Origin of the sequence: Mycobacterium sp. 134 (assembly GCF_048282715.1) — a bacterium.
GTDB classification, from domain to species: Bacteria; Actinomycetota; Actinomycetes; order Mycobacteriales; family Mycobacteriaceae; genus Mycobacterium; species Mycobacterium septicum.
The window spans coordinates 3,339,671-3,455,013 of record NZ_JBLVUN010000008.1 but is presented as its reverse complement, the minus strand read 5'-3'; the positions used below and the strand labels follow the sequence as shown (position 1 = coordinate 3,455,013).

The window sequence follows — 115,343 nt, the reverse complement described above, 5'->3', positions numbered from 1 at the left end:
ACTACCGCTTCGGCTTCACCCGGCGCGGTCTCGCCGGGGAGATCGTCGGAAATGTTTCTGACGCCGGGTTTTTCACCAACGCCTACCTCATGCGGTGGATCTCGACGGCGGTGTACGTGCTCGGCCTCGCCGCGCTCGCGTACAAGCTGCTCGGGAAGCGCCGTTCCGAACGCCGCATCATGGTGGCGTTGCTGCTGGCCGTGCTGCCGTTCGGAATCCCGTACGCGGTGTACTCGGCCCGCCCTGATCTCTTCGGGGCGGTAGCCCTCATCATCCTGTGCCTGGCGCTCACGGCGGTCTCCAGGGCACGGTCAATGGTGTTGTGCTGTGGGCTGTTCGGGGCTGCCATCGCGGTGCTCGCCCTGATGCACGAGGGCATGGCGCTGGAGTTCGGGTTGGGCGCGATCCTGGCGATCCTGGTCCTCGGCCGCGGACTGGCCGCGTCAGCGCAACGCCTCGGCGCCGCCCTGGCGATCGGACCGGGTCTGATCGTCGCACTGATCGTGGCGGCCTTCGCGAACCACGATGTCAGCGGCAAGGTGTGCAGCACGGTCCCGCACCGGATGATCGAGACGCCGTTCGCGTCGATCAAGTCCTTCCCGGACTTGATCGCCTACTTCACCGGTGCCGTGCACAGCGACGCGGATTACCACGACTGGGTGTGCGGCTGGTACCTGTCCACCTTCGATCACACCGTCACCGACGGGATCAGAGAGGTGGCCGCGGTCGGACTGCCCGCGCTGGTCGGATCGTTCGTGTTGGGCGTCGTGGGCGTCGCCCTGACGTTGCGGGCAGTGAGTTACTTCTCCGGGGTATCCCTGCGCAGCTTCGTCGGCGAGCTGAACGGTAGGTACGCCCTGCCTGCCGCCGGTGCGTTGTTGACGGTGCCGTTGTTCATCACCGGTGTCGACTGGACCCGCTGGCTTCTCGTCGTCGCGTTCGACGTGGTGGTGGTCTACGTCCTGTATGCGAACGGGCGACCTGAGATCGACGAGACGCCGCCGAAACGCGCAGTCCGGCTGTTTCCCTTCGTGGCCCTCGGATTCATGCTGATTCCGCTGGGCCTGGCTCCCGGCGGTGGCTCCACGAGGTAGTCGTTGTGAGGTAGCCGTTCGTACCGGCTACCCGAACGGCCACGGCGGCGGTGGCAATCCCGGCGGGGGCGGGGGAGGCGGCAATCCGGGCGGCGGCGGAGGTGGCGGTAGGTCCTGCGGAGACGGCAGTTGAGGCCCCGGCAGGCCCAACCCGGGCAGCGCAGGCAGGGGAAGCCCCGGCGGGCCGACCGACACCGGCACGCTCACCTGGACCGGAGCCGGCAGGTCGGACGGCCACGGACCCGGTTCCGGAATCGGACCGACCTGTGCCAGCACCTGCTGCACTTCCGGGGTACACGTCGGGCACTGCAGCATCGGTGCGTCGTTCTGGGCGTCGCCGTTCGCGGCGTTCTCGATCGCCTGCGGATCGACGGGGTCGGCGTGTGCGACGCCGCACCCGAGTGCGTACATGGCAGCGCCGACCGTGGCGACCCCGGCCGCTCTCAGCAGCCTGTGCGGGAAATTCACCGAGTGCTCCCTCGATTGGAATGTCTCTCGATCATAGTGGTTTCGGATGTTCACAGCCCCGCCGCACCAAGGGCGACAAGCGCCGTTCCGGCCAGCGTCAGGATCAACGCGACGTCCCGCCGGGTGCGGGTGTGGACCCAGGCTCGCATGGCCTCCAACCGGGCACGGGTCGCGGCGGGCGCCACCAGGAAACTGGCGATGGGAATGGCCACGACGGTATTGGCGACCGCGACGAAGGTGACGAGCAAGCCCAGCTGGAGCGACGGTGTGGCTCCGGACGTGGCGATCAGGACCAGCAGGGCCAGATAGTCGATGGAGGGCAAGGCGATCGCCAAACCCATCGCTCCCGAGAACCAGGGTGAGCTTCCACCCACCAGGCTCTTGACCCTGGAGGTCACGAACGCGACAGTCCGGGTCTGGCCCGGAAGCCGCGGCTCGCCTGCGGAATCGGGAGTGCGGGAGAACTGGCCGAGCGACACCTTGCTCGCCAACACGGCCGCCGCGAGCACCGCGAGCACGCCGAACGCGATCTGCACCTTCGCGGTGCTGAACTGCGGCGCCCCCAGCATCGCGGGACGCACCACGAACAACACGATCAGGCCCGCCGTGACGCTCATGAGGAAGCTGCCGGACAGGAATGCCATCAGTTGCAGCGCGGGCCTCGGTCTGCCGAGCGCCAGGGTGATCAGACCGAGGCGGATCGGCTCGAAGTTCACCGCGATGGCAAGGCCAAGCACGGTGATCCACACATCAACGGACCTTACTCGAATCGATGGCACGGTGGCCCGGCCCCGAAGGTCGGCCACGATCTACCATGCCGACGTGGACAACACCCTCACGTACATGGATCAGGGGTCATTCCTGGGACTGCGGGCGCTGGGGCGCGCGCCGATCATGCAGTTCACCTGGATCTATCGCGATGGGGTTGACATCGCCGGGTTGCGGCGATTCCACGTCAATCTCGGGCACGGGTTACTGGGGCGCCGCATCGAGCGGTCGCCGCTGCCGTTCGGCAGGCATCGCTGGGTGCGGTCGGCAGGTCCCGCCGATATGTCCGTCGCCGCGGCGGAGCGCCCACGGGCGGAGGTCGCCGCGTGGGCCGACGAACGCATCGTTGTTCCCATCGATCCCGAGCGTGGACCCGCATGGCACCTGGGTGTCCTTCCGCTGGCCGATGGCGGCGACGCGGTCACCCTGGTGGTGTCGCACTCGGTCGCCGACGCCTTGGGTCTGACACTCGCGATCGCCGACGCTTCCGAGGGAATCCGGCATGAATTGGGTTATCCGGCGCCGGGATCGGCCCCCCGCAGGCAGGCTCTGTTGCGGGACGTCCGGCGTGCGGCCCGGGATCTTCCCGAGGTGGGACGAGCGGTCCTCGCCACGGCGCGGGTTGCCCGAGAGCAGAGTGAGGATCTGGCGGCGTCGGCCAAGTCGGCCGCGCCGGTGAGCGGGCCGGGGTCCTCCGACCCGGTCATTCCGCCGACGGTCACGGCCTACGTCGATTTGGAAGCCTGGGACGACCGAGCCGAAAGCCTTGGCGGAACGAGCAATTCACTCTTCGCCGGCTTCGCTGCCCGGCTCGGGCAACTGCTCGGCCGGGTAGATGCAGACGGGCGGGCCATGCTGTCGTACCCGGTCAGTGATCGCACCGATGGCGATACCCGTGCCAATGCCCTCAATACCGTCACCGCGATCGTGGACCCGGCCAAGGCCAGTATCGACCTGACTGAGATCCGCGGCGAGCTCAAGCGCGTGCTCACCGAGTTGGGCACTTCGCCCGACGCCAACCTGGCCCCGCTGCCGCTGACCCCGTACGTGCCGAAGGTCATGGTGCGCAGGCTGGAACGCATGGTGTTGAAGGTCGGAAGCCCGATCGGCTGCTCAAACCTGGGTGAGTTGCCCGCGGCGGCGAACCGGCCGGACGGCGCCGAAGCCGACTACGTGTCGTTCCGCCTGGTCGAGCCCGGGATCACGCCCGGGGTGCTGGAAAGTCTCGGGGGACTGCTCTACCTTGCCTCGGGCCGCGGCCACGGACGGATATTCCTCACCGTGTCCGCCTGGACGATCGGCGGGATCAACACGCGCGCAGAGCTTTCCGAGGCGGTGCGGCGCACGCTTTCCGAATTCGAGCTGCCCGCGACCATCGACTGAGGTCCGGGTCAGTCCGTGACGGCGGCCAGTTCCTGCTCGGGCTCCGTGCTCTGGGCCTTCTTCGGAGGCGCTTTCACTTCCGGTTGCCAGCGGGACGGCCACCAATTGAATCGTCCCACCAGTACGGCGATTGCCGGCACGGTCGTGGTACGCACCAGGAACGTGTCGAGCAGGATTCCCACACCGATGATGAAACCGGCCTGCACCAGTGTGCTGATGCTGGCGAACAGCATTCCGAACATCGAGGCGGTGAAGATCAGGCCTGCCGCCGTGATCACGCCTCCCGTTGCGCCCACCGTTCGGATCACCGCGGTTCGCAAGCCGTGCGGCGATTCTTCCCGTATTCGAGAGATCAGCAACAGGTTGTAGTCGGCACCGACCGCGACCAGGATGATGAATGTCAGTCCGGGCACGCTCCAGTGCAATTCCTGACCCAAGAGCTCTTGGAACAGCAGTACTCCGATGCCGAGTGCCGACAGGTATGAAATCACCACTGAGGCAATCAGATAGAGCGGCGCCACCAGGGCGCGCAGTAGGACCACGAGGATGAGGAACACCACGGCGACCGTCACCAGGATGATGAATCGGATGTCCTCGTTGTAGTACTCACGGGTATCGCGGAGCGACACCGAGTATCCGGTCATCGACACCTTGGCATCGGCGAGCGTCGTGTTCGGTTGCGCATCGCGAGCGACGTCGAGAATCGCGTTGATCTGATCCATCGCATCGGTACTGAACGGGTTGAGCTTGGTCTGGATCATGTACCGCACGGTGTGGCCGTCGGGGGAGAAGAACAGCGCCGCAGCCTTTTTGAAATCATCGGTGGCCAGGAACTGCGGGGGCACGTAGAACCCCGACATGGACGGTGTCCTAGCCTCGTTCTTCATCGCCAGCAGGAAGGCCGACGCGTCGCCGAGTCCGCCGCCCATCTTCTTGGTCTCGTTCACCAGCAGGCCGACACCGTCTGCCACCTGCCGGCTGGCCTCGGCAAGCGTGTCCGCGTGCTGCTGCAGCGTCGCCATCTGCTGCCGCATGCTCGACGGGTTGTCCAGCCCGGCCGAGCTCAGTGCCTTGGTGGCGGTATCGAACGCACCCCGGAGATTGTCGGTCGTCGCACCGAGGGTCTGGTTGCCCTCGGTCGCCTTCAGCTGCCTGGCCAACTGGGCGATGCCGGCCAGGGTGCCGTTGTCGCCAGCGTCGACCATGCGTTGCAGCTGCCCACGGGAGTTGCGGCAGGAGGGATCCACATCGCAGATCGGGCTGGCGTTCAGCGCGGTCAGGACCGGCCGGGCCTGCTGGACGGAGTCGGCCGCATCGTCGAGGGTCACGCCGATGGAATCGCCGAGCGATCGCATCGCGAGGACCAGCTTGGCGGCACTGTCGAACTGGTTGAGCGCCTTGTCGCCACCGAACTGTTTCTGCATGGAGCTCAACGCGTCGATCAGACCGCCCACCGTGACCGCTGCCTGGCCCAGCTGCCCCTTCACCCCGCCCAGTACATCGGCGATCTGGGTGGCGCCGCTGGCCAGCTTGTCCATGTCGCCGCCCCGCTCGGAGACCACCGAGGAGGCGTCGTTGAGTTTGGAGCCGACCTCGCCGGCCTGGAACGACAGCCTGGCCTGCTCCAACGACTCTCCCGTGGGGCGGGTGATCCCGCGAACCGCCTCGATGTTGGGGAGCTGACTGATGCGGTGGGCCATCTGTTCGAGGTCGGCGAGCTCCTTCGGGCCGCGCAGATCGTGTGGTGATTCGATCAGGAGATACTGGGGCAGGCTGGAATTCACCGGGAAATGTGCGGCGATCGCGTCATATCCCTGGAGGCTCTCGACGGTACCGGGGAGCGCCTTGCGGTCGTCGTAGTTGTATCTCGCCAGGCCCGCACAACTGGCGAGCACCACCAACAGCATCAGGCTGGCGATCAGGTTGCGCCGCGGATTTCGCACGATCCGCACACCCGACCGCCGCCACAGCGTGTTGGTGAGGCTCTTGCGCGGCGAGACCCAACCACGACGGCCCGCGAGGGTGAGCACCGCGGGGAGGAAGGTCATGGCGGCCAGGCAACCGATGGCGATGGCGACGGCAAGCGCCACTCCGACCGACGAGAAGATCGTCAGCTTGGTGAAGATCATCCCGATGAAGGTGACGGCCACCGTGGCCGCCGACGCGACGATCACCGGGCCGATCGAGTGCAGGGCGCTCTTGACGGCCTTGTCGGAATCTTCGCCGAGCCGGAGAAAGTCGTGATATCGGCTGATCAGGAAGACGGCGTAATCGGTTCCTGTGCCGGCCAGCATCGCGGTGAGAAAGACGATGGTCTGGCCGGAGATGGCAAGGCCGAGACTGCCCAATGCGGCCACGACGCCCTGTGCGGTCGCCAGCGACACCCCGATGGTCAGCAGCGGCAGGATCATCGTCAGCGGATTGCGGTAGATGATGATCAAGATCGCCAGGAGCATGCCCACCGTGGCGATTTCGATGTGCACGCGATCGCGTTCGCCCACCTCGGCGAGGTCGGCAAGCGTGGCCGCCGGGCCCGTCACATGTGCGGTGATGCCGGATCCGCCGCCGCCCACGGTGTCTTTGACGATCCGGACGACGTTCGACGTCGCGGTGTAGGACTGCGGCGAGCCCAGTTCGCCGGTCAGGCTGACCGGCAGTAGCCATGCCTTGCCGTCCTGACTGCTCATCACCTGGCGCAGGGGCGGTGTGGTGATGAAATCCTGCATCGTCACGACGCTCGCGGTGTCGGCGCGCAACTTGTCGACGAGGCTGCGGTAGACGGTCTCGTCGGCGCCGTCGAGGCCGTTCTCGTCGCTCAGGACGACCAGCAGGATGTTGTCCGACCCGGACTCGTGAAAGGCCTTCGACATCTGTTGGGCGGCAACGGACCCAGGTGCGTCGGCCGGCAACATGGCCGGCGGGGTCTTCTGGGAGAGTTCGGTCAGCGACGGGAACATCGGGGGCAGCGCGGCGGCGAGTACCACCCAGAACGCGATCACCAGCCAGGGCCACCGAACGACGACACCGCCCAGCTTGTGGAACGTGCCGCTCTCGGGGTTGTCCGCGCTGCCGTGCAGGCGTTGCAACAACTGTGCTGCCCTACTGATCCTGCATGTCCTTACCTACTTCGCCATCGAGCGCATCCGACGGGTCGTCCCGGCGCTCGATGGGACGGGCGACGCTTTCAGTGCGCCCAGTGTATGTGGTGTCCCGGACCGGCCGGGTGGGCTCGCTCTGCCTGTGCGCCCGCTGTGGTCACCGATTGCTCGGGGCCAGCCAGCGGGTCTTGATCCGCCAGGAGTGCGCCGAGGCGAGCGCGAAGATGGCGCCGCAGGCGCAGGCGAAAACCCACACCAGGCGACCGTTCTCGATCGGCTGCAGCGCCGGTACCAGGGACGTGATGATCCGGGTCGTGCAGGCCAGCATCCCGCTGACCGATGCGAACAGGTAGATGTTGGCGATCCGGCGGGACTTCGGGTCCCGGCGCAGCACCAGCATGGCTCGAGCGCCGTAACCCAACAGGTAGAGCAGCGTGCCGCAGAGCAGGATCCAGTAGGCGCTCAGCCAGAAATCCGTCGGCACCTGGAAGAAGTCGGCCCGGTACACCGTGGCGCCGTTGCCCATCGAGAAGGTCGCCAGCAGCACAGGGATACAGATGGTGGCAGGACGCTCGACGTACTGCTTGAAGGAGCGCTGCATGGCGCTGTCGTCCTGAAGGCGGCCCAGGGAGTTGTAGACGATGGCCGACGCGGCCACGATGTACGCATCGTGGCCGAGGTAGTCCTCGACGTTCCACTTACCGGTCAGCTCATACAGAACGTGCCCGATGGTTTCCGAGGCCCACGGCGACATCAGCAGCACCGCCACGCCCTGCAAGGCGATGTTCAGGGTGGCGGCCACTTCCCACCGGCAGGACCAGGTGACCCTTCTGATCCACAGACTCCATGCGATGCAGCCCAGTGTGATGGCGATGAGAGTGGCGACGGACATAGCATTTGCCTCGGGAGATGGTGCCGGAACGGACGCGCCGCTGCTAAAGCGGGGGCGCGTCGTGTCGTGGGGTCAGTTGGGACAGTTTCTTGGGCCGGTGCACGGCAGGCCGGACCCGGGTGGCGGTGTCCACAGGAGCCACGGTCACCGGCGACGACTCCATGTAGTGCCAGACTTCCTGGCGGCTCATCAGGCCGAACCGGATCTGCAGGTCCGGATAGCTCAGGTGGAAGCGGTCGGCCACCTGGCGCAATTCTTCGGCGTTGGGATAGTCGGCTTCCTTGACGCGCCGGTAGTACGTGCTGCTGGATACTCCCAGCGCGCTGTACACGGCCTTGGCGTCGACCTCGCCGTCCAGCAGATAGTCGAGCAGGGCCTTGAGCTGCCTGCCGTTCTCGTCGGTTCGCGGCATCAGAACACCATAGACCCCGAGCCCGCAGTTGGTCTCAGCGAACCGCAGCAAAGCCAGCAGTGGTGTTATTGACAACGCTGTCAGACTTTTGGCACAGCTCTCCCATATTTGGGAATCTCTGGCTACCGTTACATCTATGTCTGTTTCCGTCCTGCCCGACGCATATGGCAACGGTTCGTGGATCGCCGACTACGGCACCGTCGGACCGCCGGCCGCCTCGGATATGGCAATGGTGTCCAGTGCGCTGGACGACGTGTTGTCCGCAGAGTTGCACGGCGCCCAGATCGCGCTGGGCTGCACGGCCGAGGACTTGTTACTTGCGGCCGTGGGCCGGACGGTCGCCCGGGCGATCGGTGACGGCGTGCTGACCGTCGATGTCGTGAGCGGTCCCGAGCGGGCCGGATACCGTCGCGTCGGAGTGTCCTGTGTGTCGCATCGTGGCATGTCGGGGCCTGAACTGCTCGCAGCCGCACGACCAGGTGTCGACAACGGCGACCACCCATCGGCGGACATGCGCTTCGCGTACGGGGACGGGCCGCGGACGGGGCATTCCGAGCATCCGCTGGCCCTGCACGTCCATCCGGACAGCGAGACCACCATGCGCCTGCTCTGGCGGTTCGACGCCCGCAGGTTCGACCGGTGCACGGTCGATGAGTTGGCCGAGCAGTTTCCGCTGGCCCTGATCGAGATCACCTCCGGTTAGGTCTGATTTCCGAATTGTTTGCGGCGCTCATTAGACTGGGCTGATCGGCGCTGATCCGGACATCACCGGGGAGCCTTCGGAAGAACAGCTACGGCATTCGAGTATTCGGGTTCGGCGTAGCCCAGTAGAACCGAACGGGTGGGCCCGTGATCGCCCGGAGTTGAGCGGCGCGCTGCGTGCAGCGCGCAAGCGGGGTGGTACCGCGGCGCTTGCGCACCCGTGCGACGTCGTCCCCGTGCCTGGACACACAGGCTCCCCGGGTGGGGAGCCCCGACGCGGCCCGGCCGCGTCATAGGCACAGGAGACGCGTCAGTGACTGCCCCATCGGAGTCTTCAACGTCGGCTGGGTATCCCAAGCCGGCCGCACCCAACTTCCCCGAGCGGGAACTTGAGGTGCTCGACTACTGGGCTGCCGACGACACCTTCCGGGCCAGCATCGCGCGCCGTGCCGATGCCGAGGAATACGTCTTCTACGACGGGCCACCGTTCGCCAACGGGCTCCCGCACTACGGCCACCTGCTGACCGGTTACGTCAAGGACATCGTGCCGCGCTACCGAACCATGCGCGGTTACAAGGTGGAGCGCCGGTTCGGCTGGGACACCCACGGGCTGCCCGCCGAACTCGAGGTGCAGCGCCAGCTCGGCATCGCCGACAAGGCCCAGATCGAAGAGATGGGCATCGAGAAGTTCAACGAGGCGTGCCGCGCCTCGGTTCTGAAGTACACCGACGAATGGCGTGCCTATGTGACCCGCCAGGCCCGGTGGGTGGACTTCGACAACGACTACAAGACCCTGGATCCGACCTTCATGGAGTCGGTGATCTGGGCGTTCAAACAGCTGTGGGACAAAGGCCTGGCCTACGAGGGCAACCGGGTGCTCCCGTACTGCTGGAACGACGAGACCCCGTTGTCCAACCACGAGCTGCGGATGGACGACGACGTCTACCAGAGCCGCCAGGATCCGGCGGTCACCGTGGGCTTCACCGTGACCGACGGCCCACTCAAGGGTGCGCACCTGTTGATCTGGACGACGACGCCGTGGACGTTGCCGTCCAACCAGGCCGTCGCCGTCAACCCCGACATCGACTACGTGCTGGTTCAGGGTCCCGACGGGCGGCGCTACGTCCTGGCCCAGGCTCGGCTCGCCGCGTACGCCCGTGAGCTCGGGGAGGAACCCGAGGTTCTCGGCAGCTACACCGGGCGGGATCTGCTCGGCACGCGGTACCTGCCGCCGTTCACCTATTTCATGGACGCGCCCAACTCGTTCCAGGTGCTCGCAGCTGATTTCGTCAGCACCGAGGACGGCACCGGCATCGTGCACATGGCCCCCGCCTACGGCGAGGACGACAAGGCCACCGCGGACACCGCCGACATCGTCGCGGTCACCCCGGTCGACTCGAAGGGCCGATTCGACGCGTCGGTGCCCGATTACGCGGGACAGCATGTCTTCGAGGCGAATTCGCAGATCATCCGCGACCTCAAGAACGGCGACGGGCCTGCGGCGGCCAACGGCGCGGTGCTGTTGCGCCACGAGACCTATGAGCATTCCTACCCGCACTGCTGGCGGTGCCGGAATCCGCTGATCTACCGCGCGGTGTCGTCGTGGTTCATCAAGGTCACCGACTTCCGGGACCGGATGGTGGAGCTCAACCAGCAGATCACCTGGTATCCCGAGCACGTCAAGGACGGACAGTTCGGTAAGTGGCTCTCCAATGCCCGCGACTGGTCGGTGTCGCGAAATCGGTACTGGGGCAGCCCGATTCCGGTATGGAAGTCCGATGACCCTGCCTACCCGCGGATCGACGTCTATGGCAGCCTCGACGAGCTCGAGCGCGATTTCGGTGTGCGGCCGACCGATCTGCACCGGCCGTTCATCGACGAGCTGACGCGGCCGAACCCGGACGACCCGACCGGCAAGTCCACGATGCGCCGTATCGAGGACGTGTTCGACGTGTGGTTCGACTCCGGGTCGATGCCGTACGCGCAGGTGCATTACCCGTTCGAGAACCGGGAGTGGTTCGACGGAGTCGGCGCCGGCGGTGCCGACAGTCCGGCCAACGGAACCGATGCGCATTTCCCCGGCGACTTCATCGTCGAGTACATCGGCCAGACCCGCGGCTGGTTCTACACCATGCACGTGCTGGCCACCGCGCTGTTCGACAAGCCCGCCTTCAAAACCTGTGTGGCGCATGGGATCGTCCTGGGCAACGACGGCCAGAAGATGAGCAAGTCGTTGCGCAACTACCCGGATGTCAGCGAGGTCTTCGACCGGGACGGGTCCGACGCCATGCGCTGGTTCCTGATGGCTTCGCCCATCCTGCGTGGCGGCAATCTGATCGTCACCGAGCAGGGTATCCGCGAAGGCGTCCGGCAGGTGCTGCTGCCGTTCTGGAACGCCTACAGCTTCCTGGCGTTGTACGCGCCGAAGAAGGGCACCTGGCGGACCGATTCGGACAACGTGCTGGACCGCTACATCCTGGCCAAGTTGGCTCAGCTGCGTGACGATCTGACCATCTCGCTGGACACGTGCGACATCTCCGGGGCATGCGACGAACTGCGGCAGTTCACCGAGGCGTTGACGAACTGGTATGTGCGCCGGTCACGTTCGCGCTTCTGGGAGGAGGATGCCGATGCCATCGACACCCTGCACACCGTCCTCGAGGTGACGTGCAGGCTGGCTGCGCCCCTGTTGCCGTTGGCGACCGAGGTGATGTGGCGGGGCCTGACCGGTGAGCGTTCGGTGCACCTGACCGACTGGCCCGAAGCCGATGTGCTGCCCAAGGACGCCGATCTGGTGGCCGCGATGGACCAGGTGCGCGAGGTGTGTTCGGTGGGTTCCTCGCTGCGCAAGGCCAAGAAGCTGCGGGTGCGCCTACCGTTGCCGAAACTGACTGTGGCAGTGGAAAACCCGTCTTCGCTCGCGCCGTTCGCGGATCTGATCGCCGACGAACTCAATGTCAAGGACGTCGAGTTGACCGACGACATCGACGCCTATGGCAAGTTCGACCTCGCCGTCAACGCCCGCGTCGCCGGTCCCCGGATCGGCAAGGACGTGCAGGCCGCGATCAAGGCCGTCAAGGCGGGGGAGGGCGTGGTCAATCCCGACGGCACGCTGACCGCCGGGCCGGTGGTGCTGCAACCCGAGGAGTACACCGCCAAACTGGTTGCCGCCGATCCGGAGTGGACCGCGGCCCTGCCCGACGGCGGGGGCCTCGTGGTGCTCGACGGAACGGTCACCGAGGAACTGGAGGCCGAGGGTTGGGCCAAGGACCGCATCCGCGAACTGCAGGAACTGCGCAAGTCGACCGGCCTTGAGGTGTCCGACCGGATCGCGGTGCAGATCTCGGTTCCGGCCCAGTACGAGCCGTGGGCCCGTACCCATCGAGACCTCATCGCCGGTGAAATCCTTGCCACTGGTTTCGAGTTCGTCGACGGGGTGGCGCTGCCGGAGGGCACAGAGATCGGGGACGGGGTGCGGGTCGCGATCGCCAAGGCGTGAGGCGGCCCGGTCAGGCGCCGGCAACCCGGGCCGTGCGGTCACCGAGTGAAACGGTGTCGCCGGGGTGGAGCTGGCGGCCGCGCCGGACTTCGACCTCGCCGTTGACGCTGACAAGGCCATCTGCGATGACGGCCTTGGCGTCGGCGCCGCTGTCGATCAGGGAAGCCAGCTTGAGGAACTGTCCCAGGCGAATCGACTCGTCCCTGATCGGTACGTCATCCGGCGTCATGAAAGTCAGGCTAGCGCCATAGCATCAGCAACTATGAACGGCGCCGAGGTCACGGGCGCGGGCGGACGCTGGGTTCTGCACCTCGACATGGATGCGTTCTTCGCCTCCGTCGAGCAGCTGACCCGTCCCACCCTGCGCGGCAGACCCGTGCTCGTCGGCGGTATGGGTGGTCGCGGTGTGGTGGCCGGGGCCAGCTACGAGGCGCGCCGCTACGGTGCGCGCTCGGCGATGCCGATGCATCAGGCCCGCCGGCTGGTCGGTGCGCCTGCGGTCGTGCTGCCGCCCCGCGGTGCCGTGTACGGCGTGGCCAGCAGGCGGGCGTTGGACACCGTGCGCAGCGTCGTGCCGGTGCTCGAGCAGCTGTCCTTCGACGAGGCGTTCGGAGAACCTGTTGAACTGGCCGGCGCCACCGCGGCCGATGTCGAGGAGTTCTGCCAGCAGTTGCGGGCCAAGGTGCGCGAACAGACCGGGCTGGTGGCCTCCGTCGGGGCCGGATCCGGAAAGCAGATCGCCAAGATCGCCTCCGGGTTGGCCAAACCCGATGGGATCCGGGTCGTCCGCCGCGACGAAGAGGCGCGGCTGCTCGACGGCCTACCGGTGCGCAAGTTGTGGGGGATCGGACCGGTGGCCGAGGAGAAGTTGCACCGGCTCGGCATCGAGACGGTGGGTGCGTTGGCCGCGCTGTCGGATGCCGAGGCCGGCAGCGTGCTGGGCACGGCGGTCGGTGCCGCGTTGCATCGGCTGGCCCGCGGAATCGACGATCGCCCGGTGGCCGAGCGGGCCGAGGCCAAGCAGATCAGCGCCGAGTCGACATTTCCCGAGGACCTCACCACGCTGCGTCAGCTTCAGGATGCGATCGGCCCGATCGGCGAACACGCGCACCGGCGCCTGGAGAAGGACGGCCGCGGCGCCCGGACCGTGACCGTCAAGCTGAAGAAGTCCGATATGAGCACGCTGACCCGTTCTGCCACACTGGCCTACGCCACCACCGAGGCCGCCACCCTGATCGGCACCGCCCGGCGGCTCTTGCTCGACCCGGTCGAGATCGGCCCGATTCGTCTTGTGGGCGTGGGTTTTTCAGGACTGTCCGACAGCAGGCAGGAATCGTTGTTCCCGGACCTGGAACAGCTCGACGACATCTCCGACTCCCACCACCACAGCGCCGAGACAGCCCAGGTAACCCAAACCGGCTGGCGCATCGGCGACGACGTGGCGCACCCCGAGCACGGCCATGGCTGGGTCCAGGGCGCCGGACACGGGGTGATGACCGTACGGTTCGAGACCCGGGCCAGCGGGCCGGGACTGGCCAGGACCTTCCCCGACGACACACCCGGATTCCGCCGGGCCGACCCGGTTGCCAGCCTGGACTGGGGCGACTATCTCAGCGGATTGGCCGACTACCAGAGCACGCCGTAGGTGCTGCTCAGAATGAAGCCGTGCTCGCCGTACGTCTTGCATGTGACCGTGCCCTGATAGCCGACTCCGCAACTGGCGCCCCAGTTCTCCAGGCGGTGACCCTCGGGCAGCACGTCGACGTCGCGGGTGAACGAGGCGGTGTCGGAGTGCCGGTAGGAGGCGGGCCCGCCACTGTTGACGAAGATCTGGTTGCTGCCCGCCGGGGCATCGATCGGCACGGCGTCACAACCCACCGGGCCGCCGTTGGGACCGATTCCGCAATGACGACCGTCCGGCGTCCGGAAGAACACACCGTAGAAATCGGTGGGCGAGCTGTAGTGCCCCTCGGCGATGGGGTAGCTGTCGATCTGGTCGGCGCCCGGCGGTGGCTCGGCCGCAGCAGTGGGTGCGGGGCCCAGTGTCAACAGGCCGACCGCGGCAGTTGCCATGATGTGGCGCATAGGTTCCATTCAACCGACGTCGTCAACCCCCGCGGCCGGCGACGTGAGCTACACCCGGCTACCAGAGCACGCCGGACGCGGTGTCCAGCGAAAAGCCATGTCGGCCCGAGGTTTTGCAGATCACCGCGCCCTGCTCGCCGATACCGCAGCTGGCTCCCCAGTTCTCCAGGCGGTGTCCCACGGGCAGCACGTCGACATCATCGCGGGTGAAGGACGCGGTTCCGGAATATCGGTACGAAGCGGGTGCGCCGCTCTCGGCGAAGGTCTGGTTGGTTCCTGCCGGTGCGTCCCCGGGCACCGCGTCGCAGCCGACCGGTCCCCGGTTGGGCCGGATTGCGCAGAATCGGCCGTCCGGCGTTCGGAAGAACATCCCGTAGAAATCGGTGGGTGAGCTGTAGTTGCCCTCCGCGATGGGGTAGCCGTCGATCTCCTCGACGCCGGGTGGTGAGGGCAGCGCCAGCGCGGTCGGAAGTGGGCTGAGCACCAGTAGGCCGGCGGCAGCTGCCGCCGAAATGTGGAAACGCACGTTCTCTATTGAACACAGGGCGTCAACCCCAGGCTTCGATGACCTCGACAACCGGCCGAACGCCGGCCAATGCGGCCATCAGCAGGACTCGGGCCTGCGGTGGGCGCAGCCGGGGCAACACCACCGCGCCGGCATCGACGAGTTGCTGTCCGGGGCCGTACTGCGCGGCCACCGGGCCGCCGGGAACCCGCGTCGATATCGCGACCACCACGCCGTCGCGGCAGTGTCTGCGGACCCCGTCGATCAATGCGGCCCCAGCATTGCCCGAGCCGACCGCTTCGACCACGATCCCCCGCGCTCCGGCGGCGACACAGGCGTCCAGGGCAGCGGCGTCCGCTCCCGGGTAGGCGGCCACGATGTCGACCCGGGGCGCTGAGGCCGCCGCGAACGCACCGAGAAAGGCGCGCGCTTTCGCTGTGGTGATCTCACACCCGGCGTCGGTGACCGTTCCGAGCGCGGTGCCGGTGAAGGCGTCCAGATCGCGGGTATGACGCTTGTGCAGGCCCAGCGGTTGCCACACCGTGCCGGCGAAGCTGACCGCCACGCCGAGGTCCCGGGCCTGCAAGCCGGCCGCGACGGTGATCGCGTCCCGCAGGTTGCCCGGTCCGTCACTGTCGGGATCGTCTGCGCTGCGTTGCGACCCGGTGAGAACCACGGGGACCGTTCCGCCGCAGGTGAGCTCGAGCCAAAGCGCGGTCTCTTCCATGGTGTCGGTTCCATGGGTGATGACGACTCCGTCGGCATCGGCCGCCGCGGCGCCGACCGCGCTTGCGATCCGGTCCCAGTCGGCGGGTGTCAGCAGTGCGCTGTCGGTCGCCATCGCGTCGACGATGTCGATCTGCGCCGCAACGGCCATACCCGCCGTCAGCTCAGCGCCGGTGCGCGTCGGACGTCTGATTCCATCCCCGTCGGTGCTGGTCGAGATGGTGCCACCGGTGGTGATGACGACGATGCGCCGGGGCGGGTGCGCGGACAGCGTTGCGGGCTCCATCACGGTGCAGATTGTCCCGCATCGACTGTTTGGGATGATGGGAGAGTGACTGATGAAACGTCAGGCCCGGCGGAGCCGGTGACCGACGCAACCGGGGACACGAAATCGTCCTCCGTAACCGCTGCTCCGCCTCGGCGGCGGCTGCGTCTGCTGCTCACCGTTGCTGCCGTGGTGCTGTTCGTCGACGTGGTGACCAAGGTGCTTGCGGTGCGCCTGCTGACACCCGGCCAACCCGTGTCGATCATCGGTGACACCGTCACCTGGACGCTGGTGCGCAACTCCGGCGCGGCGTTCTCGATGGCAACCGGCTACACCTGGGTGCTGACCCTCATCGCCACCGGCGTGGTGATCGGCATCGTCTGGATGGGCCGCCGGCTGGTCTCTCCGTGGTGGGCCCTCGGTCTGGGCATGATCCTGGGCGGTGCGACCGGAAACCTGATCGACCGCTTCTTCCGCGCCCCCGGACCGCTGCGCGGCCACGTGGTGGACTTCTTCTCGGTCGGCTGGTGGCCGGTGTTCAACGTGGCCGATCCGGCGGTCGTGGGCGGCGCCATCCTGTTGGTGGCGTTGTCGCTGTTCGGCTTCGACTTCGACACCGTCGGCCGGCGCCAGCCGGGCGACGAGACTGCTGGGGTGGGGCGCCTGGACGATCCCGAGCCGGAAAAGGTGGAGCCGGAACCGGCTGTCGCCGCAGATGCTCAGGTCACGGACGCCGAGACCGAGGCTGAGGAGGCCGGTGACGCCGCCCCGGCCGACGAGTCGAGCACGGTCGGTCGCCAGGCCGAGACGTCATAGTGACGACCCGGTCGATGCCGGTGCCCGAAGGCCTGGCAGGAATGCGAGTGGACGCCGGGCTGGCCCGACTGCTCGGGCTGTCGCGAACGGCCGTGGCGGCCATGGCCGAGGACGGCGGCGTCGACATCGACGGCGCCCCGGCCGCGAAGTCCGACAAACTGGTCGCCGGGTCCTGGCTGGAGGTCCGGCTGCCCGAGGCGCCCGCTCCCGTCGAGAACACCCCGGTCGACATCGAGGGCATGGACATCCTCTACGCCGACGACGACATCGTGGCGGTGGACAAGCCGCCCGGCGTGGCCGCACACGCCACGGTCGGCTGGCACGGTCCAACCGTGTTGGGAGGACTCGCCGCCGCCGGATTCCGGATCAGCACCTCGGGCATCCACGAACGCCAGGGCATCGTGCACCGACTCGATGTCGGCACTTCCGGCGTCATGGTGGTGGCGCTGTCCGAGCGGGCCTACACGGTGCTCAAGCGGGCGTTCAAGCAGCGCACCGTGGAAAAGCGCTATCACGCGCTGGTGCAGGGGCACCCGGATCCGTCGAGCGGGACCATCGATGCCCCGATCGGGCGGCACCGGGGTCACGACTGGAAGTTCGCGGTCGTCGAGGGTGGCCGGCACAGCGTCACCCATTACGACACCGTCGAGGCGTTCCAGGCCGCCAGCCTGCTCGACATCCACCTGGAGACCGGCCGGACCCACCAGATCCGCGTGCACTTCGCCGCGCTGCATCACCCGTGCTGCGGCGACATGACCTACGGTGCGGATCCCACGTTGGCGAAAAAGCTTGGGCTGGAACGTCAGTGGTTGCATGCCCGGTCCCTGGCCTTCGCCCATCCGGCTGACGGCCGGCGCATCGAGATCACCAGCCCTTACCCGGCCGACCTGCAAGCCGCCCTCGACGTCCTGCGCCGCCACTAGCCGTGGGTGGTCAGGCCCCGCCGCAACAAGCCGCCGCAGGTCGCTCGGGGGTGCTGTTCGGTGCGGGTGCCTACATCTGGTGGGGACTGTGCCCGGGCTTCTTCCTGTTGTTGCTGCCCGCGGGGGCGCCGGAGGTGCTGGCCCACCGCATCGTGTGGAGCGCGCTGTTCCTGCTGCTGGTGCTGGCGGTGGCGCGGCGACTCGGTGATCTACGCCGGTTGACGCTGCGGACCTGGCTTCAACTGCTGGCGGCCTCCGTCCTCATCGCGGTCAACTGGGGGACGTACATCTACGCCGTCACCACCGGTCACGTCGTGGACGCAGCGCTGGGCTATTTCATCAACCCGTTGGTGAGCGTGCTGCTGGGCGTGCTGGTGTTCCGCGAACGGATCAACCGCTGGCAGGCGACAGCCTTGGTGCTCGCGCTCGTCGCGGTGGCGATCCTGACCGCCGAACTGGGCGCACCGCCCTACATCGCGGTGATCCTCGCGCTGTCCTTCGGGGTGTACGGCCTGGTCAAGAAAGTGGTGCAGGCCGACCCGCGGGTGAGCGTCGCGGTAGAAACGTTGCTGGCCCTCCCGCTCGCCGCCGGCTACGTGATCACCCTGGAGGTGCTGGGCCAGGGGAACTTCCTCAACCACGGCCCCTGGCACGCGGTGCTGCTGATGCTCGCCGGACCCGTCACCGCGGTGCCGTTGCTGTTGTTCGCGGCGGCCGCGCAGCGGCTTCCCATGGTGACGTTGGGCCTGCTGTTCTATCTCAACCCGGGACTGCAGATGGCCTGGGGCGTGTTCATCGGCCATGAGCCGATGCCGCCGGGCCGATGGGTCGGTTTCGCCCTGATCTGGGTGGCGCTGGTGATCATGACGGTCAGTGCACTGCGCAGAAAGCCGGCGGATTCGCCGGCCGAGATTGTCGATCAGGTGGAACCGGAATCGTCATCACGGTGACAGGCTGGAATCGACAACCAGGAGGACACCGTGCAGTACTGCCTACTCATGCACTACCAGGAGGGACCGGAGGCGGGTCTGAGCGAGGAGGACATGAAGCCGGCCCAGGCCGCTTTCGCCCGCTATGCAGACGACCTGGATGCGGCCGGCGTGCTCGTCGGCACACAGGTGCTCCAATCGGCGTCGGCCACCACGACCTACACGGCACGCACCGGCACCGCCGAGATCCAGGACGGGCCGTTCGCCGACACCAGGGAACGGCTGGGTGGGGTGTTCGTCATCGACGTTGCCGACCTCGACGCGGCGTTGGCCTGGGCCGCGAAGTGCCCCGCCGCGGCCTGGGGTTCGATCGAGATCAGGCCCGTCGCAGTGACCTACGGCCGGGGCCGGGGCTGGTACACACCCTGAACACGTCCGCCGGGAAGCGGCTCACGCAGGTGGTCGGCCGGTCCTATGGCCGGCTGCTTGCACTGCTGGCCGCGCAATGCCGCGACATCACCGCCGCCGAGGACGCGTTGGCCGACGCGATGGAACGCGCCCTGCAGCGCTGGCCGCTCGACGGCGTCCCGGGCAATCCCGAGGCGTGGTTGCTGACCGTGGCGCGAAATCGGCTGCGGGACATGTGGAAATCGCCTGCGCATCGGTTGAGCGGGCCCTGGACCGAAGACCGCGACGTCGCCGAGGAGGTGACTGAGCCTGCCGCGATTCCCGACCGTCGGCTTGAGCTCATGCTCGTGTGTGCGCACCCGGCGATCTCCGCCGACATCCGTACCCCGTTGATGTTGCAGACGGTGCTTGGCGTGGACGCGGCCGCCATCGCCGCGGCGTTCGTCGTCGCTCCCGCCACCATGGCGCAGCGGCTGGTGCGGGCGAAGAAACGCATCCGAGACACCGGAATCCCGTTCACCCTGCCCGAGCGCACCGACCTTGCCGCACGACTCCCCGAGGTACTCGAAGCGGTCTACGGCGCATATTCGATCGACTGGTTGTCGGTACCGCAACGGCCGGCCATCGAATCACTGTCGTCGGAGGCCCTGCATCTGGCCATGGTGCTCGTCGAGTTGCTGCCCGAGGAGCCGGAGGTGCTCGGCCTGGCGGCGTTGATGTGCCTGTGTGAGGCGCGGCGCCCGGCCCGCCTCGATCGGGACGGCACCTTCGTCGCGTTGGACGACCAGGACCGTGGCCGGTGGGACGACGGGCTGTACGCGCGAGGGGAACGCCTGCTCGCCCGGGCCCACGGCTTCGGGCGGCCGGGCCGGTTCCAGTACGAGGCCGCGATTCAATCGGCGCACTGCGCCGCCGGCGTTGAGCATCACGCACTGCGCAAGTTGTATCGGGCACTGATGCGGGTGGGTCCGTCATTGGGCGCCGCCGTGGCCCTGGCTGCGCTGGACGGCGAAATCGACGGGGCTGACGCGGGATTGCACGCCCTCGACGCGATCACGGACCGCGCGGCCGAGGGGTTTCAGCCCGCGTGGGTCACTCGAGGCCATCTCCTCGGCGAGGCGGGGCGGGCTGACGAGGCCGCGGCGGCATACCGCCGGGCCATCGAGCTGACCGCCGATGATTCAGTGCGGGCCTACCTGAACGAGCGGGTGCGGAGCCTGACGTCGACCGGCCCGATCGGCGACATTAGCGGCACCACCTTTTGACCTTGATTCAGCAATGACTTAGTGTTTGCTAGATGACTCCCCGGGGTAGGCCCAAGGCGAGCCGTCGAGGGCCGGGCCGACCGATCGGTGCCGATGCTGCGCAAACCCGTGTACGCATCGTGCAAGCGGCCTACGAAGTCATCAACGAGCGCGGTTACGCGGCGGCGACATTCCAGGAGATCGCGACACGCAGTGGCCTGAGCCGCCCGACGCTGAACTACTATTTCGCCAGTCGCGAGGACCTCTACCGAGCACTGCTGCAGCAGGCGCACGAGGTCGTCATGTCGTGCATCCACGTCGCGAAACAGCATGAAAGAACGCTGGATCGGTTGCATGCGTACATCGATGCCGTGGTGGAGGTGTGGCATCGGGACGGTGCGGTGGTGGGGTTTCTGGTCAATGCCAGGATCGAGTCGTACCGCCATCCCGATCTGCCCGCGGCCACCGTCACGGCGACCCGGGGATTCCTCGGCGAGCTGGTCACCGAGGCGGTTGCCCGGCGCGAGTTGCCGGCGCACACCGAGCAGGCGAGTTTGGTCGAACTGCTGTACGCGATGTTGTGGGGGGTGGGCGCCTACACCGGCTGGCAGGGTCGCCCCGTCGACGTCCCATCGATAGCCAAGCAACTGCAATCGGTGATCGTCAATGGGTTGCTGCCCATCACCGATCGTGATCTCTGACTCGCCGGCAAAGACACGCGAGGCGACACGCGCGGCGGTGTCGGTGGGGCGCCATAGACTGGCACCCCTATGAGCGGTTCATCTTCTGGGTCCTTCGTGCACCTGCACAACCACACCGAGTACTCGATGCTGGACGGCGCCGCGAAGATCACCCCGATGCTGGCCGAGGCGCAGCGTCTGGGCATGCCGGCGATCGGCATGACCGACCACGGCAACATGTTCGGCGCCAGCGAGTTCTACAACTCGGCGACCAAGGTCGGCATCAAGCCGATCATCGGTATCGAGGCGTACATCGCACCCGCCTCGCGGTTCGAGACCAAGCGCGTCCAGTGGGGTGATCCGAGCCAGAAGAGCGACGACGTCTCCGGCAGCGGTGCCTACACGCACATGACGATGGTCGCGGAGACCGCGACCGGTCTGCGCAACCTGTTCAAGCTGTCGTCGTTGGCTTCCTTCGAAGGTCAGCTCGGCAAGTGGGCGCGCATGGACGCCGAGATCATCGCCGAACACGCCGAGGGCATCATCGCGACCACCGGTTGCCCGTCGGGTGAGGTGCAGACCAGGCTGCGGCTCGGCCACCGCCAGGAAGCGCTGGAGGCGGCCGCCAAATGGCGCGAGATCTTCGGTCCCGACAACTTTTTCCTCGAGCTCATGGATCATGGCCTCGACATCGAGCGCCGGGTCCGGGAGGGCCTGCTGGAGATCGGGCAGAAGCTCAACATCCCGCCGCTGGCCACCAACGACTGCCACTACGTGACGCGTGAGGCCTCTCAGAACCACGAGGCCCTGCTGTGCATCCAGACCGGCAAGACCTTGTCGGATCCGAACCGGTTCAAATTCGACGGCGACGGCTACTTCCTCAAATCGGCCGAGGAGATGCGCGCACTGTGGGACGCCCAGGTGCCGGGTGCGTGCGATTCCACGGTCCTCATCGGCGAGCGGGTGCAGTCCTACGCCGACGTCTGGACCCCCAGCGACCGCATGCCGGTGTTCCCGGTTCCCGACGGGCACGACCAGGGCTCCTGGCTGACTCATGAGGTCCAGGCCGGCCTGGAGGAGCGCAGGTTTCGGGGCGCGCCTGTCCCACCCGAGTACACCGATCGCGCGGCCTACGAGATCAAGGTCATCTGCGACAAGGGCTTTCCGTCCTACTTCCTGATCGTGGCCGACCTGATCAACTACGCCCGTTCGGTCGGGATCCGGGTGGGGCCGGGCCGTGGATCGGCCGCCGGATCACTGGTGGCCTACGCGCTGGGTATCACCAACATCGACCCCATCCCGCACGGTCTGCTGTTCGAGCGCTTCCTCAACCCGGAACGTCCGTCGGCCCCCGATATCGACATCGACTTCGACGACCGCCGCCGCGGTGAGATGCTGCGATACGCGGCCAACAAGTGGGGCAGCGACCGGGTGGCCCAGGTCATCACCTTCGGTACCATCAAAACCAAAGCGGCGCTGAAGGATTCGGCCCGTGTGCATTACGGTCAGCCGGGTTTCGCGATCGCCGACCGGATCACCAAGGCGCTGCCGCCGCCCATCATGGCCAAGGACATCCCGGTGTCGGGGATCACCGATCCCAACCACGAGCGGTACAAGGAAGCCGCCGAGGTCCGCGCCCTGATCGACACCGATCCGGATGTGCGGACCATCTTCGAGACTGCGCGCGGCCTGGAAGGTCTGGTGCGCAACGCGGGTGTGCATGCATGTGCGGTGATCATGAGCTCCGAGCCGCTCATCGACGCGATCCCGCTCTGGAGACGGCCCCAGGACGGCGCGGTCATCACCGGCTGGGACTATCCGTCGTGTGAGGCCATCGGCCTGCTGAAGATGGACTTCCTGGGCCTGCGGAACCTGACGATCATCGGTGACTGCCTGGAGAACATCCAGGCCAACCGGGGCATCGACCTGGATCTGGACACGCTGCCCTTCGATGATCCGGCGGCTTACGAGCTCCTCGGCCGCGGCGACACGCTGGGAGTGTTCCAGCTCGACGGCAGCGCGATGCGCGACCTGCTGCGGCGCATGCAGCCCACCGGATTCAACGACATCGTGGCGGTGCTCGCGCTGTACCGTCCCGGTCCGATGGGCATGAACGCCCACAACGATTACGCCGATCGCAAGAACGGCCGGCAGGCGATCAAGCCCATCCACCCCGAGCTCGAGGAACCGCTCAAAGACATCCTCGCCGAGACCTACGGCCTGATCGTCTACCAAGAGCAGATCATGTTCATCGCGCAGAAGGTCGCCTCCTACACCATGGGTAAGGCCGATGCGCTCCGTAAGGCCATGGGTAAGAAGAAGCTTGAGGTGCTCGAGGCCGAGTACAAGGGCTTCAAGGAAGGCATGACGGCCAACGGATTCTCCGAGGCCGCCGTGAAAGCCCTGTGGGACACCATCCTTCCGTTCGCCGGGTACGCGTTCAACAAGTCCCACGCGGCCGGCTACGGCCTGGTGTCCTACTGGACGGCCTACCTCAAGGCCAACTATCCCGCCGAATACATGGCCGGTCTGCTCACCTCGGTCGGTGACGACAAGGACAAGGCGGCGGTCTACCTCGCCGACTGCCGCCGGCTCGGTATCACCGTCCTGCCCCCCGACGTCAACGAGTCGGTGCAGAACTTCGCCTCGGTGGGCGACGACATCCGGTTCGGTCTGGGCGCGATCCGCAACGTCGGCGCGAACGTCGTTGCGTCGCTGATCAGTAGCCGGACCGAGAAGGGCAAGTACGCCGACTTCTCCGATTACCTCAACAAGATCGACATCGCGGCCTGCAACAAGAAGGTCACCGAATCGTTGGTGAAGGCGGGCGCGTTCGACTCGCTCGGCCACCCCCGCAAGGGGCTGTTCCTGGTGCACACCGACGCCGTCGATTCAGTGCTCGGCACCAAGAAGGCCGAGGCGATGGGGCAGTTCGATCTGTTCGGCGGCGCCGACGACGGTGGCGGCACGGACGCGGTGTTCACCATCAAGGTGCCCGAGGAGGAGTGGGAGGACAAGCACAAGCTCGCACTCGAACGCGAGATGCTGGGGCTGTACGTGTCCGGCCATCCGCTCAACGGGATCGCCCACCTGCTGGCCAACCAGGTCGACACGCAGATCCCGGCGATTCTCGACGGCGACATCCCCAACGACGCACAGGTGGTGGTCGGCGGTATCCTGGCCTCGGTCAACCGTCGCGTGAACAAGAACGGCTTGCCCTGGGCCTCAGCCCAATTGGAAGACCTCACCGGTGGCATCGAGGTGCTGTTCTTCCCCCAGACCTACTCATTGTTCGGCCACGAGATCGCGGACGACGTAGTGGTACTGGTGAAGGCGAAAGTCGCTGCGCGCGATGACCGGATCTCGCTGATCGCCCACGAACTGGTCGTGCCCGACTTCAGCAGCGCCCAGGCCGACCGGCCGCTGGCGGTTAGCCTGCCCACCCGCCAGTGCACCATCGACAAGGTGAGTGCGCTCAAACAGGTGTTGGCCAATCATCCCGGCACCTCCCAGGTGCATCTGCGGCTGATCAGCGGTGAGCGGATCACCACGCTGGAACTGGATCAGTCGCTGCGGGTGACCCCTTCCTCGGCGTTGATGGGTGATCTCAAGGCGTTGCTCGGCCCGGGTTGTCTGGGGTAGCGGCCAGGTCGATCTTCACGATCGCGCTGTCGGGCCACAGCCCGCGGTCCCGCGCCCGCCGTAGCTTCTCCCGCAACGGAAGGTCGCGGTGCACATTGGTGACGCCCGGGATCTTGAGCAGAGGCACGATGTTCCATTGCCATCCGTATCGCCGGTGCAGGGCGCGGTTGGCCAGCTGGGCGTCCTCGCCGCCCAGGACGGTGGCCCGGCCGCTCAGCCAGGTGCTGCCGGTGACTCGTCCCTTGTAGTCGCAGACCACCAGTTCGATATCGGGTCGGGCGGTGAGCCTGCGGGTCTTCGGGCCGATCTTGGTGCGGAACAGTGCCGTCGGGCCGTCGAGCACGAACCAGATCGGGGTGTCGACGGCCGTGCCGTCGCGGCGGAAGCTGCGCAGCAGTGCGTAGTGGGAGCGGCTGAGAGCCTGGAGTGTGGTGTCGGTGTGCGGCATGTAGCCAGTCAACGACTTAGAGTTGACTCTAAGTCAAGCTCGAGGGAGGAGGTCGGATGGGTGCGACGCTGACCATCGGAGATGTCACGCAGCGGACCGGGGTGGCTCAGACCGCGCTGCGCTACTACGAGCAGGTCGGGCTGCTGCCCGCGCCGGAGCGCGTCGGCGGGCAGCGCCGTTACCAGGAGTCGGTCCTGATGAGGCTGGAAGTGATCAGGTTGTGCAAGACCGCCGGCTTCTCATTGACCGAGATCGGGCTGCTGCTCAGGGATGACACTCCGGGCCGGCCGGTGGCTCGTGAACTGGCGCAGACCAAACTCGCCGAGATCGATGCGCAAACGGAGGCGCTGGCCCGGGCCCGAGCTGTCATCGAGTGGGGAATGCGGTGCGCGTGTCCGTCAATCGAGTTGTGCACGTGCGGGATTCATCACGAGCTTCCGGCCTGACGCAAGAGCGGCAGTAGCCGGCCGGCAAGCATGTGCGGGTGCGGGTCGAGCGAGCCGATCCGCAGAACCAGGTGTCGTGCCCCGGCGTCGACATAGCCGGCGAGCCACGCCGCGCATTCCTGGGCCGATCCACCACAGATCGCCTGAAACGAGCTCAGCACATCCAGCGGCTGGCGATAGTAGGCCCGGGTGTAGGTGTCGAGCGTGTCCTTGGCGCGCCTGCGGTCGTCGTCGATACATACCGTGGCGTACAGCGCGGGCGTGATGGGGCGCGGCGTCAGCTCGCTGATTCGCGCCCAGGCCCGCGCGTAGGCGCCGGCATCGGGAAGGTAGGGCAACCATCCGTCGTAGCCTTCGGCGACCCGGGCGATGACCCGGTCCGAGTCGCCGCCGGCCAACCACAGGGGCGGGCCGCCCGGGCGCGCGGGCGGAAGTGCACTGTCGAGGCCATCGATCTGCCAGTACCGGCCGCTGAATCGGCTCTCGCCGGCCCATGCCTGCCGCCACAGTTCGGCGGCCTCGTCCAGGCGGCGCGCCCGATCGCTGAACGGCATTGCCAGCGCGTCGAATTCACGCCGGCTTTCCGGTAGGGGAGATCCGGAACCCAGTCCGAGGATCAGCCGGCCGCCCGAGAGTTGGTCGACCGTGGCGGCCTGCGCCGAGGTCAGCAGCGGCGGGCGCAACGGACCGATCAGCGCTGCGGTACCGAGGGTGACGCGGGAGGTGCGGGCACTCACCGCTGCGAGCAGCGTCAGCGGATCAACCCGGGTGCGGGCCAGCACGGAATCCCCGGTCCATACCGAGTCGAATCCCGATTCCTCTGCGGTTCGGGCGAATTCGATCAGCCCGTGTGCGTCATGCCGGCCCGTCATCGCGGTTTCCCGGCTTGGCAGCATGATGCCGATGGACAGCGACATGCGTCAACGATGACGCCGCATGCCGGTTTGGTCGACTACCTGACGGGTAATGGCGACGGCCGGTCAGAACCGGTACCGCAGGATGCGCGCCTTGCGGGCCGTCGCCTTGCTGAGGCCGGAGACCCGGGTCGCGATCCGCAGTGCACCGGGAAAGCGATCGACCTCCGGTTGGTGGGCCAGGCTGGACTCCTCGACGAGTCGCAGTCTCGGATTCCAGGTTTCGGGATGGTGGGCGTCCTTGAATCCTGGGTAGCCCCACTGGCTTCCGACATCTTTGAACATCTTGGCCGGAAAGAACTTCAGGGCTGCCTTACTCATCCAACCGATCCGGCCGTAGTCGTTGAACGCGAGTTCCCCGGAATCGAAGTGTTCGGTGATCTTTCGGAAGATGCCGGTGATGACCGGTTCGCCGAGGAACGCGAACAGTCCGTCGGCCACCAGCATGGTGGGTCGATCGGAGGGAATCGGGTCGGTCCAGTCCGGGTCGGCCAACGACGCGGCAACCGTATGCGCCTGGGGGAGTGGCGGCAGCATGCGGTCCCGTAGTTGGCTGATCCCCGGCAGGTCCACGCTGTACCAGTCGACTGTGACCGGCGGCGAGACACGGTGAACACCGCTGTCGAGGCCGCCGCCGAGATCGACGACGACGGCGTCGGGATGGCCGGCCACGAATGCACGGACCCGGTCGTCGAGCATCTTGGCCCGCAGCGCCGACTGGCACACCACGCTGGTCTGCACGCCCAGGCCGGCGAAGTCGTAATCGAGTTGTCCGACTGCCTCATCCGCCATGGCGTCGCCGAGGATCGGGCGGGCCCACCGGCTGTCGAGCGCCCGGGCGTACAGCGTCAGGAAAGCGGTTTCCTCCACCGGTAGGAGGCCCGTTGTCGGAATACCCACAAACCCGACCGTACACCCGGTCCACGGCTGAACAGTTGGGCGAAAACGTTTACCGCCCTTGCCATCACGGCCTGACTCGTGAATCGTCACAGTGCGTGGGTGCGCGGCGAGCGTCCGGCAGCCTACGGTGGAACCATGCGTAGCAGGCATGTGAGCGTCTGGATCGAGGTCGCGCCCGACGCGGTGTACGCCTACGCGTCGGATCCGCGGCAGTTGGCCTCGTGGGCGGCGGGACTGGCGGAGGGCGGGTTGCGCCTCACTTCGCGAGGATGGGTGGCGGATTCCCCGATGGGTGAGGTCAGCGTCGAATTCACCCCTACGAATGCGCTCGGCGTGCTCGATCACGTGGTGCGTCTGCCCTCGGGTGAGGCCGTCTACAACCCGATGCGGGTCGTCCCGGCGGGGGTCGAGGAAAAGTCGTGCGAAGTCGTATTCACCGTCCGGCAGCGACCTGGGATGACCGATGAGCAGTTCGAGGCAGATGTCGCCGCCGTGGCCGCCGATCTGGAGACGTTGCGGGGACTGCTGGAAGGTCAGTGATCAGAGGGCGAGAAACGGCCCAGGCCCAGCCACACTGCGATGGTGACCGCGGCGGCCGAGAGCACGGCCGGTGCCGTACTCATGGTGGCCACACCGACGACCACCAGTACCAGGGCACCGATCGCCAGGGCGATCAGCTTGTAGGTCGGCCAGGGCACCCCGGCGATGTCGACCTGGTGATCGGCCCGGGAGGTGACGCTGCGAAAGTTCCCGGCGGTGGTCATATGTTGACGATAGCTCGCAACATTGATTTCGGCCAGCCGAAACCTCGGATCAGGCGTGTCGTTTTACCGGTTGATCTGGTTCAACAGCGGGCTTCCACCCGGTACCGGACCTCGGCCGGTTTGGTCGGGCGGTCGGCGAACGAGCCATGTGCGGTGCCGCTGAAGTGGAATTTGGTGTCGTCGATGCCTGCCTGGGTGTCCGGCGCGCCGGCCTGAGCGCCCCCGGTGAAGCCGGTCAGGTCCCGGATCCGCATGACCTTGGGCTCGACGGTGCCCCCGGTCTGGATGATCGCGGTGAACCCAGGTGTTTGCGGCTCCGTTTCGATGGTCCACAACCAGGAGATTTGCGTGCACTGCACCTTGTAGGACGTCGGCATTTCCTGGTCGTCGATGAAGACTCGCGCGGTGTTGGCATCGGCGGGGCTGCCGGCGGGCGCCGCACACGCGGTCGCGGCGAGCGCGACCGCCATCACGATGTGCGCTGCCGCCCACCGCACTCCCCGCTGAGTGTGCCTCACGCTGGTTATTTTCCCAGTTCGGCGTCTGTTCAACCGCATGTTGCGAATTTCGGTGGTCTGGTGACGCGGACCGCGGAATCTCGGCGTGTGCGCCCACCCACGTGTAGTGAAACCGCTGGCCAGTGGCACCATTGAACGGTGACTGCCGATCTGAGCAAAGGCTCCCGAGTGTCCCCGCTGGCCGCGCCGCTGACTGCCGCCGACATCGACGAGGCCGCCGAGCGAATTTCCGGGGTGGTCACCCGCAGCCCGCTGCAGTTCAACGAGCGGCTGTCGGAAGCGACCGGGGCCAACGTCTACCTCAAGCGCGAGGACCTGCAAGCGGTCCGTTCCTACAAGGTGCGCGGCGCGTTCAACCTGATGGCGCAGCTCTCGCCCGAGGAACTGGCGGCCGGCGTCGTGTGTTCCTCGGCAGGCAACCACGCCCAGGGTTTCGCGATGGCCTGCCGGTCGATGCGCACCCATGGCCGCGTCTATGTACCGGCCAAGACCCCCAAGCAGAAGCGGGACCGGATCCGGTACCACGGCCGCGAGTTCATCGAGCTCATCGCCGGCGGGTCGACCTACGATCTGGCTGCCGCCGCCGCGCTCGACGATGTCGCACGCACCGGGGCCACCCTGGTGCCGCCGTACGACGACCTGCGCACGATGGCCGGACAGGGCACCATCGCCGCCGAGGTGCTCGACCAACTCGACGAGGAGCCGGATCTGGTGATCGTCCCCGTGGGTGGCGGCGGCTGCATCGCGGGCATCACCACATATCTCGCCGAGCGCGCCTCGAGCACATCGGTGCTCGGTGTGGAGCCTGCGGGTGCGGCGTCGATGATCGCCGCGCTGGCCGCGGGCGAACCCGTGACCCTCGACCACGTCGATCAGTTCGTCGACGGTGCGGCAGTGGCACGGGCCGGTGCGTTGCCCTACGCCGCGCTGGCCGCCGCCGGTGACATGGTCGCCCTCACCACGGTCGACGAGGGCGCGGTCTGTACTGCGATGCTCGACCTGTACCAGAACGACGGAATCATCGCCGAGCCCGCCGGGGCGCTGTCGGTGACCGCGCTGCTGGAGGCCGACATCGAGCCCGGGTCGACCGTTGTGTGTCTGATCTCGGGCGGCAACAACGACGTGTCCCGCTACAACGAGGTGGTCGAGCGGTCACTGGTGCACCTGGGACTCAAGCACTACTTCCTCGTGGACTTCCCGCAGGAACCCGGGGCGCTGCGCCGTTTCCTCGACGAGGTGCTCGGGCCGGGCGACGACATCACCCTGTTCGAGTACGTCAAGCGCAACAACCGGGAGACCGGTGAGGCGTTGTGCGGCGTCGAGTTGAGCGCGGCCACGGACCTGGAGGGCTTGCTGGCCCGGATGCAGGATTCCGATATCCACGTCGAGTTGCTCGAACCGGGGTCGCCGACCTACCGGTACCTGACCTGAGCCGCCCTTCCTGAAGCCGGCGAGGCCTCAGGCTCCGATACCGGTGGCCTCGAACCCGGCGCTGACGGCTCGGACTTTTTCGTCCAGAACGTCTTGCGGATCCTTGCGGAACAGGGACTTGGCCACGAGTTCGACCGCGCGTCGACTGTCGCTGAACCCAGATGTCCGCGACAGGTGCAGGGTCAGTGCCAGATAGAACAGCGTTGCGACGTCCTGCGGCGTGAAGAGATAGCCCTGGCCGTTCTTCGCGCTGATGACGTTGTACGCCGCCTTGTTGTGGATGCCGCTGTTGGTGTGCACGCCGCCGTTGTCGCGGGTCGTGTTCACGTAGTCGCGCACGTGGGCGGGCTGACCGCGCCGCGTCGGATCACTCAGATCGCGCAGCGGCACGCCGGTTCCGTCGAGTTCCTCGCCCATCTCCCAGTTCCAGCTGTCGATGTCCGGTTTCTGGGAGTTGGCGATGATCGTGCCCATGATGTCCGAATAGGACTCGTTGAGCGCGCCGGATTCGTCCTTGTACTCCAGGCGGGCCGTGTTGTCGGTCAATCCGTGCGTCATCTCGTGGGCGACGACATCCACGGCCACCGCATAGGACCGAAGCTCGCCGTTGACACTGCGCTGGCCGTACACCATCTGCGTCCCGATCCAGGCGGCGTTGCGCCATTCACGGGGGGTCGGGTCCTGGATCGACGTGCAGTTGATGGAGGAGATGAAAGGTCCTCCCTGGTTGTCCAGACCGTTGCGCTGCAATGTGTTCAGCAGGTAATCGGCCACCTCTTGGGCATTGGCGTGTGCGCTGATCGCCGCCGGGCTCCACGGGGCCGGGGGGTTGGTGATCGGCGCGGCGCCCGGTAGCGAGCGGAATTGCGATTCGATCCTGCGGAACCCGAAATCGTAGGTCTCGATGCGCCGGGTCGGGTCCACGAGCCGCGTGTTGTCGTTCTCGTCGCGCTCGGCCCGGATACGCCGGGTCTGGCCGAGTGCATCGGTGGAGTCCAGTTCTTCCAGAGTCCACGAAATCGTCTGCGTACGGGGAAGTTTGGTCACCAATTCGCCGGAATGGGCGTCGACGACGTAGTCGAAGAGTTCCGGCAGCGTCTCTGGGTGGCCGTCCGAGGTGCGCTTGCGGTGTCGCTGCACGTTCTTCGCGATGTAGACCAGGCGCCACACCCCGGGCTGGGAGCTGTTGTCGAAGTAGAAGTACAGCCGGGGCGGCTCGGGCAAGGGCAGCGCGTCCTTGCCCGCGTCCTTGACGATCACGTCCTGAGCCTGGGCCGGCGATATCGCCGCCACGGCGTCGACACCGTCGGGATTACCGATCGCCGAATTGACCGCCAGCATGTTGTTGTCGTCATCCAACTCGATCGTGACGAGGGAGCCGTAGATCGGAATGCGCTGACGGTACTGGGCGAACTTGACGACGGTGGAATCCGTGAGCGGGATGGATTCGGTGCCAAGGGCCCGGTACTCGGTTCCTGCGCCCGCGCTGCTGTCGGTGATGGTCGGCACCTCGGGACTGGCGATCATCTGGTTCAGATAGCGGCGCGCCGCCGATTCCGGATCGAGTGTTGCCACGTCGATCGCCCGGGCCGTGTCCGGTCTGACCGCCTCCTCGTTGATGGCCCGCACCGCCGGGCCCTGGTACTTGTCAGCGCTGTGCAGCGCAAAGCTCTCTAACCCGTTGTCGTTCATCAGTTCTCACATCTCCTGGTCCGATGGTGGCTGCCCCGTCGAGGGCCGACCGGGTGTCGGCGCCACGGCATGGCCTGATCATGCGTCGCGGACCCGCGAATTTCGTGCGTAGTCGCCTACTCGAAAAATGCGCGGACCGGACCTGCCAGGTCTGCACCGGTGCCGATGTCGCGCGACGTGCGGACCGCGTCGGAACCGAATGCAGGTAGTGATCTACGCGCGCGTCTCGGGCCGCAGATGCCTACCGTCCATGACGTGGGGTTACCGCCTCACGGGAGATCTGCCGTCAAGGGAGCCAGCCATGGCGAAATACCTCATCAAATCCGGTGACACCCTCGGTGCCATCGCAACTCGGCTCGGGGTGGGTCTGGCCGGCCTTGAGTCGGCGAACCCGCACATCACCGATCCACACCGGATCTTCCCGGGCCAGATCATCATCGTGCCGGGCAGTTCACCGGTGCCCGGACCCGAATACGTCGTGCAGTCCGGCGACACCCTGACCCACATCGCAGCCAGATTCGGGGTGAGCCTGGCCGACCTCGAAAGCGCCAATCCCCAGATCGCCAACGTGAATCGGATCTTCACGGGGCAGATCATCACGGTCACGGAAGCGTCCACGCGGGTCCGCCACGACATCTGGACACTCGACGCGATCGATCACTGGCACCCGACGATCTACGCCTACGCCCGCGCAGTGCAGGTGCTGATCGACCGGGCGGACGCGGATCAGTTCGACCCGATCGGTTGGCAGTATCAGTCCGACATCCACGGCACCACAGTGAATCCCGACAACTACCGGAACCAATGCCAGCACTTCTGCTGGTTCTTCCTGCCTTGGCACCGGATGTACCTGCAGTGGTTCGAGCGGATCATCAGATCTGCCATCGCAGACCTGGACGACGTCGACGAGCAGACGAAGGCGACCTGGGCGTTGCCCTATTGGAATTACAGCAGCGACGATGCCGCTCACAGGCGATTGCCGCAGGCCTTCCTCGACACCACCCTGCCGGACGGCGTGACGCCGAACCCGCTGTGGGTGCCCGGGCGAAACCTCAATGACGGTTCGTCGCTGCCTGTCTCCGACGTCGACCTGACCAGTGCGCTGGCGCCGGTGGATTTCGCCGGGATCGGCGGGTTTGCCGGTGGGCGCACCGGATTCAGCCATGGCGGCGAAGATCCGGGCTCGGCGATGGGACCGCTCGAAGGAACGCCGCACGGTGCGGTTCACGTCGGTGTGGGCGGTCTGATGGGTTCGTTCAACACCGCCGCGCTGGACCCGATCTTCTGGCTGCACCACGCCAACATCGATCGGATCTGGGAGATCTGGCGGACGATGCCCGACCGGACGAACACCACAGAGGCCGCCTGGCTGACCGGTGTGACGTTCCACTTCCACGACGAGAACCGGGCGACGCTCACCGAGACGGTGCAAGAGGTGCTCGACACCACGACCCAGCTCAGCTACCGCTATGAGGACATCGCGGCCCCTGTCGCACTGGAGGCTCTCATGCCAACCGAACCCGCACCCGAGAACCCGCCGGAACTCGTCGGAGCGTCGGACAGTGCGATCGCCCTCGCCGGTGAGACCGCCAACGTCACCTTCGGTATCGCTCCTCCGATCGGCCCGCTGGCTGAGGAGGCGACACCGGCGTCGCGCGCCTTCCTCCGCATCGAGGACGTGACGTCACCGGCACCGGTGGGCGTCACCTACAAGGTGTATCTCAATGTGGGCGGTGGCGAACCCACCGTCGATGACGACCATTTCGTCGGTGTCGCGGCCTTTTTCGGGATCGAGGAGACCAGTAACCCCGACAATGAGCACGGCGGGATGCGGCTCGCCTTCGACATCACGGGCCTGTACCGGCGGTTCAGCGCCGAGGGCCGCTGGAGCGATCAGGTCAGCGTCACCTTCGTCCCGCAGTATGTGGAGCCGGCGGCCCATCCCATCCAGCTGCCCGGTGCCCAGGCCTCGGCGCCGCAGGAGTCCGGCAATGCGCGAGTTGGTCGAGTGAGCGTCTTCCTGCAATGACACTCACCGCAGTGCCGAGCCGGGCGGCGCGGCCATCGGCCTGGCGGCGGTTGCGGTGGAGACATCCGGAGCTGTCCCTGCTGACGGTCGCGGTGGCCGCCTGGCTCGCGGTCGTGATCCTGCATCTGACGATGCCGTCTCACGCCGGAGCCCAACATTGTTCGATGGTGCCGCACGGCGCGGGCCACCACCACGGCACGATGAGCGTCGACGTTGTCGCCGACGGTTGTGTCGGGGTGCACTCCGGTGCAATGGAATTCCCCGATTCGATGGCGCTGTGGGCGGTGATGGCGGCCGCGATGATGCTGCCGACGACGCTGCCCGCCGCACGGTCGATAGCGCTGAACGGCAGATGGAATCGCCGCCACCGCGGCCAGGCGTTGTTCGCCGTCGGCTACCTCGCGGTGTGGTCGGCGTTCGGGGCGCTCGCGCTGACGGTCGCCTGGTTGATCGGACCGAAAGCCGGAGGAGCTCTTGCCGTCTCGGCGCTCCTGGCGACGGCGGCGGCCTGGGAACTGACCCGCAGGAAGCGGTTCTTCCTCCGCGCGTGCCACCGGGTCCGGGCGCTGCCGGCCGACGGATGGCGAGCGGACCGGGCCTGCGTCGGGGAGGGGCTGCGGAACGGATTGCAGTGCACCGGGGCATGCGGCCCGATGATGCTGCCGATGGCGCTGGCCCCGCACGCGCTCTGGCTGATGGTGGTCCTGTTCGGGGTCGTCGTGGGGGAGAAGTGGGTGACGAAGGGCGTGGATCATCTTCGCCTCTTCGCTGCGGTGCTCGCGGTGGTCGCCGTCATCGTGGCATTTGGTGCGCCGCTCGGCTGACCGACCAGACGACGAGCGCGCACGCCGCGAACGCGGCGCCGAGGATGCTGGAACCGGTCCACCCCGCGAACGCGTAGACCGCGGTCGTGGCCGTTGCCCCGAGTGCCGAGCCGAGTGAGTAGAAGAACATGTAGCCGCCGATGACGCTGCTGGTCCGATGCGGGTGGGCTGTGGTGAGTAGGTGCTGGTTGCTCACATGCACGGCTTGCACGGCGAAGTCGAGCACGATCACGCCGACGACGATCAGTACCAGCGACCATGATGCGTGTCCGATGGCCAGCCATGACGCGGTAAGGAGTGCGAGCGCCCCGCCGGTGACGGCGCTCGCGAGGCCGGAGTCGGCCCAGCGTCCTGCCCGGGCCGCGCCGAGCGCACCGGCAAGACCTGCGATACCGAAGAGGCCGATCTGTGCCGTGCTCAGATGCCACGGAGCGGCGGTGAGCGGCAGTGCCAGGCCGCTCCACAGCGTCCCGAAGGACGCGAACAGGAAGAACGCGATCAGCCCGCGTGAGACGAAAAGGCGCTCGCGGAACAGTCGGGCCAACGACATCAGCACGTCGAGGTAATCCGTTTGTTCGCGCCGTGGGTCGGGCGGCAACAGCCTCGGCACCAGGGCTGCCAGGGCAACCAGCAACACCGCCAGCCCGGCATAGACGCTGCGCCACCCCCACACGGCAGCGAGGGCGCCTGCCGCGACGCGTGAACCAAGGATGCCGACGACGACTCCGGAGGTCACCATGCCGAGGGTCCGGCCGCGGTCCTGGGGCGTGGACAGGGCCGCAGCGTAGGCGACAGTGGTCTGGACGACGACCGCGAACAACCCTGCGACCGCCAATCCGCCGAGCAGCAGCCAGGTTTGGGCGGCCGTCGCCGCCAGTGTCACACCGAACGCGGCCAGGAGAAGGTGCCCACTGATGAGCCGACGGCGGTCGAGGATGTCGCCGAACGGGACGAGGGCGACCAACCCGACCAGGTAACCGAGTTGTCCGGCCGTCACGATCCATCCCAGGTCGGCCTCCGGCACGCCCAGATCGCGGCCGATGCCGGCGAGGACGGGCTGCGCCGCGTAGATCGTCGCGACGGCCACCGCACACACCGTGGCGAAGAACATCCGCAGGCCGAGGGTCAGCTCCATGCACACTCCTTAATTGGTTGCAGATTGCAACTAATTGCAGGCTACGGCAGAATGGTTTCATTCAGCAACTCTTCAGGGGGGTGTGATGGCCGAGCCGGTGCCGCACAGCGATGACGTGACCTGGACCGATCCCACCTGCCCGGTGGCGCGCACTGTCGATCTCGTCGGGGACCGCTGGAGTCTGCTCATCGTCCGCGACGCCATGGACGGCGCGCGGGCGTTCACCGACTTTCAGCAGCGCACCGGCATCGCGCGCAACATCCTCACCGACCGGCTGCGCCGTCTCGTCGAGCGCGGCATCCTCGATCGGGAGGCGGCCGCATCAGGCCGGCGGCAGGTGTACACGCTCACCCAGGCCGGTCGCGACCTCTTCACCGTCGTGGTGGCGTTGCGCCAGTGGGGAGAGCGGCACGCCTTCGAGGCTGACGAGGCTCGCTCGGCACTCGTCGACGAACGGGGTGTCGCGCTCGCGGAATTGCGCCCCACGGATTCGCGCGGTGCCCCGGTGGATCCGGACAGCACGACCGTGCGGAAGGACTACTGAACGCGGTCGGTGCGCAGGATGGCGAACGAATGACCGGCCAATATCGTGGCGCCGGAACCGAAGACGGGGTCTTCCCAGGCCGCGACCAGTTTCCCTGCCACCGGCACGGACACGGCGTCGGAACCGAGGTTGCAGGCGATCGACAGGGCGCCGCGGTGCAGAACGATCCAACGCTGCTGCTCGTCGAAGTCGATCGACATGTGATCCAGCCACGGATCCGCGAGGTCGGGCTCGGTGCGCCGCAACGCGATCAGCTCCAGATAGGTCCTGTGCAGCCGATGGTGATCGCCGTCGGAGAGCTCGCTCCAGTTCAGCTTTGACCGCAGGAATGTCTCCGGGTCCTGCGGATCCGGGATCTCGTCCGCATCCCAGCCGTGCTCGGCGAATTCGGCCTTACGTCCCTCGGCGGTGGCGCGGGCCAGTTCCGGCTCGGGATGCGAGCTGAAGAACTGGAACGGTGAGGAGGATCCCCACTCTTCGCCCATGAAAAGCATTGCTGTATAGGGTGATCCGAGCGCAAGCGCGGCCTTGACGGCCAGCTGGCCAAATGTCAGGAGCTGCGACGGCCGGTCGCCGACGGCGCGGTTGCCGACTTGGTCGTGGGTAAGGGTGTAGGCCAGCAGCCGAGTGCCCGGAATGGTGGCGGTGTCCAACGGGCGGCCGTGTCTGCGGTGACGGAACGACGAGTATGTGCCGGCGTGGAAGTATCCGTGCTTGAGCGTCTGTGCCAGGGTGGCCAGCGATCCGAAATCGGCGTAGTAGCCCTGCCGTTCACCCGACACCGCGGTATGGATGGCATGGTGGACGTCGTCGTCCCACTGTGCGGTCAGGCCGAAGCCGCCACGGTCGCGCGGGGTGATCAGCCGAGGGTCGTTCAGGTCGCTTTCGGCGATCAACGAGAGGGGACGGCCGAGTTCTTCTGCCAGGGCGTCGGTCTCGGCCGCCAGCTCCTCGAGCAGATGGATCGCGGTGTTGTCCGCCAGCGCATGCACCGCATCCAGACGCAGACCGTCGGCGTGGAAGTCGCGCATCCAGCGCAGCGCACAGTCGATGATGTAGCTGCGCACCTCGTCGGCGTCGGCATCGGACAGGTTGATCGAACTGCCCCACGGATTGCTGCCGGTCGACAGATACGGACCGAACCGCGGCAGGTAGTTGCCCGACGGGCCGAGGTGGTTGAACACCGCGTCGATCAGCACGCCGAGTCCACGTGCGTGGCAGGCGTCGATCAGCCGGACGAGGCCGTCCGGTCCGCCGTAGGGTTCGTGCACCGCGTACCACAGCACCCCGTCATAACCCCAGCCGTATGTGCCGTTGAACGCGTTGACAGGCATCAACTCCACGAAATCGACACCGAGACCCACCAAGTGGTCGAGCTTCTCGATGGCGGCATCGAATGTGCCTTCGGGAGTGAAGGTTCCGGTGTGAAGTTCGTAGATCACCCCGCCGCAGATGGACCGGCCCGCCCACCCGGCGTCGGTCCAGGCGTCCGGTGTGGGCTGCCACAGCTGTGAGCGTTCATGCACGCCGTCGGGCTGGCGCGCTGAGCGAGGATCCGGCAGTACCGCGGCGTCCTCGTCGAGAACAAACCCGTACCGGGCGTCGGCGCGGCAGTCGACCTCGGCCCGCCACCAGCCGTCGGCGGTGCGCGTCATCTCGTGCTGCGCTCCGTCCACGTCGACCCGTACGCGGTCGGGCTTCGGTGCCCACACGGTGAATTCAGTCATCTGTGCGCTCCAGCAAGGCCACCGGCGAATCGGCGAGCAGGTCGGTCAACGGCACCCGCCCGGCCCACCGCCGGCCACTGAGCAGATCCAGCCACCGGCCGTCGGGCAATGGCAATGCCGTGTCGGACCAACCGGTTTCGGCCAGTGCCACGGTCCACCGGCACGCGGCCACCACGACATCCTGACCGCGCAGAAACGACACCAGGTGTGCTGCGGCGGTACCGGTGGCGGGCAGCGGCGTGTAGCCGCCGGCCCGGAAGGTCGCCGGCCGCGCGCGGCGCAGTGTCAGCGCGGCCGTGGTCACCCGCAGCTTGTCGTCGTCCCCGCGCTCCAGCGCATCACGCAGCGCCGCATGGTCGACGGGGCGCCGGTTGTCCGGATCGACCAGGCTGTCCTCGGTCGTTTCGGTGCCCTGGTAGACGTCGGGGATGCCGGGCGCGGTCAGCTGGATGAGTTTCTGGCCCAGGCTGTCGTTTCGGGCGTGCGCGTCGAGCCGACCCACCAGCGTCGTCAGTTCGGCGGCGACGGGCCCGTCGAGGACCCGGTCCAGCCAACCGTGCACCTCGTTCTCGAATTCCACGCACGGGTCATGCCATGAGGTTCGGGTGGCGGCTTCCCGGATCGCCTTCTCGGCGTAGGCGTGCAACCGGGCACGAAGCTCGTCGGTGACGGCGCCGTCCACCGGCCAGACGCCGAAAATGTTCTGCCACAAAAACAGTGCGGTGTCCCGGTCCGGGGGAGTAGACGATGCTGACCACCGCTCGACCGAATCGGCCCACGTCTCGGGGACCTGGGACAGCAGCCCGATCCGGGTGCGGACGTCCTCGCCGCGCTTGGTGTCGTGGGTTGACAATGTGGTCATCGCCTTCGGCCAGGCGCGCATCCGCGTCGTCGTCCGCTGGTGGAACTCGGCTGCCGACACCCCGAACAACTCTGGCGCACCGCCGACCTCGTTGAGCGACACCAGTCGGGCGTCGCGGTAGAACAGGCAGTCCTCGACCGCCTTGGCCGTCGCCGCACCACACAGTTGGTTGAACCGGGACACCACCTCGTCACTGGTGGACAGGGCCGTCGCGACGGTGGACAGCGTTTCGGTCAGTTCCGGTGCAGCCCAAGATGTCTCCTGTACGGCTACCGGAAGGATCGCGCCGAGCGCCGGATAGTCGCTGCGGTACACGCCGACCCTGCTGATCAGTGCGGCCACGGCGGACGGCAGCAGCCGGTCCTGCCTCGCGGTCACCGCTGTGATGGCCCGGCACAGCCGGCCCAATTCGCTGGCCAGGGTGTCGGTTACCGCCGCGGTCTTGAGTGTGCGTTCGGCGTCGGGATCCGGGCGCCCGCTCACCGCGGTGAGCGGGCTTTCGCCGGACGGGGCGATGAACAGTCCACCCACCTCGCGCAGCGCGTCGTAGCCGGTGGTGCCGTCGACGGGCAGTGACGCATCGAGGCTCTCGTCGGCGGCCAGGATCTTCTCGACCACGATCCAGGCTTCGGGACCGGTGAGTTCGCGTAACCACCCCAGATAGCCTGCGGGGTCGGACAGTCCGTCCGGATGGTCGATCCGCAGGCCGTCCACCAGGCCCTCCTCGAACCAGCGCTTCACCTCCACGTGGCTCGCGTCGAAGACGGTGCGGTCCTCCTGGCGCAGCGCCGCCAGGGACGTGATGGAGAAGAAGCGACGGTAGCCGCAGATCCCGGTGCGCCAACCCGTCAGCCGGTAGTGCTGGCGGTCATGGACCTCGCTGCCGGTACCCGAGCCGGTACCGGGCGCCACCGGGAAGACCAGGTCGCCCAGTCGCAGCACGTCGCCGTCGAGCACCAGGTCGGCGACGTCGTCGTCGGAACCCAGGACCGGCAACACGATCCGCCCGCCGTCGAGATCCCAATCGATGTCGAAGTAGTCGGCGTAGGCCGAGGCGCGGCCATGCCGCAGCAGATCCCACCACCAGGGGTTCTGCTCGGGGTGGGCGACGCCGACGTGGTTGGGCACGATGTCCACGATCAGGCCCATGCCGCGGGACCGGGCAGCCTCTGACAATCGGCGCAGTCCCTCCCTGCCGCCGAGGGCGGCCGATACCGTGGTGGGATCGGTGATGTCGTAGCCGTGGGTGGATCCGTGTGCGGCGGTCAGGATCGGCGACAGGTAGAGATGCGAGATTCCCAGCCGGTCGAGATAGTCCAGGAGATTCACCGCGTCGTCGAATGTGCAGCAGTCCCCGCGCATCTGGAGCCGATACGTGGACAGGACCGGGCCGGGCATATCAGGCCGTCTTGCGGAGCACGAGTAGTGAGCGGGCCTGTAGTGAGATCTTCTCGCCCGCGGCCACCACGAGCCCGGAATCGCCGGTCGGGCTGGCGGTATCGAGGTCGCCGGTCCATTCGGCGGCGTAATCGCCGTTGGGGGTGACGAAGTCCTGCTCGTGGTCGTTGGCGTTGAAGCACAACAGGAACGTGTCGTCGACGACGCGTTCACCTCGCGCGTTGGGGGCCGGGATGGAATCGCCGTTGAGGAACACCGCGACACAGGTACCCAGCCCGGTGCCCCAGTCCTCGGGGGTCATCTCGGTCCCCGCCGGGGTGAGCCACGCGATGTCGCGGACCTGGTCACCGCTGCGGATCGGCTTACCCTCGAAGAACCGGCGGCGCCGAAACGCGGGATGGCGCTTGCGGAATGCGAGCACCTTACGGGTGAACTCCAGGTGGTCGGCGTTGCTCTCGAGCCGTGACCAGTCCATCCAGGACAGCTCGGAGTCCTGGCAGTACACGTTGTTGTTGCCCAACTGGGTCCGACCGATCTCGTCGCCGTGGGCGATCATCGGGGTGCCCTGGGACAGCATCAGTGTCCCCATGATGTTGCGCATCTGCTTGGCGCGCAGGGCGAGGATCTCCGGGTCGTCGGTCGGCCCCTCGACGCCGCAGTTCCACGAGCGGTTGTGGCTCTCGCCGTCGCGGTTGTCCTCACCGTTGGCCTCGTTGTGCTTCTCGTTGTAGGACACCAGGTCGTTGAGGGTGAACCCGTCGTGGCAGGTGACGAAGTTGATGCTGGCGCCGGGCCGGCGGCCGGTGGCCTCGTAGAGGTCCGAGGAGCCGGTGAGCCGGGACGCGAACTCGCCGAGCGTCGAGGGTTCGCCGCGCCAGTAGTCACGCACGGTGTCGCGGTACTTGCCGTTCCACTCGGTCCACAAGCCGGGGAAGTTGCCGACCTGGTAGCCGCCCTCGCCGACGTCCCACGGTTCGGCGATCAGTTTCACCTGGCTGACCACCGGGTCCTGCTGGACCAGGTCGAAGAACGCCGAAAGCCGGTCCACGTCGTAGAACTCGCGGGCCAGCGTGGAGGCCAGGTCGAACCGAAACCCGTCGACGTGCATCTCCAGGACCCAGTACCGCAGAGAGTCCATGATCAGTTGCAGCGTGTGCGGGTGCCGGGCATTGAGGCTGTTGCCGGTCCCGGTGAAATCCTTGTAGTACTCGAGCTGCCCGTCGAGCAGCCGGTAATAGGCGGCGTTGTCGATCCCGCGGAAGTTGATGGTGGGGCCGAGGTGGTTTCCTTCGGCGGTGTGGTTGTAGACGACGTCGAGGATGACCTCGATACCGGCATCGTGGAACGCCTTGACCATGGTCTTGAACTCGGCCACGGCGCCGCCGGCGTGCCTGGTGGCCGCATATTGGAAGTGCGGGGCGAAGAAACCGACCGTGTTGTAGCCCCAGTAGTTTCGCAACCCGAGGTCCAGCAGGCGATGGTCGTGCATGAACTGGTGCACCGGCATCAGCTCGATCGCGGTGATGTTCAGCGACTGGAGATACTCGATGACCACCGGGTGGCTCAGCCCCGCATAGGTGCCCCGGAGTTCCTCGGGGATGCCCGGGTGGGTCTGGGTCATTCCCTTGACGTGCGCCTCGTAGATGACCGTGTCGTGATACGGGGTCTTGGGTGAGCGGTCCGAACCCCATTGGAAGAACGGGTTGATCACCACGCTGGTCATGGTGTGGCCCAGGGAGTCGACCTGCGGCGGGGTTCCCGTGCCGGGAGGTTCGGCCGTCAGGTCGTAGGAGAACAGCGCCTGGCTGAAATCGAAGTCGCCGTGGAACGACTTGCCGTAAGGGTCCAGCAGCAGCTTGCTGGGGTCACAACGATGTCCGGCGCCGGGATCCCACGGGCCGTACACCCGGTACCCGTACCGCTGCCCGGGCGTAACAGTCGGCAGATAGGCGTGCCAGACGTAACCGTCGACCTCTTCGAGATTGATCCGGTGCTCGGTCCCGTCCTTGGCGATCAGACACAGCTCGACGCGTTCGGCGACTTCCGAGAACAGCGAGAAGTTGGTGCCCGCACCGTCATAGGTCGCGCCGAGCGGGTAGGCCTCGCCGGGCCAGACGGTCGGCATCGGCGTGGGTACTGGAGACGACGGCACTGGAGAAGACGGTGGCATGGGTTCACCACCAACCGGTGGCCGCCGCCATCTGGCGGCCCAGTTCACCTGTCATCGTGCGCATGTACGTCGTGGAGATGTGGTGGGAATCGTGATACAGCAAGACATTTCCCTCCACCACGCGGCAATAGTCCTTACGGCACACCGCATCGCTCATGTCGAGTGGCTTGAGCAGAGGAAACCTTCCGACGAAATCCAGCGTGGGGTTGTGGTCGGAGAGTACCTTGGACCGCTCTATGCCGCAGGAGATGGAGTCGCCGCCGTTGGCCAGGCAGTCGTAAGGGAAGTACGGCTGGCCGTTTCGGGTCAGCCACGGAGTGTCGCGCATCGCCAGAACCGGAATGTTGTTCTGCGAGAGAGTTTCCCAGATTCCGATATAGGTGCCCGGCATCACGTCACCTGGCTTGATGTTCCATGGCCGGGTGGAGGTGGTGAACACATAGTCGGGCCGATCGGTGATGAGCCGGTCCATCACCTTTTCGTTCCACTCATGGCATTTCGGATACGGGCGGTTGTCGCCCATCACCAGCGGCGTTTCCTCCGTGGTCAGAGGACAACCCATCTTGAGGTAGGTGACGACCTTGAAGTTGTGCAGGCGGCCCAGCAGGTCCAGGGCGGTGATCCAGTGCTCGGCATGCGATCCGCCGGCCACCGCGACGGTGCGCGGGGAGTCTTTGTCGCCGTAGGTGCAGTTGATGATGTCGGTGTTGCCGAAATCGCTGATACAGCCATCCGTCGTGGACGCCGGCAGATCGTCCTTCGCTTCGAGCACTGTGGGGCGCATGGGCAGTTTGGGTACCCGCGCGTGGTCGATCAGGGCGCGTGCTCCGGGATAGTCGCGGGCCGACAGCCCCGACAGTTCCTTGCCGTTGGCGCGCTGCACGGTGACATGCTCACGCCAGGTGAACGAAGTGGCGGTCAGGGCGACACCGAGAAGACCGACGATCGAGCCGACAACGATGGTGGGCCGGCGCAGACGCACCCGTAGCGGAACGGCAGGTGCCGTGGCGGTGGCGGCCTTGGTCTTCTGCGAGCGCAGTGGCTCCTCGATGTAGCGCGTGGTGAGCCAGGCCAGAACGCCCGACACGAGCAGCACGATCGTGCCCTCGAGGAAGTTGGCGTGGGCATGGCCCGAGTAGGACAGCCAGAAGATCAGCAACGGCCAGTGCCACAGGTAGAGCGAGTAGGCCATCGAGCCCAGCGACACGAACGGCTTTGTCGCCAGCATCCGGTTGGGGGCGGGCAACCGTTGACCCGCGCTCGGATCGTCGACCCGGTTGGCAGCGGTCAGGATGAAGATGACGGTGGCGCCGACCGGGACCAGCGTCCACGGCCCGGGAAACTCCTTGACGCCGTCGATCCACCAGCCACACGTCAGGATCGCGGCGAGCGAGACGGTCGCCAGGACCGTGCGCAACCACATCGGCCACCGCACCGCCGGTACCAACGCCCCGGCGAGCGCGCCGACGAGCAGCTCCCAGCCGCGGGCAAAGCTGTTGTAGTAGGCGGTGGCCTGATCGTTGTTGTGGGCGATGATCGCGTACACGAAAGAAGCGATGGTCAGCGCGCCCAGTAAAACGATGAACGCGGTGCGCAGATGGCGGCCGAACAGCCGGCGGCCCAGGAAAGCGAACCCGAAGACCAGTAACAGGAAGGCCAGGTAGAACTGTCCCTGGACGGACATCGACCAGATGTGCTGGAGCGGGCTGACCGCCTCACCGGCGCGAAGGTAGTCCGCGGCAGTGTTGGCCAGTTCCCAGTTCTGGTAGTAGCCCAGGCTTGCCAGGCTTTGGTCAGCAAACGTTTCCCAGCGGGTTTCGGGCTGCACCAGGATCGTCAGCACGGCGGCTGCGGCAAGCACCACAACCAGTGCGGGAAGCAGCCGTCGAATCAACCGGACCACTTCGGGAAGTGGCCACAGCGGTGCATCCGGGTTGAGTGCGATCCGCAGGATCTTGCCGCCGAAGAAGAATCCGGACAGCGCCAGGAAAACGTCGACACCACCGGAAACCCGGCCGAACCAAATGTGGAACATCGCCACGAGGGCGATGGCGATGCCGCGCAGTCCGTCCAGATCGTGGCGGTAGAAACCCGATGCACGGGTACCCATGACTGCGCGTGGAACGGAACCGGATTCGGTGCCGGGCTCCGTCCGGGGGGCGTCAAGGGTTTTCATGGTCGAGGCCAATTTACCTAACATCGGCCTGCCGCTCACATTTCGGATGCGTGCGTCACAGTCTGTGAGCAAAGCGCTAGGCTGCCCGACTGTGGCTGAGCTGACACCAGCGCAGATCAATGCCATCGACGCCGCCCACATCTGGCATCCCTACAGTGCCATGGGCTCGGCGGCGCTTCCGCCGGTGGTGGCGGTCGGTGCCAAAGGCGCGTGGCTGACTGTGATCGACCCTACCGACGGCGCACCGATCGAGGTGATCGATGCGATGGCGTCCTGGTGGACCGCCGTGCACGGACACGGACACCCGGTACTGGACCGTGCGATCAACGACCAGCTCGCCACCATGAACCACGTCATGTTCGGCGGCCTGACCCACGAACCGGCCGCACGGCTGGCGCAGCTGTTGGTCGAGCTCACGCCCGAGGGTCTGGAGACCGTGTTCTTCAGCGATTCCGGGTCGGTGTCCGTCGAGGTGGCCGTCAAGATGGCGCTGCAGTACTGGCGCAGCCTGGGCAGAGGCTCCAAACACCGCCTGATGACCTGGCGCGGCGGCTACCACGGCGACACCTTCACCCCGATGAGCGTGTGCGATCCGGACGGCGGCATGCACGAGCTGTGGTCCGGGGAAAACTCGGTCCTGGTGCAGCAAGTCTTCGCACCGCCCGTGCCCGCCGACTATCAACCGGCCTACAGCGCGGCATTCGAGCGACAGCTGGCCGAACACGCCGACGAGCTCGCCGCGGTGATCGTCGAACCCGTCGTCCAGGGCGCCGGGGGCATGCGTTTTCACGATCCCCGGTACCTGGCCGACCTGCGCACGATCTGTGATCGCCACGATGTACTGCTGATCTTCGACGAGATCGCCACGGGATTCGGCCGCACCGGAAAGCTGTTCGCCGCCGAACACGCCGGGGTCAGCCCGGACATCATGTGCGTGGGCAAGGCGCTGACCGGCGGCTACATCACCCTGGCCGCCACGCTGTGCACCGGGGAGATCGCACGGACGATCAGCGCGGGGGAGCCCGGCGCTCTCATGCACGGACCGACGTTCATGGCCAACGCGCTGGCCTGCGCCGTCGGTGTCGCTGCGGTGGAACTGCTGATCGGCGGCGACTGGCAGACCCGGGTGACCGAGATCGAGGCCGGGCTGCGGGAAGGACTCGAGCCGGCCCGCACCCTGCCGGGCGTCGCCGATGTCCGGGTGCTCGGCGCCATCGGTGTGATCGAGATGCGCGAGCCGGTGGACATGCGGGTGGCCACCTTGGCGGCCTTGCAGCATGGGCTCTGGCTGCGCCCGTTCGGCAAGTTGATCTATGCCATGCCGCCCTTCATCTGCACGCCCGCGGAGGTGGAACAGATCACCGCAGGCATGGTCGGCGTGGCTCGTGCACTAACCTGAACGGTGTTCAATGGTCGACAGGTTCACAGAGGAGCATCACGTGACGCGCACGGATCTTTCACCGCTGGCCTGGCTCGCAGACGTCGAGCAGCAGCGCCGGAAGGCCGGCCTACGTCGCGAGCTGCGCACCCGCCCTGCCGTCGCCACCGAGCTGGACCTGGCCTCCAACGACTACCTGGGGCTGTCGCAGCACCCGGAGGTGCTCGACGGTGGCATCGAGGCGTTGCGGACCTGGGGCGCAGGTGCCGGTGGATCACGCCTGGTCACCGGTAACACCGAGTTGCACGAAGGGTTCGAAACCGCCCTGGCGACGTTCGTCGGCGCCGAGTCGGCGTTGGTCTTCTCCTCGGGCTACACCGCCAACCTGGGCGCCGTCGTCGCCTTGTCCGGTCCCGGCTCGCTGCTGGTTTCCGATGCGCTGACGCACGCGTCGCTCGTCGACGCCTGCCGGTTGTCGCGAGCCCGGGTGACCGTCACTCCACATCGTGACGTCGACGCGGTGGATGCCGCGCTGTCGGCGCGCACCGAGGAACGCGCGGTGGTCCTGACCGAGTCCGTGTTCAGCACCGATGGCGCGCTGGCGCCGTTGCGTGAGCTGCATGCCGTCTGCCGCCGCCACGGGGCGTTGTTGCTCGTCGATGAGGCGCACGGGCTGGGCGTGCGCGGCCCGGGTGGCCAGGGTCTGGTGTACGAGACCGGCCTGGCCGGGGCGCCGGACGTGGTGATGACGACGACGCTGTCGAAGGCGCTGGGCAGCCAGGGTGGCGTGGTGCTCGGCCCGGAGGCGATCCGCGCCCATCTCATCGACGCGGCCCGTCCGTTCATCTTCGACACCGGCCTGGCGCCGGCGGCCGTCGGCGCCGCGTGGGCCGCCCTGCGAGTGCTGATCGCCGAACCTCAGCGAGCTCAGGCCGTGTTGGACCATGCGGCGGAACTCGCCCGGATTTCCGGGGACACCGCGGTGCCGGACTCCGCGGTCGTCTCGGTGATCCTCGGTGAGCCCGAGGTGGCGGTGGCCGCGGCCGCCGCGTGCCTGGACCGTGGGGTGCGGGTGGGGTGCTTCCGTCCGCCGACGGTGCCGGAGGGCACCTCGCGGTTGCGCTTGACCGCACGGGCCTCGCTGACCGCCGACGAGATGGACCTGGCCCGCCAGGTGCTGACCGAGGTGCTGTCGAAGGCCCTGTTGTGAGCACGCTGGTCGTCACGGGTACCGACACCGGTGTCGGGAAGACGGTGACGACCGCCGCGCTGGCGTGTGCGGCCCGGTTGGCCGGCCTCGATGTCGCGGTGTGCAAGCCGGTGCAGACCGGAACCGTCGACGGCGACAACGACCTCGCTGAGGTGAACCGGTTGTCCGGGGTGGGCAACCTGCATGGGGGATGGCGTTATCCGGAGCCGCTGGCCCCGGTCGCAGCCGCGCACCGGGCCGGGTGTGCGCTGCCGACCCGCGCGGAGCTGGTGGCCGCGGTGCGAGGCGCCGAGATTCCCGGCGGGCTGACCCTGGTCGAAGGTGCCGGTGGACTCCTCGTCGAATTGGGCGACGACGGTGTCACGGTGCGTGATCTGGCCGCCGACCTGGCCGCCGCCGTCCTGGTGGTGGTGGCTCCCGGGCTGGGGACCCTGAATCACACCGCGTTGACATTGGAATCTCTTGCTGGGCAGGGGATTCCATGTGCCGGTCTGGTGATCGGTGCATGGCCGGAGAACCCCGGCGTCACGGAGTCGGGTAACCGAGAGGCCCTGGCGCAACTGGCGCCACTTCGGGCCGTGCTGCCCGCGGGGGCGGGCGGCGCGAGTGCCGCGGAGTTCGAGAAGATCTGCGCCGATGCCTTCGACCGGGACTGGCTGATCGGCCTGATCTGAGATGGTGCACTCCGTCGAGCTGGTCTTCGACCCGGACACCGAGGCCGTGATCCGTGGCATATGGGATGCACTGCGCGACAAAGACATTCCCAGCCAGGCTCCGGCCGGCCGGCCGCACGCGACGCTCACTGTCGCCCAGCGCATCGACCCCGAGGCCGACGCCGTGCTGACCGAGCTCGTGGACCGATTCCCGCTGCCGTGCCGGCTCGGTGCGACCCTGATCTTCGGGCGTTCGGCCGGAGTGCTGGCGCGGCTGCTGGTGCCGACCGACGAGCTGCTCGCCGTCCAGGCCGATACGTACCGACTGTGCCTGCCGTTCATGGACCCGGCCCCGATGCCGCACGCGGAACCGGCGAACTGGACCCCGCACGTGACGCTGGCCCGACGGGTGGCTCCGGCCAGGTTGGCCACCGCCGTGCGGATCGCCGGACGCCCCTCGGAGATCGTCGGCCAGGTGACGGGGCTACGGCACTGGGACGGCGACAAGCGGGTGGAGCACCCGATCGGTTGATCGGCCGGCGATCAGCCCTGGCTGTGTCGCGAGATGTCGCGTCCGGAGCTGAGCGTGCTGGCGCCCCGCACGGCCAAGCCGTCGACGAGCAACTGCAGGCCGAAGGCGAATTGCCGCGAGGTGTCGCGGTCGAGCACCGACTGCTCATCCGCCAGTGCTCCCGCCGCATCCCACTGCAGCCGGGACTGTTCGTCGGCGGTGAAGCCCAGGACGTAATAGAGCACCGTGCGGGCGGCCAATTCGTCATCCGGCGACGTCACGCCGGCCTGCTTCGCGGCATCGGCGAGCTGCGCCACGATTTCGCCGACGATCTGGGATTGCCCGGCGGCAAAACTGGACGAGACCAGCTCGGCACCGTCGGTGTGCGACAGCAGTGCGTCACGCAATGCCACACAGGTCTGGTGGATTCGGCCCGGCCAGGCCGTCGGGGCGCCCTCGGTGCGGGCGGGCTGCAGGATGCGGTCGGCGACGGCGCCGAGCAGTTCCTGTTTGTTGGCGAAGTGCCAGTACAGCGCGCCCGGGCTGACATTGAGCTCACGGGCCAGGCGCCGCATCGTCAGGTCGGCGATGCCGTAGTTGTCCAGGATGGCCGTCGCCGCATCCACCACGTCGGGTTTGTGGAGTTGCACACCGTTACCCTAGCCTGAACGGTGTTCAATTGTCGGCTCGGCCGGCAGACGATCCACAGGAGGACTTTTCGGTGACGCAGGCAGCCGTAGACGTACTGGGCATGGCTCGCGAGCAGGTTCTGGAGCGTGGCGTCGGCCTCGACCGGGATCAGACGCTGCAGGTGCTGCAGCTGCCCGACGACCAGCTCGAAGAGCTGCTGGCCCTGGCCCACGAGGTCCGGATGAAGTGGTGCGGTCCCGAGGTCGAGGTCGAGGGCATCATCAGCCTCAAGACCGGCGGCTGCCCGGAGGACTGCCACTTCTGTTCGCAGTCGGGTCTGTTCGCCTCCCCGGTGCGCAGCGCCTGGCTCGACATCCCGAGCCTGGTCGAGGCCGCCAAGCAGACCGCCAAGACCGGTGCCACCGAGTTCTGCATCGTGGCTGCGGTGCGTGGCCCCGACGAGCGGCTGCTGGCCCAGGTGGCCGCCGGTATCGAGGCGATCCGCAACGAGGTCGACATCCAGATCGCGTGCTCGCTGGGCATGCTGACCCAGGAGCAGGTGGACCGCCTCAAGGAAATGGGCGTGCACCGCTACAACCACAATCTGGAGACGGCACAGTCGTTCTTCCCCAATGTCGTCACGACCCACTCGTGGGAAGAGCGCTGGGGCACGCTGGAGATGGTGCGTGAGGCCGGTATGGAGGTCTGCTGCGGCGGCATCCTGGGCATGGGGGAGACGCTGGAGCAGCGTGCCGAGTTCGCCGCCAACCTGGCCGAGCTGAACCCGCACGAGGTGCCGCTGAACTTCCTCAACCCTCGCCCGGGCACGCCGTTCGGCGATCTCGAGGTGCTGCCGGCGTCGGAGGCGCTCAAGGCGGTGGCCGCGTTCCGGCTGGCGCTGCCGCGCACCATGCTGCGCTTCGCCGGTGGCCGTGAGATCACCCTCGGTGACCTCGGCGCCAAGCAGGGCATCCTGGGCGGCATCAACGCCGTCATCGTCGGCAACTACCTGACCACGCTGGGGCGCCCGGCCGAGTCGGACCTGGAATTGCTCGACGATCTGCAGATGCCGATCAAGGCCCTCAACGCCAGCCTGTAGAACAGGGTGGTGATGATCTCCGAGATGGCTGAAACGCCGGCTCTGCCCGCGCCCGTCGGCGCCGGCCTCTACAACGTCTACACCGGGGTCCAGGCTGACGCGGCGAACGGAGCTGCGCTTCCCACCGCGGCTCAGCTCGGCCTGGAACCGCCCCGGTTCTGTGCCGAGTGCGGCCGCCGGATGATCGTCCAGGTGCGGCCGACCGGGTGGTGGGCCAAGTGTTCGCGGCATGGGCAGGTGGATTCGACGGACCTGGATGCGCGGCGATGAGCCTCTCGGGCGAAGAGCAGAAGGCCCCGATGAGCCTCTCGGGCGAAGAGCAGAAGGCCCCGATGAGCCTCTCGGGCGAAGAGCAGACGCTGTCGGTTCAACCGGGCGCTGCCGATATCCCCGGCGCACCGCGCGTTTCGCGTCAGCGGGCGGTGTTGATCGTCATCGCGGCTCTTGCCGTGGCGGGTGCCGTCCTCGGTGCACTGTGGGCGTTCCTGGCCCCGGGAGTGCACGGCGTCGTGGCGTTGACCCGCAGCGGTGACCGGGTGCACGCCTACCTGGGCGGCGAATCCGACCACTTCTTCACCTCGGCGTTCATGTTCGTCGGCTTGCTCGTCGTCCTGGGCGTCGTGGCGGCGGTGGCACTGTGGCAGTGGACCCCGCACCGCGGGCCGGTTCTGGTCGCCGCGTTGTCCGTCGGTTGTGCGGTGGCCACGGCGGTGGCCGCGGGTGTCGGTGCGGCACTTGCTCATTGGCGGTTCGGTTCGCTCGACATCGCGGGTGCACCGGTCACCCCGGAAAACCGTGTCCACTATGTGGTGGAAGCGGCGTCGGTCTTCTTCGGGCACACGCCGCTGCAGATTGCCGGCACCATCCTGTTCCCGGCCGCGATGGCCGCGATGGTCTACGCGTTGATCGCGGTCTCGACGGTTCGCGATGATCTGGGCGCCTGGCCCCCTGTGCAGACGCCGACGTATCCGGTGATTCCGCCGGTGGTCAGTTCCCCGGGGGCTTGACGGGACATCTCCGCATGCCCGCAGGCTCCCGGTAGGTCAGAGCGGGCGTCGCCGGACCGTGCCCCCCAAGGCGACCTTGGTGGCGATTCCGGCCAGCCGCGCCATGCCCATGTAGGTGATCGGGTTGAGCAGCGTCGGCCACTTGGACCGCACCAGGTTGGCGGTCAGCGGGCGATCGGCGAACCGGTCGGTCAGCCAGCGCAGCGCCATCGGCGCCGAGAACGGGTGCAGCAGCAGGTGTTCGCTGAACATGTCGCGGTGATAGGTCACGTCGGCGCCGCCGGCCAGATAGGTATCGGCGAGTTCGTCGATGTCGCCGACCGAGATGATCTCGTCGTGCACGGCCTGCACGATCAGCACGGGCGGAACCGGCACGGCCACACCGAGTTTGGTGTCTTCGAACACCTCACTGACCTCGGGCCCGTCGAGGATCTCGTCCAGCGGCATGTCGACCAGGTCGGCCATGTCGGTCCGGAACATCCGCACGACGGCTTCCACGGTGGTCATGCGGTGCAACCGGTCGAGGATTTTGCGTCCCTCGGTCGTGGCGTGCTCGGCGATGACCTGGTTGAGATTGGGGTAGATGTCGGCGAGCGCGGCCACCACGAGGGCGGGCAGGCCCGAGAACACCGTGCCGTTGAGCCGGCGGAAGGTGTTTCCGAGATTGCCGACCGGCGAGCCGAGGACGGCGCCGACGATGTTGAGCTCAGGTGCGTAGCTGCCGGCCATCTCGGCGGCCCAGGCACTGGCCAGACCGCCGCCCGAGTATCCCCACAGGCCGATGCGCGTCGTCGGCGACAGCGCCAGGTGTTCGGTGTTGATCGCCGCGCGAAGGCCGTCGAGTACCCGGTAGCCCGGCTCGTAGGGCGCGCCCCACATGCCGTTGACGCCCTCGTGGTCGGGAACCGAGACGGCCCAGCCCTCGGCCAGGGCGGCCGAGATCAGCAGGAACTCCAGCTGGGCCAGGGCGCCGGTGGCCTTGGCGTGGTGGCGCAGGGCATAGGACGGGAAGCATCGGGCCGAGATCGCGTCGATCGCGCACTGGTACGACACGATCGGACAGTCCGCCGCGGCGTCGGCCGGGACGATGACGGTGGTGGCGGCGGCTTCTGCGAGGCCGTTGCGGTCGGTGGAGCGGTACAGCAGCTGCGTGGCCTGCAGGCGCTGCGGGATCAGGCCCAGAAACGCCAGTTCGACGTCGCGGCTGCGAAGGACGGTGCCCGGTTCGGCGTGCTGGAACCCCGCAGGCGGCACATAGAACGCGTCTTTGTGGGGGAGTACGGGTCGAGCGGCCGGGTCGAGGTCCTCGTGAGGTGCCCGACCGATCCATTCGGCTCCGGAGACGCTGGCCGCACTGCCCAAGTCCATCCGGGCATTCTTGCTTAAGAAGGGTCTAAGAATCCAGTCGACTCACCCGGGAGGGCGTAGAGCAGCGAATTCGTCGGTGACGCGGTACCGCGAGTCGGTGAATCGGTACAGGGCGGCAGGGCGCCCCCCGCTGCGGCCCGAGCGGGCGGTGGTTCCGGTGCGGGTGATGACCTTGCGGCGTTCCAGAACCCGCTGCAGGTTGGTCGCGTCGACTTGGTGGTCGAGCGCGGCGCTGTAGATGTCCCGAAGCGTCGAGAGCGCGAATTCTTTTGGCGCCAAGGCGAATCCGATGTTGGTGTAGGACATCTTGGCCACCAGCCGGGTGCGTGCGTGTTCGACCATCGGCGCGTGGTCGAAGGCCATCGGGGGCAGGTCGCTGACCGGGTGCCAGCGGGTGTCTGGCGGCAGGGCCGGGGTGGACGGGGAGGGCACCAGGCCCAGAAACGTGGATGCGATCGTCCGGATGCCCGGCACCCGAACCGGGTCGGAAAACACCGCCAGCTGCTCCAGGTGGGCGATTTCACGCAGGTCAACCTTCTCGGCGAGCTGTCGCCGCACTGAGCTGGTCAGATCCTCGTCGTCGTCCAGTCGTCCGCCCGGCAGGGACCATTTGCCCCGCTCCGGATCGAGCGCACGCTGCCATAGCAGCACGTTGAGGCTGGGCTGCCTGGTGTCGAGGCCGCGAACCTGGAACACGACGGCGAGCACTTCGTGCGCGGTGTTACCATGTGGCATGTTTTCGATTATAAGTCGAAAACCTGACGTAGTGGAGGAGGTCGGCGTGACCGCTCTCAATGGCACCCTCTCGGGGGGCTTGGCAGATCAGATCGTCGATGGCCCCGGTGGCTATTCCGGCGTCGAAGGCGACGAGAAATGGGCTGCTGAGATCCGTCGTCTGGTCGACCTGCGCGGTGCGACGCTGCTGGCACACAACTACCAGCTGCCGGCCATCCAGGACGTCGCCGACCACGTCGGCGATTCTCTGGCGCTCTCGCGGATCGCCGCAGAGGCCCCCGAGGACACCATCGTGTTCTGCGGCGTGCACTTCATGGCCGAGACGGCCAAGATCCTCAGCCCGGACAAGACGGTGCTGATCCCGGATCAGCGGGCCGGTTGCTCGCTGGCCGATTCGATCACCGCCGACGAACTGCAGGCCTGGAAGGACGAGCACCCCGGCGCGGTCGTCGTGTCCTACGTCAACACCACCGCCGCGGTGAAGGCGCTGACCGACATCTGCTGCACCTCGTCGAACGCCGTCGAGGTGGTGGCCTCGATACCCGAGGACCGCGAGGTGCTGTTCTGCCCGGATCAGTTCCTGGGTGCGCACGTCCGGCGCGTCACCGGGCGCAAGAACCTGCACGTATGGGCCGGCGAATGCCACGTGCACGCCGGGATCAACGGCGACGAACTGGCGGCCCAGGCCCGGTCGCACCCGGACGCCGAACTCTTCGTGCACCCCGAATGCGGATGTGCCACCTCGGCGCTCTACCTGGCCGGCGAGGGCGCGGTTCCCGAGGATCGCGTGAAGATCCTGTCCACCGGCGGCATGCTCGACGCGGCGCGCGAGACCCGGGCGCGGCAGGTGCTGGTCGCGACCGAGGTCGGCATGCTGCACCAGTTGCGCAGGGCTGCACCCGAAGTCGACTTCCTGGCCGTCAACGATCGCGCGTCGTGCACCTACATGAAGATGATCACTCCGGCTGCGCTGCTGCGCTGCCTGATCGAAGGCGCCGATGAGGTGCACGTCGATCCCGATACCGCTCGCCTGGGTCGTGCCAGCGTGCAGCGCATGATTGCGATTGGCCAGCCCGGCGGCGGCGAATGACTCCGACGGGCAGTGCCCGGGGATCAAGCCGCTTCGCCTGCGGCAGTTCAACGCTGTGGCAGCAACGCGCTGACGTCGTCGTGGTCGGTACCGGGGTCGCGGGCCTGGTGGCAGCCCTGGCCGCGCACCGCCGCGGCCGCCGGGTGGTGGTGCTGAGCAAGGCCCGCGAGACCGCGACCTTCTACGCCCAGGGCGGGATCGCCGTCGTGCTACCCGACACCGACGATTCCGTCGAGGCGCACGTCGCCGACACGGTGGCCGCCGGCGGCGGCCTGTGCGACCCGGACGCGGTGCGCTCCATCGTCGCGGCCGGCTATGACGCGGTCGCCGATCTGGTGGCCGACGGCGCACAGTTCGATGAAACCGCTCCCGGGCGTTGGGCGCTGACCCGCGAGGGTGGGCACACCCGGCGCCGGATCATTCACGCAGGCGGCGATGCCACCGGGGCCGAGGTGCAACGGGCTCTCGACTCTGCGGCCGCCACTCTCGACATCCGCCGTGACCATGTGGCGCTGGAGGTCCTGCGCGACGAGGCCACGGTGACCGGGGTGCTGGTCCGCAATGAGGACGGCGTCGGCATCATCCACGCGCCGTCGGTCATCCTGGCGACGGGGGGCCTCGGCCACGTATACGCGGCCACCACCAACCCGAGCGGCTCGACCGGTGACGGCATCGCCCTCGCGCTGTGGGCCGGCGTCCCGGTCCGCGACATCGAGTTCGTCCAGTTCCACCCGACGATGCTGTATGCCGAGAACGGGGGCGGGCGACGCCCTCTCATCACCGAAGCGCTGCGCGGCGAAGGCGCCGTACTCGTTGACTCGCAAGGTAACTCGGTAACCGACGGGGTGCACCCGATGGGGGACCTGGCCCCACGCGACGTGGTCGCCGCAGCGATCAACGCCCGGCTGAGTGCCACCGGCGATCCGTGCGCGTACCTCGACGCCCGGGGCATCACCCGGTTCGCCGACCGGTTTCCCACGGTGGCGGCGGCGTGCGCGGCGGCCGGTGTGGACCCGACCCGTCAACCCATCCCCGTGGTTCCGGGCGCCCATTACAGCTGTGGCGGCGTGGTCACCGACGTGCAGGGCCGTACCGAACTGCCCGGGCTGTTCGCCGCGGGCGAAGTGGCCCGCACGGGGATGCACGGGGCGAACCGGTTGGCCTCCAACAGTCTTCTGGAAGGGCTGGTCGTCGGCGGCCGGGCCGGTCGGCTGGCCGCCGAGCACGCCGCTGCGGCGGGCCCGGTGCGCGCACAGGCGCCGCAGGACCGCCGTCAAGACGCGGTCGACCGAGATGTCCTGCAGCACGCCATGTCTGAGCATGCTTCAGTGGTCCGCGACGCCGATGGCCTGCGCCGGCTCGATGCCGTTCTGGCCGGCGCGCGATCGGTGCAGCCCGCCAACCGTCAGAGCTTCGAGGACGCGGCCCTCACCGCGACGGCGCAGGCAATTGCCGTCGCCGCCCTGGCCCGTACCGAAAGCCGTGGCTGCCACCATCGCGGCGATTACCCCGAAACCGACCCCGCTCAGGAGCATTCCGTGACGATTCGCGCCGTAGCCGGCCGTCCCGCCCTCGACACCGCAACGGCGGTGTGCTGATGGCGCTTTCGGATATCGAGCTGGCCGAGGCGCGTGCCACGATCGCGCGCGCGCTCGAAGAGGACCTGCGCTACGGCCCGGACATCACGACGCTCGCCACCGTGGGCGCCGACGCCATGACCACCGCCTCGGTGGTCAATCGGGAGCCAGGCGTGGCCGCGGGTGTCGACATCGCGCTGATGGTGCTCGACGAGGTGCTCGGTGCCGATGGCTACCGCGTGATCAACCGTGTCGAGGACGGTGCCCGGCTGGACGCCCGTTCGGCGATCCTGACGGTCGAGGCGTCGACCCGCGGGCTGCTCACCGCCGAACGCACGTTGCTCAACCTGATGTGCCACCTGTCGGGGATCGCCACCGCGACCGCTGCCTGGGTCGACGCGGTGGCCGGTACCAACGCCAAGATCCGGGACACCCGCAAGACGCTGCCGGGTATGCGTGCGCTGCAGAAGTACGCGGTGCGTGTCGGTGGCGGCGTCAACCACCGGATGGGCCTGGGCGACGCCGCCCTGATCAAGGACAACCACGTCGCCGCGGCCGGGTCGGTGCTGGCCGCGCTCAAGGCGGTCCGGGCCGAGGCGCCGGACCTGCCGTGCGAGGTCGAGGTCGATTCGCTCGAACAACTCGACGATGTGCTCTCGGCCGACGTGGAACTGGTGCTGCTGGACAACTTCCCGGTCTGGCAGACCCAGATCGCGGTTCAGCGCCGGGACACGCGCTCGCCCAAGACGCTGCTGGAATCCTCGGGTGGCCTGACGCTGGACAGCGCCGCCGATTACGCCGGCACCGGGGTCGACTACCTCGCGATCGGCGCCCTCACCCATTCGGTGCGGGTGCTCGACATCGGGCTGGACACCTGATCCGCAGCCATTCGTCCATCAACAACGCCGCGGATTGCTGCCTGATAGTGACTGCAAACCGCGGCGTTGTGGTTGGAGGCAGGCTAGGCAGTCGCGCCGCGACGCACCAGCGAGAGCACCACGGCGGCGGTCGCGAACAGCCCGGAGAACACCCGGCCGAGGATGGTCTGCTGCCGCGGTGTCTGCAGCCAGTTGAGCAACCGCGCGGCCAGTCCGGTGTAGAGGCTCATCACGACCACGTCGACGGTGACCATCGTCGCCCCGATCACCAGATACTGCGGCAGCAACGGAGCGGTCGGCACCACGAATTGCGGTAGCACCGCGACCAGGAACACCAAACCCTTCGGGTTGGTGGTGTTCACCAGGAATCCGCGCAGCACCAAGGCCAACCGGCCCCGCTCGCCCGCACCGCCCATCCGGGCGCGCAGATCCTGCGAGGCGCTACGCCACTGTTGGATCGCCAGGTAGATCAGATACGCCACACCGATCCACTTGACGATGTGGAAGGCCAGCATCGACTTGGCTACGACGGCGCCGAGGCCGACGGCGACCAGTACCAGCTGCGCCAGCAGCCCGATCTGGAGTCCGAGCACACTCCATGACCCACGGCGCACGCCATGGGTCAGGCCGGTCGCCATCGACTGGATCGCCCCGGCTCCGGGGGACAGACTGATGGCGATCGAAGCGCCGAGAAACGCGAGCCAGATCTGCCAGGTCATGTATGCAGTCTGGCGACGATGTCAAACGATATCTGCGACGAAGACGCCCATCCGGCGGGCCGCATTCCGGGGGATCCGGGGGAGTGTCGGATCGTCAGTGCCCGCCGGCAGCACGCGCGGATTGGTGATCTTGATGTCGCCGCGGAACAGGTGCACGTCGGCCCCTCCCGCCGCGATCACGTTCTTCACCCAGTTGGTCTTGCCGTGCAGGAGCGTCACCGCGAAAACATTGCCCTTGCGGTAGCTGGTGACGATCGTCTCGTACGGCGTACCGGAGGTGCGACCCCGATGCTTGATCACGGTGAACCCCGGCAAGCGCTTGGAAAATGGTTTCACCAGCGGGTTGATGTACTTGATCTGGAACCGCTCCAGCGCGGGCGGTATGAGCATCGGTACGCCGGGGGCGTTGTTCGGGTGGTCTTTCGCGGACATCTGGGGCTCCGTTCGGCAGGCTGAAACCACCCTACGGCGCGTCGGGCCGGCGGCAGTGGGCGACGGATTTTTATCAACTGGACTGATCAGGGACAATTGAACCGATGGCCGAGTTTGAGATGTCCCGTATCGACCTGCGTAACCGTGTGCTGAACGCCGCGCAGTTGCGATCCGCGCTGCCCCGCGGCGGAGTCGATGTGGACGCAGTGGTGCCCAAGGTCCGCCCGATCGTGGAGGCGGTCGCCGAGCACGGCGCGACGGCCGCACTGGACTATGGCCATACCTTCGACGGCATCCGCCCCGACACCGTGCGGGTTCCCGCGGCCCGGCTGGCAGCCGCGCTGGCCGACCTCGACCCTGACGTTCGCGCCGCACTGCAGGTGGCCATCGACCGGGCGCGCGCGGTGCACGCCGATCAACGCCGCACCGACACCACCACCACGCTGGCCCCCGGTGCCACCGTCACCGAACGCTGGGTGCCGGTGGAGCGCGTCGGGCTGTACGTGCCCGGCGGCAACGCGGTGTACCCGTCGAGCGTCGTGATGAACGTGGTGCCCGCCCAGACCGCCGGTGTCGATTCGCTGGTGATCGCCAGCCCGCCGCAGGCCTCGAACAGTGCTGATTTCGCGGGCCTGCCGCACCCGACCATCCTGGCCGCCGCCGCGCTGCTCGGCGTCGACGAGGTGTGGGCTGTTGGTGGTGCGCAGGCGGTGGCGCTGCTGGCCTACGGCGGCACGGATACCGACGGTGCCGAACTGGCCCCCGTCGACATGATCACCGGTCCCGGGAACATCTACGTGACCGCCGCCAAGCGGATCTGCCGCTCGCAGGTCGGCATCGACGCCGAGGCGGGCCCGACGGAGATCGCGATCCTGGCCGACGACACCGCCGACCCGGTGCACGTCGCCGCGGATCTGATCAGCCAGGCCGAGCACGACGAGATGGCGGCCAGCGTGCTGGTCACCGACAGTGAGGCATTGGCCGCGGCCACCGATCGCGAGCTCACCCGCCAGTTGGCCACCACGGTGCACGTCGACCGTGTCCGAGTAGCCCTTTCGGGCAAGCAGTCAGCGATCGTGCTCGTGGACGACATCGAGGCCGGGGTGCGGGTGGTGAACGCCTACGCCGCCGAGCACCTGGAGATCCAGACCCAGGACGCGCCCGGCGTGGCCGGCCGGATTCGTTCCGCGGGAGCCATTTTCGTGGGTGCCTGGTCTCCGGTCAGCCTGGGTGACTACTGCGCAGGCTCCAACCACGTGCTGCCGACCGCGGGCTGTGCCCGGCATTCCAGCGGCCTGTCCGTGCAGACCTTCCTGCGCGGCATCCACGTCGTCGAGTACGACGAGGCCGCACTCAAAGACGTTTCCGGACATGTGATCACGTTGTCCAAGGCGGAAAACCTGCCCTCGCACGGCGAGGCGGTACGACGGAGGTTCGAACGGTGATGAGCGCTTGCGCGAAGAGCAGAAGGCACTGATGAGCGCACGGGATGTGACGCTGGCCGATCTGCCGCTCCGCGAGAACCTGCGCGGGAAATCGCCTTACGGGGCACCGCAATTGGTGGTTCCGGTACGGCTCAACACCAATGAGAACCCGCATCCGCCGACGCAGGCCCTGATCGACGACGTCGCCGCATCGGTCCGCGGGGCCGCCGCCGAGCTGCACCGCTATCCCGATCGTGACGCGGTGGCGTTGCGCACTGATCTGGCGGCGTATCTCACCGCGGCCACCGGTGTACAGCTCACCGTCGACAACCTCTGGGCGGCAAATGGTTCCAACGAGATCCTGCAGCAGCTGCTGCAGGCCTTCGGCGGGCCGGGACGTACGGCGATCGGGTTCGTGCCGTCGTACTCGATGCACCCGATCATCTCCGACGGCACCCAGACCGAGTGGCTGCAGGCGGCCCGCGCGGCAGACTTCGGACTGGACGTCGACGCAGCCGTCGCCGCGGTCGAGGAGCGCACACCCGACGTGGTGTTCGTGGCGAGCCCCAACAACCCGTCGGGCCAGAGTGTCTCGATCGAGGACCTGCGCCGGCTGCTGCAAGCGATGCCCGGTGGGATCTTGATCGTCGACGAGGCCTACGGCGAGTTCTCGTCGCAGCCCAGCGCGGTCACCTTGATCGACGAGTTCCCGGCCAAGCTGATCGTCACCCGCACGATGAGCAAGGCGTTCGCGTTCGCCGGTGGACGGCTCGGCTACCTGGCCGCCGCGCCCGCGGTGATCGACGCGCTGCTGCTGGTGCGCCTGCCGTATCACCTGTCCGTGCTCACCCAGGCCGCCGCGTGCGCGGCGTTGCGTCACGCCGACGACACCCTGGGCAGTGTTGCGATGCTGGCCGCCGAACGGGACCGGGTGAGTGCGGAACTGCATCGCCTCGGCTATCGCGTGATCCCCAGTGATGCCAACTTCGTGCTGTTCGGCGAGTTCGCCGATGCACCCGCGACGTGGCAGCGCTACCTGGACAAGGGGATCCTCATCCGCGATGTCGGCATCCCCGGCTTCCTGCGCACCACAATCGGTCTGGCCGAGGAGAATGATGCGTTCCTGGCCGCCAGCGCCGATCTGTCCGCCACCGAACTTCAGCCAGCCAACAGCCCGGTAGGAGCATCGTGACCCGTCGCGCGAAGGTCGAACGTAAGACCAGGGAATCCGACATCGTCGTCGAGATCGACCTCGACGGCACCGGCGTCGTCGACATCGACACCGGTGTGCCGTTCTTCGACCACATGCTGACGTCGTTGGGCACCCACGCCAGTTTCGATCTCACGGTGCACGCCAAGGGCGACATCGAGATCGAAGGGCACCACACGATCGAGGACACCGCGATCGTGCTGGGCCAGGCTCTCGGCCAGGCTCTCGGTGACAAGAAGGGCATCCGCCGGTTCGGCGACGCGTTCATCCCGATGGACGAGACCCTCGCGCACGCCGCGGTCGACGTGTCCGGCCGGCCATATTTCGTGCACACCGGGGAACCGGATTTCATGGTGGAGTTCACCATCGCCGGATCGCAGGCGCCGTACCACACCGTGATCAACCGGCACGTGTTCGAATCGCTGGCGTTCAACGCCCGCATCGCGTTGCACGTGCGCACGCTCTACGGTCGCGACCCGCACCACATCACCGAGGCGCAGTACAAGGCTGTGGCCCGCGCGTTGCGCCAGGCCGTCGAGTACGACGCCCGGGTGACCGGCGTTCCGTCGACCAAAGGCACTCTGTGACCAAGAAAGTCATCGTTCTCGACTACGGATCGGGCAATCTCCGCTCGGCTCAGCGTGCGCTGGAGCGGGTCGGTGCCGACGTCGAAGTGACGGCCGATCCAGGCGCTGCCGCGGCAGCCGACGGATTGGTGGTGCCCGGTGTCGGTGCCTTCGAGGCCTGCATGACCGGACTCCGGGCGATCGGTGGCGAGAAGATCATCGCCGACCGCTTGCAGCACGGTCGTCCGGTGCTGGGGGTGTGCGTCGGCATGCAGATCCTGTTCGCCCGCGGGGTGGAATTCGGGACGGAGTCCACCGGTTGCGCGCAGTGGCCCGGCTCGGTGACCCGACTGGACGCCCCGGTGATTCCACACATGGGGTGGAACGTCGTCGACGCCGCCGCAGGCAGCACCCTGTTCAAGGGGCTCGACGCCGCAACACGCTTCTATTTCGTGCATTCGTATGCCGCCCAGGAGTGGTCCGGTAATCCGGACGCACTGGTCACCTGGGCGACGCATCATGTGCCCTTCATCGCTGCCGTCGAAGACGGCGCGTTGTCGGCCACGCAATTTCATCCGGAGAAGAGTGGCGACGCCGGTGCGACGCTTCTCGCGAATTGGGTTGAGGGACTGTGAGTTTGATTCTGTTGCCGGCTGTCGATGTGGTGGACGGCAAGGCGGTGCGCCTTGTCCAGGGCAAGGCAGGCAGTGAGACCGACTACGGTTCGGCGCTGGAAGCCGCGCAGGCATGGCAGCGTGACGGTGCCGAGTGGATCCACCTGGTGGACCTGGACGCCGCCTTCGGGCGCGGCAGCAACCGCGAACTGCTGGCCGACCTGGTCGGCAAGCTCGACGTGAAAGTCGAGTTGTCCGGCGGGATCCGCGATGACGATTCGCTGAAGGCCGCCATGGACACCGGTTGTGCGCGGGTGAACATCGGCACCGCGGCGCTGGAAAGCCCCGAGTGGTGCCGCCGCGCCATCGCCGAATACGGCGACCGGGTGGCCGTCGGGCTGGACGTGCAGTTCGAGAACGACAGCTGGCGCCTGCGCGGCCGCGGCTGGGAAACCGACGGCGGCGACCTCTGGGAGGTGCTGGATCGCCTTGACCGCGAGGGATGTTCGCGCTACGTCGTCACCGACGTCACCAAGGACGGCACCCTCACCGGTCCCAACCTGGAACTGCTCGCCGCGGTCGCCGACCGCACCGACGCCCCGGTGATCGCCTCGGGCGGGGTGTCCAGCCTCGATGACCTCCGGGCGATCGCCACCCTGACCGGCCACGGTGTCGAGGGCGCGATCGTCGGGAAGGCGCTCTACGCCGAACGATTCACTCTGCCGCAGGCACTGGCCGCGGTCAGCGGATAAGCGAGGTGGGTGACCTGGATCCGTCGAAGTTGGCCGCACTGGTAGCTGCGGCGACCGAGATCCTCGACGCGGCGTCGGTGCCGTTCATCGCCGGGCACCGCGCGGATTCCGCGGTCACCAAGCAGGGCAACGACTTCGCCACCGAGGTCGATCTCGCGATCGAACGGCAGGTGGTGCGGGCGCTGACCGAGGCGACCGGGATCGGGGTCCACGGCGAGGAATTCGGCGGGGAGCCCATCGACTCACCGCTGGTGTGGGTGCTCGACCCGATCGACGGCACGTTCAACTACGCGGCCGGTTCGCCGATGGCGGCCATCCTGCTCGGACTGCTGGCCGAGGGCGAGCCGGTCGCCGGCCTGACCTGGCTGCCGTTCACCGGACAGCGGTATTCGGCGCTGGCCGGAGGTCCGGTGCGGGACAATGGCACCGCGCTGCCGCCACTGGGGTCACCGACCCTGACCGATTCGATCGTCGGCATCCAGACCTTCAACATCGATTCCCGCGGCCGGTTCCCGGGCCGCTACCGAGTCGAGGTGCTGTCCAACCTGAGCCGCGTGTGCTCGCGCGTTCGCATGCACGGCGCCACGGGGGTGGACCTGGCCTATGTGGCCGCCGGGATCTTGGGCGGAGCCATCAGTTTCGGGCACCACATCTGGGACCATGCCGCCGGCGTGGCGCTGGTCCGGGCTGCCGGGGGCATCGTGACGGACCTGGCCGGCGATCCGTGGACGGCCGAGTCCAAGTCGGCGCTGGCCGCCGCACCCGGCGTGCACGAACGCATGCTGGAAATCGTGAAATCCGCTGGCAATCCGGAGGACTACCTGTGAGCACCATCAGTGACGTGGCAACCAGGGTCATCCCGTGCCTCGACGTCGACGCCGGCCGGGTGGTCAAGGGGGTCAACTTCGAGAACCTGCGGGATGCGGGCGATCCCGTCGAACTGGCCGCCGCCTACGACGCCGAAGGCGCCGACGAGCTGACCTTCCTCGACGTGACCGCATCCTCGTCGGGCCGGGCCACCATGCTCGAGGTGGTCAAGCGCACCGCCGAGCAGGTGTTCATCCCGCTGACCGTCGGTGGCGGCGTGCGCGCGGTCGAAGACGTCGACGTGCTGCTGCGCGCCGGTGCCGACAAGGTGTCGGTCAACACCGCCGCGATCGCCCGGCCCGAACTGCTGGCCGAGATGGCGCGCCAGTTCGGTTCCCAGTGCATCGTGCTCAGTGTCGACGCCCGCACCGTGCCTGCCGGCGATCAGCCCACCCCGTCGGGGTGGGAGGTCACCACCCACGGTGGGCGCCGCGGCACCGGAATCGACGCGATCGAGTGGGCCGCGCGGGGCGCCGAACTCGGGGTCGGCGAGATCCTGCTCAACTCGATGGATCGCGACGGCACCAAGGCCGGCTTCGACCTGCCGATGCTGCGCGCGGTCCGTGCCGCGGTCGGGGTCCCGGTGATCGCCAGCGGCGGTGCCGGTGCGGTGGCCGACTTCGCGCCTGCCGTGCAGGCCGGCGCGGACGCGGTGCTGGCCGCCAGTGTGTTCCATTTCCGGGAACTGACCATCGGCCAGGTGAAGGCTGCGATGGCGGCGGAAGGGATTGTGGTGCGGTAATGGCTCTCGATCCCAATATCGCCAAGCGCCTCAAGCGCAACGCCGACGGGCTGTTCAGCGCGGTGGCGCAGGAGCGGTCCACCGGTCAGGTGCTGATGGTCGCCTGGATGGACGACGACGCGTTGGCCCGCACTCTGGAAACCCGTGAGGCCACGTACTTTTCGCGGTCCCGCGGCGAGCAGTGGGTCAAGGGCCTGACCTCGGGGCACACCCAGTACGTGCACTCGGTCCGGCTGGACTGCGACGGCGACACCGTGTTGCTGGAGGTCGACCAGATCGGCGCCGCCTGCCACACCGGGGCTCACACCTGCTTCGACGCGGACGTGCTGCTGTCCGACGGCTGACGCCTCGATTGGCCTGTTGACAAGCTAGGCGCTGTCCCGCTGAGCATGGGGCTGAGAGGATGCCCAGAAGCTGCGGGTAGGTGCTAGAAGGCTGTTCATTTCCTGCCGTTTTTCTGGCAGACAGTTGGGGATGGCATCGACGTCACCGCCGCAGAATGACTAAAGGGTGGCGGCGGTCCGGCACACATCAAGAATGAACGTGGGCATGTCGTCGACACTCGGTACGATGATGGGTACAAGGCCTACTTCAAGTAGTTCATCTTCCCGTTCTTTCGAGAGACCCGAAGTCAGCACAAATCCAATCAAACCTCGCCCACCAATATCTCGGCGTGCACGCGCAAGATGCACGTCGATATCGACGTCGTTCATGCTTGTCCCAATGGCAAGAAACCTTTTCGAAAGAAACCTGCTGCCCAACAAGGTCGGCCACGGAGCGTCGGCGTTTGCAGACAATCTCGAAATAAGATCCTGATACGAAAGAACGAGCCACTCGGTCTTTGGGTACTTTTTCTCAACGAGTGGCATAAACCCGTGTGGATGGAACACGGTGACGTCCACATCGCCCCTCAAGTAGGTGGGAAACTCCGAAACCACCTGCGTGCTGAATCCGTGCAAATGAAGGTACCATTCCAACAAATCATCGAAATTTAACGTAAACACATCCCCGACGGAACCGCGAGACGAAGCCATCACTATAGCGCCCAAAGCGGTCAGCATCGGATTGCCCATAATGCTCTGAGGGTATTCGCCCGCTCGGAGGTCATCTGGGCGGTACAAGTTTTCGCGGACCAGCTGGTCTAGAGTTCGTGGATCCTTATTTCTCTCTAGCGTCCGCCGTACTGTATCGATTGCCTTCATTAGATCTTGCGAGGATCGGTCAGGGGTTGAGTTAATTCCAACCGCTGCTTCGCATCCGGCTACCAAATCATTCCAGTTGGGAAGCCCCACACCTCGACTCACACCAGCACCGAGGAGCAGCGCAAGTTCCCCTCTGCGAAGAAGTATCGCCAAGAACCGGCAGGCGAGGTCCCGGTTCTGAAGGTCGGTCAGGGTGAGGGTTTCGAAGTCACGCAGCGATATCATTCATCGTCCTCATCTTCAGCACGATCGAGTGGTCGCGTTCGCGTAAGTTTAAGCGACCCAGTCTCATCTAATCGATCAATCACGTTTAGCGGGAGCGCGAATCGCTTCTCCTCAGCTTGAAACCACCAGAAGTTGCCGTGTCTGTCTATGTTCACCCGACACTTACTATTCTCTCCCGAAACTTCAGTTCTAATGGAATACGGAGCAGCAACATTCTTAATAGCAGCGTGTAGCTCGGAATGAAGTGGGTTGCGCCGGCGAGTGACACCAATTCCAGCGTAGGTTCGGAGAGCATTTGCATCGTTACCTTCGTAGCCGTCAGCTCACCTACTGAGCCATCCGACAACGTTTGATAGACCGATGCCATGTCCACGGATACGTAACGCGGAGCGGGATGGTCCAGCTTTCTTCGTAGATCGCTAGTGATTAACGATAAAAGTCGTACGTATGGCGAGGCCAAGAGGATCACCGGCGTGTTAACGGAGCGCAGAGGTTCCCGGGTCGCGAAGTACACGTCGTGGGCGTATCGGTCGCCCCTACGTCTGTCGTCGGCCGAGACGATATGGCCGGGGTACAGACTCCGGCTGGCGAGATACTCAAATCTATGGACGGCCCACTCGGTTTCTGGAAGGCGTACTGAGCGATGTGAACCGACCGAACCCGCGAGTAGCTTCCTAAAAGTAGGAAAGTCGCGCAAGTTATCGTGGCAAACCAGCACAGACGTGTAGCGACGTTGCTCATGAATGCCCAGCGCCATGTTGCGAGTCCTAACTTAACTGAAGCATCTGCCAGAGGGTCTCATACTCGACCGCAGGCGCGCCGCCTTGGTCGGAGTATCCGCCGAAACGGTCGAGAAGAAAGGCGATCGGGCTCTGAATATCATCACCAGTGTAGTCGCCAACATTGAGCGCGTAAGTCGGTCTGCCGTTTTGGACGGTCGTGTTGGTATCCCGGATCAATGCAGCATTCAGCTCTGGATCGTAAAGAAAAGCTTTTACCAAATGCACGACGTATCGAGCACCCATAAACTCTGTGCCAATTCGCTTCAGCGCAGTTTCATTTTCGAGTACTTCGATCGCCCTCCGCATAGCCGGCCGTAGTCTTGGGCGATTCTCAATCTGCTGCAGAACTGTCTTCAACCGAGTGACGCACTCGTCGAATATTTCTTGAGACGGGCCTATATCGTTGCTTGATGCCGACAACGCACAAATTGTGCGCAACACGTAATGCTCAATTCGTTCACTCACACTCGGGATCAGAGACCACGAACTCCATATTGAGTTGATGTAGTCGTCCTCGCGCGCGTCATAGACATATAAGAAGTCGAGGACATGCACTATAATTTCGTGAACCATCCCACTTTGGGAGCGCATCAACAAGCGCAGCGACTGTTCAGTAAGATAATCGGGCACCGATACAGACTCGGCCTCGTTGATTTCTCCGTGAATTGCTTGCGCTAGGCGCGAGCTTCCATTCAAGCCAATAAGTGCTTCGATGAAAGCTACTTGCATAGATTCCAAAGCATTAGCGCCGATGTCTCGGGCGTTGTAGCGCTTCAGCAAGTCCTCAACTGATGCGCTGTCGGGCATTTCAAGAATCGTTGCCAAGATATCACGAACATGAGCATGAAGAAATTCATGCGTCAAGGTCAACAGATTCCATTCTTTGGTCGCGGCGGCGTAGATGCATTGCCAACTCAGGCTTATCGAATGCAGCGACTCATGAAATCCCCACCGCGAGCTAAATACTGGCATGTGGTAGCGGAAACCCTCGGATACCCCGTCATCAAGGTCGCGTATCGCTATATTCGATCCGTACCAGGTACCGAAATCTGTCCTGGTGGACGGCTCGAACGGATCAAAAGGAGGGCGAGCCTGATAACATCGCTGAATCCGCCCTACATGGTCAAATTTGGCGAATGTCTCATTCAGGTGTGAGTAGATCCGCCACGCTTCGCGACACATCCCGCCAATGCCTAGGAGCGAATATTCGCCTACTGGGTACGTTCCCCGAAACACTGGCAGCGCCCCCGAGCCGAGCTGCGAACAGTAGAGTGTCAAAATCGAGTTGGTTTCGACCAGTACACTTTCTAGCGCGATTGACCTTCGTACCTGAGGTTCATCCAACTCGGTGTGATTATATATCTGTTCTAGTTCAACTGCGATGTCCTCAATTGAGTTGTACAGCCAGTCAACTAATGGTTGGAGGTCACTTGCATACTGTGACGCAAACTGGGAAAACACGGCCATGTTTCCGTTAAATTGCCGGATCTGCGCTGCTGCTTCGAAACCGAGATCTTCATGACGTATCGGTACGGGGGCGACCCATGTAGGCGGGGCGGTTGGGGTTTCCACCACCACCTCGTCCGTTAGCAAGAGCCCATTGCGGTACGGCCAGATCTCATATCCAGCGAGGTTCAGCGCGAGTTCCTTGTTCCCCGTCAACTCAATCGCTTCGGCTGCGTCATCGAGCAGTACAACCGCGCACGCGTGCCCGTGCGAGATGTACGTACGACCGGCAATAGATTCGCCCAAATCGTTCATAAGTGCGGCCATCAGCTCTGATGACTTCTTCGGGACGAGGAGCGCAATCGCGCCTTCCTCTGCTAGCGCTGCAGGCGCAGCCCCCAGGGAGGCTGGCACCAATGGGCTGGTACGGCCACGGTGCCTAGACAGCCCTTCGACAGCGCTCTCAGTGATGCTTAACCCGAACTCGGAGTCAGTGATTACCCACAGGGTAAGAAAGCGCTTCATCAGGCTTTATCGAACGAGACTTCCCAACCTGACTCGTTCGATGAATACCGGAATGTGCGCTTCGAGCCTTCGGCTCCTGCATTGCAGTCACGATCGCCATCGGGCATGGAATCCCTGAGAGTCGGCGAAGCGTGGAAGTTGGTGCCGGTGTCGTAGACTTTGGGTGCACCAAGGTGTCCGCCGAGCCAGAAATACTCGGCAGACAAAATGGACCTCTGCGCCCTAATCCTCGACATACTCCACCCTCGTCCCCGTTTGTCAACAACGGGCAGACAGTAGCAGTAGATCGCTGTCCACTGCCACCGAATCCTATAACGGCAGGCTACCAGGTGGGTTCGAGGTTGCTAACAGGCGCCCTTGGGGTTCGTCTGCGGTGGCCGCTACGGCTTTCGTGGATCGCATCTGTGCTGTTACTACCAGCGAAATTCATGCATCGGCGGCGTTGGTTCAGTCCGCTGTACGTCTGACTAAGGCGCAGTCCGTACTCTGTTCTGTGTTTGCTGACGGCGACTGTCTGAAGCGTCTTGCTGCCATCTGTTGTCATCATCGGCTGACGACCTTTCGTGATGGGTGGGTTGACCAACACCTGCCGGGACGGAACTGTGCGCTGGACTGCGCTGAACGGACAGACCCATCGGCGCAGTCCTGGTGCGACGGACACATCGCTGACAGCTGGCGGCACTGACTAGCATCATCGCGCACAAGTGCCATCTCCCGGGCGGCACGGGTCGCACAGCGCCAGGCGAAAAACGCGAGGTTGCGTCCGGTCAGTGCCGAAGCGCGCCCCGTGTGACAGGCCGGCTGCCGTGAGATGCGGCGCTGTCGGCGCAGGGCAACCGGACGGGCGCCAACCTGACCCTCCTATTCAAGGTTGATGACCTCAGTTCCAGCCCTTCGCCAACGGGATCAGCGAACCGCCCGATCCTGAGACCTCCCCACGACCTGGCAACCCCGCCCGCACCATGGCCAAACCGCCGTTCTGAGTGGAACCCGTCTTATCACGCACCATCACGCGTTGCGGTGTCAGAACTTGTCGGTGTCATCGGCAACAATTGCGGAGTGACCGACACCGCTGCGACCCGCAAAGCGCGCGGTGCGTTCTTCACACCGCCCGAGATCACGCGTTACCTGACCCGGTGGGCAATCCGGTCCGGCGACGATGAGGTCTTCGAACCCGCGGCCGGGGAGGCCGCCTTCGTGGTCGAGGCGGTTAACCGGCTGGTGGAATTGGGTACTGCTCAGCCGAAGGTCGACGGGGTGGAACTTCACGCGGCAAGTGCCGCCACCGCCCGCAAGCGCGTCGCCGCTGCCGGCGGCAAGGCCCGAATCAGGACCGCGGATTTCTTCGCCATCGAACCGCGCGCCGAATACAGCGCGGTGATCGGCAACCCGCCCTACATCCGCTACCAGGAGTTCCGGGGTGCCACTCGGGCGCAGTCGCGCCGGGCCGCGCTCAAGGCCGGGGTCACGCTGTCGGGACTGGCATCGAGTTGGGCGGCGTTCACCGTGCACGCCGCGTTGTTCCTGCGGCCGGGTGGGCGCCTGGCGCTGGTGCTACCCGCGGAGCTGCTGAGCGTCAACTACGCGGGTGCCGTGCGGAAGTTTCTGTTCGACCGGTTCACCAGCGTCGAGCTGGTGATGTTCGACGAGCAGGTGTTCCCCGAGGCCGAAGCGGACGTGGTGCTGCTGCTCGCCGACGGCTATGGCGGTGGGCCGTGCGGTCACGCCGTCATCCACCGGGCCCGCAATGCGGCTTCCCTGACATCTGAACTCGCACAACGGCGTTGGGCACCGCGCGATCCCGCCGACAAGTGGGTCAGCGGCCTGATCGGCAACGCGCCGGTGGATGCGATCCACGGTCTGCATGACGCCGGGCACTTCTCCATGCTGGAGACCTGGGGTGACACCACGCTGGGCATGGTGACCGGCAACAACAGCTTCTTCGCGCTGTCCCCGGACCGCGTGCGTGAACTCGGGCTGCGGCGCACCGACCTGCTGCCGTTGTCGCCGCCCGGGAGCGCTCACCTGCGTGGTCTGACCCTGTCCGCCGAGCAGTTGGCCAGGTTGGGGGAGGACGGGCGGTCGATCCACCTGTTCCGTCCGGCCGGGACGCCGTCGGCCACCGCGCAGCGCTATATCGACGCCGGTCACGCCGCTGGGGTGCATCTTGCGTACAAGTGCCGGGTGCGCCGGCCCTGGTATCAGGTGCCCCTGGTGAATCCGGCTGACCTGCTGCTGACCTGTATGAATGCCGACACCCCACGGTTGGTCACCAACCGGGCCAAGGCGCATCACCTCAACTCGGTGCACGGCGTGTACCTGCGCGACGAGGTGCGGACGCTGGGCCGTGACCTGCTCGGGCTCGCCGCGCTGAACTCGGTGACGGTGCTGCACGCCGAGATCGTCGGCCGCTCCTACGGTGGCGGCATCCTGAAGATCGAACCCCGCGAGGCCGACCGGTGGCTGGTTCCGTCACCGGACCTGGTGGCCGCCCGCGCCGACGAGCTGCGGGCGGTCCGCCGGCGGGTCGGATCGCTTCTTGAGCGGGGCGGACTGCTCGAGGCGACTCGCATCGTCGACGAAGCGTTGGGGCTGGAGACCAGAATCGTCCTGGAACCCGTTCGGACCGCGCGCGATTCATTGGCGACGCGCCGGACGGTAAGGTCTCGGCGTGCCCGCTGAACCGTCGACCAAGGCCACCGCGTGGGCGATCTTCGACCGAATCGTGGCCGACGCGGCACCGGTAGGCGTCCACACCAACCCATGGGTGCGGGTGGCCGGCGAGGTGAGCTTCGTTCCGGATTTCCGGGTGCTGCGCAAGCTGCTCGGCGTGCCGTTGTTCCTGGATGCGCCGTCGACCACCGGGGTTCCGGCGCTGGCCCTCGACGTGTGGTTGGCCTACGAGCTGCGGCGTGCCGGTTTCGATCCGGATGCGGTGTGGCCCAGGGCGACAGATCCGCGGATCATGCCCAGCGCCATCGCCAGCCTGCTTGAGGCGCTGCCGCAAAAAGAACGGCACCTCATCGAGCAACGGCTGAAGCGGTCGATGAAAGGCGTCGCCGCGTCGAGCGCCAGCGTGCTAGGCAAGCACTACATGAAACAGGTCGACGTGGTGATGTCGGACTGGGACACCGGTCCGGAATTGCTGATCAGCACCAAACGGATGGACTCCAGCTTCGGCAAGAACGCCGCCAACCGCGTCGAGGAAAGCTACGGCGACGCCAAGAATCTGCGGCTGCGCCACCCGTTGTCGGCGCTCGGATTCGTCTACGGCTTGCGCTCGACGATCCTGAGCACCGAACCGGACAAGGCCGAGTGGCTCATCGACCTGCTGGGCAAGCTCGGCACCGAGGATGACGCCTATCACGCGGTGGCACTGGTGATGATCGACTACGACTCCGAGGTCGCCGAGTCCGCGGACGAGGAAGTCGACAGCATCGAAAAGGCCGAGCCGGACGCGCTGTTCGAGATCGTCGATGTCGCCACGGCGGCCGTGGACGAGGCGTTGGCGGCCCTACCCGACATCGCGATCCGGCACGACACGGTGCCGCCCGAGCTGCAGCCCTCGCGTTTTCTGGCGACCATGGTCAACCGCGTCATCGACACCACACCGGTGACCCGGCACCGTGAGGCGCGCCGGCGGCGGAACACACCGTCCGAGCCTGAGCGCCAGGCCTGACGGAATCGCCGAAATCAACGCAGAGGTCGCAGATTCGCGCGGCGAACGACCTCTGCGTCGCACTCGCGGAAGCTAGAGCACCCGAGAGCTGGCCTTGGCCCGCGCACTCCATCGGCCGTCCTGGAACCCGACCACCACGGGATGGTCGAAGGCCTCGCTGACGTGCTCGGTGTTGACGACGTCGTGGGCCGGGCCGCTGGCCACGGTGCGCCCCTGCGAGATCAGTAGGGCGTGTGTGGTGCTGGTGGGCAGTTCCTCGAGGTGGTGGGTGACCAGGATCGATGCCATGTCGGGATGTGAGTCATCCAATGTGTCAAGGGTTTCCAGCAGCTGCTCGCGGGCCGCGACGTCCAGGCCGGTGGTCGGTTCGTCCAGCAGCAACAGCCGCGGGTCCGCGATCAGTGCCCGCGCGATCAAGGTGCGGCCACGCTCGCCCTGAGACAACGTCGGCCAGATCGCGTCGGCACGGGCCGACAGCCCCACGGTGTCGATCAGCTCGTCGGCCCGGCGCACCTGCTCGGCGGTGGGGGTCCAGTGCGCCGCGATGTCGATGGTGGCGGTGATGCCGGTGAGCACCACCTCGCGCACGGTCAGCGGGTACTGCAGGCGATGCCGGGGATTGACGTGACCGATGGAGCGGCGCAGCACGGCCAGGTCGGTGCGGCCCATCTGACCGCCGAGCACCTGCACGGTCCCCGACGTCGGAAACGTCACGGCCGCACAGAAACCGAGCAGCGTGCTCTTGCCTGCACCATTGGGTCCCAAGAGCGCCCAGTGCTCACCGGACTGCACGGTCAGGGAGATGCCGTCGATGATCTGCTTGCCGTCACGGCGAAAGGTCACATCGGCGATGTCGAGGACCGGGGTCATGCGAAATTCTCCTTCAATGAGCTCAAATGGGTTCTGCTGGCGGCCGCGGCGGCCTCGGGGTCGCGGGCGACGATCGCGTCGGCCAGCTGCTGGTGCAGGTCGTGATCGCAGGGTTCGGAGGCGATCGGCCGGATCTTGAGCATGTCGATCATCGCCAGCCGCAGCCGGGGGAGGAATGCGTCGAACAACTGGATCAGCACCTCGTTGTGGGCCGCGGCGATCACCGTGCGGTGAAACGCCATGTCCGCGTCGACGTGATCGGGTACCGACTGTCCCACCACACCGCGGGCAGCCAGGGTGCGACGGATCGCCCGCAGGTCGGCGGGGGTGCGCCGGGCAGCGGCCAGGGCGGCGGCCTCGGCTTCGATGGCGATTCGCGCCTCGATCACCGACACGATGGTGGCGCGGCGCAGCACGGTGTCCCAGTCCTCGGCGGCGTCCAGTGCGGTCACGAAGACCCCGGCGCCCTGGCGGCTCTCCAGCACGCCCTTGCCAGACAGTTCGCGGATCGCTTCGCGCAGGGTGGAGCGGCCGACACCGAGCTGGGCGGCCAGCGTGGTCTCGCCCGGAAGTCGATGGCCCAGCGGCCATTCACCCTGGCGGATGCGCGTCAGGAGAAGCTGGGCGGTCTGGGCCGCCAGCGGGTGACGCTGAACTTGGGACGTCATCACAACCTGTCTACTTGTCTGAGGAGTTGTGTATAGTCTACCCATCATGACGCGCGTCCTGCTCCTTAGCCGCCGCGGCGGGGCCTGAATCGACCGGCCCCCTGCCGTGGGGCTGTGTCGCGCCGGTCGAACCTCCCATCCGACCGAAAGCGCCCCCATGACCACTTCTGTTTTTCCCAGCATCGACACCCCCGCCGGAGACATCCCGGCGAACGCGCCGGCCTGGAACCGGCAGCGTCACTCCCAGATGCCGTCACATCGCTACGCATCCGTCTATGACCGCGTAGAAGTCCCTCTGGTGCAGCGAGATTGGCCGACGGCCCGGATTCACGCCGCGCCGCTGTGGGTGCCGGTGGATCTGCGCGACGGCAACCAGGCACTGGTCGAGCCGATGGACCCGGCCCGCAAACGCCGCTTCTTCGAACTGCTGGTTGCCATGGGCTACAAGGAGATCGAGGTCGGTTATCCCTCGGCCTCCCAGACGGACTTCGACTTCGTCCGGCTGCTGGCCGAATCCGACATCGCGCCGCCGGACGTCACCATCGTGGTGTTCGTGCCGGCGCGCCGCGACCTGATCGAGCGAACCGTGGACTCGGTCCGCGGCATCGGCAACGACGTCGTCATCCACATGTACACCGCCACCGCGCCCACCTGGCGCGACACCGTGTTGGGCAAGGACCGCACCGAACTGCGGGACCTGATCCTGGCGGGTGCGCGTGACGTTCTCGAATTCACCGAAGGCATGCCGAATGTCAGATTCGAATTCTCCCCGGAGGTGTTCAACCTCACCGAGCCCGACTACGTGCTCGAGCTCTGCGACGCGGTGACCGGGCTGTGGCAGGCCGCCCCGGATCGTCCGGTCATCCTGAACCTGCCGGCCACCGTCGAGATCGCCACCCCGAACGTGTATGCCGACCAGATCGAATACATGCACCGCAACGTGTCTCGTCGCGACAGCGTCATCCTGTCGGTACATCCACACAATGACCGGGGCACCGGTATCGCCTGCGCCGAGCTGGCGGTGCTCGCCGGTGCGCAGCGGGTGGAGGGCTGCGTGTTCGGCAACGGTGAACGAACCGGCAACGTCGACATCGCCACCCTGGCACTGAATCTGCATGCCCAGGGCGTGGATCCGATGATCGACTTCTCCGACATCGACGAGATCGCGCGCACGGTCAGCCATTGCACCCGCATGCCCATCCACGAGCGCCATCCCTATGTGGGGGACATGGTGCACACGGCGTTCTCCGGGACACACCAGGATGCGATCAAGAAGGGCTTCGCCGAACATCGTCTCCGTGCCACGGCCGCCGGCCGACCTGAAAACGAAATCGATTGGCGGGTGCCGTATCTGCCGATCGACCCGGCCGACATCGGCCGCACATACGACGCGGTGATCCGGGTGAATTCTCAATCCGGCAAGGGCGGCATCGCCTACCTGCTGGCCACCGACTACGGGCTGGAACTGCCGCGCCGGTTGCAGATCGACTTCGCCCGCCACGTCCAGGCGCGCACCGACGAAAGCGGTGCCGAGGTCACCGCCGGCGAACTCTTCGATCTGTTCGAGGCGACCTACCTCGATCCGTCCGGCCCGGTGCAGCTCAAGGACTGGCGCACCGGCGGCGACGGTGCGGCCGCGGTCACCGACCTCACCCTGATGTTCGACGGGCGTACCGCATCCAGCAGCCATCGCGGCATCGGACCGGTGGACGCGCTGCGGGCCGCGCTCGACGAGATCGGCCGTCCGATCGAGGTGCTGAGCCTGACCCAGCAATCGATCGGCAGCACCGCCGTCAGCTACCTGGAGTACAGGTCGGACGGTCGCACCGGCTGGGCGTGCGGCCGCAGCGATTCGGTGCTCGCCGCGTCGATGGCGGCGGTGCTGCGGGCGGTCAACGCGCCCTGAGCAGCTCCAACGCCTTGTCGGCATGGGTGTCCATGCTGATCTCGCTGGAGATCACCCCGAGCACGGTGCGATCGGTGTCGATGACGAACGTGGTCCGCTTGACCGGCATGAGCTTGCCGAGCAGGCCACGTTTGACCCCGAACTGGGTGGCCACCTTGCCGTCGGCGTCCGACAGCAGCGGGTAGTCGAAGTTCTGGATATCGGCGAACTTGGCCTGCTTGGCGACCGGGTCGGTACTGATACCGACCCGGCTCGCCCCGGCAGCGGCGAACTCCGCCCCCAGATCCCGGAAGTGACAGGCCTCCTTGGTGCATCCCGGGGTCATCGCCGCCGGGTAGAAGAACAGCACCACCGGGCCGTCGGCGAGCAAGCTCGTCAGGCTGCGAATCGTGCCGGTCTGATCCGGCAGTTCGAACTCGGGAACGGTGTCGCCCGTGCTGATCTGTGTCATGGCTGGCTACGCTACGCCGTCTGCATGGCAGGGCCGTGGCGCCGATCTGGGAGAATTGTTTCCGTGCAAACCACAGCCACCCACGCTCCGGGATCCTCGGGCGCCGGCTCATCGCTTGCGGTCACCACGTCGCGGGAGGATTTCCGGGCGCTGGCCGCCGAGCATCGGGTCGTCCCGGTGACCCGCAAGGTGCTGGCCGACAGCGAGACGCCGTTGTCGGCGTACCGCAAGCTCGCCGCCAACCGTCCGGGCACGTTCCTGCTGGAATCGGCCGAGAACGGTCGCTCGTGGTCGCGCTGGTCGTTCATCGGTGCGGGCGCCCCGTCGGCGCTGACGGTTCGTGACGACGAAGCGGTGTGGCTGGGGACGGCCCCCAAGGATGCCCCCAGCGGCGGTGAGCCGTTGGCCGCATTGCGGGCCACCCTTGAAGTGCTGCAGACCGAGGCGGTGCCGGACCTGCCGCCGCTGTCCTCGGGGTTGGTGGGGTACTTCGCCTACGACATGGTGCGCCGGCTGGAACGGCTCCCGGAGCTGGCAGTCGACGATCTCGGCCTGCCCGACATGGTGCTGCTGCTGGCCACCGACATCGCCGCCGTCGACCACCACGAGGGCACCATCACCCTGATCGCCAACGCGGTGAACTGGAACGGCACCGACGAGCGCGTCGACGAGGCCTACGACGATGCGGTGGCGCGGCTGGATGTGATGACCGCCGCCCTCGGCCAGCCGCTGCCGTCGACGGTCGCCACGTTCAGCCGGCCCGCGCCCAACCACCGTGCGCAGCGCACGGTGGAGGAGTACACGGCGATCGTGGAGAAACTGGTCGGTGACATCGAGGCCGGCGAAGCCTTCCAGGTGGTGCCGTCGCAGCGGTTCGAGATGGACACCGCCGCCGACCCGATCGATGTCTACCGGATGCTGCGGGTGACCAACCCCAGCCCGTACATGTACCTGCTCAATGTCCCCGATGCCGATGGCGGGCTGGACTTCTCGGTGGTCGGTTCCAGTCCCGAGGCGCTGGTCACGGTGAAAGACGGCCGGGCAACCACCCACCCGATCGCCGGAACCCGGTGGCGCGGCAGCACCGAGGAAGAAGACGTGCTGCTGGAAAAAGAACTGCTGGCCGACGAGAAGGAACGCGCCGAGCACCTGATGCTGGTCGATCTCGGTCGTAACGACCTGGGGCGGGTGTGCCGTCCGGGCACGGTGCGGGTCGAGGACTACAGCCATATCGAGCGCTACAGCCACGTCATGCACCTGGTGTCCACGGTGACCGGCGAGCTGGCCGAGGGGAAGACCGCGCTGGACGCGGTGACCGCGTGTTTCCCGGCGGGCACCCTGTCGGGGGCGCCCAAGGTGCGGGCCATGGAGCTGATCGAGGAGGTCGAGAAGACAAGGCGGGGCCTCTACGGCGGGGTGCTGGGTTACCTCGATTTCGCGGGCAACGCCGACTTCGCGATCGCCATCCGGACCGCGCTGATGCGCGACGGCACCGCCTATGTGCAGGCCGGCGGGGGAGTCGTGGCCGATTCCAACGGTCCCTACGAGTACAACGAATCGGCAAACAAGGCCAAAGCCGTGCTCAACGCCATCGCCGCCGCCGACACCTTGGCCGAGCCGTGACGCGGGCGGCGCAGGCGCTGTTCGTCGTCTCGGCCGTGGTGCTGTGGGTCGCGTCGCGGATGACCTGGGTCAAGGTGAGCTCGTTCGACGGGCTGGGCCAGCCCAAGACCACCACGCTGACGGGTGCCTCCTGGTCCACGGCGTTGATCCCGCTGGCGTTGCTGGTGCTGGCGGCTGCGGTCGCGGCGCTGGCGGTGCACGGCTGGCCGCTGCGGTTGCTGGCCCTGCTGATCGCGGTGGCCAGTGCGGGTATGGGGTACCTGGCGATCAGCCTGTGGGTGATCAAAGATGTCGCGGTCCGGGCCGCTGACCTGGCAGTCATTCCCCTCGCGCAGCTGACCGGGACCAGTCGTTCCTACGGCGGCGCGGTGCTGACCCTGATCGCCGCGGTGTGTGCGCTGGCCGGTGCGGTGATGTTGATGCGGTCGGCCAACAGTGCCAAGCGCGGCATTGCGGGGCGCTACGCGGCACCGGCGGCCCGACGGGAGGCCGTCAAGGGGGACGACAGCGGGGAGCCGATGTCGGAGCGAATGCTCTGGGACGCGCTGGACGAGGGACAGGATCCGACCGGTGACGGCGCCGATCCGGACAATAAGGGCCGGTGAATGGTGAAGGTGTGGCGGCGGCTACCCTTCCAGGGAGGGCAACCGGGACCGGCCCGGAGGCACCAGAAAGGAACCGACGGGCGATGAGTTCGGCCACAGTGCTCGACTCCATTATCGAGGGAGTCCGCGCCGACGTTGCCGCCCGCGAGGCCGTTATCAGCTTGGCTGATATCAAGGCGCGGGCTCAGGACGCACCTCCGCCGCTCAACGTGATGGCTGCGTTGAAGGAACCGGGAATTGCCGTGATCGCCGAGGTGAAGCGGGCGAGCCCGTCCCGGGGCGAACTGGCCAATATCGCCGACCCGGCTCAGTTGGCGCGGGCGTACGAGTCAGGCGGCGCGCGGATCATCAGCGTGCTCACCGAGCAGCGCCGGTTCAACGGCTCACTCGACGACCTGGACGCGGTGCGGGCTGCGGTGTCGATTCCGGTGCTGCGCAAGGACTTTATCGTCAAGCCATACCAGATCCATGAGGCTCGGGCGCATGGTGCCGACCTGTTGCTGCTGATCGTGGCGGCGCTCGAGCAGTCGGTCCTGGAATCACTGTTGGAGCGCACGGAATCCCTTGGGATGACGGCACTTGTAGAGGTGCACACCGAGGAGGAGGCCGACCGCGCGTTGCAGGCCGGGGCCAAGGTGATCGGGGTCAACGCTCGCGACCTCAAGACGCTGGAAGTCGACCGCGACTGCTTCGCGCGCATCGCTCCGGGACTGCCCAGCAATGTCATCCGTGTCGCGGAGTCCGGAGTGCGTGGAACCGCTGACCTGCTGGCCTACGCCGGCGCGGGTGCCGATGCCGTGCTGGTCGGTGAGGGCCTGGTGACCAGCGGGGATCCCCGCAGCGCGGTCGCCGACCTGGTCACCGCCGGTACGCACCCGTCCTGCCCGAAACCGGCTCGCTGAACCAGGCAATGAGCCGCTTGCACGAAAAGGCACTTTGATGGCGGATCTCGCGGGGCCTGAATTGCCCCGTACCAGCGCAGGCGTTGCTGAACCCACCGTTCACGATCCCGACGCACTGGGCCATTTCGGTTCCTACGGGGGCCGGTTGGTTCCCGAGGCGCTGATGGCGGTGATCGAAGAGGTCACCGCGGCCTATGAGAAGGCCCGCGGTGACCAGGCATTCCTCGATGAACTCGACCGGTTGCAGCGGCACTACAGCGGCAGGCCGTCGCCGCTGTACGAAGCGACGCGGCTGTCCGAACACGCCGGTGGCGCACGGATCTTCCTCAAGCGAGAAGACCTGAACCACACCGGTTCTCACAAGATCAACAATGTTCTGGGCCAGGCGCTGCTGGCACGGCAGATGGGCAAGACCCGCGTCATCGCCGAGACCGGCGCCGGCCAGCACGGGGTCGCCACCGCCACGGCGTGTGCGCTGCTCGGCCTGGAATGCATCGTCTACATGGGGGCGGTGGATACCGCCCGTCAGGCGCTCAACGTCGCCCGGATGCGGTTGCTCGGCGCCACCGTGGTCTCGGTCGAGGCCGGCTCCAAAACCCTCAAGGACGCGATCAACGAGGCGTTCCGGGACTGGGTCACCAACGCCGACAACACCTATTACTGCTTCGGGACAGCGGCCGGCCCGCATCCGTTCCCGCTGATGGTGCGTGATTTCCAGCGGATCATCGGTATGGAGGCCAGGGCGCAGATCCTCGATCAGGCCGGTCGGCTGCCCGACGCGGTCACCGCGTGTGTCGGCGGCGGCTCGAACGCCATCGGCGTGTTCCACGCCTTCATCGACGACCCGGCGGTGCGGTTGGTCGGTTTCGAGGCCGCAGGTGACGGAGTCGAAACGGGGCGTCACGCCGCGACATTCACTGGTGGCTCGCCCGGCGCGTTCCAGGGATCGTTCTCCTACCTGTTGCAGGACGAGGACGGCCAGACAATCGAATCCCATTCCATCTCGGCCGGTTTGGATTATCCAGGTGTCGGGCCCGAGCATGCCTTCCTCAAAGACATCGGCCGCGCCGAGTACCGCCCGGTCACCGATACCGAGGCGATGGACGCGTTCGCGCTGTTGTGCCGCCGCGAGGGCATCATTCCCGCGATCGAGTCGGCGCACGCGGTGGCCGGTGCGCTCAAGCTCGGTCCCGAACTGGGCAGCGGATCGATCATCGTGGTGAACTTGTCCGGGCGCGGCGACAAGGACGTCGAGACTGCCGCCAAATGGTTCGGGCTGCTCGACGAGGGGAGCGTGGGATGAGCCGGCTGGCGGAGTTGTTCGACGGCTGCCGTGCCGAGGGTCGTGCCGCGCTGATCGGCTACCTGCCCACCGGGTTTCCCGATGTGCAGACATCCATCGCGGCGATGACGGCGATGGTCGAATCCGGTTGCGATCTGGTCGAAGTTGGTGTGCCCTACTCGGATCCGGGAATGGACGGACCGACGATCGCCGCCGCCACCGAGGCCGCACTGGCCGGCGGTGTGCGGGTACGGGACACCCTGGCCGCGGTCGAGGCGATCAGCAACGCCGGTGGCCGCGCCGTGGTGATGACGTACTGGAACCCGGTGCTGCGCAAGGGCGTTGACACGTTCGCCCGCGACCTGGCCTCCGCCGGTGGATACGGTCTGATCACCCCGGATCTGATCCCCGAGGAAGCCGTCGACTGGATCGCCGCGTCCGAGGAGCACAATCTGGACCGGATCTTCCTGGTCGCCCCGTCCTCGACGCCGGAGCGGCTCGCGGCCACGGTGAACGCGTCGAGAGGTTTCGTCTACGCCGCATCGACCATGGGCGTGACCGGGGCGCGCGATGTGGTCTCGAATGCGGCGCCGGAGTTGGTGCGCCGCGTCAAGGAAGTGTCCGACATTCCCGTCGGGGTGGGGCTCGGCGTGCGCTCTGGAGCGCAGGCCGCCGAGATCGGTGCCTACGCCGACGGCGTCATCGTCGGGTCGGCACTGGTGTCGGCCCTGCAGGAGGGGTTGGACTCAGTGCGTCGACTCACCGAAGAACTGGCCAACGGCGTTAAGCAGAGGATTTCAGCTTGACCACTACCGTGCTCGCGTATTTGCCCAGCCCGTCACAGGGCGTCTGGCATCTGGGCCCGGTGCCGATCCGCGCGTACGCGCTCTGCATCATCGTGGGCATCATCGCCGCGCTGGTGATCGGCGACCGGCGTTGGCAGGCGCGGGGCGGGCAGCCCGGCGTCATCTATGACATTGCCTTGTGGGCAGTGCCTTTCGGGCTTGTCGGTGGTCGGCTGTACCACGTCATGACGGACTGGCCTACCTATTTCGGGCCTTCCGGAAAGGGCCTTGGCGCCGCCTTCCAGGTATGGCAAGGCGGCCTGGGCATTTGGGGCGCCGTCGCACTCGGTGGTGTCGGAGCCTGGATCGGTTGCCGCTCGCGCGGAATCCCGCTGCCGGCCTTCGGCGACGCGATCGCGCCCGGAATCATCCTGGCCCAGGCGATCGGCCGGCTCGGAAACTACTTCAATCAGGAGTTGTACGGCGGTGAGACCACGCTGCCGTGGGGCCTGGAGATCTACAAGCGGCTGAATGCCGCCGGCGTGCCCGACGATCTCAACGGGGTGTCCACCGGCGAGGTCCTGAAGGTGGTCCATCCGACGTTCCTGTACGAGTTGCTGTGGAACCTCCTGATTTTCGCGCTGCTGATCTGGGCCGACCGCAAGTTCAAACTCGGCCACGGCCGGCTGTTCGCGCTCTATGTGGCCGGCTATTGCGCGGGCCGTTTCATGGTCGAATTGATGCGCAGCGACCCGGCGACCGAGTTCGCCGGTATCCGCGTCAACACCTTCACCTCGACGTTCGTGTTCATCGGCGCCGTCATCTACATCATGCTGGCGACCAAGGGACGGGAAGACCCGGCGACCTTGGCGGGCAAGCCCGATGAGGACGAATCGACGGTCGACGAGTTCGGCAAGGAGCTTGTCACCGCAGCGGCGACCACCGGTGTCGTTGCGGCCGCAGCCGTGGCGGGACAAGACGATGACGACGACGCCGACCACATGCATCCCGACGAGGTCGGCGCCAGCGAAGACGACGGAGCCGAAGCTGCCGCGGCGATCGAACTGAAGGCGATCTCCGCAGAGCCCGACGAGTCCGAGGAAGCCGAGGACGAAGCGGACGAGGCCGAAGCCGAATCCGGCGAGGCCGACGAGGTGGAAGCCGAATCCGAAGAAGCCGCCGAGGATGAGGCTGCCGACGAGGACATCGCTGAATCTGAGAACGCCGAAGCCGAAGAAGAGGCCGAAGAAATCGGCGCTGAGACTGAGGATGAGTCGGCAGACGGCGAGGAGGCCGAGCCCCTCGAGCCGGTGGATGCCGACGACGAAGCCGAATCAGACGTGGTCGAGGAGACCGAGGCCGACGTCACGGAAGAGGCCGTCGACGAGGTTGAGCCTGGGGTCGACAACGACGCCGAGGATGCGGAATCCGTTTCGTCATCTCCTTCATCGGTCGAGGCCGATGAAGCAGATGAGGACGAGGCTGAAGCACCGGTAGCCGAGGACTCCGATGTTGAGGCCGACGAGGACGCAGTGGTCGAGGAACCCGAGGCGGATACCGACGACGAGTCCACCGACGCTGAAGCCGAGGCCGAGGCAGATTCCGAGGAAGCTGCCGACGAGGTCGCCGCTGACGAACCTTCCGACGAACCCGAAGCCGTCGCAGCGGAGGCCGACGTCACGGAAGAGGCCGCAGAAGAAGCAGAAGAAGTCGAGGCCCCGGCCGAGGACGATGCCGAGGCAGATGACGATGCCGCCGAGCCCATCGAGTCGGAGGACACCGACGAAGGTGAGCCCGATGTCGCTGAGGAGTCGGCCGACGAGGTTGCCGTCGAGTCGTCGTCCACCGATGAGGCCGAGCCGGATGCGGCTGCGGTAGAGGAGAATCCCTCCGAAGCCGAAGCCGAAGCCGAAGCCGAAGCCGAAGCCGAAGCCGAAGCCGGCGAGAGCGACGAGGACGGCGAAGCGGTAGCCGCGGAAGTGGAAGCCAAGCCGGCTGAGCAGGCCGACGTCGAGCCCGAAACCGACGATGTGGCTGACGAACCCGAGGACGACGAGGCCGAGGTCGAGTCTGTGTCCGAGGTGGAGACCGAGGCCGCAACCGGCGAGGACGATGTCGCGGAATCTGCGGATGACGCAGACTCGGACAGCGACGAGTCGGACGAAGCCGACGAAGACGATGCGGCAGACGAGGCCGAGACCGAAACACCGGCCGCGGTCGAGCAGCCCGAGTCGGAGCCGCAAGGCGGCCGGGTGCGGCGCTGGTTCCGGCGCAACCGGTAACAGGCTGGGCTCTGGCATCCTGGTTGTATGACTGATCCATCTCAGTCCCCAGACCCGTTGGATGGACCGCAGCCGGCCAGCTTTCCGCCGCCTGCGGGATATCCGCCACCACCGGGCTACCCGCCCTATCCCTCTCCGTACGGGGATCCGGGCGCGCCGTACGGCCGCCACCCGATCACCGGTGAGCCGTTCTCCGACAAGTCCAAGGTGATCGCCGGGTTGTTGCAGTTGCTCGGCCTCTTCGGCCTGGTCGGGATCGGCCGTATCTACATCGGCGACACCAAGTTGGGTGTCATCCAGTTGATCGTGGGTCTGGCGACGTGCACCGTCGGCGCCATCATCTGGGGGATCATCGACGCCGTGCAGATCCTCACCGACAAGGTGCGTGACCCGTACGGGCGCCCGTTGCGCGATGGAACGTAGCGGCCGTACCACTACCTCGTCAGGGCGGTATTCGCTGCTGGCCGGGGGTGCGCTCGCGGCAGGCGCCCTCGCTTACATCGGTGTGGCCGATCCGCACCGTCCGGGCTTCTTGTTCCCGGGGTGCCCGTTCAAGGCCCTGACCGGGTGGGATTGCCCGGCCTGCGGCGGCCTGCGGATGACCCACGATCTGCTGCACGGTGACGTCGGTGCAGCGGTCGTCGACAACGTATTCGTCCTGGTCGGCCTTCCCGTCCTGGTGGTGTGGCTACTGGTGCGGTGGCGGCTGGGTAAGACGCTGTTCCCGCTGCCGGCGGTGGTGACGGTCGTGGTGACACTGGTGGTCTGGACAGTGGTGCGGAACCTGCCGGGCTTCCCGCTGGTCCCGACGTTAACTGCTCAGTAGTAGCCCACCTGCGCTGATACACTGAAAATTCGGGCCGGTGCAGTCCCGGGACCAGGATGTTCCGGACTTGCGGAGGTGCGATCAAGTGCTGTTCTCGGCATTGCCAGATGCGCAGGGGCTCTATGACCCCGCCAATGAGGCCGATTCCTGCGGCGTGGCCATGATCACCGATATCCAGGGCCGCCGTTCCCACAGCATCGTCAGTGACGGTCTGACCGCGCTCGAACACCTCGAACACCGCGGCGCTGCCGGGGCCGAACCCAACAGCGGTGACGGTGCCGGGATCCTGCTGCAACTGCCGGTCGAACTGCTGCGCGAGGTGGTCAACTTCGCCCTTCCGGGCCCGGCCGGGGACGGCAGCAACACCTTCGCCGCGGGCATCTGTTTCCTGCCGCAGGACGAGGACGCGCGCAGTGCCGCTCGCGCCCGCGTCGAGGCCTTGGCCGCGGAGGAAGGCCTTGAGGTTCTGGGCTGGCGCGCGGTGCCGGTGGATCCGGACGGCGCCGGAATCGGTTCGACTGCGCTGGGGTGTATGCCCCACATGGAGCAGCTGTTCGTCACGACACCGGATGCCGACGGGGGCCGGTCGGGCGGAATCGAGCTCGACCGCAAGGTTTATCCGCTGCGCAAGCGGGCCGAGCAGGGCACGGGAGCCGACGCGGTCTACTTCGCGTCGCTGTCCAGCCGAACCATCGTGTACAAGGGCATGCTGACGACAATGCAGCTGCCGCAATACTTTCCGGATCTGCGCGACGATCGCTGCATGAGCGCGATCGCGATCGTGCACAGCCGGTTCTCCACGAACACCTTCCCGTCCTGGCCGCTGGCGCATCCGTTTCGGTTCGTCGCGCACAACGGTGAGATCAACACCGTGCGGGGAAACCGCAACCGCATGCACGCCCGCGAGGCGCTGCTCGCCAGCGCGCGGATTCCCGGTGACCTGAGCCGTTTGTCGCCCATCTGTACCGCGGACGCCTCCGACTCGGCGTCGTTCGACGAGGTACTCGAGCTTCTGCACCTGGGCGGGCGCGATCTGCCGCACGCAGTGCTGATGATGATCCCGGAGGCGTGGCAGAACGCCACCACCATGGACGCGGCGGAGCGTGCGTTCTGGAAGTTCCACGCCTCGCTGATGGAGCCGTGGGACGGGCCTGCGTGCGTCACCTTCACCGATGGCACCGTGGTGGGAGCCGTTTTGGACCGCAACGGCTTACGACCGGGCCGCTGGTGGCGCACGGTCGACGACCGGGTGATCCTGGCCAGTGAAAGCGGTGTGCTCGACGTACCGTCGGGCGAGGTCGTCGCCAAGGGCCGCCTGCAGCCCGGCAAGATGTTTCTGGTCGACACCGCCGCCGGGCGCATCGTCCCCGACGACGAGATCAAGGAACAGCTGGCCGCGGCCGAACCCTACGGTGAGTGGCTGCACGCCGGACTGCTGGATCTCAGCACCTTGCCCGAACGGTCCCGTATCCAGCCGAATCACGATTCGGTGGTGCGCCGGCAGATCGCCTTCGGCTACACCGAAGAGGAACTGCGCATCCTGCTGACGCCGATGGCGGCCTCGGGCGGTGAGCCGCTCGGTTCGATGGGCACCGATACTCCCGTCGCGGTGCTCTCCAAACGCTCACGGCTGCTGTACGACTACTTCATCGAACTGTTCGCCCAGGTGACCAACCCGCCGCTGGATGCCATCCGCGAAGAGGTGGTCACCTCGATGGCCCGTGTCATGGGGCCCGAGGAAAACCTGTTGGAGCCCTCGGCAGCCTCGTGTCGCCAGATCGTCCTGCGGTGGCCGGTGCTCGACAACGACGAGCTGAGCAAGATCGTCCACATCAACGACGACGGCGAGCATCCAGGTCTGCGCACCACGGTGCTGCGCGCCCTCTACGACGTCGAGCGCGGTGCCGAAGGGCTGGCCGAAGCGCTCGATGACCTCCAGATGAGGGCCACCGAGGCCATTGCCAAAGGTGCTCGCACACTCGTGATCTCCGATCGGGATTCCGACCACACCAGGGCCCCGATCCCGTCGCTGCTGGCGGTCTCGGCGGTGCACCACCACCTGGTGCGCACCAAGGAGCGGACCAAGGTGGCGCTCGTGGTGGAAAGCGGCGATGCCCGCGAAGTCCATCACATCGCGATGCTCATAGGGTACGGCGCCGCCGCGGTCAATCCCTATCTCGCCTTCGAGTCGATCGAGGACCTGATCCGTGAGGGTGAGCTGACCGGCATCGAAACCGCCACCGCCGTGCGCAATTACGTCAAGGCGCTGGGCAAGGGCGTGGTCAAGGTGATGAGCAAGATGGGCATCTCCACGGTCGCTTCCTACACCGCGGCACAGGTTTTCGAGGCGATCGGGCTGAGTCGCGACGTCGTCGACCAGTACTTCACCGGCACCAGCAGCCAGCTGGGCGGCGTCGGGCTGGACGTGCTGGCCGAGGAGGTCAAGCTGCGTCACCGGCGTGCCTACCCGGAGAACCCGACCGAGCGGGTGCACCGTCGCCTCGAGGTCGGCGGTGAGTACGCATTCCGCCGGGAGGGCGAGCTGCACCTGTTCACCCCGGAAGTGGTGTTCCTGCTGCAGCATTCGACCCGGACCGGGCGCCGCGACATTTTCGCCAAGTACTCCGAGGAGGTCGACCGGCTGTCCCGGGAGGGCGGGACGTTGCGCGGCCTGTTCGATTTCAAGAAGGGGCTGCGGCCCCCGGTCCCGTTGGAGGAGGTCGAACCGGTCGAGGCGATCGTGACCCGGTTCAACACCGGGGCCATGAGCTATGGGTCCATCTCGGCGGAGGCTCACGAGACCATGGCGATCGCCATGAACAGCCTCGGTGGGCGGTCCAACAGTGGTGAGGGCGGTGAGGATGTGGACCGGCTCTACGATCCGCGCCGGCGCAGCGCCGTCAAGCAGGTCGCCTCCGGCCGCTTCGGCGTCACCAGTGACTATCTGGTGAACGCCACCGACATCCAGATCAAGATGGCCCAGGGCGCCAAACCTGGTGAGGGCGGCCAGCTTCCGGGATACAAGGTGTACCCCAACATCGCCAAGACCCGGCACTCCACGCCCGGGGTGGGGCTCATCTCGCCGCCTCCGCACCACGACATCTATTCGATCGAGGATCTCGCCCAGCTGATCCACGATCTGAAGAACGCCAATGCCGACGCGCGGATCCACGTGAAGCTGGTCAGCAGTGTCGGGGTCGGCACGGTGGCGGCCGGGGTGTCCAAGGCGCACGCCGACGTGGTGCTGATCTCCGGGTATGACGGCGGTACCGGGGCGGCGCCATTGACCTCGCTCAAGCACGCCGGGGCGCCGTGGGAGATCGGGCTGGCCGATACCCAGCAGACGTTGGTTCTCAACGGTTTGCGGGATCGGATCACTGTGCAGTGCGACGGCGGCATGCGCAGCGCACGCGATGTGATCGTGGCCGCGCTGCTCGGTGCCGAGGAGTTCGGTTTCGCCACCGCACCGCTGGTGGTGGCGGGCTGCATCATGATGCGGGTCTGTCACCTGGACACCTGCCCGGTCGGTGTGGCCACACAGAACCCCGAATTGCGGGCTCGGTTCAACGGCAAGCCCGAGTTCGTGGAGAACTTCTTCACCTTCATCGCCGAGGACATCCGCCGGTATCTGGCCGAGCTGGGATTCCGCAGCATCGACGAGGCGGTCGGCCACGCCGAGGTGCTCGACACCGATCCCGGTGTGGCGCACTGGAAGAGTCGCGGCCTCGATCTGAGCCCGATCTTCGCGCTACCGACCGATTCCGACGGGGCCGTGCTCACCCAGCGGCGGCGGGTTCGCGATCAGGACCACGGGCTCGACCAGGCACTCGATCAGACCCTCATCCAACTCGCCGAGGGTTCGCTGGAGGATGCCCATCCGGTTCGGCTTGAGCTGCCCGTGCGCAACGTCAACCGCACGGTGGGCACCCTGCTGGGGTCGGAGGTCACCCGTCGCTACGGCGCGGCAGGATTGCCCGACAACACCATTCACATCACGTTGACCGGCTCGGCCGGCCAGTCGATCGGAGCCTTCCTGCCGCCGGGAGTCACGCTGGAACTGATCGGTGACGCCAACGACTACGTGGGCAAGGGGCTATCGGGTGGACGGGTGATCGTACGGCCGCCCGATGACGTGTTGTTCCTACCCGAGGACAACGTGATCGCCGGCAACACCCTGCTCTACGGCGCCACCTCGGGTGAGGTGTTCCTGCGGGGCCGGGTCGGCGAACGGTTCTGCGCCCGCAATTCCGGGGCCTTGTCCGTCGTCGAGGGCGTGGGCGACCACGCGTGCGAGTACATGACGGGTGGCCGGGTGGTGATCCTGGGCAAGACGGGACGCAACCTGGCGGCCGGCATGTCCGGCGGCATCGCCTTCGTGCTCGGCCTGGACCCGGCCCGGGTCAACACCGAGATGGTGCAACTGCAGCAGTTGGAGGCCGAGGACCTGACCTGGCTGCACGACGTGGTCGCCGCCCATGCGCGCCACACCGGCAGCACGCTGGCCGCCTCGCTCCTGGCCGACTGGCCCAGGCGCAGTGCGCAATTCACCAAAGTAATGCCCACCGACTACCAGCGTGTGCTGCAAGCGACCCGGATGGCCAAGGCCGAGGGACGCGATGTGGACAGCGCGATCATGGAGGCCAGCCGTGGCTGATCCGACCGGATTTCTTCGGGTACCCAAGATCGAGGCCGCCAAGCGGCCCGTCGAGGAACGTGTGGGGGACTGGCGCGAGGTATACGAGCGTGAGGATCCCAACGAGCGCGCCGGGGAGGTGGCGCAGCAGGCGCGTCGCTGTATGGATTGCGGGATCCCGTTCTGCCACTCCGGCAAGGCCGGCTGCCCGTTGGGCAACCTGATCCCGGAATGGAATGACTTGGTGCGGCGGGGCCGCTGGGACGCGGCCAGCGATCGTCTGCACGCCACCAACAACTTCCCGGAGTTCACCGGGCGGCTGTGCCCGGCGCCATGTGAGTCGGCGTGCGTGCTGTCGATCGCCCAGGAGCAGACCGGCGGCAGCGTGACGATCAAGCGGATCGAGCAGACGATCGCCGATCACGCCTGGATGAACGGCACGGTCGAACCTCAGCCGGCCGCGATCTCCACCGGCAAGAGCGTCGCCGTCGTCGGGTCGGGCCCGGCGGGTTTGGCTGCCGCACAACAACTCACCCGCGCGGGCCACGAGGTCACGGTCTACGAGCGCGATGACCGGGTGGGTGGGCTGCTGCGCTACGGCATCCCCGAGTACAAGCTCGAGAAGTCGGTTCTCAATCAGCGACTGGCCCAGATGCGTGCCGAGGGCACGCGATTCGTCACCGAATGCGAGGTCGGCGTCGATCTCACAGTCGAGCAGCTGCGCCAGCGCCATCAGGCGGTGGTGCTGGCGGTCGGTGCGCTACGAGGTCGCGACAACGAGGTGCCAGGCCGGGAACTCGATGGTGTGCACCTGGCCATGGAACACCTGGTGCCGGCCAACCGGGAGTGTGAGGGCGACTCGTCCACACCCATCTCGGCGGCGGGCAAACACGTGGTGATCATCGGTGGCGGTGACACCGGCGCCGACTGCCTGGGCACCGCGCACCGGCAGGGCGCGGCCACGGTGACTCAGCTCGACTACAACGCCGAGCCGCCCGAGACCCGGGACGACGACCTCTCGCCGTGGCCCACATGGCCATTGGTGCTGCGGACCTCCCCGGCACACGCCGAAGGCGGCGCCCGCCGCTTCGAGGTGGCGGTGCAGCGATTCATCGGCGACGACAACGGCCATGTGCGGGCCATCGAGATCGCCGAGGTCCGGGTGTCCAGGGACGCCCAGGGGCGCCGTGAGATCACCCCGGTGGGCGAGTCGTTGCAGATTCCCTGCGACCTGGCGCTGCTGGCGATCGGGTTCGAGGGCGTCGAGCACATGGCGTTGCTCGACGGGTTGGACCTGAAACTGACCCGGCGCGGCACCGTGTCCTGTGGTTCGGACTGGCAGACCGACGCTCCGGGGGTGTTCGTGTGCGGCGACGCGCACCGGGGTGCCTCGCTGGTCGTGTGGGCCATCGCCGAGGGCCGCAGCGCGGCGCATGCGGTCGACGCATACCTGATGGGCGAGTCGGATCTGCCGGCCCCGGTGCGGCCCGGGACGCTCCCACTAAGCGTCGTCTGAATCGATCAACTAGACTGGCACGACGTGAGCAGACGCGGAAAGATCGTTTGTACGCTTGGCCCGGCTACCAGCACGGATGAGACGGTGCGGGCCCTGGTGGAGGCCGGTATGGATGTCGCCCGGCTGAACTTCAGCCACGGTGACTACACCGACCACGAGGCCGCCTACAAGCGGGTGCGGGCGGCATCGGATGCCACCGGCCGCGCCGTGGGTGTGCTCGCTGATCTGCAAGGACCCAAGATCCGGCTGGGACGCTTCGCCGATGGTCCCACCTACTGGGCGGCCGGCGAGTCGGTGCGGATCACCGTCGACGACTGTGAGGGCACCCACGACCGGGTGTCGACCACCTACAAGCGGTTGGCCCAGGATGCCCGGCCAGGGGACCGGGTCCTCGTCGACGACGGCAACGTCGGTCTGAAGGTCGATGAGATCGACGGCACCGATGTGGTCTGCACGGTCACCGAGGGCGGCCCGGTCAGCAACAACAAGGGCATGTCCCTGCCCGGGATGAACGTCACGGCACCGGCGCTCTCAGAGAAGGACATCGAGGATCTCGAGTTCGCGCTGCGCCTGGGCGTTGATCTCATCGCACTGTCGTTCGTCCGTTCGCCCGCCGACATCGAACTCGTCCATGAGGTGATGGACCGGGTCGGCCGGCGCGTTCCGGTGATCGCCAAGCTGGAGAAGCCGGAGGCCGTCGAAAACCTCGAGGCGATCGTGCTGGCGTTCGACGCGATCATGGTCGCCCGCGGTGACCTCGGCGTCGAACTGCCGCTGGAGGAAGTGCCGCTGGTCCAGAAGCGCGCCATCCAGATGGCAAGGGAGAACGCGAAACCCGTCATCGTCGCCACCCAGATGCTGGAGTCGATGATCGAAAGCTCCCGGCCCACCCGGGCCGAGGCCTCCGACGTCGCCAACGCCGTCCTCGACGGCGCTGACGCGGTGATGCTCTCCGGGGAGACCTCGGTCGGCAAGTATCCGCTGGAGGCCGTCAAGACGATGGCCCGCATCATCAAGGCGGTCGAGGACAACTCGGTGACGGTGCCGCCACTGACCCACACCCCCCGCACCAAGCGCGGCGTCATCTCCTACGCGGCCCGCGATATCGGTGAGCGGCTCGATGCCAAGGCGCTGGTGGCGTTCACCCAGTCCGGGGACACCGTCCGCCGCCTGGCCCGGCTGCACACCCCGCTTCCGGTCCTGGCGTTCACGGCGCTTCCCGAGGTGCGCAGCCAGCTGGCGCTCACCTGGGGCACCGAGACGTTCATCGTGCCGCAGATGGCCAGCACCGACGACATGATCCGGCAGGTCGACAAGTCGCTCCTGGATCTGGGCCGCTACAAGCGCGGTGAGCTGGTGGTCATCGTCGCGGGCGCCCCTCCGGGCACAGTAGGCTCCACGAATCTGATCCACGTGCACCGCATCGGGGAGGACGACGTCTAGCGGTCCTCAGCCGGAGAGCGCCCGCAAAGATTTCGAAAGGCATTCCTTGACACACCCGGATTTCGAGGAGCTGCTGGCTGTTCTCGATCTGAATCGCGTCGACGACAATCTGTTCATCGGTTCGCATCCGAGCAAGAACCCGGTGCGCACCTTCGGTGGGCAGATGGTCGCGCAGGCTTTCGTCGCCGGCGGCCGCACGCTGGAACACAAACTCGCCCCGAGTGCGTTGAATGCGCACTTCATCGCCGGTGGCGATCCGGAGAAGGATCTGGAGTTCCACGTCGTGCGGCTGCGCGACGAGCGCCGGTTCGCCAACCGCCGCGTGGATGTCATGCAGGACGGCAACCTGCTGACCACGGTGATGCTGTCCTACATGAACGCCGGCCGGGGGCTGGAGCACAGCGTGCCCGCACCGGAGGTTCCACATCCGGACACGCTGCCCAAGATCGATGAACTGCTGCGCGGCTATGAGAAGACGGTGCCGTTGTTCGTCGAGGCGTTGCGCCCGATCGAATGGCGGTACACCAACGATCCGTCCTGGGTGATGCGTGACAAGGGCGGCAAGCTCGATCACAACCGGGTGTGGCTCAAGACCGAAGGCGTGATGCCCAGCGATCCCGTGCTGCACGGTGCGGCCCTGGTCTATTCCTCGGACACCACGGTGCTCGATTCGATCATCACCACCCACGGGCTGTCCTGGGGGTTCGACCGGATCTTCGCGGTGACGATGAACCACTCGGTGTGGTTCCACCGGCCGATCAAGTTCGACGAGTGGGTGCTGTACTCCACCACGTCGCCGGTCGCGGCGGAATCCCGCGGGCTGGGCACCGGACACTTCTTCGACGCCTCGGGCCACCTGCTGGCGACGGTGGTGCAGGAAGGCATCGTCAAGTACTTCCCCGATACCGCCAGGTCGTGAGACCGCTCAGCGGGTAGGCGTCGGCGTCACGCCGAACGAATCCTCGACCCGTCGCTCGAATTCCTGCTCGCACTGCTGCTGGGCCGCGGTGTCGTCGCCCGCGCGCTGCAGGCACTCCACGTAGTCGTGGCCGCCGACGTCGTTGAACCATCGTTCACCGAAGTGCACCCAGATGCCGATGAACACCAGCGACAACACACAGGCGATGGCGCCGAGCACGATCCCGGAGACGGCGACGCCGCCATTGGTGGCCTCGCCGCGTCGGCTGCGTCCTTGGCCGAGGAATCCGAGGATCACGGCGGTGACGCCGAAGATCAGCCCGCCGATCACCGACCACGTCAACAGCAGGGCGAAGATCGCGATCACGAGCGCCGCGATGCCCAGGCCGTTGGCGGGGCCGCGTTGGATGGGTTGCATCGGGTACCCGCCGTACGGCGGCGGGGCCGGCGGGTAGGCCCCGGGATATGCGCCCGGCGGCGGCCCGTACGGGTACGCCGGTGGCGGGGGAGGTCCGGCCGGCTGTGGCTCGTCAGACCCGGGCGGGTTGGATCGCTCGTCGGTCATGTCTGTGAGGTTACTCGCTGATCGCTGCGCCGGGTTGTGGGCAACGGACGACGGGACAGTCGAGCGTGTCGGGAAGATGGTGAGTGGCCACGACGACGGCCCGCTCGCCGGCGAACCAACCACCCGGAGTGAGGATTTCGGCAAGGATTCGTTGGCCGTCGGCGGCGTCGAGGTTCTCGGTCGGCTCATCGAGCAGGACGACGGAGAAATCTGACAGCAGCACCCTGGCCAGGAGCAGCCTTCGCCGCTGTCCGGCCGACACGGCGGTGTGGCCGCCTTCGAGCACGGTCGACAACCCCTCGGGCAGGCCGGCCAGCCAGTCGGCGAGGCCGACACGCTGCATCGCGGAGAGCAGTTCCGTATCGGTGGCGTCCCCGCGGACCACGAGCAGATTGTCCCGGACAGTGGTCTCGAAGATGTGCGCGTCTTCGGCGAAAAAGGCTGCACACCTGGAACTTCCGTTGAGCTTGTCGGCCAGTGCCATGAGCAGGGTGGTCTTGCCCGAGCCACTGGGGCCGACGACGGCGAGCCGCCCCCCGGCGGGCAGATCGACCGGGAAGGCCGGTGGCCGCCGGCGGGCCGCGGGGTCGCTTTCGGTGAGTTCGAGGAGACGCCGTGCGGCGATGCGGGCCCTGGTGAGCCCGACGGCGGCGTCGGGGAGAGTGGTGGTCGCCTCGAAGGCCGACAACGGCAACAGCATCAGGATGGCGAGGGTGGTCGGCGCGGTCGTGGGAGCCAGTGCGATGCCGGCGATGACGGCGCCCAGCACGCTGGCGCCGATGGCGATGCTGGGCATGGCAGCGGCCAGCGCTGCCGGGGTCGCGGCGCGGTCGGCGGCGCGCCCCCAGTCGCGGTGGTGGCGCTCAGCCGTGGCGATCACCCCGTCGAGCCGTCCGCTCACCCGCAACTCGGGGGCGTACTCGAGGGCCAGCATCGTCGCGGAATCGCGGTCGCCACGGTGTTGAACCGCAACGGATTCCGCGGCGGCCACCGCGCGGGCCGAGAGAGCGGGGGCCACCACTCCGGCGATCAGCAGGCACAGTCCCAATACGGCGGCGGCGCTCGGTGAGATGAGTGCGATGACGCCGACGGAGATGCAGCTGAGCACCGTGGCGACCACGATCGGCAACACCGAGCGCACCACCACATCGGCCAGTTCATCGACGGAACTCCCGACCCGGGCCACCAATTCACCACTGGGCAGCCGCATCGCGTCGTCCTCAGGTCCCGTGGCGAGCTTGCGGTAGAGCCCGGTGCGGGCGTTGGCTGCCGCCCGCAGTGCCGTGTCGTGAGCGGCCAGTCGCTGGCAGTAGCCGAGGACACCGCGTGAGATGCCCAGCGCGCGTACCGCAACGACGGCCACGGACAGGTCCAAGATCGGGGGCATCTGCCAGGCGCGGGTGATCAACCATGCCGAGACACCCGCCAGGGCCAAGGCGCTACCGAGCGACAGCACGCCGAGAACGCCGGCCAGGATCAGCCGGCTCAGCCGGGGGCGGAGCAGCTCCAGTGTCAGCCGCAGCAACGGATCACGACGAAACATGAACGGCACCAATCGTGATCACCCGATCGCCGATGGCCAGTATCGGGTCCCGGTGCCCGACCACCACGACCGTCGCGCCGGCCTGTGCCCGTGCGACGACGGCCCGCAGCACCCGCTGCTCCAGGGCGGCGTCCAGGTGGGCGGTGGGCTCGTCGAGCAGCAGCAACCGCGCGGACGACCCGAGGGTGCGGGCGAGTCCCAGCCGCTGTCGCTGGCCCAGGGACAAACCGACGCCGGTGCGACCGATCTGGGTGTCGAGGCCGTCGGGAAGATCGTCGAGAACGTCGTCGAATCCGGCGTCGCGGCAGGCTCGGTCCAGGTCCGCCAGTGGTCCCAGCAGCTCCAGGTTTTCGCGGACGGTTCCGGGGATGAGGACCGGACGGTGGGGAAGCCAGGCGATACTGTGCCACCACGTCGTCAGATCCAGGTCGGCGACATCGACGCCGTCGACCCGCACCGGTCCCGATGGCAGCGCCGTCAAGCCGAGAATGGCTTGTAGCGCAGTGGATTTTCCGGCCCCGTTGGGTCCCGTCAGCACGGTGACCCGGCCGGGTTCGATCGCCGGGCCCAGACCGTCCAACTCGATTGTCGGTGCGGAGTTCGGCACCCGGACGCCACCTTGGGCCGGCGCGTGCGTCTCGCACAGCCGAAAAGCTTGTTCCGCGGCGGTTTTGCCGTCCTGCGCGGCGTGAAAGGCCGCGCCCACCCGGCGCAACGGCCAGAACACCTCGGGGGACAGCAGCAGGACCGTCAGCCCGGCCGCGAGGGTCATCTCGCCGTATACCAGCCGCAGACCGACACTCACCGCCACCAGGGCCACGCCGAGGGTGGCCAGCAGCTCCAGCACCAATGAGGACAGGAACGCGATCCGTAGCGTTGCCATCGCCGAGCGGCGATGCGCAGCAGCCAGTTCGGTGATCCGCTGCACCGATCCGGCGGCCCGGCCGAGGGCGCGCAGTGTCGGGATGCCTGCCACCAGATCGAGCAGCCGGGCCTGCAGCGTGGTCATCGCTGCCAGGGAGGCGGCCGAGCGCTCGGCGGTGACCAGGCCGATCAGCACCATGAAGATCGGGATCAGGGGCAGCGCGATCACCACGATCGCGGCGGCCTGCAGGTCGTAGCAGGCCATCACCACCACCGCCACCGGAGTGAGGACCGCGGCCTGCACCACCGCGGGCAGATAGCCGGTGAAGTAGGGGCGCAGGCCGTCCAGGCCCCGGGTCACCACTGCCGCAGCGGCATCACGGTCTGCCGCCAATCGCCTTGGCGGCAGGGAGGTCACCGACCGCAGTACCTGACTGGACAACTCACCGATCACCGCGGTCGCGCCGCGCTGCGACAGCCGGCCCTGGAGCCAGTGCGCGGCTGCGCGCAGAACCCAGAGCGCAGACAGCGTGACAATGGCCGCACCGTGGCGGGCCGCCGAGCCCGGATCGGTGACGATTCCGGCGACGATGTGTGCCAGCACAACGGCTGCGGCGATCGTGCTGACGCTGATGGTTATGCCGCACCCTACTGTCGCCAGGAGGTGGCGCCGCAGTGCCGCCGTCGATCCGGTGGCGCCGCGGACGCCGAGTGCGCGCCAGAGATTCAGGCCGACCGCCGTGACAACCCGACCGGTGCCGGGATCCGATCGGCGGAGATGCGCTTCCGGAACACCCAGTAGGTCCAACCCTGGTAGATCACCACCAGCGGTGCGAACACCAGACCCGCCCACGTCATGATCTTCAGCGTGTACGGCGAGGACGAAGCATTGTGGATCGTCAGGCTCCAGTCCGGGTTCAGGCTGGAGGGCACGAGATTGGGGAACAGCACACCGAACAGCAGAACCACCACTGCGGCAACCACAACGGTGGTGCAGAAGAAGGCCCAGCCCTCGCCGCTGCGGCGGTAGACCAGCGTGACCGCCGCCAACTGTGCGACAACCGCGGCGGCCAGCAGGAACCAGGTCCAGCCCTTGCCGTGGGCCAATTGGGTCCAGATACCGAATCCGGCGACCAGGACGGTGGCCGGAATGGCCAACCGCGTGGCGAACTGGAATGCATCCGTACGGATCTGGCCGCTGGTCTTCAAGGCGAGGAACACCGCGCCGTGGAAAGCGAACAGCGCTCCGGTGGCCAGCCCGCCGAGCAGCGTGTAGGCGTTGATGATGTCACCGAACGCCAGGTGCATCTGCCCGTTGGCGTCCACCGGAAGGCCGCGAACCAGTCCGGCGAACGCGACGCCCCACAGGATCGCCGGCCCCCAGGAACCGATCGCGATGGCGATGTCGGCCCACCGCCGCCACCCGGGATCGTCGATCTTGCCGCGCCATTCGATCGCCACCACGCGCACGATCATCGCGAAGAGGATGGCCAGCAAGGGTATGTACAGCCCGGAGAACACCGTGGCGTACATCTCGGGGAAGGCGGCGAACATCGCTCCGCCCGCAGTGATGAGCCAGACCTCGTTGCCGTCCCACACCGGGCCGATCGTGTTGAGTGCGGCACGGCGGTACAGCTCGGGGTCCTCGCCCCGGGCAGCGGCCGTCCGGCCGCAGAATGTCATCAGCATGCCGACGCCGAAGTCGAATCCCTCGAGGATGAAGAACCCCAGGAACAAGACGGTCAGCAGGATGAACCAGAGTTCTTGTAATCCCATCGATCCGCTCCTCAGTAGGCGAACGACAACGGTGCGACCTCGTCATCGCCGGGTGGCGTCGGCGGGGCAGGTTCGGAGTCGTGCTCCAGCGGTCCCTCGACGACATAGCGCCGGAGCAGGTAGAACCACACGACCGCCAGCACGGCGTACACCAGGGTGAAGGTAATGAGAGACAGCCACACCAGGCCTGCCGAATGGCCGGAAACCCCCTGGGCGACGGTGAGCCGGATGTCTTGATCGCCGGTCGGATTCGGTACCACCACCCACGGTTGGCGACCCATCTCGGTGAATACCCAACCGGCACTGTTGGCCAGGAAAGGGGTGGGAATCGTCAGCAGGGCGAACCAGCTGAACCAGCGCTGCTGGGGAATCCTGCCACCGCGGGTCAGCCACAGAGCGGCCAGCGCGAACAACCCTGGCACAGCCAGGAATCCGATCATCGCCCGGAAGGACCAGTACGTGACAAAGAGATTGGGCCGGTAGTCGCCGGGGCCGAACTTCTCCTCGAATCTCACCTGCAGGTCGGTCACCCCTTCGAGGTGCACGCCGGTGAACTTGCCCTCGGCCAGGAACGGCAGGACGTACGGCACTTCGATGAGGTGCACGACGCTGTCGCAGTTGTTGTGGGTACCGACGGTCAACACCGAGAAATTGGGATCGGTCTCGCTGTTGCACAACGACTCTGCCGATGCCATCTTCATCGGCTGCTGCTGGAACATCAGCTTGCCCTGAGCATCGCCGGTGAAGAACAGCGCGACCGCGGAGATCAGCATCACCCAGCAGCCAAGGATGGTTGCGGGGCGGTACATCGCGGCGGCATCGTCGCCGGTTGTGGGGGTGGCGTGCGAGGCTTCCGAGTTGGTGTGACCCTGGGCCGGGCCCGGACCTCGGCGGTGCAGGCGCACCATCCACCATGCGCACACACAGGCCACGAAGGTGCCCGCGGTCAGGAAGGCCCCGGCGACGGCGTGGCTGAACGCCGCGATCGCGGTGTTGTTGGTGAACAGCGCGACGATGCTGGTCAGCTCGGCGCGACCGGTGTCGGGGTTGAAGTGTGCGCCGACCGGATGCTGCATGAACGAGTTGGCGGCGATGATGAAGAACGCCGACATGTTGACGGCGATCGCCACAATCCAGATGCAGGCTAGGTGGACCAGCCGGGGCAGTCGGGTCCAGCCGAAGATCCACAGACCGATGAAGGTGGACTCGAAGAAGAAGGCGACGAGGCCTTCCATGGCCAGCGGCGCACCGAAGATGTCGCCGACGAAGCGTGAGTATTCGCTCCAGTTCATTCCGAACTGGAACTCCTGCACGATGCCGGTGGCGACGCCGATCGCGAAGTTGATCAGGAAGAGCTTGCCGAAGAACCGCGTCAGCCGGTACCAGTTGTCGTTTCCGGTGACCACCCACACCGTCTGCATGATCGCGATCAGCGGTGCCAACCCGATAGTCAGCGGCACGAATATGAAGTGGTAGACGGTGGTGATTCCGAACTGCCACCGTGATACGTCCAAAGCGTCCATCTGGCCCTACTTCCGAGGTCTCAGACCAATCTACGACGGAGTGTAGTAGATGGTTCGGGGCCAGGCGCCGACCTTGACCGGTGTCTTACGTCACCGGAGGCGCCTGGTGTGAGATTGCGGCTTTGAGCTTCTTGGCATCGCTGCGGATTCCGAAGGCCGAGATGACCTCGAATACCCCGACGACGATCAGGATGATGCCGGTGACCTGAGTCAGGGCGACCAGGCCTTCCAGCGGGGCGACGAACATGATGATGCCGGCGAGGACGCTGACGATGCCGAGGATGATCTCCCAGATGCGCCCAGGCAGGGAGGGGTCCCCGATGGCCGACATCGCCGTAGCTACGCCGCGGAAGATGAATCCGACACCGATCCAGATCGCCAGCAGTTGGATCGAATTGTCCAGGTTCATGAAGCAGAGGACGGCCAGCACGAGTGCCGCGGCGCCGCCGATGAACAGCAACACGCGGCCACCGACCGACGAACGGATGCTGAACGCCAACACGAGCTGCGAGATACCCGTGATCAACAGATAAGCGCCGAAGAAGATGGCGGTGACGAAGATTGCGGCACCGGGACGGATGAAAACGAGGATTCCGAGGAGGATGGCAAGGATGCCGGTGACCAATGCCGTCTTCCACAGGTGCGGCAACAAGCTTGGGGCAGCGGTGGTTTCCATGGTCGCAGTCTGGCACACACAGCGGCCCTGAACACGGATTTTACGGTACGGCTGTGGCGCTGAAGCATGCTCGTTAAGGTTCCGTTACCGGCGCTGCATCCCCGGCCGGAGGCCATTAACGTCTCCGTTTTGGGATAGCCCGAGCCCAGCCGCAGACAGAGAGAAGAGGCAACCGTGACTGTTGGATGTCGTCCCCGACGAAGCAAGATGTGGCGTTTCGCGGTGGTGGTTGCCGCGAGCGGTGCGCTCGTGATGTCGGGTTGCGCGAACAATACCGAATCCGGTGGGTCCGAAACCAAGACGACGACCGCGGCAAAGGTTGAGAAGGTGGACGCGATCGCCAACACCTTGCCGGAGCCGATCAAGTCGAGCGGCAAACTCATCGTCGGTACCGACCCGTCCTACCCGCCCAACGAGTTCAAGGATCCCGCCGGGCAGATCATCGGCTTCGACGTCGATTTGATGAATGCGATCGCCGCCACGCTGGGCCTCACCCCGGAGTACCGGGCGTCGTTGTTCGACAAGATCATCCCGTCGGTACAGGGCGGAAACTACAACGTCGGCATGTCCTCGTTCACCGACTCGAAGAAGCGCGAGGAGCAGGTCGACTTCGTGACCTACTTCAGTGCCGGTTCGGCGTGGGCGCAGAAGGTCGGTGCGGGGATCAACCCAGAGGATGCGTGCGGCAAGAAGATCGCGGTGCAGACGGCCACGGTGCAGGACACCGACGAACTGCCGGCGCGCAGCGAGAAGTGTGTCAAGGACGGCAAGCCTGCGATCCAGGTCGTGAAGTTCGACGACCAGACTGCCGCCACCAGTGCGGTCATGCTCGGCCAGGCTGACGCCATGTCGGCCGATTCGCCGGTGACGGCGTACGCGATCAAGCAGAGCAACGGAAAGCTTGAGGCGGCAGGGGAGGTGTTCGATTCCGCCCCGTACGGCTGGGCGGTGCAGAAGGGCTCGCCACTGGCGGCGTCACTGCAGCAGGCTCTGCAGCACCTGATCGACAACGGCGTCTACAAGCAGGTGGCCGCGAACTGGGGTGCCGAGAACGGGATGATCGAGAAGCCGGTCGTCAACGGTGCGATCAACTGAGCCGCCGATGACCGATGCATCGCCGCCGCCCGCCATCGACGCTGTTCCGCTGAGGCATCCGTGGCGGTGGGTGGCGGCGATCGTCATCCTCGTGCTGCTCGGGCTGTTCATCTATGGCGCGGCCACCAACGAGGCCTATGGGTGGGGGACGTACGCCAAGTACCTCTTCGACGAACGCATCTCGCAAGCAGCCTGGAACACGCTGCAGCTGACCATCTATTCGATGGTCCTGGCGCTTGTTCTCGGCGTGCTGCTCGCCGTGATGCGGCTGTCGCCGAACCCGGTTCTCAAGGCCGTGGCCTGGACGTATCTGTGGATCTTCCGCGGCACACCGATCTACGTGCAGTTGGTGCTGTGGGGCCTGGTCCCGGTGATCTACAAGAACATTCAGATCGGCGTGCCCTTCGGCCCGAGACTTTTCGAGTTCAGCCTCTCCGATCCGAACGTGTTCTGGCTGGCGGTGCTCGGCCTGGGTCTCAACGAGGCCGCCTACATGGCCGAGATCATCCGGGGCGGCCTGATCTCGGTGCCCGAAGGCCAGACGGAGGCGTCGGTCGCGCTCGGCATGTCGTGGGGAATGACCATGCGCCGCACCGTTCTTCCCCAGGCGATGCGCGTCATCATCCCGCCGACCGGCAATGAGTTCATCAGCATGCTGAAGACCACGTCACTGGTCACCGCCGTTCCGTACAGCTTCGAGTTGTACGGTCGCTCAAAAGATATCGGGGTCGCACTGTTCGAGCCGGTTCCGCTGCTGCTGGTGGCGTCCACCTGGTACCTGGCGATCACCAGCGTCCTGATGATCGGGCAGTACTACCTGGAGCGGCACTTCTCGCGGGGCGCTTCGCGCAAGCTCACCTCGAAACAACTTGAGGCCTTGGCCAAAGCGCAGATGGGAGTGACGAGTTGACCGCCGCCGCCGCCGAACCGATGGTGCGCGCCGAGAGTGTGTGCAAGAACTTCGGTGCCCTGCACGTCCTCAAGGGCGTGACGTTGGACGTTGGCAGGGGCGAGGTGTTGTGCATGGTCGGCCCGTCGGGCTCGGGCAAGTCGACGTTCCTGCGGTGCATCAACCATCTCGAGCAGGTCAACGCGGGGCGTCTCTATGTCGACGGGGAGCTGATCGGCTATCGCGAACGCGGCGGCAAGCTGCATGAGATGGCCCCGAGGGACGCCGCGCGGCAGCGCCGTGACATCGGCATGGTGTTCCAGCATTTCAACCTGTTCCCGCACCGCACTGCGCTGGACAACATCATCGAGGCACCCATCCGCGTCAAGAAGGTGAAGAAAGACGCCGCGGTGGCCCGCGCCAAGGACCTGCTCGATCAGGTCGGGTTGGCCGCCAAGGCCGACGCGTATCCCGCCCAGCTGTCGGGCGGACAACAGCAGCGGGTGGCGATCGCCCGCGCACTGGCGATGAATCCGAAGCTGATGCTGTTCGACGAGCCGACCTCGGCACTGGATCCTGAGCTGGTCGGTGAGGTGCTGGCGGTGATCAAGAAACTCGCGGGCGAGGGCATGACGATGGTGGTCGTCACCCACGAGATGGGTTTCGCCCGCGAGGTCGCCGACAAGCTGGTGTTCATGGACGGCGGCGTCATCGTGGAGAGTGGCCCTCCCCGCGAGGTGATGGCCAATCCGAAACATGAACGCACAAAGGAGTTTCTGTCGAAGGTGATGTAGCGTCGATTGCGTGGTTTCCACACGAAATGATGTGTTCGTCACGGTCGGTGAGCTTCGCGAGCACATCGCCTCGGGGGCGCCGGTGACGGTGCTCGACGTGCGGTGGACGCTGGCCGAGCCCGACGGTGAACAGGCCTATCTCGGCGGTCATCTGCCCGGCGCCGTCTACGTCTCGCTCGACGATGACCTGACCGACCACCGGGTCACCGGTCGCGGGCGTCATCCGCTGCCGTCGGGAACCGACCTGCAGGCCGCGGCCCGCAGGTGGGGTGTGCGCAGCGGTGTGCCCACCGTCGTCTACGACGACTGGAACCGCGCTGGATCGGCCCGGGCCTGGTGGGTGCTGACCGCGGCCGGGATCGACGATGTCCGCATCCTCGACGGCGGTCTGTCGGCCTGGTCTGCAGCCGGCGAGGCCCTGCAAACCGGCCCGGTCACGCCGGCACCCGGAGACGTCGACGTCGTTCACGACGACCTCTACGACGGAGCCCTTCCCACCCTGACCGCCGAAGCGACACAGTCTGCCGTGGACGTGCTGCTGGATGCACGGGCGCCCGAACGGTTCCGCGGGGACGTCGAACCGGTCGACCCGGTGGCCGGCCACATCCCCGGGGCCGTCAATCTGCCCAGCACCCAGCTGCTTTCCGCCGACGGCACGCTGCTCCCGGATAGCGCCCTTCGCGCGCTGCTGGCCGACCGGGGCGTGACGGGCGATGCCGGAGTCGGTGCGTACTGCGGATCGGGGGTGACGGCGGCGCTGGCGGTGGCCGGGTTGGCCGCGGCCGGGGTGGCCGCGGCGCTGTATCCCGGGTCGTGGTCGGAATGGGCCTCCGACCCCGACCGGCCCGTGGCCCGGGGTGAGCGGTAGCCGCGACGCGCGAAATCGCTGCGCGCAGGCGCCGGGCGGCAACTTTATGCTGGGCCAATGCAGCGCCGCCCCGATCCGGTCACGCCTTTGTGGCGTGCCGCGCAGATCTTTCGGCTGCTCAGCTGTCTGTACGCGCTGGGGTTCCAGATAGCGATCAACGACGATCTGGCGCGTCCGGTGCTCGCCGGTGTGCTCTGTGCGGTCCTGATCGCCTGGAGCATCGCGTGCGCGATCGCCTACCTGCAGGGTTTCGGTCGCCGTCCGTCGTGGGTGATTGCCGAGGTCGCAGTGGTACTGGCCCTCATGCTGTCCACCGAGTTGGTGGCCTCCGACCACTGGATCGCCGACAACCAGTCGTGGCCGACCACACTGTGGGCGACGAATGCCACCATCTCGGCGGCACTGCAATTCGGCCCGGTCGGGGGTATGGCGGCCGGGCTCACGGTGATGGCTGCGGCGGCCGCGCTGAAGGGCTACGTCAGCATCAATCTGGGCCGCAACGCCACCATCGTCATCGAACTGGCGGTGGGGTTGGCGGTGGGGATGGCCGCCCAGACCGCGCGCCGTGCCCACGCCGAATTGGAGCGCGCAGTGCGGCTGGCCGCGTCGCTGGAGGAACGCGAGCGATTGTCGCGCCGGGTACACGACGGGGCCATTCAGGTGCTGGCCCTGGTATCACGGCGTGGGCGCGAGATCGGCGGCGAGGCAGCGCAATTGGCCGAACTCGCGGGGGAGCAGGAGCGTGCCCTACGCAGGCTGGTCAGTGCTCCCGACCCGGAAGTGCACACCGGCGGGGCCGCCGACATCGGCGCGTTGCTGCGGGCCCGCGCCTCGGATCGCGTATCGGTCAGCTTGCCGGCAGAACCGGTGCTGCTCGAACACGGGGCTGCCCATGAGTTGTTCGCCGCGGCGAGCAACGCCCTGGACAACGCCGCCGCGCACGCCGGGCCCGACGCCCGGGTTTTCGTCCTGCTGGAAGACCTGGGGGATTCGGTGACGGTGAGCATCCGCGACGACGGTGTCGGCATCGGTGACGGACGGCTGGACGAGGCGGCCCGTGAAGGCCATGTGGGAATCGCGAAATCCATTGTGGGAAGGATGGATTGGTTGGGTGGTCGGGCGCATTTGCACACCGCGCCGGGATGCGGCACGGAATGGGAGCTGACGCTGCCCCGCCCGGGCCGCGCCGCCGTCGAGAAGGGTGGCAAGGGACAGCCATGACCGATACTGCACTGACCGTGATGGTCGTCGATGATCATCCGATCTGGCGCGATGCGGTGGCTCGCGATCTTGCCGACGAGGGTTTCGACGTCGTGGCCACCGCCGACGGTGTGGCTTCCGCGCGCAGGCGGGCCGGCGTGGTGCTGCCCGATGTGGTGGTGATGGACATGAGCCTGTCCGACGGCAGCGGTGCCACGGCCACCGCGGAGGTGCTCACCGCGTCGCCGTCGTCACGGGTGCTGGTGCTCTCCGCCTCCGACGAGCGCGACGACGTCCTGGAAGCGGTGAAGGCCGGGGCCACCGGGTATCTGGTGAAGAGCGCGTCCAAGGCCGAGCTGACCGAGGCGGTGCGCGCGACTGCCGAGGGACGTGCGGTGTTCACCCCTGGGCTGGCCGGGCTGGTACTCGGCGAGTACCGGCGGATCGCTCAGCGGCCTGACGACGGACCGGCCACTCCGAGCCTGACCGAGAGGGAGACCGAGGTGCTGCGCCACGTGGCGAAAGGGTTGACGGCCAAGCAGATCGCGACGCGCCTGTCACTGAGCCACCGCACGGTGGAAAACCATGTCCAGGCGACGTTCCGTAAGTTGCAGGTCGCCAACCGGGTCGAATTGGCGCGCTACGCGATCGAACACGGCCTCGACGAGTAGTCCTACTCATCACGGCAGCTGATTTTGTTGCCACGATGACGGCATGAGCGAACCTCATCGCGTTGTCATCGGCCGGATGTCGTCGGATCTTGCCGCGATTTCGGCCTATATGAACCGGGTGTCGGCGGATCTCGGTGAGTTGGGCCGCCTGCTGGATCAGGTGCCGGCGCCTCCTCCGTTGTCTGCGCCTCCGGTGGTCTCGATGTCGCAGGCGGCGGTCACCGCCCCAGTAGCGCCGCGGCCTGTACCCGCAACCGGTCCGGAACGGTCGGAAGGCTGGATCGGCAAGGCGCTAGCAGTGGCCGGGGTGACGGTGACACTCACCGGTGTGGTGCTGCTGCTGGTGCTGGCGGCGCAGGCAGGGATTCTGCGACCGGAGTTCCGGGTTGCCGCGGGCGCAGTTCTGGCTGCAGGGCTCGTCGGCGTCGGGTGGTGGCTCTATCGCCGGCCGGGTGGCCGGGTCGGGGCGATCGCGTTGGCCGCGACGGGCGTTGCCGCCGCGTACATGGACGTGATCGCCGTGACGACGATCTATGACTGGGTGTCGGCGCCGGTCGGTCTGGCGTTGGCCGCGGTAATCGGTGGCGGCGGCCTGATGCTGGCGCGCCGGTGGAACTCCGAGCAGCTGGGCTTGTTGGTCCTGGTGCCGCTTGTCGGCCTGGCACCGGCGATCACCGACGGCGTGACCTTGTTGTTGATCGGATTCATGCTGGCGCTGTCGGCGGCCGCGCTGCCGGTCCAGTTCGGTCGGGACTGGGTCTGGTTGTATGCCGCGCGTACCGCGGCGGCCACCTTGCCGCTGTTGATCGCGCTGGCGGCGACCTCGATCGACGGGCGGCACGACCTCGTGCTCGCCCTGACCTGCGGGCTCGCCGCTGCGCTGGCGTTGGCGGGTGGAGTGCTCGTGTTGCGTTGGTCCACCAGGCCGGCGGCGACGGCGGTGCTGACGGCGGGCGGCGTCCTGCCGGTGCTCTGTGTGGCGGCTGCGGTCGACCGTGTCATCGCAGCCCTCATGGCGGCAGCGCTGGCGGCGGCCCTGGTGGCCATCGTGGCGGTCGGTGACCGGGTGCCCGGGGTGAGCGTCGTGGTCCGCCAGGTGTGGTCGGTGCTCGCGGCCGTCGCCGCGCTGATCTGCGTGCTGGTGGCCTTCGACGGGCCGGTGGCCGGGCCGCTGCTGCTGGCGATGGCATCGGTGGTCGCCGTGGCCGGCCGCCGGCACGGCGTGACACGGTGGATAGCCGTGGGTCTGGCGGCGGTGGGCGGCGTCATCTATCTCGACTCCGCCGGCCCCGACACCCTGGTCGAGGCTACGAAACTGTCTGCAGGACTTACAGGTTCGGTTCTGATTGGCAGTGTTCTGGCCATCGCTTCAGCCGCCGCCATCTCCTGGGCATGGTCGGTCGACGGTGAGGCGGATCAGGAGGTTGTCCGGCTGGTGTGGGTGGCCGCGGCTGCCGCGGCCGGGTATGCGGTAACGGTGTTCGCCGTCACCGCCGGCGTTGCCGTCGGCGGCACCGGGGCCGGGTTCTTCGGCGGCCACATGGCTGCGACCATCTGCTGGATCGCGGTGGCGGCCGGGTTGCTCGGCTATGCGGCGCGGCGGCCCAAGGCGCAGCGATCGCTGCCGATCGGTTGCGGGATGGCACTCGTGGCCGCCGCCATGGCGAAACTGTTCCTTTTCGACCTGGGCACTCTCGACGGGATGTTCCGGGTCGCGGTGTTCATCGTCGTCGGGTTGGTGCTGCTGGGCATGGGCGCCGGATATGCGCGCCTGCTCAATCAGCAGGACCAGGTGGCCGGCGGGCGGTCGGTGTGAGCGTCACCACAGATTCATTAATCTGGATTGATTCCAGATTAGGTCTCGTTGTGTATGGCATGAGTACACGTCGAAACGAATCCGATATCCAGGGTTACCAGGCCGCACCGGAGCTCGGCGGTCATCTTCAGCAGGTGCTCGTAGACCTGATCGAGCTCGGGCTCCAGGGCAAGCAAGCGCATTGGAACGTCGTCGGCACGAACTTCCGCGATCTGCACCTGCAACTCGACGAGGTCGTCGATTTCGCCAGGGAGGGCAGCGACACGATCGCCGAACGGATGCGCGCGTTGGACGCCGTTCCGGACGGACGGTCGGACACCGTCGTGGCGGGCACGACGCTTCCGGAGTTCCCCGCCTACGAGCGCAGCACCGACGAGGTGGTCGACCTCGTCGCCACGCGGATCTACGCGACCGTGGGCACCTTGCGCGGGGTGCACGATTCGGTGGACGCGCATGACCCCACAACCGCCGACATCCTGCACCAGCTGATCGATGGACTGGAGAAGCTGGCATGGCTGATCAAGTCGGAGAACCGCAAGGTCTAAACGCCGGCCGGCGGCACGATCGAGGCGGTACGCATCGGACTGGCATTCTCCAGCCGGTTGCGGACCGCCTCGTCGTCGCGTCGCCCGACCAGATACCAGGTGTGCATCAGGCCTTTGCCCTTGATTTCGACATCGCCGCGTTCCTCGAGCACGAAGGCGTGGCTGATCCGCTCGTAGACGTTGTGCGGCACCTGAATTCGCCCGGCCACGTCGGTGGTCTCCATGCGTGAGGCGACGTTTACCGCGTCGCCCCACACGTCGTAGAAGAACTTGCGGGCACCGACCACTCCGGCCACCACGGGACCGGCGGCCAGACCGATTCGCAGCGGCACAGCCCGGCCCCGCGGATCCTTGAGGTCGGCGACGGCGTCGGCCAGGTCGAGGGCCAGGCAGGCCAGGGCCTCGATGTGATCGGTGCGCGGCTTGGGCACCCCGGCCACCACCATGTAGGAGTCACCGCTGGTCTTGACCTTCTCCAGGCCGTGACGATCCACCAGCGCATCGAGATCGGTGTAGAGCCGATCCAGAAAACCCACCAGGTCTGTCGGGGTGATGTCGCTGGCGCGTTCGGTGTATCCGGCGATGTCGGCGAACAAGATCGAGGCGTCGTCGTACTTGTCGGCGATGATCGTGCGTGACGGTTCTTTGAGTCGCTGGGCGATCGTGGTCGGCAGGATGTTGCCCAGCAGCTGCTCGGACCGCTGATACTCGGCTTCCATGGCCTGCTCGGCCCGGGACATTTCGCGCAGCGACAACCAGACCGTGGCAAACACCATGACCGCGGCGGAAACAGCTGAACTCACGAAGCCGGCGGTCAGTGCCCACGGCGGCCCGACGCCCCGGTCGTCGGGAACCAGGACTTCCAGCACGATCGTGGCGGCCACTCCCAGGGCCGCCAATGTCCCCGCCAGCACGATGCGCTCGATTCCGAACACCAGGACCGCCAGCGACGCCGCGACTAGGAAGTAGAACTGCAAGCCGGAACCGGTGCCGATCGCGAAGCACATCACCGACACCGACACGTACGCGAAGAGGAAGAACGCCAGTGGCGCGATCAGCTCGCCGAACCGGTACAGCAGTGGCACCAGCAGGAACAGAGCTGCGGAAAGTAGGTTGACGAAGGCCAGCCGCCACATGGGCCCGCCCAGGGCCAGCTGGAAGATTCCGAACCCTCCCGACACCGCGGCGGCGATCCACGTCGCGATGGTCAACACGCGCAGACGGCTCGATATGCACTCGGCGTAATGCCGAGTGCGGGCCGACACGCGGTTGTTCAACGCGACCTCGGGTATACACACCGGGCGGCGGAACTCGCTGACCACCACGAACAAAGCGTATCGCCGTCGGCCACCCGGCCGGTCGACATTGGCCGTGCTGCTCTCAACGGCACCGTCCAGCAAACACAGCCTGATCGCGGTATGTCACAATGGGAACTTGTTCCAGTGAGCGCGGCACTTCTGCCGCCGATCTCTTCTGGGGGGGACTCCTTCGTGGACCGGTCATGGATGCGGTACACCGCAGCTGGCTGTGCAATCGCTTGTGGCGCCATGGTGGCCGGCGGCGTGCTCGGTACGGGTGTGGCCTCGGCTCACCTGTTCGGCATCGACATCGACGTCCTGGACATCTTCGATCACAAGGAAAAGAAGAAGAAGTCCGATCACAGCGCCAAGGTCGGTAACCAGCGAACCGGTGCGTCCAAGAAATCTGGTGGCAGCCTCGGCGGGCCGAATGCGTCGGCAGGGCCGAAGGCCAAGGTGGGCGCAAGCGGGGCGTCGGCGCCTTCGGCCGCCCGTTCCGCTTCGACGGCCGATGCTCCGCAGTCCACGGGCGTCGGCACAACCGGGCAGTCTCCGTCGGCGGCCGTGACCGGTGGGACCGGGCAGTCTCCGTCGGCGGCCGTGACCGGTGGGACCGGGCAGTCTCCGTCGGCGGCCGTGACCGGTGGGACCGGGCAGTCTCCGTCGGCGGCCGTGACCGGTGGGATCGCGCAGGCGCCCTCGGCGGTCGTATCCGGCGGCGGGGGAGGCGGCGGAGGAGTGCCGACGAACGGCAACATCGGCAGGGCCCCGAATCTGGCGCCCGTACCCACCGCGCCGAGCAGCCGGGCAATCGTGATCAGGTCAGCCCCACCCAAAGCCCCTGCCGCCCCGGCCCCGGCGGCACCTGCGGCGCCGGTCGCTCCCGCGCCGGTTGGCATCCCTCCGGTTCCGGTGCTACCGGCGCCGGTGCCGTCGGCGCCGCCCGTGGGTGCGCCGCCCGCCGCTCCGATTGCGCCGATCGTTCCCGCCCCCAGGGTTGAACCCCCGGCAGCGCAGCAACTTTCGGTACCTGCTGTGCCAGAGTCGTTCCGGCTCGGTTACGCCGACTATCTGCGAACGGCCAGCACAAGCGACCTCCTGTTGGCGGTGCTGCCCGGACTGGGCGGCATGGTGCTGATGACGGCGGCCGGCGGTGTTGTCGGTTTCCGCCAGGCGCGGGCCGCGCAGACACTCCCGTCGCCGCAGATCGCCCGATTCCTGCCCTAGGCGCATTCAGAAATCTGGTAGCACCTGAACCCGGGTGACCGGGGTGGCTGGATTGTGCCGGCGCGAGCGTCGGATGTATTCATCGCCTGAGCGGCCGGATGCGTAGACCTGCGAGCGGCAATGGCGCACTCCGTGGTCCTTTCATAGAAAATTCATAGCTGGTTCCCAGTGGCCGAGCAGCGCGAATGGCCTCGGAGGTGCCCGAACAGTGGTAACACCGCCGGTGCCGGTTGGTGTGCCAGCGGGTGAGGTGTCAGGGCGATTATCAAGGCGTTGAACCGATTCCGGTCACTTGACTCGTTTGCGCCATATTGACGCACCGGCATGGTTTACTCTTCGGGATCGGTTGCGCTCATCGACGGGCGCCGCACGTTTGCGGGAGCTTCGTGCAGGGTCAGGCCTGGGATGCCACCGCATTCGAGGCTCGATCGTTCGCATCCGATCTGCAAATGCATGTTTGAGCACCCGCAGGGTGCCGGCGCGGAAGACAGTCGGAGGAACTCGCGATTTTCAGGATCCTGAAGCGGCTGTGGATTCCGCTGGTGCTGGTGGTGGTGGGAGTTGCAGGCGGATTTACCGTGCAGCGATTGCACGGCGTCTTCGGCAGCCAGAGCCGCCCCGCGTACACCAGCGCCGAGCGTGAGGAGAAGCGGCCCCATGACCCCAAGCACCTGGTTTACGAGGTGTTCGGTCCTCCGGGGACGCTGGCGACCATCAGCTATTTCGATGCCGATGCCGAGCCGAAACTCATCAGGGATGCACCGCTGCCATGGTCGATGGACTTCCCGATCTCCGATGCGACAGCGATGGGAAACATCTCCGCTCAAGGCAATACTGACTCCATCGGATGCCGCATCCTCGTCGGCGACGAGGTGAAGGACGAGAAGGTCCGGACTGGCGTGAGTGCCTTCACCTTCTGTCAGCTGAAGGCCGCATGAGTACGGACAGTGAGCCGGTCACAGAGCCGCTGCCCATAGCCAGGCGCCGCCCGTTCTTCGCACGCATGGTCCGCGTGCTGTCGGTGCCGATCATCCTGGGATGGTTGGCGGTCACCGTCATCCTGAGTGTTGCTGTGCCCTCGCTCGAGCAGGTGGAGAAAGAGCATCCGGTAGCGATGGATCCCACCGCCGCACCGTCGTTCGAGGCGATGCAGCGCATGGGGCAACTGTTCGGCGAAGCCGGGTCGGGTGCTGTGGCGATGATCGTCCTGGAGGGGGAGCAGCCCCTCGGCGATGCCGCGCACGGCTTTTACGACGAGATCGTTCGTCAGCTGAAGGCCGACACCACACACGTGGTGCACGTCCAGGATTTCTGGGGCGACCCGATGACCCAGGGCGCCGCGCAGAGCATCGACGGCAAGGCCACCTATGTACAGGTGACGCTCACCAGCAACCAGGACATCTCGGCGGTCAAATCCGTTGAGGCGATGCGTGCGATCGTGGACCGGATTCCGGCGCCGCCGGGAGTCAAGACCTATGTCACGGGACCGGCGGCATTCGCCGCGGATCTGGGCCCGGCCGGCAACAGGACGGTGGGGCTGGTCACCTCGTTGAGCCTCACGGTCATCTTCGTGATGCTGCTGCTCGTCTATCGGTCGATCATCTCCGTGATTCTCATGCTGGTCGTTGTCGGCGTCGAATTGACGGTGGCCCGAGGGGTTGTGGCGTTACTCGGCAGTCTCGGGGTCATCGGTATCACGACGTTTGTCGTCAATCTGTTGGTGGCGCTCGCGATCGCGGCGGGCACCGACTACGGCATCTTCTTCACGGGGCGCTACCAGGAGGCGCGCCAGGCCGGCGAGGACAAAGAGGCGGCGTTCTATACGACGTTCAGCAGCGTCGCGAAGGTGGTCGTGGGTTCCGGCATGACGATCGCCGGCGCGATTCTCTGTCTGCACTTCACCCGTCTGCCGGTCTATCAAACTCTCGGCATTCCCACTGCGGTGGGCATGGCTGCCGCCGTTTTGGTGGCCGTCACACTCGTTCCCGCGGTCATCTCAGTGGGTAGCCGCTTCGGGCTGTTCGAACCCAAGCGGAAGCTCACCACTCGTCGGTGGCGGAAGGTGGGCACGGCGGTCGTTCGTTGGCCGGGGCCCATTCTCGTTGCGACGTGCGCGGTCTCGCTCATCGGCCTGCTGGCGCTTCCCGCGTACAAGCCGAGCTACAACGACCAGAATTACATCCCGCAGGACATCCCAGCCAATGTGGGTTATGCGGCGGCGACGCGACATTTCCCCCAGTCCTTGATGATGGCGCCCGATATTCTGTTGATCGAGGCCGACCACGACATGCGGAATCCGATCGACTTCCTGGTGCTGAACAAGCTGGCCAAGGGTGTGCAATCTGTACCGGGAGTCTCCATGGTCCAGGCGCCGACCCGTCCCGCCGGCGAGCCGCTGAAACACTCGACGATTCCGTTCATGCTCAGCATGAGCAACGCGTCTCAGACTCATTTGATGCCGTTCCAGAAGGATCGGATGGAAGACCTGCTGGTGCAGGCCGACGACATGACCAAAACGATCGCCATCGTCAAGCGCATGCAAGCACTGACGGAAGAGATGGTCAGCACCACGCATCAAATGGTCGCCGATACCCACGAGCTACAAACGGTGACCAATCAACTGCGCGATCACGTTGCGAACTTCGACGATTTCTTCCGACCGATCAGGAACTACTTCTACTGGGAACCGCACTGCTACACGATTCCGATATGTTCGTCTATCAGAGGCGTTTTCGACACGCTCGACGGTATTGACCAAATCACCGTCAAGATGGTCAGCCTGGTTGACAACCTTGATCAACTCGACGCGATTCTGCCGCAATTGGCCGCACAGTTTCCGGTCATGATCTCGACCATGGAATCCACCCGAACCATGATGCTGACGATGCACAGCACCATGTCCGGGATCATGGATCAGATGGCGACGTCGAACGACAACGCCACCGCGATGGGCAAGGCATTCGACGCCGCTCAGAACGACGACTCCTTCTATCTGCCTCCGGAAGTCTTCGAGAACAAGGACTTCCAGCGCGTCATGGACATCTTCCTGTCACCGGACGGGAAAGCGGCCCGCATGCTCATCACCCAGCGAGGCGACCCGGCGACGACCGAGGGCATGTCGCTCGTCGACCCGATCGAAACCGCGGCCGAAGAAGCGCTCAAGGGCACGCCGCTGCAAAATGCCTCGATCTATCTCACGGGCACCGCCGCGTCGGTGAAAGACCTGGTCGAAGCGTCCAAATATGATCTTCTGATCGCGGCTGTCGCCGCGCTCTGCCTCATTTTCGGCATCATGCTGGTGGTGACGCGGAGCTTCGTCGCCGCACTGGTCATCGTCGGTACGGTGGCGCTTTCACTGGGCGCGGCCTTCGGGCTTTCCGTGCTCATCTGGCAGCACATCCTCGGTATGCCCTTGAACTGGGTGGTGCTGGCGATGTCGGTGATCGTCCTGTTGGCGGTGGGTTCCGACTACAACCTGCTACTGGTGTCCCGGATGAAAGAGGAGATCGGCGCCGGGATCAACACCGGCATCATCCGGGCCATGGGCGGCAGCGGCAAGGTGGTGACGGCCGCCGGCCTGGTGTTCGCGTTCACGATGTTGGTGATGGTCGTCAGTGACCTGGTCACCATCGGACAGTTGGGTGCCACCATCGGTGTCGGTCTGTTGTTCGACACCTTGGTGGTACGCGCATTCATGACACCGGCGATCGCCGCGCTGCTGGGGCGGTGGTTCTGGTGGCCGCAGCGGGTCCATCCACGGCCGCTAAGTGCAACGGGGCGCCCGTCGGGCCGCGGTCAGCTCGTGCGGTCGATCCTGCAGAGAGAAGAGCGCTGACAGTCATGAATGCGTCTTCCTTCTGTGCGGTGAAGGCCGCATGAGCAGTCGGCACACAAGCGACCGGCCGCCGTTGATGAGCAATGATCAGAACCTGTGGATCCCGGGCGGGCGTGCCTTCCCGGAAGATGATCTGCAAGGAATCCGAATTCTGATCAAGACCAGCGTTGGCGCGCTGGCGGGAAGGCACGCCCGTGCTCACGGTAGTAGACAACAACGACGACTCCAACGAGACCCGCAATGCGGCCGGTGCGGGCCGGTCGTTGCTCGACCAGATCGTCCGCGACGGTGCCCGGCAGATGCTGGCCGCGGCGTTGCAGGCCGAGGTCGCCGACTATGTAGCCCGGTATGCCGGTGAGGTCGACGAACACGGCCACCGACTGGTGGTCCGCAACGGATACCACGCCGAACGTGAGGTCGTGACCTCGGCGGGTGCGGTGGCGGTGAAGGCGCCCCGCGTGAACGACAAGCGGATCGACCCCGATACCGGCGAGCGCAAGCGGTTCTCCTCGGCGATCCTGCCCGCCTGGGCTCGCAAGTCCGAGCAGGTATCGGAGGTGCTGCCGCTGCTGTACCTGCACGGCCTGTCAACCAGTGACTTCGGGCCGGCGCTCGAACAGTTCCTCGGCACCGGCGCCGGACTGTCCGCATCCTCGATCACCCGGCTCACGGCCCAGTGGCAGGACGAGGCGAAGGCCTTCGGCACCAGGGACCTCTCGCAGGTCGACTACGTGTACCTGTGGGTCGACGGCATCCACCTGAAAGTCCGGCTCGAGCAGGAAAAGCTCTGCCTGTTGGTGATGCTCGGGGTGCGGGCGGACGGCCGCAAGGAACTCGTCGCCCTGGCCGACGGCTACCGAGAGTCCACCGAGTCCTGGGCGGACCTGCTGCGGGATTGCCGCCGCCGCGGGATGCGCGCGCCGGCGCTCGCGGTCGGGGACGGAGCTTTGGGATTCTGGCGGGCACTGCGGGAGGTGTTCCCCGCCACCCGCGAACAACGCTGCTGGTTCCACAAACAAGCCAACGTTCTTGCTGCACTCCCGAAATCGGCGCATCCGGGTGCGTTGGCGGCGATGAAGGAGATCATCGGGGCCGAGGACATCGACAAGGCGCAGTTGGCGATCGCAGCGTTCGAACGTGACTACAGCGCGAAGTACCCGAAAGCGGTGAAGAAAATCGTCGATGACGCCGACGTGCTGCTCGAGTACTTCCGGTATCCCGCCGAGCACTGGGTGCATCTACGCACCACGAACCCGATCGAATCGACCTTCGCGACGGTTCGGCTTCGGACCAGGGTGACCAAGGGCCCGGGATCACGGGCGGCGGGCATGGCGATGGCCTACAAGCTGATCGAAGCAGCGCAGTCGCGGTGGCGGGCGGTCAACGCACCACACCTGGTGGCGTTGGTGCGGGCCGGCGCAGTGTTCCACCAGGGCAAGCTCCTCGAACGTCCGGTCGACATCACCCCGGAACCATCGCCCGACACCCCAGTGTCCGAGGTCGCCTGACGACCCTCGATCCACAGGATTTGACTATTTCTCGCCGTTGATAGCTCGGCTGATCTATCGGCTGTCGGTGCCGATCATTCTGGCTTGGCTGGCGATCATCGC

The 115,343-nt window shown here is 66.7% G+C and carries 101 protein-coding genes (2 of these 101 running past the window's edge); 64 read left to right on the top strand and 37 right to left on the bottom strand.

Features of this window, described 5'->3' with window-relative positions; genetic code table 11:
- Nucleotides 1-1,094, top strand: partial view of a hypothetical protein gene (locus tag ACNQVK_RS21250; RefSeq protein ID WP_418031082.1) — the 3' portion only. The gene continues 187 nt to the left of window position 1, outside the view; the window shows 1,094 of its 1,281 coding nt (coding positions 188-1,281); its start codon lies beyond the left edge, outside the window; its stop codon occupies nucleotides 1,092-1,094.
- A gap of 27 nt (nucleotides 1,095-1,121) precedes the next feature.
- Here the strand turns inward: ACNQVK_RS21250 and ACNQVK_RS21245 are convergent, their stop codons facing one another.
- Together ACNQVK_RS21245 and ACNQVK_RS21240 are read right to left on the bottom strand one after the other, a co-directional pair.
- Nucleotides 1,122-1,562 (bottom strand): hypothetical protein, encoded by a 441-nt coding sequence (locus tag ACNQVK_RS21245; RefSeq protein ID WP_418031081.1) that lies wholly within the window; start codon nucleotides 1,560-1,562, stop codon nucleotides 1,122-1,124.
- 50 nt (nucleotides 1,563-1,612) lie between these two features.
- Complete coding sequence (locus ACNQVK_RS21240; RefSeq protein WP_418031080.1) at nucleotides 1,613-2,311, bottom strand: GAP family protein; 699 nt, start codon at nucleotides 2,309-2,311, stop codon at nucleotides 1,613-1,615.
- A gap of 73 nt (nucleotides 2,312-2,384) precedes the next feature.
- Between ACNQVK_RS21240 and ACNQVK_RS21235 the strand changes: the two genes are divergently transcribed.
- Nucleotides 2,385-3,713, top strand: coding sequence for a hypothetical protein (locus ACNQVK_RS21235; RefSeq protein WP_418031079.1), 1,329 nt, complete (start codon nucleotides 2,385-2,387; stop codon nucleotides 3,711-3,713).
- A gap of 8 nt (nucleotides 3,714-3,721) precedes the next feature.
- On the opposite strand, the gene ACNQVK_RS21230 is transcribed toward ACNQVK_RS21235, so the two are convergent.
- From ACNQVK_RS21230 to ACNQVK_RS21220, 3 genes are all read right to left on the bottom strand, one after another.
- Nucleotides 3,722-6,802, bottom strand: coding sequence for an RND family transporter (locus ACNQVK_RS21230; RefSeq protein ID WP_418031078.1), 3,081 nt, complete (start codon nucleotides 6,800-6,802; stop codon nucleotides 3,722-3,724).
- 166 nt (nucleotides 6,803-6,968) lie between these two features.
- Nucleotides 6,969-7,703, bottom strand: a complete 735-nt coding sequence (locus tag ACNQVK_RS21225) for a hypothetical protein (RefSeq protein WP_418031077.1) — start codon at nucleotides 7,701-7,703, stop codon at nucleotides 6,969-6,971.
- Between the two features lie 43 nt (nucleotides 7,704-7,746).
- Nucleotides 7,747-8,115, bottom strand: coding sequence for a hypothetical protein (locus tag ACNQVK_RS21220; RefSeq protein ID WP_044519495.1), 369 nt, complete (start codon nucleotides 8,113-8,115; stop codon nucleotides 7,747-7,749).
- Between the two features lie 136 nt (nucleotides 8,116-8,251).
- Here ACNQVK_RS21220 and ACNQVK_RS21215 point away from each other — a divergent pair, with 136 nt between their 5' ends.
- Together ACNQVK_RS21215 and ileS are read left to right on the top strand one after the other, a co-directional pair.
- Entirely contained in the window at nucleotides 8,252-8,818 is a 567-nt protein-coding gene (locus ACNQVK_RS21215) for a hypothetical protein (protein ID WP_418031076.1), read from the top strand.
- A gap of 312 nt (nucleotides 8,819-9,130) precedes the next feature.
- Nucleotides 9,131-12,316 carry an isoleucine--tRNA ligase gene (gene ileS, locus ACNQVK_RS21210; protein WP_418031075.1) on the top strand — a complete coding sequence of 1,062 codons (3,186 nt, stop codon included), beginning with the start codon at nucleotides 9,131-9,133 and terminating at the stop codon, nucleotides 12,314-12,316.
- 10 nt (nucleotides 12,317-12,326) lie between these two features.
- On the opposite strand, the gene ACNQVK_RS21205 is transcribed toward ileS, so the two are convergent.
- Complete coding sequence (locus tag ACNQVK_RS21205; protein WP_418031074.1) at nucleotides 12,327-12,545, bottom strand: RNA-binding S4 domain-containing protein; 219 nt, start codon at nucleotides 12,543-12,545, stop codon at nucleotides 12,327-12,329.
- 33 nt (nucleotides 12,546-12,578) lie between these two features.
- Between ACNQVK_RS21205 and ACNQVK_RS21200 the strand changes: the two genes are divergently transcribed.
- On the top strand, nucleotides 12,579-13,961 hold the full coding sequence (locus tag ACNQVK_RS21200; protein ID WP_418031073.1) for a DNA polymerase IV: 1,383 nt from the start codon (nucleotides 12,579-12,581) through the stop codon (nucleotides 13,959-13,961).
- Here ACNQVK_RS21200 and ACNQVK_RS21195 read toward each other — a convergent pair.
- The 3 genes from ACNQVK_RS21195 to ACNQVK_RS21185 are packed head-to-tail and all read right to left on the bottom strand — an operon-like array spanning nucleotide 13,943 to nucleotide 15,918.
- Nucleotides 13,943-14,401, bottom strand: a complete 459-nt coding sequence (locus ACNQVK_RS21195) for a hypothetical protein (RefSeq protein ID WP_418031072.1) — start codon at nucleotides 14,399-14,401, stop codon at nucleotides 13,943-13,945. The two genes, ACNQVK_RS21200 and ACNQVK_RS21195, sit on opposite strands and share 19 nt — an antisense overlap.
- A gap of 58 nt (nucleotides 14,402-14,459) precedes the next feature.
- Nucleotides 14,460-14,936, bottom strand: coding sequence for a hypothetical protein (locus tag ACNQVK_RS21190; protein ID WP_418034249.1), 477 nt, complete (start codon nucleotides 14,934-14,936; stop codon nucleotides 14,460-14,462).
- Nucleotides 14,937-14,949: 13 nt separating this feature from the next.
- Nucleotides 14,950-15,918, bottom strand: a complete 969-nt coding sequence (locus ACNQVK_RS21185; RefSeq protein ID WP_418034248.1) for an asparaginase domain-containing protein — start codon at nucleotides 15,916-15,918, stop codon at nucleotides 14,950-14,952.
- 45 nt (nucleotides 15,919-15,963) lie between these two features.
- On the opposite strand from ACNQVK_RS21185, the gene lspA reads away from it, so the two are divergent.
- The 7 genes from lspA to dnaE all read left to right on the top strand — a co-directional run bounded on the left by lspA (nucleotide 15,964) and on the right by dnaE (nucleotide 24,539).
- Nucleotides 15,964-16,713, top strand: a complete 750-nt coding sequence (lspA, locus tag ACNQVK_RS21180; RefSeq protein ID WP_418031071.1) for a signal peptidase II — start codon at nucleotides 15,964-15,966, stop codon at nucleotides 16,711-16,713.
- Nucleotides 16,713-17,636: an RluA family pseudouridine synthase gene (locus ACNQVK_RS21175; RefSeq protein WP_418031070.1), complete on the top strand. Its 924-nt coding sequence runs from the start codon at nucleotides 16,713-16,715 to the stop codon at nucleotides 17,634-17,636. The genes lspA and ACNQVK_RS21175 overlap by 1 nt, the downstream gene beginning before the upstream one ends.
- A gap of 50 nt (nucleotides 17,637-17,686) precedes the next feature.
- Nucleotides 17,687-18,586 carry an EamA family transporter RarD gene (gene rarD / locus ACNQVK_RS21170; RefSeq protein ID WP_418034247.1) on the top strand — a complete coding sequence of 300 codons (900 nt, stop codon included), beginning with the start codon at nucleotides 17,687-17,689 and terminating at the stop codon, nucleotides 18,584-18,586.
- A 30-nt stretch (nucleotides 18,587-18,616) separates the two neighbouring features.
- A complete protein-coding gene (locus ACNQVK_RS21165) occupies nucleotides 18,617-18,994 on the top strand; it encodes a YciI family protein (protein ID WP_418031069.1) in 378 nt (125 codons plus the stop codon).
- Nucleotides 18,995-19,023: 29 nt separating this feature from the next.
- Nucleotides 19,024-20,238: an RNA polymerase sigma factor gene (locus ACNQVK_RS21160; RefSeq protein ID WP_418031068.1), complete on the top strand. Its 1,215-nt coding sequence runs from the start codon at nucleotides 19,024-19,026 to the stop codon at nucleotides 20,236-20,238.
- Nucleotides 20,239-20,270: 32 nt separating this feature from the next.
- Complete coding sequence (locus ACNQVK_RS21155; protein WP_418031067.1) at nucleotides 20,271-20,918, top strand: TetR/AcrR family transcriptional regulator; 648 nt, start codon at nucleotides 20,271-20,273, stop codon at nucleotides 20,916-20,918.
- Nucleotides 20,919-20,987: 69 nt separating this feature from the next.
- Entirely contained in the window at nucleotides 20,988-24,539 is a 3,552-nt protein-coding gene (gene dnaE, locus ACNQVK_RS21150) for a DNA polymerase III subunit alpha (RefSeq protein ID WP_418031066.1), read from the top strand.
- Here dnaE and ACNQVK_RS21145 read toward each other — a convergent pair.
- Nucleotides 24,505-24,987, bottom strand: a complete 483-nt coding sequence (locus ACNQVK_RS21145) for a PPOX class F420-dependent oxidoreductase (RefSeq protein ID WP_418034246.1) — start codon at nucleotides 24,985-24,987, stop codon at nucleotides 24,505-24,507. The genes dnaE and ACNQVK_RS21145 overlap by 35 nt on opposite strands.
- A 56-nt stretch (nucleotides 24,988-25,043) precedes the next feature.
- Here ACNQVK_RS21145 and ACNQVK_RS21140 point away from each other — a divergent pair, with 56 nt between their 5' ends.
- On the top strand, nucleotides 25,044-25,433 hold the full coding sequence (locus ACNQVK_RS21140; protein ID WP_418031065.1) for a MerR family transcriptional regulator: 390 nt from the start codon (nucleotides 25,044-25,046) through the stop codon (nucleotides 25,431-25,433).
- Here ACNQVK_RS21140 and ACNQVK_RS21135 read toward each other — a convergent pair.
- Together ACNQVK_RS21135 and ACNQVK_RS21130 are read right to left on the bottom strand one after the other, a co-directional pair.
- A complete protein-coding gene (locus tag ACNQVK_RS21135) occupies nucleotides 25,415-26,350 on the bottom strand; it encodes an LLM class flavin-dependent oxidoreductase (RefSeq protein ID WP_418031064.1) in 936 nt (311 codons plus the stop codon). The genes ACNQVK_RS21140 and ACNQVK_RS21135 overlap by 19 nt on opposite strands.
- 63 nt (nucleotides 26,351-26,413) lie before the next feature.
- Entirely contained in the window at nucleotides 26,414-27,247 is an 834-nt protein-coding gene (locus ACNQVK_RS21130) for a class I SAM-dependent methyltransferase (protein ID WP_418031063.1), read from the bottom strand.
- A 135-nt stretch (nucleotides 27,248-27,382) separates the two neighbouring features.
- Here ACNQVK_RS21130 and ACNQVK_RS21125 point away from each other — a divergent pair, with 135 nt between their 5' ends.
- Nucleotides 27,383-27,787: an SRPBCC family protein gene (locus ACNQVK_RS21125; RefSeq protein ID WP_418031062.1), complete on the top strand. Its 405-nt coding sequence runs from the start codon at nucleotides 27,383-27,385 to the stop codon at nucleotides 27,785-27,787.
- Here the strand turns inward: ACNQVK_RS21125 and ACNQVK_RS21120 are convergent.
- Together ACNQVK_RS21120 and ACNQVK_RS21115 are read right to left on the bottom strand one after the other, a co-directional pair.
- A complete protein-coding gene (locus tag ACNQVK_RS21120) occupies nucleotides 27,781-28,011 on the bottom strand; it encodes a hypothetical protein (RefSeq protein WP_418031061.1) in 231 nt (76 codons plus the stop codon). The two genes, ACNQVK_RS21125 and ACNQVK_RS21120, sit on opposite strands and share 7 nt — an antisense overlap.
- Nucleotides 28,012-28,091: 80 nt before the next feature.
- Nucleotides 28,092-28,529: a lipoprotein LpqH gene (locus ACNQVK_RS21115; protein ID WP_418031060.1), complete on the bottom strand. Its 438-nt coding sequence runs from the start codon at nucleotides 28,527-28,529 to the stop codon at nucleotides 28,092-28,094.
- A gap of 150 nt (nucleotides 28,530-28,679) precedes the next feature.
- Between ACNQVK_RS21115 and ilvA the strand changes: the two genes are divergently transcribed.
- Nucleotides 28,680-29,960, top strand: coding sequence for a threonine ammonia-lyase IlvA (gene ilvA, locus ACNQVK_RS21110; protein WP_418034245.1), 1,281 nt, complete (start codon nucleotides 28,680-28,682; stop codon nucleotides 29,958-29,960).
- Between the two features lie 27 nt (nucleotides 29,961-29,987).
- Here ilvA and ACNQVK_RS21105 read toward each other — a convergent pair whose 3' ends face one another.
- Nucleotides 29,988-31,652, bottom strand: coding sequence for a M4 family metallopeptidase (locus tag ACNQVK_RS21105; RefSeq protein WP_418031059.1), 1,665 nt, complete (start codon nucleotides 31,650-31,652; stop codon nucleotides 29,988-29,990).
- 301 nt (nucleotides 31,653-31,953) lie between these two features.
- On the opposite strand from ACNQVK_RS21105, the gene ACNQVK_RS21100 reads away from it, so the two are divergent.
- Nucleotides 31,954-33,681, top strand: a complete 1,728-nt coding sequence (locus tag ACNQVK_RS21100) for a tyrosinase family protein (RefSeq protein WP_418031058.1) — start codon at nucleotides 31,954-31,956, stop codon at nucleotides 33,679-33,681.
- Nucleotides 33,678-34,505, top strand: coding sequence for a DUF2182 domain-containing protein (locus tag ACNQVK_RS21095; RefSeq protein WP_418031057.1), 828 nt, complete (start codon nucleotides 33,678-33,680; stop codon nucleotides 34,503-34,505). Before ACNQVK_RS21100 ends, ACNQVK_RS21095 begins: the two co-directional genes overlap by 4 nt.
- Here the strand turns inward: ACNQVK_RS21095 and ACNQVK_RS21090 are convergent.
- Nucleotides 34,474-35,640, bottom strand: coding sequence for an MFS transporter (locus tag ACNQVK_RS21090; protein WP_418031056.1), 1,167 nt, complete (start codon nucleotides 35,638-35,640; stop codon nucleotides 34,474-34,476). The two genes, ACNQVK_RS21095 and ACNQVK_RS21090, sit on opposite strands and share 32 nt — an antisense overlap.
- Before the next feature lie 85 nt (nucleotides 35,641-35,725).
- On the opposite strand from ACNQVK_RS21090, the gene ACNQVK_RS21085 reads away from it, so the two are divergent.
- Nucleotides 35,726-36,184, top strand: coding sequence for a winged helix-turn-helix transcriptional regulator (locus ACNQVK_RS21085; protein WP_418031055.1), 459 nt, complete (start codon nucleotides 35,726-35,728; stop codon nucleotides 36,182-36,184).
- Here the strand turns inward: ACNQVK_RS21085 and treZ are convergent.
- From treZ to ACNQVK_RS21065, 4 genes are read right to left on the bottom strand one after another with little or no spacing between them, the layout of a single operon-like run.
- Nucleotides 36,178-37,911, bottom strand: a complete 1,734-nt coding sequence (gene treZ, locus ACNQVK_RS21080) for a malto-oligosyltrehalose trehalohydrolase (RefSeq protein WP_418031054.1) — start codon at nucleotides 37,909-37,911, stop codon at nucleotides 36,178-36,180. The genes ACNQVK_RS21085 and treZ overlap by 7 nt on opposite strands.
- Nucleotides 37,904-40,171, bottom strand: coding sequence for a malto-oligosyltrehalose synthase (gene treY, locus ACNQVK_RS21075; protein ID WP_418031053.1), 2,268 nt, complete (start codon nucleotides 40,169-40,171; stop codon nucleotides 37,904-37,906). The genes treZ and treY overlap by 8 nt, the downstream gene beginning before the upstream one ends.
- A 1-nt stretch (nucleotide 40,172) precedes the next feature.
- Nucleotides 40,173-42,341, bottom strand: coding sequence for a glycogen debranching protein GlgX (gene glgX / locus ACNQVK_RS21070; RefSeq protein ID WP_418031052.1), 2,169 nt, complete (start codon nucleotides 42,339-42,341; stop codon nucleotides 40,173-40,175).
- 4 nt (nucleotides 42,342-42,345) lie between these two features.
- Nucleotides 42,346-44,517, bottom strand: a complete 2,172-nt coding sequence (locus ACNQVK_RS21065; protein ID WP_418031051.1) for an acyltransferase family protein — start codon at nucleotides 44,515-44,517, stop codon at nucleotides 42,346-42,348.
- 91 nt (nucleotides 44,518-44,608) lie between these two features.
- Here ACNQVK_RS21065 and ACNQVK_RS21060 point away from each other — a divergent pair, with 91 nt between their 5' ends.
- The 4 genes from ACNQVK_RS21060 to ACNQVK_RS21045 are packed head-to-tail and all read left to right on the top strand — an operon-like array spanning nucleotide 44,609 to nucleotide 48,290.
- On the top strand, nucleotides 44,609-45,916 hold the full coding sequence (locus tag ACNQVK_RS21060) for an adenosylmethionine--8-amino-7-oxononanoate transaminase (protein WP_418031050.1): 1,308 nt from the start codon (nucleotides 44,609-44,611) through the stop codon (nucleotides 45,914-45,916).
- 40 nt (nucleotides 45,917-45,956) lie between these two features.
- Nucleotides 45,957-47,105, top strand: coding sequence for an 8-amino-7-oxononanoate synthase (locus ACNQVK_RS21055; RefSeq protein ID WP_418031049.1), 1,149 nt, complete (start codon nucleotides 45,957-45,959; stop codon nucleotides 47,103-47,105).
- Complete coding sequence (gene bioD / locus ACNQVK_RS21050; RefSeq protein WP_418031048.1) at nucleotides 47,102-47,779, top strand: dethiobiotin synthase; 678 nt, start codon at nucleotides 47,102-47,104, stop codon at nucleotides 47,777-47,779. Before ACNQVK_RS21055 ends, bioD begins: the two co-directional genes overlap by 4 nt.
- Nucleotide 47,780: 1 nt before the next feature.
- The gene (locus ACNQVK_RS21045) at nucleotides 47,781-48,290 is read left to right on the top strand and encodes a 2'-5' RNA ligase family protein (protein WP_418031047.1); all 510 of its coding nucleotides are present in this window, start codon (nucleotides 47,781-47,783) and stop codon (nucleotides 48,288-48,290) included.
- Between the two features lie 11 nt (nucleotides 48,291-48,301).
- Here the strand turns inward: ACNQVK_RS21045 and ACNQVK_RS21040 are convergent, their stop codons facing one another.
- A complete protein-coding gene (locus ACNQVK_RS21040) occupies nucleotides 48,302-48,919 on the bottom strand; it encodes a TetR family transcriptional regulator (RefSeq protein ID WP_418031046.1) in 618 nt (205 codons plus the stop codon).
- Between the two features lie 101 nt (nucleotides 48,920-49,020).
- On the opposite strand from ACNQVK_RS21040, the gene bioB reads away from it, so the two are divergent.
- The 3 genes from bioB to ACNQVK_RS21025 are packed head-to-tail and all read left to right on the top strand — an operon-like array spanning nucleotide 49,021 to nucleotide 51,005.
- The gene (gene bioB / locus ACNQVK_RS21035) at nucleotides 49,021-49,998 is read left to right on the top strand and encodes a biotin synthase BioB (RefSeq protein ID WP_044518412.1); all 978 of its coding nucleotides are present in this window, start codon (nucleotides 49,021-49,023) and stop codon (nucleotides 49,996-49,998) included.
- Nucleotides 49,999-50,022: 24 nt separating this feature from the next.
- Nucleotides 50,023-50,268: a hypothetical protein gene (locus ACNQVK_RS21030; RefSeq protein ID WP_418031045.1), complete on the top strand. Its 246-nt coding sequence runs from the start codon at nucleotides 50,023-50,025 to the stop codon at nucleotides 50,266-50,268.
- Nucleotides 50,265-51,005 (top strand): DUF2567 domain-containing protein, encoded by a 741-nt coding sequence (locus tag ACNQVK_RS21025; protein ID WP_418031044.1) that lies wholly within the window; start codon nucleotides 50,265-50,267, stop codon nucleotides 51,003-51,005. Before ACNQVK_RS21030 ends, ACNQVK_RS21025 begins: the two co-directional genes overlap by 4 nt.
- A gap of 36 nt (nucleotides 51,006-51,041) precedes the next feature.
- Here ACNQVK_RS21025 and ACNQVK_RS21020 read toward each other — a convergent pair whose 3' ends face one another.
- Together ACNQVK_RS21020 and ACNQVK_RS21015 are read right to left on the bottom strand one after the other, a co-directional pair.
- Complete coding sequence (locus ACNQVK_RS21020; protein ID WP_418031043.1) at nucleotides 51,042-52,373, bottom strand: lipase family protein; 1,332 nt, start codon at nucleotides 52,371-52,373, stop codon at nucleotides 51,042-51,044.
- A gap of 42 nt (nucleotides 52,374-52,415) precedes the next feature.
- On the bottom strand, nucleotides 52,416-53,108 hold the full coding sequence (locus ACNQVK_RS21015) for an NUDIX hydrolase (protein ID WP_418031042.1): 693 nt from the start codon (nucleotides 53,106-53,108) through the stop codon (nucleotides 52,416-52,418).
- Nucleotides 53,109-53,154: 46 nt separating this feature from the next.
- Here ACNQVK_RS21015 and nadA point away from each other — a divergent pair, with 46 nt between their 5' ends.
- Genes nadA through nadC form a run of 3 tightly spaced genes read left to right on the top strand, consistent with a single transcriptional unit; the run spans nucleotide 53,155 to nucleotide 56,653 of the window.
- Nucleotides 53,155-54,198: a quinolinate synthase NadA gene (gene nadA / locus ACNQVK_RS21010; RefSeq protein WP_044519506.1), complete on the top strand. Its 1,044-nt coding sequence runs from the start codon at nucleotides 53,155-53,157 to the stop codon at nucleotides 54,196-54,198.
- A complete protein-coding gene (locus ACNQVK_RS21005; RefSeq protein ID WP_418031041.1) occupies nucleotides 54,195-55,796 on the top strand; it encodes an L-aspartate oxidase in 1,602 nt (533 codons plus the stop codon). The genes nadA and ACNQVK_RS21005 overlap by 4 nt, the downstream gene beginning before the upstream one ends.
- On the top strand, nucleotides 55,796-56,653 hold the full coding sequence (nadC, locus tag ACNQVK_RS21000; protein ID WP_211154286.1) for a carboxylating nicotinate-nucleotide diphosphorylase: 858 nt from the start codon (nucleotides 55,796-55,798) through the stop codon (nucleotides 56,651-56,653). The genes ACNQVK_RS21005 and nadC overlap by 1 nt, the downstream gene beginning before the upstream one ends.
- An 83-nt stretch (nucleotides 56,654-56,736) precedes the next feature.
- Here the strand turns inward: nadC and rhtB are convergent, their stop codons facing one another.
- Complete coding sequence (rhtB, locus tag ACNQVK_RS20995) at nucleotides 56,737-57,372, bottom strand: homoserine/homoserine lactone efflux protein (RefSeq protein ID WP_418031040.1); 636 nt, start codon at nucleotides 57,370-57,372, stop codon at nucleotides 56,737-56,739.
- Between the two features lie 21 nt (nucleotides 57,373-57,393).
- Nucleotides 57,394-57,804, bottom strand: a complete 411-nt coding sequence (locus ACNQVK_RS20990; RefSeq protein ID WP_044518426.1) for a nitroreductase family deazaflavin-dependent oxidoreductase — start codon at nucleotides 57,802-57,804, stop codon at nucleotides 57,394-57,396.
- Nucleotides 57,805-57,908: 104 nt separating this feature from the next.
- Here ACNQVK_RS20990 and hisD point away from each other — a divergent pair, with 104 nt between their 5' ends.
- The 8 genes from hisD to hisI are packed head-to-tail and all read left to right on the top strand — an operon-like array spanning nucleotide 57,909 to nucleotide 64,323.
- Entirely contained in the window at nucleotides 57,909-59,249 is a 1,341-nt protein-coding gene (gene hisD / locus ACNQVK_RS20985; RefSeq protein WP_418031039.1) for a histidinol dehydrogenase, read from the top strand.
- A 31-nt stretch (nucleotides 59,250-59,280) separates the two neighbouring features.
- Complete coding sequence (locus ACNQVK_RS20980) at nucleotides 59,281-60,420, top strand: histidinol-phosphate transaminase (RefSeq protein ID WP_418031038.1); 1,140 nt, start codon at nucleotides 59,281-59,283, stop codon at nucleotides 60,418-60,420.
- Complete coding sequence (hisB, locus tag ACNQVK_RS20975; RefSeq protein WP_418031037.1) at nucleotides 60,417-61,025, top strand: imidazoleglycerol-phosphate dehydratase HisB; 609 nt, start codon at nucleotides 60,417-60,419, stop codon at nucleotides 61,023-61,025. The genes ACNQVK_RS20980 and hisB overlap by 4 nt, the downstream gene beginning before the upstream one ends.
- A complete protein-coding gene (gene hisH, locus ACNQVK_RS20970; protein ID WP_418031036.1) occupies nucleotides 61,022-61,639 on the top strand; it encodes an imidazole glycerol phosphate synthase subunit HisH in 618 nt (205 codons plus the stop codon). The genes hisB and hisH overlap by 4 nt, the downstream gene beginning before the upstream one ends.
- Nucleotides 61,636-62,370, top strand: a complete 735-nt coding sequence (gene priA / locus ACNQVK_RS20965) for a bifunctional 1-(5-phosphoribosyl)-5-((5-phosphoribosylamino)methylideneamino)imidazole-4-carboxamide isomerase/phosphoribosylanthranilate isomerase PriA (RefSeq protein ID WP_044518436.1) — start codon at nucleotides 61,636-61,638, stop codon at nucleotides 62,368-62,370. Before hisH ends, priA begins: the two co-directional genes overlap by 4 nt.
- The gene (locus ACNQVK_RS20960) at nucleotides 62,367-63,197 is read left to right on the top strand and encodes an inositol monophosphatase family protein (RefSeq protein WP_418034244.1); all 831 of its coding nucleotides are present in this window, start codon (nucleotides 62,367-62,369) and stop codon (nucleotides 63,195-63,197) included. Before priA ends, ACNQVK_RS20960 begins: the two co-directional genes overlap by 4 nt.
- Nucleotides 63,194-63,979: an imidazole glycerol phosphate synthase subunit HisF gene (gene hisF, locus ACNQVK_RS20955; protein ID WP_418031035.1), complete on the top strand. Its 786-nt coding sequence runs from the start codon at nucleotides 63,194-63,196 to the stop codon at nucleotides 63,977-63,979. Before ACNQVK_RS20960 ends, hisF begins: the two co-directional genes overlap by 4 nt.
- Nucleotides 63,979-64,323, top strand: coding sequence for a phosphoribosyl-AMP cyclohydrolase (hisI, locus tag ACNQVK_RS20950; protein ID WP_418031034.1), 345 nt, complete (start codon nucleotides 63,979-63,981; stop codon nucleotides 64,321-64,323). The genes hisF and hisI overlap by 1 nt, the downstream gene beginning before the upstream one ends.
- 159 nt (nucleotides 64,324-64,482) lie before the next feature.
- Here the strand turns inward: hisI and ACNQVK_RS20945 are convergent, their stop codons facing one another.
- Complete coding sequence (locus ACNQVK_RS20945) at nucleotides 64,483-65,406, bottom strand: SIR2 family protein (protein ID WP_418031033.1); 924 nt, start codon at nucleotides 65,404-65,406, stop codon at nucleotides 64,483-64,485.
- A 767-nt stretch (nucleotides 65,407-66,173) separates the two neighbouring features.
- Nucleotides 66,174-68,048: a hypothetical protein gene (locus tag ACNQVK_RS20940; protein ID WP_418031032.1), complete on the bottom strand. Its 1,875-nt coding sequence runs from the start codon at nucleotides 68,046-68,048 to the stop codon at nucleotides 66,174-66,176.
- Nucleotides 68,049-69,218: 1,170 nt separating this feature from the next.
- Between ACNQVK_RS20940 and ACNQVK_RS20935 the strand changes: the two genes are divergently transcribed.
- Nucleotides 69,219-70,841 (top strand): N-6 DNA methylase, encoded by a 1,623-nt coding sequence (locus tag ACNQVK_RS20935; protein ID WP_418031031.1) that lies wholly within the window; start codon nucleotides 69,219-69,221, stop codon nucleotides 70,839-70,841.
- Complete coding sequence (locus tag ACNQVK_RS20930) at nucleotides 70,831-71,838, top strand: hypothetical protein (RefSeq protein ID WP_418031030.1); 1,008 nt, start codon at nucleotides 70,831-70,833, stop codon at nucleotides 71,836-71,838. Before ACNQVK_RS20935 ends, ACNQVK_RS20930 begins: the two co-directional genes overlap by 11 nt.
- A gap of 72 nt (nucleotides 71,839-71,910) precedes the next feature.
- Here ACNQVK_RS20930 and ACNQVK_RS20925 read toward each other — a convergent pair whose 3' ends face one another.
- Together ACNQVK_RS20925 and ACNQVK_RS20920 are read right to left on the bottom strand one after the other, a co-directional pair.
- A complete protein-coding gene (locus ACNQVK_RS20925; RefSeq protein WP_418031029.1) occupies nucleotides 71,911-72,708 on the bottom strand; it encodes an ABC transporter ATP-binding protein in 798 nt (265 codons plus the stop codon).
- Nucleotides 72,705-73,376 (bottom strand): FadR/GntR family transcriptional regulator, encoded by a 672-nt coding sequence (locus ACNQVK_RS20920; protein ID WP_090425836.1) that lies wholly within the window; start codon nucleotides 73,374-73,376, stop codon nucleotides 72,705-72,707. The genes ACNQVK_RS20925 and ACNQVK_RS20920 overlap by 4 nt, the downstream gene beginning before the upstream one ends.
- Before the next feature lie 247 nt (nucleotides 73,377-73,623).
- On the opposite strand from ACNQVK_RS20920, the gene ACNQVK_RS20915 reads away from it, so the two are divergent.
- Nucleotides 73,624-75,282, top strand: coding sequence for a 2-isopropylmalate synthase (locus ACNQVK_RS20915; protein WP_418034243.1), 1,659 nt, complete (start codon nucleotides 73,624-73,626; stop codon nucleotides 75,280-75,282).
- Here the strand turns inward: ACNQVK_RS20915 and ACNQVK_RS20910 are convergent.
- A complete protein-coding gene (locus ACNQVK_RS20910) occupies nucleotides 75,269-75,724 on the bottom strand; it encodes a peroxiredoxin (protein WP_418034242.1) in 456 nt (151 codons plus the stop codon). The genes ACNQVK_RS20915 and ACNQVK_RS20910 overlap by 14 nt on opposite strands.
- A 72-nt stretch (nucleotides 75,725-75,796) precedes the next feature.
- Between ACNQVK_RS20910 and ACNQVK_RS20905 the strand changes: the two genes are divergently transcribed.
- The 12 genes from ACNQVK_RS20905 (at nucleotide 75,797) to ACNQVK_RS20850 (ending at nucleotide 92,549) form a co-directional block, all read left to right on the top strand.
- Nucleotides 75,797-77,356, top strand: a complete 1,560-nt coding sequence (locus ACNQVK_RS20905) for an anthranilate synthase component I (protein ID WP_044518454.1) — start codon at nucleotides 75,797-75,799, stop codon at nucleotides 77,354-77,356.
- A complete protein-coding gene (locus ACNQVK_RS20900) occupies nucleotides 77,353-77,961 on the top strand; it encodes a TIGR02234 family membrane protein (RefSeq protein ID WP_418031028.1) in 609 nt (202 codons plus the stop codon). The genes ACNQVK_RS20905 and ACNQVK_RS20900 overlap by 4 nt, the downstream gene beginning before the upstream one ends.
- A gap of 83 nt (nucleotides 77,962-78,044) precedes the next feature.
- Nucleotides 78,045-78,863, top strand: coding sequence for an indole-3-glycerol phosphate synthase TrpC (trpC, locus tag ACNQVK_RS20895; protein ID WP_090425845.1), 819 nt, complete (start codon nucleotides 78,045-78,047; stop codon nucleotides 78,861-78,863).
- Nucleotides 78,864-78,900: 37 nt separating this feature from the next.
- Nucleotides 78,901-80,166 (top strand): tryptophan synthase subunit beta, encoded by a 1,266-nt coding sequence (trpB, locus tag ACNQVK_RS20890; RefSeq protein WP_273731906.1) that lies wholly within the window; start codon nucleotides 78,901-78,903, stop codon nucleotides 80,164-80,166.
- Nucleotides 80,163-80,951 (top strand): tryptophan synthase subunit alpha, encoded by a 789-nt coding sequence (gene trpA, locus ACNQVK_RS20885; RefSeq protein ID WP_418031027.1) that lies wholly within the window; start codon nucleotides 80,163-80,165, stop codon nucleotides 80,949-80,951. The genes trpB and trpA overlap by 4 nt, the downstream gene beginning before the upstream one ends.
- Entirely contained in the window at nucleotides 80,948-83,212 is a 2,265-nt protein-coding gene (gene lgt / locus ACNQVK_RS20880; protein ID WP_418031026.1) for a prolipoprotein diacylglyceryl transferase, read from the top strand. The genes trpA and lgt overlap by 4 nt, the downstream gene beginning before the upstream one ends.
- A 27-nt stretch (nucleotides 83,213-83,239) precedes the next feature.
- Nucleotides 83,240-83,635, top strand: a complete 396-nt coding sequence (locus ACNQVK_RS20875) for an NINE protein (RefSeq protein ID WP_276125432.1) — start codon at nucleotides 83,240-83,242, stop codon at nucleotides 83,633-83,635.
- Complete coding sequence (locus ACNQVK_RS20870; protein WP_418031025.1) at nucleotides 83,625-84,038, top strand: DUF2752 domain-containing protein; 414 nt, start codon at nucleotides 83,625-83,627, stop codon at nucleotides 84,036-84,038. The genes ACNQVK_RS20875 and ACNQVK_RS20870 overlap by 11 nt, the downstream gene beginning before the upstream one ends.
- An 85-nt stretch (nucleotides 84,039-84,123) precedes the next feature.
- Nucleotides 84,124-88,692: a glutamate synthase large subunit gene (gene gltB, locus ACNQVK_RS20865; protein WP_418031024.1), complete on the top strand. Its 4,569-nt coding sequence runs from the start codon at nucleotides 84,124-84,126 to the stop codon at nucleotides 88,690-88,692.
- Nucleotides 88,685-90,187, top strand: coding sequence for a glutamate synthase subunit beta (locus ACNQVK_RS20860; RefSeq protein WP_418031023.1), 1,503 nt, complete (start codon nucleotides 88,685-88,687; stop codon nucleotides 90,185-90,187). The genes gltB and ACNQVK_RS20860 overlap by 8 nt, the downstream gene beginning before the upstream one ends.
- A gap of 24 nt (nucleotides 90,188-90,211) precedes the next feature.
- The gene (pyk, locus tag ACNQVK_RS20855) at nucleotides 90,212-91,630 is read left to right on the top strand and encodes a pyruvate kinase (protein WP_418031022.1); all 1,419 of its coding nucleotides are present in this window, start codon (nucleotides 90,212-90,214) and stop codon (nucleotides 91,628-91,630) included.
- A gap of 46 nt (nucleotides 91,631-91,676) precedes the next feature.
- Nucleotides 91,677-92,549 carry an acyl-CoA thioesterase II gene (locus tag ACNQVK_RS20850; protein WP_273736350.1) on the top strand — a complete coding sequence of 291 codons (873 nt, stop codon included), beginning with the start codon at nucleotides 91,677-91,679 and terminating at the stop codon, nucleotides 92,547-92,549.
- Between the two features lie 6 nt (nucleotides 92,550-92,555).
- Here the strand turns inward: ACNQVK_RS20850 and ACNQVK_RS20845 are convergent, their stop codons facing one another.
- The 6 genes from ACNQVK_RS20845 to ACNQVK_RS20820 form a co-directional block, all read right to left on the bottom strand.
- Nucleotides 92,556-93,113, bottom strand: coding sequence for a DUF4190 domain-containing protein (locus ACNQVK_RS20845; protein WP_276125426.1), 558 nt, complete (start codon nucleotides 93,111-93,113; stop codon nucleotides 92,556-92,558).
- 10 nt (nucleotides 93,114-93,123) lie between these two features.
- On the bottom strand, nucleotides 93,124-94,656 hold the full coding sequence (locus ACNQVK_RS20840) for an ATP-binding cassette domain-containing protein (RefSeq protein ID WP_418031021.1): 1,533 nt from the start codon (nucleotides 94,654-94,656) through the stop codon (nucleotides 93,124-93,126).
- The gene (gene cydD / locus ACNQVK_RS20835) at nucleotides 94,643-96,196 is read right to left on the bottom strand and encodes a thiol reductant ABC exporter subunit CydD (protein ID WP_418034241.1); all 1,554 of its coding nucleotides are present in this window, start codon (nucleotides 96,194-96,196) and stop codon (nucleotides 94,643-94,645) included. Before cydD ends, ACNQVK_RS20840 begins: the two co-directional genes overlap by 14 nt.
- Before the next feature lie 50 nt (nucleotides 96,197-96,246).
- Nucleotides 96,247-97,296: a cytochrome d ubiquinol oxidase subunit II gene (gene cydB, locus ACNQVK_RS20830; RefSeq protein ID WP_409549944.1), complete on the bottom strand. Its 1,050-nt coding sequence runs from the start codon at nucleotides 97,294-97,296 to the stop codon at nucleotides 96,247-96,249.
- Between the two features lie 11 nt (nucleotides 97,297-97,307).
- Nucleotides 97,308-98,819, bottom strand: a complete 1,512-nt coding sequence (locus tag ACNQVK_RS20825; RefSeq protein ID WP_418031020.1) for a cytochrome ubiquinol oxidase subunit I — start codon at nucleotides 98,817-98,819, stop codon at nucleotides 97,308-97,310.
- Nucleotides 98,820-98,904: 85 nt separating this feature from the next.
- Complete coding sequence (locus tag ACNQVK_RS20820; protein ID WP_409549942.1) at nucleotides 98,905-99,495, bottom strand: HdeD family acid-resistance protein; 591 nt, start codon at nucleotides 99,493-99,495, stop codon at nucleotides 98,905-98,907.
- Between the two features lie 207 nt (nucleotides 99,496-99,702).
- Between ACNQVK_RS20820 and ACNQVK_RS20815 the strand changes: the two genes are divergently transcribed.
- The 8 genes from ACNQVK_RS20815 to ACNQVK_RS20780 are packed head-to-tail and all read left to right on the top strand — an operon-like array spanning nucleotide 99,703 to nucleotide 107,373.
- Entirely contained in the window at nucleotides 99,703-100,590 is an 888-nt protein-coding gene (locus tag ACNQVK_RS20815) for an ABC transporter substrate-binding protein (RefSeq protein ID WP_418031019.1), read from the top strand.
- 7 nt (nucleotides 100,591-100,597) lie between these two features.
- Nucleotides 100,598-101,500 (top strand): amino acid ABC transporter permease, encoded by a 903-nt coding sequence (locus tag ACNQVK_RS20810; RefSeq protein ID WP_409549940.1) that lies wholly within the window; start codon nucleotides 100,598-100,600, stop codon nucleotides 101,498-101,500.
- Between the two features lie 20 nt (nucleotides 101,501-101,520).
- Entirely contained in the window at nucleotides 101,521-102,273 is a 753-nt protein-coding gene (locus ACNQVK_RS20805) for an amino acid ABC transporter ATP-binding protein (protein WP_409550031.1), read from the top strand.
- A 10-nt stretch (nucleotides 102,274-102,283) separates the two neighbouring features.
- Complete coding sequence (locus tag ACNQVK_RS20800) at nucleotides 102,284-103,141, top strand: sulfurtransferase (RefSeq protein WP_418031018.1); 858 nt, start codon at nucleotides 102,284-102,286, stop codon at nucleotides 103,139-103,141.
- Nucleotides 103,142-103,198: 57 nt separating this feature from the next.
- Nucleotides 103,199-104,362 (top strand): MacS family sensor histidine kinase, encoded by a 1,164-nt coding sequence (gene macS, locus ACNQVK_RS20795; protein ID WP_418031017.1) that lies wholly within the window; start codon nucleotides 103,199-103,201, stop codon nucleotides 104,360-104,362.
- Complete coding sequence (locus ACNQVK_RS20790; protein WP_418031016.1) at nucleotides 104,359-105,012, top strand: response regulator; 654 nt, start codon at nucleotides 104,359-104,361, stop codon at nucleotides 105,010-105,012. The genes macS and ACNQVK_RS20790 overlap by 4 nt, the downstream gene beginning before the upstream one ends.
- 43 nt (nucleotides 105,013-105,055) lie before the next feature.
- Entirely contained in the window at nucleotides 105,056-106,828 is a 1,773-nt protein-coding gene (locus ACNQVK_RS20785) for a DUF2339 domain-containing protein (protein WP_418031015.1), read from the top strand.
- Between the two features lie 59 nt (nucleotides 106,829-106,887).
- The gene (locus ACNQVK_RS20780; RefSeq protein ID WP_418031014.1) at nucleotides 106,888-107,373 is read left to right on the top strand and encodes a Dps family protein; all 486 of its coding nucleotides are present in this window, start codon (nucleotides 106,888-106,890) and stop codon (nucleotides 107,371-107,373) included.
- Here ACNQVK_RS20780 and ACNQVK_RS20775 read toward each other — a convergent pair.
- Nucleotides 107,370-108,698 carry an adenylate/guanylate cyclase domain-containing protein gene (locus ACNQVK_RS20775; RefSeq protein ID WP_418031013.1) on the bottom strand — a complete coding sequence of 443 codons (1,329 nt, stop codon included), beginning with the start codon at nucleotides 108,696-108,698 and terminating at the stop codon, nucleotides 107,370-107,372. The genes ACNQVK_RS20780 and ACNQVK_RS20775 overlap by 4 nt on opposite strands.
- Before the next feature lie 222 nt (nucleotides 108,699-108,920).
- Between ACNQVK_RS20775 and ACNQVK_RS20770 the strand changes: the two genes are divergently transcribed.
- From ACNQVK_RS20770 to ACNQVK_RS20750, 5 genes are all read left to right on the top strand, one after another.
- On the top strand, nucleotides 108,921-109,898 hold the full coding sequence (locus ACNQVK_RS20770) for a hypothetical protein (protein WP_418031012.1): 978 nt from the start codon (nucleotides 108,921-108,923) through the stop codon (nucleotides 109,896-109,898).
- A gap of 527 nt (nucleotides 109,899-110,425) precedes the next feature.
- The gene (locus tag ACNQVK_RS20765) at nucleotides 110,426-110,836 is read left to right on the top strand and encodes an MmpS family transport accessory protein (RefSeq protein ID WP_418034240.1); all 411 of its coding nucleotides are present in this window, start codon (nucleotides 110,426-110,428) and stop codon (nucleotides 110,834-110,836) included.
- Complete coding sequence (locus ACNQVK_RS20760; protein ID WP_418031011.1) at nucleotides 110,833-113,733, top strand: RND family transporter; 2,901 nt, start codon at nucleotides 110,833-110,835, stop codon at nucleotides 113,731-113,733. The genes ACNQVK_RS20765 and ACNQVK_RS20760 overlap by 4 nt, the downstream gene beginning before the upstream one ends.
- A gap of 194 nt (nucleotides 113,734-113,927) precedes the next feature.
- A complete protein-coding gene (locus ACNQVK_RS20755; protein ID WP_019344575.1) occupies nucleotides 113,928-115,241 on the top strand; it encodes an IS256 family transposase in 1,314 nt (437 codons plus the stop codon).
- Nucleotides 115,242-115,308: 67 nt separating this feature from the next.
- On the top strand, nucleotides 115,309-115,343 hold the 5' portion of the coding sequence (locus tag ACNQVK_RS20750; protein WP_418031010.1) for an RND family transporter. 2,770 nt of this gene lie beyond the right edge of the window; the window shows 35 of its 2,805 coding nt (coding positions 1-35); the start codon lies at nucleotides 115,309-115,311; the stop codon falls past the right edge of the window.

Coding starts and splice junctions, on each gene's coding strand:
- ACNQVK_RS21025 (WP_418031044.1), top strand. CDS start 50,265: ATGAGCCTCTCGGGCGAAGAGCAGAAGGCCCCGATGAGCCTCTCGGGC.
- treZ (WP_418031054.1), bottom strand. CDS start 37,911: ATGACTGAATTCACCGTGTGGGCACCGAAGCCCGACCGCGTACGGGTC.
- dnaE (WP_418031066.1), top strand. CDS start 20,988: ATGAGCGGTTCATCTTCTGGGTCCTTCGTGCACCTGCACAACCACACC.
- ACNQVK_RS21200 (WP_418031073.1), top strand. CDS start 12,579: ATGAACGGCGCCGAGGTCACGGGCGCGGGCGGACGCTGGGTTCTGCAC.
- ACNQVK_RS21185 (WP_418034248.1), bottom strand. CDS start 15,918: ATGGAGCCCGCAACGCTGTCCGCGCACCCGCCCCGGCGCATCGTCGTC.
- ACNQVK_RS21225 (WP_418031077.1), bottom strand. CDS start 7,703: ATGTCCGTCGCCACTCTCATCGCCATCACACTGGGCTGCATCGCATGG.
- ACNQVK_RS21125 (WP_418031062.1), top strand. CDS start 27,383: ATGCGTAGCAGGCATGTGAGCGTCTGGATCGAGGTCGCGCCCGACGCG.
- ACNQVK_RS20760 (WP_418031011.1), top strand. CDS start 110,833: ATGAGTACGGACAGTGAGCCGGTCACAGAGCCGCTGCCCATAGCCAGG.
- ACNQVK_RS20870 (WP_418031025.1), top strand. CDS start 83,625: ATGGAACGTAGCGGCCGTACCACTACCTCGTCAGGGCGGTATTCGCTG.
- ACNQVK_RS20945 (WP_418031033.1), bottom strand. CDS start 65,406: ATGATATCGCTGCGTGACTTCGAAACCCTCACCCTGACCGACCTTCAG.
- ACNQVK_RS20875 (WP_276125432.1), top strand. CDS start 83,240: ATGACTGATCCATCTCAGTCCCCAGACCCGTTGGATGGACCGCAGCCG.
- ACNQVK_RS21140 (WP_418031065.1), top strand. CDS start 25,044: ATGGGTGCGACGCTGACCATCGGAGATGTCACGCAGCGGACCGGGGTG.
- bioB (WP_044518412.1), top strand. CDS start 49,021: ATGGCTCGCGAGCAGGTTCTGGAGCGTGGCGTCGGCCTCGACCGGGAT.
- trpC (WP_090425845.1), top strand. CDS start 78,045: ATGAGTTCGGCCACAGTGCTCGACTCCATTATCGAGGGAGTCCGCGCC.
- ACNQVK_RS20920 (WP_090425836.1), bottom strand. CDS start 73,376: ATGACGTCCCAAGTTCAGCGTCACCCGCTGGCGGCCCAGACCGCCCAG.
- ACNQVK_RS20925 (WP_418031029.1), bottom strand. CDS start 72,708: ATGACCCCGGTCCTCGACATCGCCGATGTGACCTTTCGCCGTGACGGC.
- glgX (WP_418031052.1), bottom strand. CDS start 42,341: ATGCCACCGTCTTCTCCAGTGCCGTCGTCTCCAGTACCCACGCCGATG.
- ACNQVK_RS20780 (WP_418031014.1), top strand. CDS start 106,888: ATGAGTACACGTCGAAACGAATCCGATATCCAGGGTTACCAGGCCGCA.
- ACNQVK_RS20840 (WP_418031021.1), bottom strand. CDS start 94,656: ATGTTTCGTCGTGATCCGTTGCTGCGGCTGACACTGGAGCTGCTCCGC.
- ACNQVK_RS20815 (WP_418031019.1), top strand. CDS start 99,703: ATGTGGCGTTTCGCGGTGGTGGTTGCCGCGAGCGGTGCGCTCGTGATG.
- ACNQVK_RS21135 (WP_418031064.1), bottom strand. CDS start 26,350: ATGTCGCTGTCCATCGGCATCATGCTGCCAAGCCGGGAAACCGCGATG.
- hisI (WP_418031034.1), top strand. CDS start 63,979: ATGGCTCTCGATCCCAATATCGCCAAGCGCCTCAAGCGCAACGCCGAC.
- ACNQVK_RS21085 (WP_418031055.1), top strand. CDS start 35,726: ATGGCCGAGCCGGTGCCGCACAGCGATGACGTGACCTGGACCGATCCC.
- treY (WP_418031053.1), bottom strand. CDS start 40,171: ATGCCCGGCCCGGTCCTGTCCACGTATCGGCTCCAGATGCGCGGGGAC.
- ACNQVK_RS20770 (WP_418031012.1), top strand. CDS start 108,921: ATGGTGGCCGGCGGCGTGCTCGGTACGGGTGTGGCCTCGGCTCACCTG.
- ACNQVK_RS20845 (WP_276125426.1), bottom strand. CDS start 93,113: ATGACCGACGAGCGATCCAACCCGCCCGGGTCTGACGAGCCACAGCCG.
- rhtB (WP_418031040.1), bottom strand. CDS start 57,372: ATGACCTGGCAGATCTGGCTCGCGTTTCTCGGCGCTTCGATCGCCATC.
- ACNQVK_RS21145 (WP_418034246.1), bottom strand. CDS start 24,987: ATGCCGCACACCGACACCACACTCCAGGCTCTCAGCCGCTCCCACTAC.
- hisD (WP_418031039.1), top strand. CDS start 57,909: ATGGCCGAGTTTGAGATGTCCCGTATCGACCTGCGTAACCGTGTGCTG.
- ACNQVK_RS20915 (WP_418034243.1), top strand. CDS start 73,624: ATGCCGTCACATCGCTACGCATCCGTCTATGACCGCGTAGAAGTCCCT.
- ACNQVK_RS21220 (WP_044519495.1), bottom strand. CDS start 8,115: ATGCCGCGAACCGACGAGAACGGCAGGCAGCTCAAGGCCCTGCTCGAC.
- ACNQVK_RS21015 (WP_418031042.1), bottom strand. CDS start 53,108: ATGCCACATGGTAACACCGCGCACGAAGTGCTCGCCGTCGTGTTCCAG.
- ACNQVK_RS21100 (WP_418031058.1), top strand. CDS start 31,954: ATGGCGAAATACCTCATCAAATCCGGTGACACCCTCGGTGCCATCGCA.
- ACNQVK_RS20810 (WP_409549940.1), top strand. CDS start 100,598: ATGACCGATGCATCGCCGCCGCCCGCCATCGACGCTGTTCCGCTGAGG.
- ACNQVK_RS21155 (WP_418031067.1), top strand. CDS start 20,271: ATGACTCCCCGGGGTAGGCCCAAGGCGAGCCGTCGAGGGCCGGGCCGA.
- ACNQVK_RS21215 (WP_418031076.1), top strand. CDS start 8,252: ATGTCTGTTTCCGTCCTGCCCGACGCATATGGCAACGGTTCGTGGATC.
- ACNQVK_RS21030 (WP_418031045.1), top strand. CDS start 50,023: ATGGCTGAAACGCCGGCTCTGCCCGCGCCCGTCGGCGCCGGCCTCTAC.
- ACNQVK_RS20805 (WP_409550031.1), top strand. CDS start 101,521: ATGGTGCGCGCCGAGAGTGTGTGCAAGAACTTCGGTGCCCTGCACGTC.
- macS (WP_418031017.1), top strand. CDS start 103,199: ATGCAGCGCCGCCCCGATCCGGTCACGCCTTTGTGGCGTGCCGCGCAG.
- ACNQVK_RS21195 (WP_418031072.1), bottom strand. CDS start 14,401: ATGCGCCACATCATGGCAACTGCCGCGGTCGGCCTGTTGACACTGGGC.
- trpA (WP_418031027.1), top strand. CDS start 80,163: ATGAGCCGGCTGGCGGAGTTGTTCGACGGCTGCCGTGCCGAGGGTCGT.
- ACNQVK_RS21005 (WP_418031041.1), top strand. CDS start 54,195: ATGACTCCGACGGGCAGTGCCCGGGGATCAAGCCGCTTCGCCTGCGGC.
- ACNQVK_RS21105 (WP_418031059.1), bottom strand. CDS start 31,652: ATGAACGACAACGGGTTAGAGAGCTTTGCGCTGCACAGCGCTGACAAG.
- ACNQVK_RS20980 (WP_418031038.1), top strand. CDS start 59,281: ATGAGCGCACGGGATGTGACGCTGGCCGATCTGCCGCTCCGCGAGAAC.
- ACNQVK_RS21065 (WP_418031051.1), bottom strand. CDS start 44,517: ATGAAAACCCTTGACGCCCCCCGGACGGAGCCCGGCACCGAATCCGGT.
- ACNQVK_RS20825 (WP_418031020.1), bottom strand. CDS start 98,819: ATGGACGCTTTGGACGTATCACGGTGGCAGTTCGGAATCACCACCGTC.
- trpB (WP_273731906.1), top strand. CDS start 78,901: ATGGCGGATCTCGCGGGGCCTGAATTGCCCCGTACCAGCGCAGGCGTT.
- ACNQVK_RS21205 (WP_418031074.1), bottom strand. CDS start 12,545: ATGACGCCGGATGACGTACCGATCAGGGACGAGTCGATTCGCCTGGGA.
- ACNQVK_RS21095 (WP_418031057.1), top strand. CDS start 33,678: ATGACACTCACCGCAGTGCCGAGCCGGGCGGCGCGGCCATCGGCCTGG.
- ACNQVK_RS20820 (WP_409549942.1), bottom strand. CDS start 99,495: ATGGAAACCACCGCTGCCCCAAGCTTGTTGCCGCACCTGTGGAAGACG.
- ACNQVK_RS21120 (WP_418031061.1), bottom strand. CDS start 28,011: ATGACCACCGCCGGGAACTTTCGCAGCGTCACCTCCCGGGCCGATCAC.
- ACNQVK_RS20790 (WP_418031016.1), top strand. CDS start 104,359: ATGACCGATACTGCACTGACCGTGATGGTCGTCGATGATCATCCGATC.
- ACNQVK_RS21045 (WP_418031047.1), top strand. CDS start 47,781: ATGGTGCACTCCGTCGAGCTGGTCTTCGACCCGGACACCGAGGCCGTG.
- ACNQVK_RS21090 (WP_418031056.1), bottom strand. CDS start 35,640: ATGGAGCTGACCCTCGGCCTGCGGATGTTCTTCGCCACGGTGTGTGCG.
- ACNQVK_RS21020 (WP_418031043.1), bottom strand. CDS start 52,373: ATGGACTTGGGCAGTGCGGCCAGCGTCTCCGGAGCCGAATGGATCGGT.
- nadC (WP_211154286.1), top strand. CDS start 55,796: ATGGCGCTTTCGGATATCGAGCTGGCCGAGGCGCGTGCCACGATCGCG.
- cydB (WP_409549944.1), bottom strand. CDS start 97,296: ATGGGATTACAAGAACTCTGGTTCATCCTGCTGACCGTCTTGTTCCTG.
- ACNQVK_RS20990 (WP_044518426.1), bottom strand. CDS start 57,804: ATGTCCGCGAAAGACCACCCGAACAACGCCCCCGGCGTACCGATGCTC.
- ACNQVK_RS20785 (WP_418031015.1), top strand. CDS start 105,056: ATGAGCGAACCTCATCGCGTTGTCATCGGCCGGATGTCGTCGGATCTT.